This window comes from Pseudomonas sp. BIOMIG1BAC (assembly GCF_001705995.2).
Lineage (GTDB): Bacteria > Pseudomonadota > Gammaproteobacteria > Pseudomonadales > Pseudomonadaceae > Aquipseudomonas > Aquipseudomonas sessilinigenes.
In genome coordinates, this window is record NZ_CP049045.1 from 4812058 (window position 1) to 4924690 (window position 112633).

Sequence of the window (112633 nt, forward strand, 5' to 3'; positions counted from 1 at the left end):
CGTTTTTGTAGACGACTCGCTTGAGCCTCATCCTGATCAATGGGCCTTCCTGGCATCGATTCAGCGCATGAGTCCAGAAGATATCCAGCCCGTTATTATCCAGGCGATGGGTAATCGGGACCCTCTAGGGGTCGCCTATGTCGATGACGAAGGTGATGCAGAACCTTGGAAAGATCGTGAATCGAGATCACGTAAATTGACATGCCCGTTGCCTGCTGCTGTCAACATCACGCTGGCTAACTTAATTTACTTTGAAAAGTCGGAATTGCCACAGCCATTGGCAAACCAGCTTGTCCGGCTCGCTGCCTTTCAAAATCCTGAGTTCTACAAAGCTCAGGCCATGCGCATGTCAGTGTGGAACAAGCCAAGGATTATCGGCTGTGCCCAGAACTTCCCCAAACATGTTGCGTTACCACGTGGCTGTTTGGATGCTGCGCTGGAGCTTTTAGGGGAAAACGGGGTTACCGCTATTCTTAAAGACGAACGCTTCGCGGGCGACCCCATCGACGTGAGTTTTCTCGGGACCCTGCGTTCTGACCAAGAGGCTGCTGTCAGCGCAATGCTAAGTCATGACACCGGTATCCTCTGCGCACCGACTGCTTTCGGTAAAACAGTGAGTGCTGCTGCGTTGATTGCCGCACGTGGCATTAACACGTTGGTGCTTGTGCATCGGACGGAACTGTTAAGGCAGTGGCAAGAGCGCTTGCAGGTGTTCTTGGGAGTCGGGAATGGTGTCGTTGGAACTCTTGGAGGCGGAAAAGCGAAGCTTACCGGCATCATCGACATTGCCGTAATGCAGTCGTTATCGCGAAAAGGCGAGATCAGCGATCAGGTAAAAAACTACGGCCAGATCATCGTTGATGAGTGTCATCACCTATCAGCAGTGTCATTCGAGGCACTACTGAGGAGCGCGACCGCGCGGTACGTGCTGGGACTCACGGCAACCCCAGTGCGCCGAGATGGGCAGCAGCCTATTATTTTCATGCAGTGCGGACCGATCCGACATTCTGCTGCTCGGCCAGCGAATGCGCCTCATGACCTATCTGTCGTGCCTCGATTGCTGTCCAAACCAATAGTGGTCCCCGACGGCTTTGGGATTCAGGACGTTTTTCGGCGTCTAGCCGACGACTCTGAGCGGACAGCCAAAATCGTCTCGGAGATTGAGCTGGCGTACAACGAGGGTAGAAAAATTCTAGTGCTAACGGAGCGGACGGAACATGTGGATGCCCTTGAATTAGAATTGAAGCAGCGTGTGCATAACCTTTTCACGCTTCATGGGCGAGTGCCTAAGAAACAGCGCCTTTCCCGTATGCATGAGCTTGAGTCCCTTCCCCCTGATGCTCCACGGGTGCTGTTGGCAACAGGAAAACTAGTAGGTGAAGGCTTCGATCACCCGCCGTTGGACACGCTGGTGCTGGCAATGCCCATCTCATGGAAGGGAATCCTTCAGCAATATGCGGGGCGGTTGCATCGATCGCATGCCGATAAGGCCGACGTGCGAGTGATCGACTTCGTTGACGAGGGTAATGTCGCGCTGCTGAGGATGTGGGATAAGCGCCAGGCGGGTTACAAAGCGATGGGCTACCGTATGGCTGATTCCATGGCCACCATGGACCTACTCTAACTCTAACGTGGTTGACAGTTGATCATCCTATTAAGTGAGACGTGGTTCGTAGGCCTGTTCCCGCCGTGCCGCTCGAAGAATTGCTAACTTGGAGGTAGCTATGTCCTCAATTGAGTTTTATGTGCCTGGTGATTATGACAGCCCTTTAACAGCCAGCGGTCGAGGTCGCACTATCGCAGCGTTTCATCTTGCGCAGGGTGACGTTGAGTTTTTGACCAAAGTTACTGAAATGCGTCGCGACGTACTTAATCGTCTCATGAGCCCTTCTGCCGTGAGCTATTGGATCGCTCAGAAATGGCTGGAGAAAGCCCATGATGTCGGGAGGATTCAGCTTCTTCGACTCACAGCTAAGGGTTTGGTCACATGTAAAAACAGTGTCAATGGCGGAGGAAATGTACCTACAACCGCAGCGCTGGTAGCTCGGTGGAGGGCCAATATGAAACGAGGCGGCGTATCCTCGTTCACGCTAGTTTCGTTTGATCCGATCCCTGACTGAGTAGCCGCTGAGCTTTGGCCAGGTGGCTTTGTTTGTCGAGGCACATACACGCATTCAAACCAGACTGACGACACAGCGTACTTATACAGAAGTCACATCGACCGGTTGAATCCACAGCCAAAGCAGTCACTCGGATGTGTTTTCCTCATCCATCACAGTATGGCCTGCGTACGCCACCTTCAGAAGCTTGCTGCCGCCGTGCTCATGGGGTATCGAAAGAACTCCAATAAAAATACGGGCTTGATTAGGATAATCGTAGGGATATGAATACTAAAAATCAGCATAATTTCATTGTAAAACAAATACTTATTTTTTTATTCGAGTCCAGGTCGTGGAGCCATCTTCCAGACTGTTTGCTAAACACCATAAAGGGCGCCCTGCTCTTTTTAGCAAACCAGCTCAAGCTATCTCCTTATCTGTTGTCCAATCCGTGCACCAAGCTGGGTGTGCGGATACGGGCTCTTGCCCAAAACCCACGCCTGCGTTCGACGGGTTGCTTTGCCGCAAAAGCCTGGCGTAGGCTGTGCGCCTCTTTTTCCGGTCAGTAAGACGATGATGTTCCTGTCAGCACAGTCACCGTGCAGCTCTCCCTCGATATCCTCTTCGGCCAAAGTGGTCGTTGCCCAGCATGACTGCGCGATCAATCGTCGACGCCGCAGCGTGCTGTTCGCCTTCACGTTTTCCCCTCCCCAGCACAGCCGCTGATCGCGACTGGCTGCGACTCCCAGCTGCAAACCGGCTCGCGCACGCTAGCGCAGGGTCAGGACAACCAGCGTCCCGGCCGCCAGCCGACCCTGAATCTGCCGGCCGGTAGCCACCGCCAGCGATCGAGCTAACCGCCCAGCAATTGCCTGCACGCCGGCCCGCGCCATGACGCAGCCGGTCTCTCTTATTTTTGGCGCCTGAATCTTCAGGTGCAGGTCCTGAGCCATGAACAAAGCTTTGTTAGCCGCCCTGATCCTGGGCATCTCCATCGTTGGCCTGAGCATTGGCTCCACGGTGCCGATCCTCGCCCTGTGCCTTTACCAGGCCGGTGCGTCCAACAACCAGATAGGCCTCATGTCAGCCCTGCCGGCAGCCGGCATGATGCTGTCGGCGTTCCTGGTCAATACGCTGTGCCAACGCTTCACCCGTCGCCAGATCTATCTGCTGTGCTTCAGCCTCTGCGCCCTGAGCGTCGCGGCCCTGGAGGTGCCTGGTACCGGCCTCTATAGCCTGGGCCTGGCCCGCATCAGCATGGGCCTGGGCGCCGGGCTGATCATCATTCTCGGCGAAACCTGGGTCAATGAAATGGCCGAAGATGCCACCCGCGGGCGACTGGTCGCGGTCTATACCACCTGCTTCACCTTCTTTCAGTTGCTGGGCCCGGGCCTGGTCTCCCTACTGGGCACCGAGGGACCGGCCGTGCTGGCCATCGTCAGCATCGGCTACGCCGTAGCGATTGCCGTGGTCTGGCTGATCCTGCCCCAGGAGGATGCGCCGAGCCCCCATGCCGAGAGCCGGACATTCTCCGTGCTGGGCTTCATTCGGATTGCCCCGGCGCTATGCGTGGGCATCCTGTTCTTCGCCTTCTTCGACAGCATGGTGCTGTCGCTGTTTCCGGTCTACGCCGCCGGCCATGGCTACAGCATCAAGCTTGCAGCACTGATGGTGACCATCATTCTGTTGGGCGACACGGCATTCCAGTTTCCCCTGGGCTGGCTCTCGGACAAGCTCGGACGTCCGGGCATCTACCTGGGCTGCGGCATCATCTCGCTGCTGATCGGTCTTGGCCTGCCGATGCTGATGCAAACCCCAGGCCTGCTATGGCCGAGCTTGGTGATCCTGGGTGCGGTGGCCGGCGGCATCTATACCCTGGCGATCGTACTGATCGGGGAATCCTTCAGCGGCCCGGACCTGGTCACCGCCAACGCCAGTGCCGGCCTGCTCTGGGGCATTGGCAGCCTGCTGGGACCACTGCTCAGTGGCGCAGCCATGAGCAGTGGTAGCTATGGCCTGCCACTGACCCTGTCGGCCGCCGCCGCCATCGTGGTGGTATTCGCCCTGTCCCTGGTGCGCCAGGGACAGTTCAAAGCCGCACAGTAACGCGCCGAAGCGCAAGACGCGGCCGCCGATCATTCACAGGCCGCGTCTTTGTCATTACCATCGCGCCCTTCAACCCGCCTTCATGGACACCTTGCGATGGACCGACCCCTGCGCCTCTTGCCCCTGTGCGGCATGCTCTTGTTATTGCCGCTACCCGCCCTGGCCAACCCAGCGATAGATTGCGCCGCCCTGGGCGAAAGCGCCTCCCAGGAAGCTGGCGACTACCGCCCTCCCCTGGAGGCCAAGGTTACCGGCACGGGCCGCCTGCACTTTCACAGCGCTCCGAACCCCGCCTGCGTAGACAAGAAACTCTTCGTGATCCCTGGCGATGGCCTGACGGTGTACGCCTCCACTGAGAACGGCTGGGCCCAGGTCATGTACATCGCCAAGGGTGGTGAAGACTACACCGGCTGGGTCGAGGAGCAGCGCCTGCAATTCGCCGGTCACTATGGGCGCGCTCAGCTGCCAGCCGAGGTCACGACCTTTCTGCAGCGCCATGAAGAATGCTTGCACTTCGCCGGAGAGGAGCCCTACGACGCCGAGCGCCGCGCGGAGCTGGAAAAAGCCACCAAGACCTGCATCGGCCTGGATCGCCAACTCGCCAGCTTGCGCGAGCAGTACAAAGACGACGCCGAGGTCATCCAGGCACTGGCCCCGCTGGAAAACCTGGAATAACCAGGCCCTGATGCAAAACCGGCGCCCCAAGGCGCCGGTTGCTTACGACAGCCACTCACGTCAGTGAGTCGCCTCTACGCTGCTCCTCGCATGGCTGGGTGTCGCGCCCTCTGCCTGCACATCGCCCACCAAGCCATCAGCCACCAAGGGCACCTCATTGCCCTCGGCATCGTGCAGCTTGCCACCACTGAAATAGTCTCCCTCACGCAGTACCGCGATGTCCTGGAAACGCAGGCTGCGCTCGGTACCGGCGACGAACACCGACTGCTGGTCGGAGTTGCCGGTGGTGAAATGGTTGAAGGCCAGGTTCAGCAGGATCGCCATGATCGCCGAGGAACTGATACCGGAATGGAAGATCGTCGCGAACCAACTGGGGAAATGATCGTAGAAGCTGGGTGCGGCAATCGGGATCATGCCGAAGCCGATGGAAGTGGCAACGATGATCAGGTTCATGTTGTTGCGATAGTCGACCTTGGACAAGGTGCGGATACCGCTGGCCGCCACGGTGCCGAACAATACGATCCCGGCCCCACCGAGCACGGAGGTCGGTACTGCGGCGATCACACGCCCCATGAATGGCAACAGGCCAAGGATCACCAGGAACAATCCGCCGGTGGCGACCACGAAGCGACTCTTGATTCCGGTAACCGCCACCAATCCGACGTTCTGGGCAAAGGCGCTTTGGGTAAAGGAACCGAAGATCGGCGCGATCATGCTCGATAGCATATCGGCCCGCAGGCCATTACCCAGGCGCTTGGAGTCGACCTTGGTATGGATGATCTCCCCCACTGCCAGGATGTCCGCGGAAGTCTCCACCAAGGTCACCATGACCACGATGCACATCGACAGGATCGCCGCGACATGGAAAGTCGGCATGCCGAAGTGGAACGGCGTGGGCAGGCCGAACATCGGCCCCTGGGCGACACCGGAGAAATCAGCCATGCCCAGGAATACGGCGATCACGGTACCGATGATCATGGCCAGCAGGATCGACAGCCGGGAAATCGCCGCACTGCCGATCTTGCTCAACATCAGCACCAGTACCAGGGTGACGGCGGCCAGGCCGATGTTCGACATGCTGCCGAAATCCGGCGACCGGCTGTTGCCGCCCATGGCCCAGCGCGCCGCCACGGGCATCAGCGTCAGGCCGATCGTGGTGATCACAATGCCAGTGACCAAGGGCGGGAAGAATTTGGTGATACGGGAAAACACCGGGGTGATCAACAAGCCGATCAACGACGCGGCGATCACCGCCCCCAGCACCGATTGAAAACCGCCTTCACCACCACTGGTGACGATCGCCACCATGGTTGACACACCCGCGAAGGACACGCCCTGTACCAGCGGCAGCCGGCAACCGAAGAACGGCACGCCAAGAGTCTGCAACAGAGTGGCCAGCCCTCCGGCAAACAGCGAGGCCGCGACCAGCAAACCGATCTCTGCCGAGGACAGGCCGGCTGCCTGGCCGACAATCAGAGGCACAGCGACGATACCGCCATACATGGTCAGAACATGCTGCAGGCCATAGGCCATGTTTGCGCCAACACCCAAATTTTCGTCTTCGGGCCGCTGCGGTGAAACCTGGGGCGTAGTCATGGTGTGGGGGCTTCCTGTTTTTGTTATGGACACACTGTATGCAACATCAAAGACAACTGTCCATATGATTGTATACAGTTTATCTGCCAAGTCCCGGGCCACTTTGGTGCATCCCTGCAAACTCGGAGCCGCCCGCGCTATCTGGATGCTCAGGCGAAAAAGCCGTTCCAGAGCCTCTGCCAAGTCCTGTACTCCATGGCCCCGCCCACCACGGCAGCGACACTTCGGAGCTTAAAAAAACATCATAAAAAAAGGCCGACTCGATGAACGAGTCGGCCCTTGCAAGAAAAGGTCCCAAGCAGCCTTGCGATCATCCGGCCTCGAGCAATTGCTGGAGCGTACGCTGCAGGTCGGGATGATCCGGCAAGCGCAAGGCGAACTCGTCCTGCAGTAGTCGCATGAACTCCCCGACGTCGGAGATCTGCCGCCGCTCGCTGGGTTGCCCCATCCGATGGATCGCATAGCTGGCGTTGTTCAGCGTATGGCGCACACCCGCTCCGATTCGCGCCACCTTCAACTGGCCGAGAAACGGCGAGTCCGGATGGGTCGAGACGTACCAGTTGCCCATTTCGTAGTCCACGTCCCCCTGCACCTGCAGGTCGAACACATACATCGCTCGCCATTCGTCCGCGACCTTGGCTCGCAGGGTATAGCTGCCCTCACGCTCGGTGATGCGATAAGGCTCATGGGGCGTTGCCTGTTCCTGCTCGGTGTCCAGCAACAGCGGCGCGGTGGGCACCATGCCGCCGAAACCGACATCGACGATATAGCGCTGGCCGTCCAGGTGCAGCAGCGTCAAGCGATGGCTACGGGCGGTGAGCTCATCCTCCGGCCCTCCCATCACCACCCGGCCGGTGATGCCCCGGACCTCATAGCCCAGGTACTGCAGCAGCACCAGGAAGACCTGGTTGAGCTCGTAACAGTAGCCTCCGCGCCCCTGGTGAAGGATCTTGCGTTCCACCGATGCCAGGTCGATAGGCACCGCCACCTGCAGCAACGTCGAAAGACTCTCGAAGGTGAACCGGCAGACATGACGCAGCTGCAGCTCCCGCAATGTCTCCAGGGTTGGCGGCGGCGGGCTGTCATACCCGAGGCGATGCAGGTAGAGATCGAAATTCATCTGGTTCGGCTGGCTCATGTACAAGTCCTTGAAATGAGTGTCGCGCCGGGCCCCGGCAATCCGCATACCGATCCATTCGAGCAACGCCAGGCCCTGGCATACCCGGCTGATGTATAAGCCAGAAAGCACGAGCCGCGACAATCGATTCGCCTGATATTTTTTATTGAATTGGCACTCGATTGGCTCTTGCCAAGAGGCAGCGACGATCCTGTAATGCCCCCCTCGCCTCGCTCTGGAGAAGCCGTGCCATGTACCCGCTGGAAGGCCCCCGCATCGTTCTGCGCCCCCTACAAGCCAGCGATGCCGATGCCCTGGTCGCTGCCGCCCGGGATGGCGAGCTATGGAACCTGCCCTTCACCGTGGTGCCCTCCCCGGACACCATCGACCGCTACCTGGCCGCCGCCCTCGATGGCCGCGCCAACGGCACCGTGCAGCCCTTCGTCACGTGTTTGCGATCCACCGGCGAGGTCATCGGCTGCACACGCTTCTGGAAGATCGATCAACACAATCGAAAACTGGAGATTGGCAGCACCTGGATTGCCAGTCGCTGGCAACGCAGCTTCGTCAATACCGAGGCCAAGTACCTGATGCTGTGCCATGCCTTCGAGAAGATGGCTTGCGTGCGAGTGCAGTTCACCACGGATGAAATCAACCACAAATCTCGCGCCGCGATCCTGCGCCTGGGCGCACAGCAAGAAGGCATAGTGCGCCATGAGCGCATCATGCCCGATGGCCGCAAACGCAATTCCGTGCGCTTCAGCATCATCGACGACGAGTGGCCCGAGGTGCGCCGGCACCTGGAGCAGCTGCTCGAACACACCTCCCATTGAGCAAGTCTTTGCCGACAAGGATGCAGTCATGTCCACCCCCGTTGTCTTTCGTCACGCACAAGTCGAGGACGCCCTGTGCATCAGCGGCCTGGCCACCCAGGTCTTCCTCGATACCTACGCCACCGACGGCATGCGCGCAGACCTGGCCGAGGAAGCCTTGAGCACCTATGCACCGCAGCAATTTCGCCAGCGCCTGGCAGATCCGCGCAAGGTCTTGCTACTGGCCGAGCGCGCAGGACACCTGCTGGGATTTGCCGAGCTCGGCGACAACATCCGGCCGCCGCTGGCACAACTCTCCCAGGGCATGGAACTGGTACGCCTGTATGTGCAGCGCCATGCTCATCGCCAGGGAATTGGCCAAGCCTTGCTAGATAGGGCCGAGAGCCTGGCACAAGCGCGCCAGGCCAGTTGCCTGTGGCTCACCGCCTGGGATGGCAATCATCCAGCGCTTGCCTTCTACCTGGCCCAGGGATACGACGCCGTCGGCACCACCCACTATGAATTCGGCGGCAACCGCTATGGCAATCAGGTGTTCTGCAAGACCTGGTAGTACTCAACGATCAGAACGCTGCAACTGCTCCGGCAGCGTTTCCATCGCTAACGCCGCCACCCGATTGCGCCCCGTGGCCTTGGCCTGGTACAGCGCTGCGTCCGCTCGCTCGATGAACACTTCGATGCTGTCGCGGCCACTGGGCACGAAGGAGTAGCAGCCCAGACTGACCGTCACGCAGCCGACCGGAGAACCGGAGTGGGTGATGTTGCGTGCCATGACGCTCTGGCGTACCTGCTCAGCCATGGCCAGCACGCCATGGATATCGGTATCGGGCAACAGCAGTGCGAACTCCTCGCCGCCATAGCGCACCGCCAGGTCGGCCTTGCGCTGGCAACACTGCTGCAGGGCCTGGGCCACCTGGCTCAGGCAATGGTCGCCCGCGACATGGCCGTAGGTATCGTTGTAGCTCTTGAAGAAGTCGATGTCGGCCATGATCAGCCCCAGCGGGCTGCCTTGCCGGGCACCGCGACTGAACTCGATCGCCAAGGAGCGCTCGAACAGCCGCCGGTTGGCCAGGCCGGTCAGGCTGTCATGGGTGGCGATCACCTCCAGCGCCTCCTGCGCCTCGCGCAGGTCAGCCTCGATCCGCTCGTTATTGCGCACCTGGTGCACGAACACCCAGCCGAACAAGCCGACGCCCAGCAACACCAGGGCCACGATGGCGCTGGACTGGTAGGCCGAGGAGTACCAGCCCTTGAGAATCGCATCCTTGGAGTTGGCCGCAGCCACCACCAACGGATAAGCCTGCAACTGGCGATAGCCATACAGGCGCGGTATGCCGTCCACGATCGAGGTGATCATGGCATTGCCGGCAGTGGCCTCAGGCAGGTACTTGCTGAAGATCTCACCACGGGCCAACGACGCCCCGACCTGGCGCTCCTCGAATGGCCGCCGCGCCAGGAGCGTACCGTCGGACAGGGCCAGGAACATTGTCCCCTGATCGTCGATATTGAAGCTTTTGAAGTACTGATCGAAATACGCCAGCTTGATGCCGGCCATCAGTACCCCCTGGAAATCCCCTTTCTGGTCGTTGATCCGCCGGGAAATCGGAATGATCCACTCGCCATTGGCACGGCTGCGAATCGCCGGGCTGATGTGTACCTGCAACGAGGCATTCTGCTGGTGGAAGCGAAAGTAATCGCGATCCGCTACCTCCTCGCCATGGGGCGAGTCGTTGAAAGAGCTGACCATCCACTGCCCCTGCTTGTCGTAGAGAAAGACCCCGCTGAGCTGGTTCAGGGCCAATACGCGCCGCGCGAAGATTTTCTGCAGGCGCAATCTCTGCTCTGGCCCCTCGCCCAGGGCTTCGATCCACTCGGAAAGGCTCATCAGTACCAGGTCGGCCTCCATGAAGGTGTCCTCGGCCTGCTGGGCCATGGCCTGGGTGAGGTTGATGGAGTTGACCTCGGCCTGGGCCAGGTCATGCCGCCAGGACTGTTCGAGCTGCAGATACAGCAAGCCGCACAGGCAGAGAAAGACCATGGCGATGAAGGCCACTGCCGCCTTGAGCAAAGGCAGGCGCTTCAGGGTGCCGCCGGGGGCATGATGTGCATCGTAAATGGGAACGGGCAAAAGGGTCGTCCTGACGGGAAAGGGCGTGATTTGCAACGCAAATCCCTTGTTGTTTTTCGCCGGCTCATCCGCCAGCGTCTGGCGCAGCATCAGCTCCATGCTTATTGGGCCCACTACTTTGGCAAGCAGGTCCATGGGCCGTTATCGGCTGCACGAGGCAATGCCTGAAGCATAGATCGCCGGTGCGGCAGAGTATTCGTCCATGACCTGAGAATTTCTCTCAACAATGATCAGGCCGGTGCGAACCATGGAAACCGCAACAGTGGCTCCGAGCCGATTTTCAGGTAGTACAGAGCACCTTGCAAAAGGCTTTTCCAGGGTTGCTGCATGCTGCCCACCGGGTATTCACAAAAACTTTTCAGGTGATCGTTACAGGCGTTTCCCCCTGGCACCCTTCAAAGATGCGCACCACACCCACTCGGCCTGATTTGCGACAATGCCCGGCATGACATTCCGGACCTGTGCAGCGCCCTCTGCCGAGCCGAGCCAGTTGCTGGCTACCGCCGCCAACGACGAAGCCCGCACGAGGATCTGGCTCCGGACCGGAGCGTGGGCAGCGCAACCTACGCCAGCCGCTCGAACGATGCTACGCACAGGCTGGCGTATCGAGAAAAACAGTCAAGAAGCCGCTACGCTGCTCGCCGGCATGCAGCACGCCTACGACGATACTTTCCGTACCATACCTAGCGCCGCTGGCGATCCTGGCAATCGATTACGCTGGCGTTGGTGATGATGTTCTTGCTGTCGGTATACAGAGTGATGCTGCAGAAATAATCCAGCACGGTCTGGTTCTCGTAATAACCGGTCTTGCGATAGACCGCCTCGCTGCTCACCGGCATCGCGCCAGCCACACCCTGGCCACCGACCCCAACCCATGTTTCGCGCTGGCCGACATATTCGCTGCCAGTCTGCACGAACACCTTGTCGGGCCCCAGATGGGTCTGCACCCGGTTCCAGGCATAGAAACCACCACTGCCATAGGACGAAGGCCCCATCCCCTGGTCGGGCTTGCCGAACAATTCGAAGGCTTTCTTGGCTGGCTGGCCAATCAGCCGTTGCGCGGCGATATTGATCTCATTGTCCTGGCTGCTGCTTTTACCAGGCACGGCGCAGGCCGTGAGAGCCAGAACGGCCATGGTCAGCGCGGCGAGCTTGATCGAAGGCATGACATTCACTCCTTGTGCATGTGGCGTAGGGAAAACCACGAAACTCTGGCTCAGCTGAAACACGGCGTCCATGCTAGCCAAGTGCCGCCAGCCCACATCGAGGATGGGCCCAATACCTTGCTCGCTGCCAGGACCATGGCTGGATAGCGGATTCGAGCCAATGGGAATCAATGGAGGTATCTTGTAGAACCGCTCAATACCCAGGAACCCCATGCTCAGTTCGCTCATCTCGAATGGTAAGCCTGCAACGTCTGATCGCTCGGACCTGATCGCACCTTGGTGGAGTTTCACGAAAACAGTTCTAGCGGCGACAGCCCTGTCACTGGTGCGTGATGGATTGCTGGAGCTGGACGCCCCTATTGCCGGTCACGCTTTCACCTTGCGCCAGCTACTGCGACATGAGGCCGGCCTCGCCGACTATGGCGAGCTGGTGGAGTATCACGCCGCTGTTGCCAACAATGAATCACCTTGGCCAGCAACTGAAATGATGCAACGCCTTGATGGTCTGCGACTTCGATATGCCCCCGGAACCCATTGGAGATACTCGAATGTTGGCTATCTGCTGATTGGCAGGTTGATTGAACGCATGACTGACCTGGAACTGGATGATGCCGTCACTCAACGCGCCCTGGCGCCTCTGGGGCTGTCGAATGTTCGGTTCGCCAAGACACCCGCAGACCTACAGGCAACGGCTTCGGGGAGCACATCGAACTATGACCCCGCCTGGGTTTATCACGGCCTGCTGGTCGGCCCGATTTCGCAAGCGGCGCTCTTCTTGGATCGCTTGCTTTGCGAGTACCTTTTCTCCGCGGATCTGCTTAAGGAAATGCAGGCCACTCGAACACTCGGCGGTCCGATTCCAGGGCGACCATGGATCGAGCCTGGCTATGGCCTGGGGGTTATGCAGGGTTCGATTGAAGGCGGCTTTTCCCTTAGTGGGCACACAGGCTGCGGACCTGGCAGCGTGATCGCGGTCTATCGAGTCCGCGATGGCGCCACATCGGCCTGCTGTGCGGCCTTTGCAACAGGCACCAGCGAAGGCGCGGTAGAAACCTTCGTGGCTGGACAGCTGATACAAGCCCTGGGGCAAGCTTGCTGAATCGTTCATCCCTGCACCCTACCCACTTGAGCGCGCACCAGGGCTGGGCCATCTGTTTTCGGGCGAAGCTGCGGCTCTCTTGGTAAACTTGCCGTCCATTTCGTTTGATGCGGACCTGAGCCGTGCAGCTCGCAGCCCATCTGCCAGCTTTCCTGCCCAGAAAGTCGCCCTATCGAAAGTGCTACATGCCAGTTCCTTAGGTGGTGTGTCGTACCACCAACACCTAAAGAACACCTGAAAACGCCCCAGAACACGCCTTAAACACGTAGAGCAAAATGGTCCAGAATTCAGCTACAACCCCAGTAAACTCAAGCCCTACGCTGTCTCGGCGGTTTAGCGTTGCGCCGATGATGGATCGGACACACTAAATTAAAAAATTCTTATAATTCAGCGTGTTAGTGACAGCCTAGTCTTTGCTGTAGCAAAAATTAAGCAGATAGAAGGGATAACCGGCAACCCGGTGTTTTTTGATCTAAGTCCGTACGATCCAGTCAACTCCGGATCGATGTTCGGGGCTCGGGAGGAATGCCAGGCATGCGCTGGCCAAGGATTTGTTAACAGACTCGGCTCACGCGAGCCGCAATAGGCACATTGTTCCTACAATGCAATAGGAACAATGTGCCTATTTCTACTTTCTGGAAACAACTCCCTTCACATAGTCCTGGCACGCCGCCAGGGCAATCAATCCCTGGTCGCCGTCTCCGGCGATGGCGACAATTCGTTGAGCAGCCGCTGGGTCAAGTTCGGCTCGCGTGCCTCCATGAACCAGGCCGACGGTGCCGGTGGCGGCTGGCACCCCACAGCTACCACTCTGGGTGGCGTTGAGTAGGGCTGACAGCCGCAATTCAGTAGTAGCAAGCTTGTCACGCAGGCGAACGTGATTCGATTGAGCATCGCGCAATTCCTTGTAGTGGGTTTCGTCATCCGCCTGCAGGCGATCCTCCAGCGCACGACGGGCGTCTTGCTGCTCGCCCTGCCAGTGGATCACCGCCGTGGCGGCCTGCTCGCGGTCCGTGCTGTACGCCTCGGCTTGCTCGGCCAGGGCCTGGCCGTAGGCGTTGGCCTGCCAAGACCAGGCAGCCCAGCCGCCCAGGGCGAGCCCCAGCACCAGGGCCAGGGCTGGCAACAACCAGCCCGGGGCCTTCACGCCAGCACCTTAAGGGCACGCTCATACAGCGCCTGGCGATCCGCCAGGCCGTTGGTGCCACCGTTGATACGTTTGGTGATCGTGAGAAAGTCGCCCTTGTCGGCCAGGGTGTTCAGGCCGGCCTTCTGCCAGAACCAGCCCGCCGACAGGGCGGCATAGACCGGGTTTTCCAGCAGCTCAGGGGTATTGAGCAGTCGCGAGTCGCCAAACAGCGCTTCGCTGCACGCCACATAATTGGCCCGGCCGGTAACTTGAATCAGCCCCCTGCCCCGGTACTTCTGGCCGTCACCGTCCGCCTCGGGAGTGTTGCCCAGGCGCACGGCCAGGGTGCCGGTGTCGTACTTGCTCAGGTACTGGTCGTTGCCCAGCTCGCGCACGTACTGCAACTGCCCCGATTCATGGCCGATCTGCGCCAGGAACGCCGCCATGCGCAGGCGAGTGACGATTGCGTATTTGCTCATGGTCGCGTTGAGGGCAGGAACAAAAACGCCCGCTTGGCGGCGGGCGTTGGGAAGGATCTGCAGCAATTGCTGTTCTGTAATAGGCATGAAAGAACCTCTATGTGAGAAAAGAAAACGCCCCGTCAATACGGGGCGTCTATTGGGTTTGCTCAGCGATCCAGGGCGGCGGCGCTGGCCGGTGATCGGCATCAGGAAAGGCCTTTGATTGAGGCCAGTCCCGCAGGGCTTGAATGTATGCCAGCAGCTCCTTGAACTGCTCAACGCTCAGCGTAGGAGTCCCGTTCACTTCGAGCTGATCTCGATGCCGCTCACGCAACCACAACACGCCGGCAAACTCGCCATCCCGCCAGGCACGTTCGACGGTCTGCCGATCAGGGAGAGCATCTACGAGATAAGGTAAACCTTTTTCGTCATGCTCTCGTATCTTGCCAGGTGGCGGATTTCCAATAACTTTCAAATACAACTCCTCAGATATCTCAACGGCATCGGTTGGTATATCTGAATGTATCCCCTTTAAATACGTGGTCTGAGTTGTTTGGCTATAGAGTCGATTTTTACTGGCCATTTTAGTTACCTATTGCCGCCCACATCTGGATGCCTGCTGCAGATGCAGACGCTGAAACAAGACTGAATCCCGCAGTCGTTGGAACTGTTACACCAACAGCGGAGAGAGTGCTCGGAGTACCCGCAACAACTGCATCTACTGCAAGTGCGATAAATCCATTGTTTGGAAACGCGACTGGAAACGCCACATTGCCGAATTGCGATCCTGCAAGATCAGATCTCCCCCACTGAATGACCAGACCGCCGAGCCAGCTGGGCAGCGCGATATAGCCATTGATGGCGAGACTGGCTGAAAACCCCCATCGTAACTTTTTAGAAGTTACAAAAGCCGCGTCATCGACACCCGCATTTACGTCTGCAATAGCCGCTACACGCGCCGTACCACGACCGACCTCTGTAGCCTGCGCCACCGCTGTCGCATCAGCCTTTGATGCAGGATTGAAGTTGCCAGATGTCCAAATTACCCCAGCGTCAGACTCATCTATCGTTATCCGCACGCCCTCAAGCGAGTAGCCAATTTTTATGGTATTGGGGAGCTGACCAACGCCGCCACCTTGCTGCACAGGGACGAACCCAAGGCGGGGCTGGAGAAAATACATCCCCATATCCGACTCGCGCAGCATATAGGGGAGGTTCGGGTTATTGTTCTGAAACCCAGCACTAACAATTGAATCCCGGGAAAGCTTACTCGTAAGAAGATTATCAACTTGCACGCTTGTATAAGCATTATTGATTGGCGGTTGCAGGAGCTGAGTGCAACACGGTCATTGAATTGAAACTGGAGCATCATGCCGCATAGCCATGGCCTTCTGCATCACCTCGTCCATAACTTCGATTGGGCATTTGAAGTCGAAGCGCTTACGCGGTCGCATGTTCAGTTGCAGCGCAATGGCGTCCAGCTCCTCCTGGCTATGTACCGACAGGTCTGTGCCCTTGGGCAAGTACTGGCGAATCAGGCCGTTGATGTTTTCGTTGCTGCCGCGCTGCCAGGGGCTGTGCGGGTCGCAGAAGTAGATCGCCACGCCGGTTCTTTGGGTGATCTCGGCGTGTCGCGCCATCTCCCGGCCCTGGTCGTAAGTCATGCTCTTGCGCATCTCCAGCGGCATGCTATTGAGCGCGGCGCTGAAGCCTTCCAGCGCCGAAGTCGCCGTCGCGTCGTTCATCTTCACCAACATCAGGTACCCACTGGTGCGTTCCACCAGCGTACCGACGGACGAGGCGTTGGCCTTACCCTTGATGAGGTCGCCTTCCCAATGCCCCGGCATCAGCCTGTCTTCAATCTCCGGCGGGCGCACATGAATACTGACCATCTCGGGGATCTGGCCGCGCCGATCCACGCCACCAGAGCGCGGCCGGCGCGTCGTCTTGCCTTGGCGCAGACAGATGATCAGCTCCTTACGCAGCTCACCCACTGGCAGGGCATAGATCGCGTTGTAGATCGTCTCGCGACAGACGTAGGCATCTCTGAGGCTAGGTATGTTCATGTGGCGCAGCTTGCCGGCAATCTGTTCGGGAGACAAACGCTCACGCAGCATATGAACCACCAGTTCGAAGCGCTCGCTCCCCGGCAGCAGCTTTCGGCTCGGTCGACAGACTTGGCGGCGGGCCTTCATCTGCTCCTGGGCCGCGCGGGCCGAGTAGCTGCCACAGACATCTCGATTGCGGCGCAGCTCTCGACTGATGGTCGAAGGAGACCTATTGATCAGGCGAGCAATCCTGCGCAGGCTGAAGCCCTGGGCGTGGCCGATTTGGATGGTGGCGCGTTCTTCAACGCTGAGTTCGGTATATGACATAGGGGCAGCACCGTACCGGAAAGGTCAGGTGTTGCACTCAGTTTTTGCCGCCGCCATTCCATAACCGCTTAGCGTAGTTGCCTTGTTTGCTTTTTTATCCGGATCGAAACTATTTGCGTCCCATATTCTATAGCCGTTCCAGCACAAAACTCCATTTGACTCCATAGCTAAAGAACCAGCCACTACACTGGACCAGTGGAATCCAAGGCGCGGCGAATACTCAAATCCTTTTTGTGCAGCTCCAACTAACTGCGCTTCGCGTATTTCAATTGGTACAGTTGAATAGTCACTGCCGGGGGTTGATGCATAAAGCCGTGGTACTTGATCCGTAGTACCCGTGCGCAAAGCATTAGTGATTCCGTACTCAGCAAGTGTCGTCGGGTTGCTGCCAGCAGTCACGCGCCCCAGGGCATCGACAATCACTCGGCGGTATTCGCCGGCAACCACACCCGTTTTCCCCAGCACCTGAGCGAAGTTAAGCGCCGTTGTGCCCAAGACGGGCGCGGCAGTGTTCGTCAACTGCCACACGGACGAAGAATTTACTGTACCGGCCTGCACGCCGATCAGATGGCCAGGTGTGCATTCTGCGCTGTCGTCTGCGTCCTGTGCTCGTGTCCAGGCGCCCGCGCTCACAACGTAGATCCAGTTTTGCGCGGCGTTGGCTTGGTTCTTCACCAGCACCCGCGCCCCCGCGATCAGAGCCACGCCATCGATTGTCTGTAAGCCACTCAGTGCGACAGGACCGGTAGTCGCAACAAGTGCTGACCGCTTGAAGTCCGAAGCAGCAATCGTCAATACAGCGGACGTCAACTGACTAACATTCGATTCGCTCGGAACCATGCCGGCGGCCTTGATCACGTTCAGAACCTCTTGCGTGATCGCATCGCCCCAGGCGGCTGGAATCAGTGAGCCGATCTGTCCAGTCGTTGGGTTTTCGTCAACAAAATGCCCGTCAACCAGGCCCACGCCTGGAATGCTTTTTGGATAGTCCATGTCAGTTCCCGTACTTGATAATTTCAACCGCGTGCGCGGGTGCGCTGCGTCGTAGTGCGCACTCCAGGGCACCCGATGGGTTGCCGCCGAAGTGCTCGCCGAAGTGCGCAACGCCGAAGCGGCGACCCAGGCGGCGGCGTGAGCCCGCGTCTAGAGTCCACATGAATTGCGCTCCCCAGGTGCCGAAGTGCGCTAGGCCAAACCGGGCGCGGCCGAAGCGCGGCGCTCGATGCTCGATCACGCGGGCATCCAAATAGCCTTGGCTAACAGCCAGATCAACGAAGTAGACCGGAGTCTGCCCACCCGTCTCGATCAGCCGACGCCGTACAGCCAGTTGCCGGTCCTCAAATTTCGGCGACTCGCCCATGCAAGGGTCAGGCAGGTGCATAACCCGCTCCCAGTCCGGGACCAGCTCGCGCACCGTATAGGGGTTGCTCTCAGCCAGAAGATCAGCTGCCCGGGCGTCCTCGCGGGCTAGCAGATCCGCCGCCACCTGCAGCAGCGAATCCAGGCCGGGGTTAAGTTCTCGATCCCAGGCCGGACCCGGGGGCAACAGCGCCTGCAGCTGGGCGCGGTAGTCCTCGGCGGTTCTTATCGCCACAGCACACCCCCATAGGTCAGCAACTGATTGGGCGCGGCATTGAGGTTCGCCGTAGGGCTGAACAATTCGTGATCACGCTCCCCCGTAGCGCCGCTGATAGCCTCGCGGATATGCGTCAACAGCAGTTCAGCGCCCAGCGCCGACTCACGGTTGTGCAGATCAATCAACGCGGCCTCAACCGCCCGGCGCACCGCCGAGCTGTCCGGCGTTACCTTGAGCTGGTATTGCACCGGTTTTTCAGCCGGGGGCAGTACGTACAGCTCGGCCGTAACCGGCCGCTCGCGCTCGATATACGCCCGCACCTCGGCGCAGGCCTGGGCGCTGGGGATCGGGTCCGGATCGTTGTCACGCATGAAGAACAGGCCGACCGTGCCAGGCCCCATGTAGTGCCGCACGACCCAGGCCCGGGTCACGCCGGGCACCTCCAGGGCCCAGGTTTCGTAGTCGCTGGTACTGCCGCCGTGGGGGATCACCCGATACGAGCGAATCACCCGAGCGCGTAGCGCCTCTACGCTCTCCTGGGCAACACCACCGCGCAGCCCTGGGGCTGACACGGTAAACGCCTCGTTGACGCCCAGGACGGGCGACACCAGGCGCAGAACGGCCCCGGCGCTTGTGTTGCCCAGGGGCCCGGGTTCCAAGGCTTCAAGCTTGGCCACGCCGGCAGCACCGGCCAGGGTTGCCGTTACGGTAACGCGAAAGCGCACGCCGTCATCACGCTGCAGCAGCGTGCCGGCATCGAGGACCGCCGAAGCGGCCCCGGTGAACGCCGCCACGCCGGACGCGGCGACAGCCTGCAGACGCCCGCGCTTGAGCCGCGCCTGGGCCATACGTAGCAAGGTTTCCTCGTCTGCAGTGTCCGGCAAAATCTGATTGGCTATGTATTGCTGATGGCCGTAGCGGCCGAACGACGCGGCGGCCAGCACCCTTGCCAGTACCTCGGCATCGGAGCGCACAAGGGCGCTGGAGACGGCCAGGCTCGACAGCTCGCGGCTGATCAGCTCCGGCAAGCTGGGGGTATTAAACGGCATTGATCACCTGCCATAAGTTGTCTAGTTGAACATCGATCGTTCGGCCGTCGCGCAGTGTTAGCAGCACCTGCAGCTCCAGCCGATCCACTCCGCGAGTGGTCGTGACCGCAACGGCCGTGACCCGTCCGTCCTCAAGCATCCAAGCCAGGGCCTCGCGGGCGAACGCCTCGGCCGTCTGCGCGGTTTCGGCGGTCAGCTTTGCGCGGCGCAGCTGCCACAGCCGCGAGCCGATGCGGTCATTGGCAAGACTGGGGAAGCTGTCGCCCCACCACCCGAAGCGCTCCGGATCGTCGATCCGGTCGTCAGGGCCGGCGCGGCGCCAGGTCAGCAGGCTGATAACGGCGGCGCGCTGCCACGCGCCGTCGGTGGCGTCGTCTTGCAGGATCATTTGCCACCCCCTACAGGCGGGCCGGACTGGCCGCTACCGGGCATAACCCCAGTGTGTGCGTGCTGCACCTGGCTAATGCCGGCGGCCACCTGATCGCCGGCCGATACGATCTTTCCGGTGGTGCGAATCTCCGGCGTATCGAACTCCACGCCGCCCGAGGCCTTGACCTTGAGCGTTACGGTTTCAATCTCGATCACCCGGCCGCGCTTGAAGTGCAGCACGTCGCCTTCGTCGGTGTACAAGGCCACCTCTCCGGACTGGAGTCCCTGCAAGCGAAAGCGCCGGTCCGCGACGTTCAGCACCACGCCATGCGAGCGGCCGTCGCCCAGAAACAGCGCGATCCCCTCCGCGCCGGGGTGCGGGTTGGACGTGACGCCGTAGGGTTCGAAGTGTTCCAGGCCGTCGCGGATCTCGTCGGCAGTCAGGCGCATTTGCAGCGCCTGCAGCTTGCCGGCAGGGCTCACCAGGGCGACCTCCCCCCGGGCCACGTTGTTGCGTGCTGGTCTCATGATTCGGGCTTCCAGTCGGCAGGAATGAGATATTCGAAGTTGTCCGCCTTGCCGCCCTTCTTGAGCTTGCGGCTCTTGTGCGGGTCTTTCGGCTCCGGCTCGAAAGCGTCCGGCGGCGCCACCGTGAGATTCGCGACGGTCCCGGACTCGTCGAGGCTGTACTCGACTTCACTGATCAGCAGGTCACGGTCAATGCCAATCAGCGGATCGACTACCCGAACAATCATGTTCGGCAGCCACAGCGCGCCATTGGACTGCCGCCATCCCTGGATTTTGTAGTGCAGGGTTAGCGCCTTGCCCATGCGACTGCCGCGCTCCCAATTCGCCCTGGCGCTGGCAAGCTCCGGGGTCATCTGGCCGCTTTCGTGAATCTGCAAGACGCGCTTGCGCGCTGCCCGAGGGTCAGCCGCCGACGCCTTGATTTCCGACGCCTTGGCGCCGTACTCCTTGTCATTGCCGGCGCGCTGGCCGGTGACAACGTATTCAGAAAACACACCGGAAAAGTCCAGATCCGCAGAACCGGTCAGGATGTTTTCACCCAGCTGCAGGCTGTCCACCGCCCTGCCGGCGCTGCCCGGGCGAATGATCACTACTCGGCCCTGGCTGTCGTCCGTGGCCAGCAGGCGCGAAAGGGTCAACAGCCGGTCGATTGACTCAAACACCGATTCCCCGGGCTCGATGCTGTGTTCAGCAAGCTTGGTGGTTTCGGCGGCCTGGCTCCGCACTTGCACGCCGTAGGGTTCGGCCAGGGCCTGCACAATCTGCTGGATGCTCTGCCCCTTCCACTGGCCGGGCTTGTTGATTGCCGAGCAATCGACCAGATCCGCGGTCACGGATCGGCCTTGAATCGAGCGCGTGACCGACTTGCTGTCGTAGCTAACCGGTGTGCCGAAGATCCAACCGGACAGCACCAGGTCACCGCCTATACGCACCTGGCAAAAATCGCCCTGGCGAATCGGGATTTCCTCGACCTGGCCAGGCCAGCGCCAGGTCACGTCAAGCTTGAAGTCTCGACTCAAGCGCTCGATGCCGGCGCTGATGCTGACTTTCTTCCAGCCGCGATACTCCAGGCCGTTCACGCTCAGCGTGACAGCGTTTTGTTCGTGCATGGGGGTTACTCCTGGGCGACGTACAGCGCACCCGCCGGCAAGAACCCGGGGTGCGAGACTTTGTTACGCGTAACGATTTCCTCGGCGCGGGAGGCGTCGCCGAAACACTGATAAGCCAGCACGACCGCCGGCAAGCTTTCCTTGCGCTCGACAACCATCAGGCGCACCCCGGCGGCCGCGACTTCTGACAGATGCGCTTTCGCGCTCTTGCGCAGCGCTTCCAGCGCCTGGAAATGCTCATGCGGGGCGACCAGGGCGGCCGACCACAGCGCATCATTTAATGCGTCGCGCAGCTCGATCACGTCCGACGCCGCCGGCACCTCGGGCCGAGTGATCGGCGCCGATACCTGCTGCTCGACCACCGGCACGCCGGGCAACGGGGCCGGCGCCGGCACGATCGGCATCGAAGCCGCCGAGCGCGCCGCATGAACGATCAGGGCGTCACGCATCAGCTCACGCGCCGCCAGCACCGTCGCCGCTGTCGCCTGGCCACCGGCCGGCGTGACGGCCTCGGCGTCGCGCTTGATTTCCTCGCTCAGCCCCTGGGCCAGCTCAGTTTTCGCCGCAATGTCCCGCGAGGCTTCAACCAGGCTTGGAACGTCCTGTTCGGTGCCTGCCAGGCGCGCAACGGTCCGGGCGAACTCAGGATCAGCCTCGACCGCTGCCGCGCTGTGCGCGCCACTGGAAGGCTCCCAGCGGTAGCCCGAGGACCGCGAGCGGCCGCCGACCCCGGCGAACTGTGCGCGGATCATCGCCGCGAAGTTGCCAGGGGCATTGATCAGCATGTCTGCCAGAGCTTCAACTGAGCTGACAATGCCCAGCAGCTGCCCGAACTCCTGCTGGATCACCTGCTGTATCCCGGCTATGCCGTTCTGCAGCACGGTAATAGCCATCCGCGCCCGGTCTACCACGGCCATCGCTTGCTTGTAGCGAGCAATAGCCGATTCAAGCAGGCTTTCGGAATCTTCCTCCACCTGGACCGATTGACGCTTGACACCGACCGGGTAGCCCTTCTCCCCAGCTTCGACGAACACCAGGGCGAAGCGCACCAGGCCACCGGCCCGGCGCTCGTGCGACACCTCGCAGCCTTCGCTGGCTGTCACCTGCAGACGGCCGAACCAGGGGTGTACCAGCTCGCCGGAGCCGGGCGTATCTAGCGCATGTAGCAGGTTGTCCCGTTGAAACAGGCAGTCATCCCCAATCACGAACGCATCGAGCTTTATTTCGCGGGTCTTGGCGCCCATGTCTTCCACCAGCGGCCGGTCCCGCTGGGGGTATTCGTGCAACTGGGTCCGGCGACCGACCGGCGTTGCGTCGCTATCAACGTAGAACGGCACCCCGCGAAAGCTCGCCGGGTGCAACTGTTCCCGCCAGGTATCCGGCTTTTCCGGCTTTTCCGGCTTATCAGCCATTCCTGCCCCCTAGTGATCGGTACCCAACTTGCGGACTGACACTCAGCCCGGGTTGATTGGTTTGTGCAGGGTCCGCCCGCATGCCTGCAGGTGCGTTTTCAAAGCGCACGACCATGGCACCGGTTAGCTCGGTACGCTGTGACGCGGCCGTTTTCTGAATCAGCGACCCACGTTCGGCAGGCAGGCTGCCCGAGGCTGCCCCGGTCCTGGCCGAAACCGGCGGCCGGCCTTCGGCCTCCGGCAGCAGCGCCTTGGCACCTGCAGGCGACGGCAGCGGCCCCGGCAGGGTCTTTGCCGCTGCCACCACCTGCAGCGGCCCCGGCTGCACCAGGGGCCCGCTGTCGTTCGCTGGAGCGCGTAGCAGGCTGGCCACCTGCGCCGCCTGCGGCAGCAGCTCAGGCGCTGCAGCAATCGGCTTGACCAGTTGCCCCGGCGCCGGCAGCCCTTCGCCGTTGCGGGCGTTCTGCTGCTCGGCCCAGCTGCGGATCTTCGACGACGCTGCGCTGATCACCCCGTCACCGTCCGAGCTGACCCCAAGGAAATTCATCATCGGTTCAATGATTGGCTTGAGGTCGCTCCACAGGTCTTGGAAAAACTGAGTGATCGGCGTCCAGTGCTTGACGATCAGGCCGAGCGGGGTCCAGTCGAACATGTGTTTCATGTAGTCGATGATCGGCCCGGAAAACGCCTTGATCAGCTCCCACAGCGCGCTAAAGAACTCGACCAGGGGCCCCCAGTTCTGAATCACCATCCCGATGGGGGTCCAGCTCAGGCCGGCTTTCAGGAACTCCCAGGCCGCCATGGCCGGCGCCTTGACCTGCTCCCACAGTCGCACGCAAAACGGGATTAGCTGCCCCCAGTTCGCCGCGATCAGGCCGAGCGGCGTCCACCGAAACGCTTGCTTGAACCAGCCCCACAGCACAATGGCTGGACCCTTGATTTGCTCCCACAGCTTTTCGAAGTACGGGCCCACCGTTGACCAGTTCGCTATCAGGACACCGGCCGCAATCGCGATCCCGCGCACGATCAGGCCTATCGGACTCATCATCGCCACGCCGTTCATAATCGTCAGCACTGCAGTAGCGCCGGCAGCGGCCAGGCGCAGCGCTGTGAACCCCACGGCCGCGCCAAGAATGCCCTTGATCAGCATCGGATTGGCTCCGGCGAACTCGGCCACTTTGCTGACAATCGGCCCGACCACGGCAACAAAGTCATTGAGCGGCGGCAACAGTGCGTTGCCAACCGTGATGCCCAGGCGGGTTACGCGGTTCTGCAGTAGCTGCAGGGAGTTTTCCGTAGTCGCGGCGCGGGCCGTGTATTCAGCGAGCATTGAGCCGTCGAACTCTCCGCCCTCACCGACGTTTTTAAAGTTCTTCTGCAGCGTGTCCAGGTTCGTCAACAGCGGCGCGATGGCCCCTACCGACTCCTTGCCGAACAGGTTTGTCAGGACCGCCGCCTGCTTGCTTTTCTCGACCTTGGCCAGGGTCATCAGGACGCGGTTAATCGTGCCCTCGCTGTCCGTCTGCATGCCCTTGGAGATTGCACCGGCATCCAGGCGCAGCGCCTTGAATGCCGCTTTCTGCGACTTGGTAGCCGCCGTGCCGGCGCTCAACGTGAGCATAAAGTTTTTGATACCGGTGGCCGCCACGTCCTGGGCGATCCCCACCCCGGCCAGGGCCGAACCCATCGCCGCGAGCTGGCCAGCGTTGACCCCGGCCACCTCGCCCAGCGGGCCGATGGCTGTCACGATGGCCGAGATTTGCGCGGTACTGGCCGCGCCGTTGTTCGCGAGATAGTTGATCTTGTCGGCCAGGGTCACCACTTCGGTTTGGCTCATGTGAAACGCTGTGCGCCACTTGGCCATCATCTCGCCGGACTGCTCGGCCGTCTGATCGAAGGCCACGCCCATTTTTACCGCGTCCTCGGCGAACCGCATCAGGTCTGTTCGCTCGATACCTGATTGCCCGCCGGCCGCGACGATCTTGGCGATTCCGTCCGCCGCCATGGGCAGCTTTTCGGAAAGGTTCAGAACGTCCGCGCTCATCGCCTGGAACTGCTCGGGCGTCTTGAAGTCAACGACCTTCTTAACGTCCGCCATGGCGCTTTCAAACTGAATCGCCGCACGCACGCCCATCACGAACGGGGCCGCGATGGCCCCGCCCTGGATCGCATCGCCGAACGTGATTTTCCCAAGGCCCGAGCTGTTCAACTGCTTGCGCAGATTGGCCGCGTTCTTGCGAATCCCGGTCAGTACCGGCGAGAGCTTATCGACGCCGGTAATCAACGCCTTGAGCTGGAATCTGTCCGCCATCATTCACCCCCTGATGCGGTCTGCCGCTGTATCCGGTGTGCGTGTTCTTCACTTTCGAACAGCACGTCCAGGGGCCAGGCCTTGACCTGTTCCGGGCTGGTTTTCCAGTACCAGGCCAGGTCATAGGCCAACTCGGTCAGCTCTCCGATTTCGGCGAAGCGGCAGCCATGAAAAAACCCGCAACCGCCCAGGCAATGCCGTTAAAGTCGTGCAGATCCAGCTGACTAACAGAGCCAGGGGGAATGCCGGCACAGACAGCGATGTACTTGCTGGCAATGTCCAGATCCAGGGAAACTGACTCGTCTTTGTCGATCTTGTACGGCAGCGCCTTGATATCGCGGCAGTCCTGCACCGTGGGGCGGCGTAGCTCCAGGGCGTTCAGGGTTTCACCGTGGGCTTGAATCGGTGTACTCAGTTCAATAGTTACCTTGCTCATTACTGCCAGTCCCCCGCGATACCTTCGAAATTCAGGGAGACCTTGCCGTCATCCCCGCTGACCTTTACTTCATCGACCAAATAGGCCCCAGACAGGACGTAGCTACTACCGTCCTTGAATTCGGCCGTGACGGTCATGTTCGTGCCGTTTTCAAGCTTGGCCATGGGAAAGCGCGGGGTCTTCACCGCGTCAACTTTGAGTGAGGGTGTTAGGTCTTCCTCCTTGTAAAAACCTTTGACGATGGTTTCTCGCTTGTACTTCGACAGCGGCGCCTCAACGCCGCCCGTGATCGTCAGCTGTTCACCATCGACCTTGATGTAACAGGTGCCTGCAACTTTCTGACCCATAAAAGGGGCTCCACAAAAAGGCCCGCACAGGGCGGGCCGGGGTGAATCGGTAGGGTTTAAGCGGCGTCTGGATACTGCAGCCGGAACTGATACGACAGAGCCAGGACGCGCAGCTGGTTGACCAGATCCGGTGGGAACAACACCCCGATCCGATTGGGATCTTTCGCGTCGCGCTCAACGATCAGGTGTTGCTTGAACAGCTCCTTGTTCTCAACCAGGCCGGCACGCTCCAGCTCGCCATAGGCCGCCACCAGCTCGCCACGGATCACTAACGGCGTGACGATGGCCTGGCCGGCGCCGAACTCTGTCCCATCGTTGGCCAGCTTGTGACGCCCATACTTGCTGGTGATACGGCCCTGCAGGTTGCGAATCACATGCGCCGACTGGTGCAGCGGCTCACTGTCCAGGTAGGACGTATCGGCCTGGCCGTAAGCGTTGCGCTGGTAAGTCGTCACGGCGCGCTGGATGCGATACGAGCCGCCCTCGTAGCACGCGGTAGCAATGCCGTAGCTCAGCAGCGATTGACGCTCGGTCAGGGTAAAACGCTCGCTGGCCGGGGCTGGATCGATCCCCGACAGGGCGCCGGTCTGCGTCGGCCGGCCAGGGTCGGCACTGATGAACACCGCCGTTCGCGCCGCGTACTGCGCCGCCACTTCCCACACCGGCTGCGGCAACCCGCGTTCGAAGCCGTGCAACGTCATGTGCTGATCGTTGCGGGCCCGGCCGGCGGCCACCAGTTCGCCGACGCTGCCGCGCTTGGCGCTGTATACATGACCATAGAGCTGCTTGGCCCAGGACCAGCGCCCGGCCGTGTCGTCCATGGTGGTCTTCCAGGCGTCGAGCGTGGCCGTATCGCTCCAGGGCTGGCAGATGAATTCGAACGGTTCATCGCCCAGCGCTGCCAGCGCGGCAGCCATGTCCGGCGCGCCAAGCCCGCCAGTCATCACACCCGCCACCAGGGTCAGGCCTGGCGGGGTTTCCTCGCCAGAAGCGCGCCCCAGGCGGTTCAGCTCAACGCGGATATCGTTGCCGAGGTCGCCCTTGAACTTCGCCACCAGGCTGACCACTGCGCCGGCCGCCGTGGCCGTGACCGGCAGATCGATCGACTCGTTAACCCGGGCCGCGATGGCCGTGGCCACCGCTTCGGCGGACATGGACGCCGCGACGTTGGTCCGCACCCGCTGGCCGGCAATGTACAGATTGACCAGGCCCGGCGCCGAGGCCGTGCCCGTTACCGTAACGGCGCCCTTGGCCGCTGCGCCATCGGTCACGGTCAGCGGCAGACACCAGACCTCACCGGCCACGTCGATGGCCCGGTGCTGGTTGTACATAGCCGCGAGCATCGAGCCGGCACCGCCGATATCCAGCACGTCCGCCGGCCGCGTCACCAACACCAGGCGACCGACCTCGGGGCTGGTGACACCTTCGTTCACCTGGCCGACGATCAGCCGGCGCAGCGCACCGCCGCCGCTGGTGTTCGCCATCGAGTTATCTACTTCGGCGTAGAACAGCGGGACGCGGATATCGGCGGGAATGTTGTTGAAGCTGATCATGCTTTGCCCCCTTTCCCAGGCTTGGTTTCAGCGGCCGGCAGATCCTCAACCCGTACCACGTCACCGTCATTGAGCCGGCGTTGCCACCAGGCGTTGAGCGCCACCGTTCGCCCTGCTGCAGGCAACAGGCGGCCGCCGTCTTCCGGCACCGGGCAATCACGCCCCGGCGCCGGCATCACATGAATCAAGGTTTGCATTACGAGAAGTCCTCGCGAGTTGTTAGCTCGATCCGGCCATCAGGCCCGGTCGGGGCTAAGTTTTTGTCGGCCATCGGATCGATAAAATCGACGGCGATGTTTATGCCCTCCAGCGCGGGCAGCCCGTCTAGTTCGTACTCCTGCCAGGTTTCTGCAGGTTGATCAGCTCGATTCCGACCCAGCTGGAACTCGGCTAGAAAGCCGAACTGGAAAACAACCCGGGCACGGCTGATATGCAGCAAGGCGCCCTGGCCATACTGGATAGGCGTGTACTCAGGTGCCGGCCTCCAACCCACCAACGCCCGCCAAAGCTCAGCGCGGACCCCATGCAACAGATCATTGGCCTCCTGCCCCCGCTCGTCCTTGGGCTCCAGAACGACTACTACGTTAAATTGATCCGTCACTCCCTGGATTAGGCTGTTCTGAGCCTCACATGGTGTCGCGGCGTCGGCCGTGGCGATCACGTATGCCGCCGGTAATTGGAGCTTTGCACTTTCGGCGACGGCATCCCAATCGATCCCGCCCGAAACACGTTGAGAGAATGTCGGGCAGTGGGCCCGCAAGTGAGCAACGATAGGGCTTAGCCTCATTGAAGAACCTCGGACATAAAAAAACCCCGCCATCGCGAGGTTCTGAACCATGACGCCCCGCTAATGCAGGGCTTCTGCAAAGGCATCGCGCAGAATCCGTTGCACGTCGGAACTGGAGTCCTGCAGAGCATCGGCCATGTAGTTACCCCTGGGCTTGATACGCCACTCTCCGGCTGCCCGCTCAGCGAGTGCCGCAGCGCGGGCTCCTGCTGCGCGCCGGTTGGACTTTCCTTTGCCCTGCCCTGGCGCCAGCTTCCCAAGGCGCCCCCCACGCTTTACACCGTAGTGCAGGAAGGCCGGGTAGAACTCAGCCATGGCCGCTGTCTTTCGGGGCGCGATCCTCACCAGAAAGCCCGACCGCGACACCTTGAAAGCGATGGATTCCAAGGTGGCCCCGGTGCGGTTGACCGGGTAGCCTTCCTGCCCCTTGCCCAAGGCAAGGTTCATCTGTGCGCGTTGAGTGACCAAACGACCAGCCCTGCGCATCCCTGCGCGGATCGCCTTCTTGTCGAAGGCGTCACGCTCGAAGTTGTCGAAGCCTTCGAAGTGCAAATACCCCTCAACCGAGGCCGAGTTAGACATAGACACCCCCGCTCGCTTTCTGCGGCCCCAGTTCTTCAACCTCCAGCACCGTGAACTTACGACTGCCGTTCATTTCGGACACTCGACGAACCCGGTAGATCGTCTCTCGATACAGCACCTCATGCGCTTCACTCATGCCCGCAAGCAGGTACAGAGTGATTCGATGAGTCACCTTGCTTTCGACTTGCACCCCGGAGTTGTAAACCACCGAACCTACCGGCTCGATCTTGGCCCAGCGCTCCTTTTCAGTCGAAAACACCGGGGTCAGTCCCTGATCCTCGGCCGGGATATCTGTTCGCAAGCGGACCAAGATACGCCGGTCCAGCTCCCCCGAGCGCGGTTCACGCATAGCCATAGTCAGAACCTCGGCGGGACCGTGATATCGGCCAACAGGTGATCGAGATAGAGCGACGGCAGCTCCGCTATGCTCTGCCCTATCACCAGTAGCCCCCGATGGGTGAACGCTGTTTCGGCCGCAAGCAGCAACCAGGACAACACGCTGGGGTAGGCCTGCAGGTCCACCCCAGCGAGATAGCGGATGCGCAGCCGGCCAGGTGGCCGACCGTCCGGGAAATGCAGATAGCTTTCCTTGCCCCCCTGCTCAAGCTCCACCCGCCCGGTGTACGGCGTCACGGTGGCCCCCAGCACCACCACCGATTCGATAGCCACCACCTGGCCAACGTCGAGCGAATGCCCCGAGGGGTAGGACGCTGGCCATTCGTCCTCATACAGCGCTTGGCGAACCGCCGCCCCTGTCTTGGACTCACAATAGCCAGTCACCCCCGGAATGATGATCTGATTGATCAGATCGGGCTGCAGATCCTCAGGCTCTGCCCGAACCTGAAAGGCGACCTGCTCCAAGGTCAGCACGGGCGCCCCCGTGTAGGCGATACGGCGACCCACGGCTAGGGCTTGGCTTCGTCATCGGGTGTATCGGTGTCCGGCGCCGGGCCGGACTCTGCCCCCGGCTGCGGAGTAGTTCCAGACTGTTCCCCGCCAGGTGCGGGTGCTCTCGACTTCCCTTTCTTGCCACCCTTTCCGCCTTCGTAGGCCACGGCGCGCCCGCCGTCGATCAGCGACTGCGCCACGTCTTCCTCAAAGCCTGCCACTTCGCCCTTGCCATAACCGCGCCAGGAGCCAGTGAATTCGATAATGACCTGTGCCATAAACAATCCTTCCAGATAAGCGGCCCCGCGTGCACGGGGCCTAGGTTTACATACCTTTGCCCCACTTCACGGCCACCGCCACCACGATGCTTTCAACGTGACGCGGCCCGAAGTCGTGCTTGGCAATAACTCGCACCAAGGTCTGGTTGCGCTGGAAGGCGCTGACCATATTGCCCTCGGCGTCTTTGTAGGAAGCTTCACTGCTGAAACCGATGGTCAGGTCCATGTCCTCGCCGATCATGCAGTCTGCGAAGTTGATAAAGTAGATTTCGGTTTCATCACCGTCTGCGCCGAGGTTGACCGGAATCTGAGTGCTGAGACCGACCGGGTAGCCCTTGAGCATGCCCTGATCGATTTCCGGATAGGCCTTGTTGCCATTGCCGTCTCGTAGCGCCTGCAACCAGCGCAGCACACGCGGCGCCATCAACCAGCCGCAAGACTTCATCTGCACGTTTGCCGCCTCAAGGCGCAGCATCATGCCGCCCAGGAACAGATCGATCTTCTCCAGGGTTATTCCGGTCACAGCCGGCGCTGGCAGGACGTTGAAAGGCGCTGCCCAGTGGCGCGCCCCCTTCGGTAGCACACCGGAGCCATCCGCACGAATGAAGTGCAGATCCTCGGAAAGACCCATGCTGACAGTCAGGTCGCTACCCACGATGGAATCGACACGCGGGTTAATGCCGCTCATCGCCAACAGGTCATTAGAGATCGGCACGATAGCTGCGGCAGTCTTAGCCGATAACTTGGTGTCTCCGAAGGTCATGCCGGTGACCGGAATGTCAGTATCGCTACCGATGTAGGTAACAACGGTGTTGCCGGTAATGCGCGGCATGGTCAGATTGCCGTTGTTCAGCGGCAGGCTGGTGACGCCCATTTTCCGCATGATGGAGACGGGCCGCAGTGACTCGATAATGTCCGTTGCGAAATTCTGCGGAACCAGCACGCCACCCGCGCCAGGCGTGACAACAGTCAGCGCCATGTGAACATCAGACGGAAAACCACCATCCTTGGCCATCTGCGCGGCGGTCTGCTGGTTGCCCTGGGCAGCAGCCAACAGACGCGCCATCTGCGCCATGCCGGTGCCCGGCTTGGCTTTCTCACTGAACGGGCCGGAGATACTGCCCCCCGGTGGGCTAGCCACACCCTGCGCCGACTCGTTGACCGGCACCGCACCGGCCGCCGCCAGGCGCTCGGCAGACTCGGCCCGACTGATCTTGGCAGTAAGATCGTTGATCTTGGTTTCCAGCTCGGTGAACTGCTGCAACTGCTCGGCGCTCAACGTCGCGCCGTCGGCCTCGATCTTGGCCAGCGTCTGCACCTGGGCGACCAGGCCGGCGCGCTCGTTACGCATTTGAAGTACAAGGGACATGCTGCCTCCTGGGCATAAAAAAACCCGCATTGAGCGGGTCGGGGTTCGGTTGAAACAGTGGAGCGATCAGGCCAGCGCCTGCATGGCCAGTGCCGTCGCACGTATGCCGATTCGACTCGACTGGCGGGCGGCACGACTCTGCGCGACGGCCCGCGACAGCTCGTCAACAGCGAGTTGCGGGTTTTGCATCCGGTCAGCAAGGCCGGCATTGATTGCATTCTGGCCGCGATACAACGCGGCCTCAGTTGCGATCACCTGGGCGAGTGGTAAGCCGCGATACTCGGAAACGGCACCGACGAACATCTGGTAGCTTTCCTGTACCAGATCGTTAAGAAAGGCCAACGACTGTTCGCTGATCGGCTCATGCGGCGTCAGGTCGTTCTTGTGCGCTCCGGCGTAGACCGTAGTCACCTTGACGCCCATTCCTTCCTCAAGCTTGGAGCGGTCCATATGACTGGCTATCACGCCGATGGACCCAACGCCGCTGGTACGGCTTACCACCAGCTCGCTGCAGGCCGACCCGAGCAGATAGCCCCCGCTGTAGGCCATAAAGTTGACCAGGCCGGTTATCGGCTTCTGCGCGGTCATTGCCCGAATGTCTTCGGCCAGCTCAAAAGCGCCAACAGCCGCACCGCCCGGGCTGTCGATATCCAACACGATATGCTCGACCAGGGGATCTGCCACGGCACGTTGCAGCTGGGCGCGCAGGCCCTCATAACTGGTCATCGTCTCGCAGGCGTTGAGGTGACTACCGCGACTGACCAGTACCCCACTAACCGGGATCACCTCGATCCCGGTCTGCGCAATGGCTGTTCGGCGCTGCTCGTCCGCGTAAGCCACACGATCTAATGGCTCGTCGTCCTGCCACATTTGAGCCGCGCCGCCCAGGTTGATGATGTTGAGGCTCATTGTCTGGTTGGCCCAACGCACGCCCAGGTCGAGCATGTCAGGCGTCACCAGCAAGGGCTGATTGAACAGCAGGCTGGATGCCCGCAGATAACGTTTACTCATTGGGCTAGAATCCTCTCGATCTCGGCGTGCTGCATCTCCAGCTGAGCGCGCACGGTTGGATTACTCAGATCCGGCTGTTTGCCGGCATCGACCATGTTTAGGGGTTGCAGGTAGATCTCACCGCCCGGAATCGGCGGCATATTCTCCAGACGCCGGATATCGTTCACGCTCAGCCATCCCCATTGGCGGCCGATGGCGTAGGCCTCATACCGGCTTTTCTGATCGCCGCGCAGCAGGCCGGACAGATTGAACTCGATGAAGTATTGCTGCCGGTCCTTCGGCAGCAGGAAATCGCGCATCATTGCCTGTTCGTGACGCTTCACCCAGGGCAACAACGCGAACACCACAAACTGGATCATTAGCTGTTCCAGGGTGTTGTAGTTCGACTTCTCCAGGTCGTTGACCATGGGCAACGGGATCTTGTATATCCGCGCAATGTCCATCCCGGTCAGCTTCAAGATACCGAGGATTTCGGCATCCACGTTCGTCATCGACACCGGCTTAAAGGTCATCCCCTCCTGCAGCAGGGCGACTTTCTTGGCATTGTCCATGCCGCCAAACTTCTGGCCCCACTGATCAACCAACTTATCGATGGTCCCCTGATCCTTGATCGCAGGAGCCTCGCGGGGACGCTCGATCACACCGGACACGGCTACACCGTTGGCAAAGCTCTTACCGGTGTACTGCCGCACCGCCTGGGCCAGCCCGACCGACTCAGCATGCAGTTCAATGGGCGACATACCGACATAGGGGTTAGTGCCGAACCAACGGACGTGATGCACCATCCGCATGGGCAGCGACTCGCCGCCGCTGATCCGGTAGTACGGCAGTAGGTCCGCCCCCTTTAGCACCTGCACCTGATCATGCTTGAGCGACCATAGAGCGGTTACATTGCCGTCATCGCGGCGGTCAATGAAGCTGTAGGCATTCCCGCGTAAGCCGGCCGATCCTTGGTGCCGCTCCATATACTCATAGGGGGTCTGAAAGGGGTTAGGCTGGTACCGCAACACGTCGTACAACGGGTGACTGATTGCCGGCTCCCGTTGCCCCTTCTCCTTGCGCTGGAACAGCTCCAGCGGCAGCTGTGCCACCGTCTCGGCCAACAGGGTCAAACAGTTCTGCAGGATCGGCAGGGCCAGCGCGGTTTCGGGAGTCACTGCCACCCCCGCAGAATTTCGACCACGACCGACCAGACCACGCCAAAAACCGCTGTCGGGCTCGGTCAACGTGCCGGCGCCCGAGGCGCGTAGACTGGAGAAAAACATGTTTAACCACCTCCCCTAGTAGCCTGCTCCGCCGAGGCTTGATCGACCAGCTTCGACCAGACCAGCAAGCCAACACCGGCAACGATGAACGCGGCCGGCTGATACACCTGCCAAACCCCTGCAACCAGCAGCCCAAACCCCAGCAGGCCCGCTAGCCAGGACAAAACAACCAACTTCATATACCCACCCCTTCGTCGTACACCGACGTGCCGGAAGCCTCGGAAATGTCACCACTGATACCGGTGGCCATTACCGCAGCAACGATGCCGTCAATTCGGCCAGTAGCTTTGGATTTATCGACCTTTCGGTTATTGGCCGGGTCGAACACGATCACCGCATTGCCCGCGTTCCAGGTCATGACCGGGTTGTCGTCATGCAACAGGGTCTCGACCGTCTCAACAGGGGTCGAGACTTCGGAAATAACCTGATAGTCGTCCGGGTCTAGGTCGATTACGTCCTGTTCGATCAAGTCCGGCGATTCAACCTTGCGCCCCAGCAACCGGCGTTCGAATTCATCGACAGCGGGCCCCATGTCCTTGAAGCCCTGACCGAAGGGCACCAGCTCCGGCAGCGTGATCGCCTGATCATTCATCAGCTGCAACAAGTCCTCTACGCGCCAGCGGTCATAAGCGATCCGGCGCACGTCGAAGTAATCGCAGATTGTCTGCAGGCGGCGCAGCACATGCAGCTTACTGATAGCCCGGCCGGGGGTAGTCTCCAAGTGGCCTTCCTTGATCCACTGCAGGTACGGCACACGGTCGCGCTTCTCCCGCCCGGCCAGGTCTTCGTCCGGTATCCAGAAGTACGACAACGAGCGCCAATGCGGATCGTGTGGCACCGGACTGAACATCAGCACAAAGGCGGTTAAGTCGGTGGTGCTGGAAAGGTCCAGGCCGCCCACACACGGCCGGTTGCGTAGAACACGCATAGGCACCCGCTCTGCGGCACCGCTCCAGATCTCCCAGGACAACCAGGGCGAGGTGGCTTGCGTCCACTCGCAGAAGTTCAGGCGCCGTACTACGGCCTCCTTTGCGGGAAGCCCCTTGGCTTCCGCTACCTGCTCCCGCAGGTACTTACGGCCCGGGATACCATCGCTTTGCCCCTCTAGAACAAAGTCCAGTGAGGGGTTCACTTTCGGCCAGCAGGATTCATCCTTGAACGGATCATCGCCCTTATCCAGCGAGCAGATGTAGGCAAAAAAAGCGTCGTTCTGCTCCTTGCCTTCGCAGATCCTCACGCCCAAGTCGTGATACTGGCCACACACCGACCCTTTGTCTGAGCCGCTGTTTGTGATCATCACAATCAGCGCTCGGCGTCGAAACTTCGTACCGGCCCGCATCATGTTCACGGCGCTGGCCGTCTTGTGTTCGTGCAACTCGTCGATCAAGGCGACATGAGGTCGGGGGCCTGACTGGCCGTCGTCGGAACTGATCGGACGGAAAAAGCTGTTCGTGCCGGGGTAGAACAAGTTCCACACCTTTTCATCACGGCCGGACTGCACCAGGCGGGCCGAGAGGTGCGGCGACATGTTCACCATGCTGACCGCATCGCGGAACAGGATTTGAGCCTGATCCTTTTTCGTCGCGGCTGCGTACACTTCGGCCCGTTGCTCACCATCAGCCACCAGGCCATACAGGCCAATCCCACCAACCAATGGCGACTTGCCCGAGCCCTTCCCTGTTTCGATGTACGCCTGGCGGAAACGGCGATAGCCATCATCGGTGTACCAGCCGAACAAGCTACCGACAATGAACGCCTGCCAAGGCGCCAAGCGGAACGGCAACCCCTCAAAGTCGCCACCGTTCAGACACAACACGTCCTCAAAGAATCCGATGGCACGTTGCGCGGCTTCGGCGCTCCAGATCAGCCCGCGTTGCTGGCCAGTTTCCAAGTCCTGCAGGTGACGGCGCGCCGCGTTGCGCACGTCCGGACCCGCAACGATTGAGCCTGCCAGCACGCGGTCGGCAAAACCCTTTACCCGGCAATCAGCTGAAATATGCGGCGGCGGCGTCTCGTTCTGCATTGGGGAAAAGATCTCCTTGCGCCGCAGGGGCAGCTTTCAGATTCCGGCGCGCCAGAGGCGACAAGCCAAACTGAGCGCCTGCAGCATTGGCGCGCTTCTCGGCATCGTTGGCCAACTGCCGCAAAACGTGGGTCTGCTGGGCACCGGTCTTGAAGGTCTGGACCTCACCGCCCAAGCCATCCAGCGATTCGGAATTGCGCTTCGCAATCAGTCGCTGAAAGCGCAGCCAGTCGCCATACGCCTGGCAGTACGTGGCCAGCGCCATCTGGTCGAGCCGTGACACCCAGCCCAGCGCAAGCAGCGCCTCGGTAATGCGCGTCCATTCGGAAGCCGCGTCATCGGAAAGGAACTCCGGCATGGGCGGCACGCCAACCGGAACCGCAGGATCTTTGATTTCGTTCATCAGCTGGGCGGGCGAAAGCTTGCTGCGATTTCCCTTGAGCAGATGCACCGACGCGGGCAGGCCAGGCCGCCCAGAGTTACCGTTTCCGGCCATGGAAACCTCCAATGTCTGATACCCCCCCACCCTCATTTTTCCCGGTTTTGCACACGGAGGGGGGCGAGCGGTCTAGAAGAGGGGCGGAAGAAAGTTTTTTACCCCCCCCACCCCTACAAATGAGAATTTTTCTCAGCTAAAACTATGGGCTATCCGGGCTGCGGAATGTGCATCACCCAACCCTGCATCTTGGCTGGCCTCGGACGCATGAAACACAGCTGTCCACCCATCCACCTGTCAGGATGAACCGCCAACAAACCAGCTTGAAGCAGCGGCTCAAGAAGCCTCATTGCTTGCATGACATCTGCGCTGTATCCGCAAACGTCATCAGGGCCAAGCGGCAGTTGGTGACATTGGCACCGCCGGTGAAACTCAACGCCTTGAGTAGTCATAATCAACCTCTATTCCAGTGGTGGCCGGGGTCCAGTGGCCGGCCATCGGCAGCGCACCCGGGAAGGCGCCCGCTCTTTTCGGCTCGCTGTTTTGTCGAGTCATGGCAGAACTTGCACAGGCTCTGCCAGTTCGACCGACGCCAGAACAGTTTCCAGGCCAGATTGATCGCCGCAGGGTTGCCGCTGTCCTTGGCCTCTTTCAGCTTCGGCGCAACCTTGTGGTCTACGACCGTCGCCGCCACTGGCCGCTGATCCGTGGAACACATGGAACAGAACGGATGCTCGCGCAAGAAACTATCCCGCGACTGCTGCCACTTGTAGCCGTACCCACGTTCGGAGCTGCTACCGCGACGGTCACTGTCCTGGCTGGCCATTGTCTGGCACCTCGCAAACACCGAGACGCTTTGCCGCCCACCGCTCGTACAAGCCGATAGCAACATCAGCACCCGCCATCGCGGTCAGGCAGCCGAAGGCGCCCGCCGTCCAGATCGAAACACCAGCCGCGATCAACAACATCATGGCCGACAGCCCGCAGACGATGCAGGCACCGGACCGCAAGGCGAGGCGCCGCATCAACGCCCAACCACGGGCGCCGTCCTTGTCTGCTCGCCACATTTCACCGGACACGCCGCCGACCAGGGCCAGGACGATCACCAGCCAGATGGGCATTTCCGCAAGCGCTTGCTGCTCGTTCGTCATCACCTACCCCTTAAACGCAAAAACCCGGCGCAATGGCCGGGTTTAGTGTGTGGGTGCCTGCCGCTATCTGCGGTCGCACCTATCGAAGATGGCTGTATTAAACAGGTCAATTCCGGTGGCAGCAACCTAGTTTTAATGCCACCCGGTGAATGTCTGGCGAACGTCTAGGCAATGTCGGTGAATATCTTTACCACGGCATTCAGCGCCCTGGCGCTGTCCTCCCTGTCTCACCAATCTAGAGTCAGGTAGGACAGTTACAGACCCCGCAATACGGGGCTTAGCCCAACCGTCCTACTAATTTACTTATTTTCTCGCGTATAGAAGAAAAAGAGAAAAGCACGCGTGCGCGCACAAGCGCGCATTGTGTACCCGCTGCGCTCACATACGCGCATGACGTGCGGGAAGGTTGGACGGTAGGACAGGCCAGGAATGACAAGGCCCGCGCTTGTCCTTCCACGCAAAAGCGCGGACGGACAAGGCGAGCCAGTAGGACAGATACGGATGCTTTAAGGCTAAGCCTCAAGCCGCCCTCCCAATCAGCATGCCCTCAATGAACAGGTGCGCATCATGCAGACGCTGATAATAAGTATCGCGTCCGCAGCCACAGTGCGCGTACCGCAGCCGCATGTCGAAGTCGTGGCAGCAGTAATGCTCACGCACGACCGTAGCAAGCTGCTCGTCCAGATGTTTTGTCACTATCAGCTCAATATCTATCGAGCTTTCGAGCGGCACTCTACTTGCACGCCTGCCACGGATCAACTGGCCGTTACTCTCCATCATCATTGCGACCATGTTGCCACCGGCCAATCCACCCGCCGAGAAGTCGCTGTGAAGCTCCAGGGCCCAAACCTTTAGAAGCGCATCGATCTCCTTAATCATCGAAACAGGGCTCCTCAAACCGCTCCTGCGCCAAGGCAGTGTCGCCCCATCCGTCTGGCTTCTTGTAGGCCCAAGGTCGCACGCCACTCTTTGCAAGCGCCGGCTGCCGCACTTTTCGCCAGCCCAACCGATGCATGATCGCACCAACGCGCATTTGCTCTGGCTTACCCCAGTGCCCGAAATCAAGTTTCAATGCGTCGGCCAAGATCTGGCTACCCGTGGTGGTCTTGCCCAGGTGCGATTCCTCCAACCACTTGAGAATCGGCCCTTCCCACTCATCGACTACAAAGCGCTCCTCCTGGGCCTCGGCAAATAGCGGAGCCTCATCCCGGACCACCCACCAAATATCACCAGCCTCATAGCAGAACATCGCCTCGGCCCACAGCTGGTCACGGATCTCCCGCAGCTGCTCCAGCTCGACCTTCGTGCAGGCCACCGGCCAATAGCGGCGGTTGCCTGTAGCGTCTTTAAGGTATTCGTCTTGGTTGGTGGTGCCGACGAAAACACACTGCCGGGGCACATCCATAGTCCTGCGGCCGTAGCTCTCACGATAGGTATCAACCGATGCCGAGAAAAACTGCTTGGCCTTGGTGGATTCGGCTTTGTTGAAGCTATCCAGCTCGCCCAACTCGACGATCCATTTGCCACGGATCGCCTGGAAACCGTCCTTGTCACCGAGGGCAAAAGGGGTATCCATGAACCATTCGCCGCCCAGGATGCTCATGGCCGTGGACTTACCAGCGCCCTGGGCCCCTTCCAAGATCATTACCGAGTCAGCCTTGCAACCGGGCGACATGACCCGGCCTACGGCGGAAATCATCCAGCGCTTGCCCACCTTCTCGCTGTAATCGGTAGGGGCCACACCCATGATTGTCGTCAGCCAGCTATCCAGCCGGGGCACCCGGTCCCATTCCAGGGATCGCAGGTAGTCCCGCACAGGATGAAACGCTTGATCATGGGCTACCACGCTCACCGCTTCGATTACGTGGCCAACCTTTACCCGCAGGTTGTATTGCTGGGCCAGCCATTTCATTACCAGCATATCGTCGATGTCCGCCCAATCGCCGGTCGAGCCACCATAGGGCGGCACCCGCAACTTGACGATCTTGGAGCTAAACGAGCTAAACCCGATCACCCCGGCCCACCGAGGATCACTGCTCAGGATCAATTCAACGTTCTGCATATGGGCAATCAGCATGCCGCTGTCTGTCCTGGCCAACATATCCTTCCAACCACCGGCTGCCGGCGGTTTGACCACGGCCAGCACCTGGCGCCGCACCGCTTCCAAACCTTCAGCGCAATGCAGATCGTTGAAGTCAGTCCACTTGATTTCACGCTCACCCGAAAAGATAGGAGCTACGACCTGCCCCCCAACGACCGTCGCAGCATTCTCTGCACGCTCCTTGCCTGGATTCCAGGCATCGCCATTGGGGCGCGTTGTCTTCCAGTCGTCATCCCGACAAAGAATGATTGGCCGACCAGGGAAACGCTCGCGCATTGCTTTGGCCACCAACATCAGGTTGCCGGCATCGAAGGCGATAGCCACAGTCAACGAAGTGGCCATGTGCAGGCTGGCGCCCGTCGCGTAGCCTTCGCAGATCAGCACAGGTTCGCCAGGCTCAGGATGGGGCCCAACCAGATGGAAAGCGCCCTCCTTTGACATCCCATAGGGCCAGTAAGACTTATCCCTGCCGGTGTCTTCTTGCTTCTGCGGATAGATCACCTGCAGGCCGACAATTTGGTCCCGGACGTTGCACATTGGGACCAAGAAGGCCCCAGAGCGTGGCGCATAGCGTACCCCGAACCCTACGATCTGCTTTCGGTCCAGATAGGCGCTCTTGCCCTTTTCCGGCATGCGCTTGAACATCGCGGCAGCTCGATTCGCTGCACGACGCGCCGCATTAGCCGCCACCTCTGCAGCTCTGCGCTTGGCTTCCTCCTGCCGAGCGCGCATAACCTCGCGCTCCTCTGCGCTCATGCGCCCGGCCTTGACCTTGATTTTCTGCGTCTCACCGGAACGCCAATCGCCGAAGCCACCGAAGAGCAGGGTTTCGCCCTTCTCCGTGCGATGCTCATGCACCACGTACCAGCCGTTTTTTTCCCGCCCCTTGTCTTGTGCCGTCTTGCAACGAGTCAACTTGCCGTATACCAAAGGCTGCGCGGGCTCTAGGCCATAATCTGCGAACTGCGCCAACACCTCATCGAGCATAGCGAGCCCCCCTTGCATCCTCGACTTGCTGGCAGTCCAAGCACAACGTGCAACCAGGCTGTGCAAGCTGACGAGCCTCAGGAATGGGAGAATCGCAATCTGTACATATCGAGAAGGAATGCCCGGATACCCGAGATCTCATCAACAGACGCGCCGCAAGGGCTTGATCTAATCGCTCCTGCACCAGATCAGTGGCGAAATCAACGTCGTCCGACATGATCCACCCCCCGAGTCGTCTGGTTCACGTAGCTGGCACGATTGAACAACCCCAGCAACCCCTGAATACCGCGAAACACCTGCAGGCGGATCTCTGCCAACTCGGCATCACTGACTACACCGTCGCCAATGCTCTTAGCCCAGGTATCAGCAAGGTCCGCTACCTGGCGGAAGTACACCGCGATACCAGTGGTCAAGGTTTCCGGCATGTCATTCGTGTAAGTCTCGGACAACTCCTGCCAGATCGTATCGCCCACCAGGGCATGCACGGCATCGAGAATGCGCCGATCCTTGGTTAGCTCCAGAATCTCGCCAAACTCTTGAACGTTGACGCTATGGCTAGGATGGGTCGGGGATAGCTTGTGCTGCAGCGTGGTAGGGTTCCGGCCGGTGGTGGCGGCGATGGCGGCAGCACCGCCGGGATAGTCCCGGGCGGCATGGTACAGCGCGAGATCGAGCGGCAAGACTTCCCGCTTAGCCCGCTCAACACTACTTAGAGCAATTCGGCTCATGGCATTAATCCTTAAAAGTTGCCAGTGCCGCGCAGCATGTAGTGGTGATACATTTGCTGCGTGGCTTGAAACGGCCCAAAAGCCGGTCAGATCCTCAAGATCGAAACCGGCACCGTGCCGAGGCAAACAATCCGTTGTTCACCTCTGGCGCAACAGCTGCCCTATCTGTGGTGGAGAAAGGCAGCAACCCAAGGCTTCCGAGCCCTGGAAAGCGCGGTAGCGGTAGACGTTTTTGCATGTGGTGTGCGCGTCCACCTAAACCGCGACCCGGTGACACTGTGGTGGTGTGTACCGGGAGGAACGAGGCGGCCGTAAGGTCGCCTTTTTTCTAAGCCGCGTGATTAATTGCGGCCTCCGGGGGAAAAACGTCATCAAGTGAACAAATCACTCCAAGCCCATTTAGCGCCCGAACAATGGAGCGGCACTCGGCCAGACCAGCGGTCCTACGCCCAGCTTCGTAATTACTGAGCCGCGTCTGCGTCCAACCAAGCTCCGCAACAAGCTCGATTTGTTTGATACCAGCTCTGTCTCTATAAGCAGCGATAAGGTTCATCGATACCTCCTCTATCTCAGCGCCATATTAAACACGATTCGTGAACATTTCAACACGTTACGTGCTGATAAAAAACCTCATATCGTGGTAAAAAAAACACATGAATAATTTAGGAAATCGCATCAAGCAGTTACGGAAAGCCCTAGGCATGAGCCAGCAGGCGCTTGCGTATGCCTGTGGCTGGGATTCTCAGTCACGAATCGGCAATTACGAGAAAGGCACCCGACAACCAAACCTTCAAGACCTCGAAACAATGGCGGGTGCCCTGGGCGTATCGCTGCCAGATTTAGTTGCCGGCCGTGATCGTTCCGAACTCAACTCACTACCTGAGCACATACAAGGCCGTGTCCGTTCGGAAGACCGTCTAACGCGAGACTACGGACGCTCCTCCGACAAAGGTCAGCCAATTGGAAGCAATATTGGTTGGGCAAAAAATGGGAAAGTCCCCGTTATTGGAAGCGCGCAACTGAGCGCCGAGGGCTACTTTGAGGAGCTATCAATGCCCCTTGGCCCTGGAGATGGGTTCTTAAACATTCATAGCGACGACCCAGACGCATACGGGCTCAAGGTGACAGGCGATAGTCTTCTGCCTCGAATAAAAAACGGAGAGTTCGTCCTAATCGAACCCAGCAAATCATTCGACAGCGGTGATGAGGTGATGGTTAAAACGACCTCAGGTAAAAGCATGATCAAAGAGTTCATCTACCTGCGGGATGGCATGTACAGGCTCGACAGCATCAACTCAGAACAGGCCACGATCCACCTACCAGAGAAAGAAGTACTAGAGATACATCTAGTCGGTGGCATTCTGAAATCATCACGATTTCTTCACAGCTCTGCAGAATTTTAGCACGATGCGTGTTGATTTTTAAAACACAATACGTGATATTAAATGCCTCTCTTCCACCACAGAGCGAGGCAATACCATGCACACCACCGCAACTCTGCACGCCCATCCGGCGTGCAACCCCATCCGCGTATTCGAGGTTCGCCACTTAGCCCGCGAGTACGGCTGCGCCTTTATCACCAGCAAGTACAAGCAACACTCTCATCAGCCTCACAAGCCCTTTGACCCAAATGGCGGGAGGGCAGCCTGATGAACTTGCCAATCCAACGCGTCTTTGAAGGCAATCAAGTGCGCGTCTTGATGATCAATGGCGAGCCTTGGTTTGTTGCCAATGATGTGTCGTATGTACTGCAATACAGCGAAGCATCTGCGATGACCCGCCATCTCGATGAGGATGAAAAGGGTCTGTCAATTGTGCAGACCCCTGGTGGCGACCAAGAAATGCTGGTCATCAACGAAGCCGGCCTGTACTCCGCCATTCTTCGCAGCCGCAAGGCGGAAGCCAAACGCTTCAAGCGCTGGGTGACTCATGAGGTACTGCCTTCGCTGCGCAAACATGGCGCCTACATCATGCCCACGGCAGAACCTGTCGCCGAAGCAACTGAGGTTCCACTAGCCGCCAACGTGGAGGCCGACCAAATCGTCAGTGCAGGACGTGTGTTCCGCGCCCTGTTCACCACAGCCCGTAGCATGGGCATGGCACGACGACTGGCAGCAACCCGGGCCAACCAAGCTGCAGTGCGCACCACAGGCATTGACTTGGTTGCCGAACTTGGCGCTTCAGACTGGCTGGAAGGCTCGGACCTACCAGCTCCACAGCGCAAACACTACGAGCTTCAACAAAATCTACGCTCTCATTTGGCAGCCAATGACTGGCCGCAAGGCGTTACCAACCAGCAAGTAATCGAGGCAATGGGCCTGACGCTGGATAAAGCGACTCAAATGGCCGTTGGCCAATCTTTACTGCTACTCGGCTATACCCGCGTCCGCCTGCCCGCCCACCGCCCAGGAGGGATTCGCCCTTGGGGCTACGTACTGAAACCAAATGGGCGTTCGCAGGAGGTGGCAGCATGAGCAGGTTCTCAATCGATAACCGCACGCTGCAGCTACTCAAGGCCCAGGTCAACCTGAGCCAAACCTTTAACCACACGCTGCGCAACTCACCCGAGCGCACGGCATTAAGGTTTCGCCTGAACGTTGACCGCGGCCCCGTCGAAAGCTCTTTCGTCTTGGAAATGGGTAACGAGCGCCACACCCTGACCCTGGCCAACGACAAGAAAGCCCACCTCAAGCTGGCAGACTTCATCGAGGACGTGGCCAACGGCCCAATCGACACGACTGCCCAGCTACAACCACTCCCGCACGCCGAGCGCGAGTATGGGAAGTTCAGCGCAGAGCTACGCGAACGGGTTTTCGGACTGGTCTGCCTGGGCGGATTCCTTGACCTTGATATGGGTTTCTCGCTGCCAATCAGGGCAGCGATCCACCGCACCCGGAGCCGTGCAGGCGCGACCATTATTCTCAGCATCGGACACCGAAGCCCACGAACCAAATGCTTCACAGTTCACGGCTCCGATGCAGAGATCTACAAGGCCGCCTGCGAATCCATCAACCACCTGGCCGCGCTGGCGACTCCCGCCGCGCACGCCGCTTAGGGGGCCGTTATGGATCGCAACCTTAAAGAAGCGGCCCGGTACTTCGGTATCACCCGGCCGCAGTTGATCGCCCTGATGCGGGAGAAAGACCTGCTCAATGCCAAGTGCCTACCAGCCTACCCAACACGGGACCGGGAATACCTGGGGACCAAGGAAGGCCAGTGGTTCCACCCGAAGCTAGGCATGCAATACAGCCAGTCAACGAGGGTTCGACAGGCCGGCATTCCCTGGCTAGCGGAGCAACTAGGGCTCGACCTTCCTGCCATCCCGGCAGACCGCCGTGACGTGGCCTAGGCAGTACGCCCGCCAGATCCTCGCTTTACGGACCAAAGAGGAGCGCAACGCTGCGCTTCTTGAGGTTCCGGAGCATCTGCGGGAGCTGACCAAAGCCCATTGCCTGATCACCTGGAATCACCCGAAAAGGAAGAAAGACCATGGATCACAAACTGATTGATCAAGCGCTGAACACGCTGCTAGCCACCAAGGCCGCCGACCGGACCGCCGAACAAATCCAAGGTTTCGCGCAGCTGGTGTGCAGCGCTGCCGGGATCTCCTTTGGTTCTCCTACACCAGCCCTAGCGGGCCTTCCAGTGCTACATGCGGCCGCATCGCTGCTAGCCGCCGAGCTGGATACCGCCGCGCTGAACCCGCACAGTCTCGTATCCACGACTATCAGTTTTCACGGTGCCTCAACGCCAACGATGGTCGCGCATATCCATAACAAACACGGGTTTGGCAACGGCGAAACAATCCTGTCCGGATATGGCAACTCCCCGGAACAAGTGCTGCAAGACCTTCGCAACAAGGCCTATGACCTCTGCAAACAGGTAGCGGCATGAATCCCCACACGGACCAGGCGCCACTGCGCCTACTACCCGCACCAGATCCGGCCACTGTCGAGCTGCTGTATCGCACCTTCGGCGACGTGCTGATCCCCCTGGACAAGCTGCGCGCGCAATATTTTCGCAACCTCAACGAGCAGACGTTTGTGGCCGAGATCACCAGCGGCCGCATTCAGCTACCGATTATGACGCTCGACAGCAGCCGTAAGGCGCCCAAGTACGCGCATATCCGACACGTTGCCGCCCTGATCGACATTCGCGCCTACAAGGCCGACGAGGAACAGGCCAGGCAGCAACCCGATACACCCGAGCAAACCCAGTAACCCAACGGCTGCCACCACCAGCCAAGCAAACCAGGAGCGCACCACATGACACACATTCAGATACTCACCCTGATCGCCCTTATCATCACCAGCGGCCTTGTTCTCGGGGTCGGCTACCTCATAGGTCAGACCAGCGGTCGAGAGACAGGCATAGAGGAAGGAAAAGCAATCCAACACGCGGACAGCGCCGAAGCCTTACGCGAGAAACAGCTACAGCTTGAGCAGGCCCAAGAGCACTACCAAACACTCTATGGCCGCTACAAGCGCGCCCTGGCCGCCTCACAGCTCGGCGACCAGGACCGGCAGCACCTGCTTTGCATCGCCGAAACACTGCGCGTAGCGGCCGGAGCGTTCAGCGCTTTTCGCACCTGCAAGGGCCTTGAGAGAAACGCCCATATTCAGCGGGAGCAGTTACTGGCCATGGCCGCACTACTCCAGCCAGCCGAGCAGGAGAAAGCCGCATGAGCCGCCCACCTGTACTGCTACGCCTCACACCACAGGCGGCCGGCGAGCTGCACCAGCAGCACCAGAAAGCCAGCGCCGAACTGCGCGCCCTGACCCGCTACCGGAAAGAGTTTGAACGGCAGGCAAAGGCCCTGCTCGGCAGCGAGGCCTTCCGCCAGCTGCAGAAGAACACCGACAACGCTCTGTTACTGGCAGACCTGGCCAAGGAGGTCGCGTGATGGATCGCCTCAAGATCGAGACGCCAGAGAAAAGCGGCATGCAGGCCGAACAGATCCACCACCAGGGCCAGGCCGCTTTGCTCTGCAACGCCAGCAGGATCGCCGCGCCTGTAAACAACAGCCTCTGCTGCGCAGCAGCAGGCATTACTGCTCCTTGCTGCAGCACCACCGAGGCGCTTACACCCCACGAAAAGCTGCGCGAGGCAGCCAACCCTGATGCAACGCTGATCGCTCAGATTCGCCCGCCCGCGCAGCTTGTCGAGGGGTATACGCGCCTGCGGGACTACATGGCCGAACGTACGGACAAGAACGACCAAGGAGGGAATCATGCTCGCTAAACGTACCTATACCCACTTTGGTTTCTGCTGCGGCCTGGGCTCAGGCGCTGCAGGTTTTAATGACAGCTCACTGCAGATCGCCCAACTGATCGGGAACTGGCGGTGCCTGGGCGGGGTTGACGTTGACCCCGCCGGTTTGGCCGACTTCGAAAGCCTCACTGGAGTGAAAGGTACGCTCCGGGATCTTTTCACCCGCGAGCAGTACACCGCGTTCCACGGGACGGAGCCACCTGCAGGCTGGATCGAGGCCACCGCCGAAGACATTCGCCGCGCAGCCGGGAACGAAGATCCAGACGCCGTATTTATTTCCAGCCCCTGCAAAGGCGCCAGTGGCTTGCTGCCGGAGTCAATGAGCCTGACACCCAAGTATCAGGCCCTTAATGAACTGACCCTTCGTTGCGTCTGGCTGATGCTTGAAGCCTGGCAACATAACCCCGTCAGCTTGATTGTGTTCGAAAACGTCCCTCGCCTTGCGTCACGCGGCCGGCATCTGCTCGACCAGATCGTCAAGCTGTTTGCACACTACGGCTACGCGGTAAACGAGACAGTCCACGACTGCGGGGAAATCGCCGGCCTGGCACAAAGCCGCAAGCGCTTCTTGCTGGTGGCCCGGCATATCGAGAAAGTCCGGGCGTTTCTGTACCAGCCTCAGCAACACCGCCTGCGCGGCGTTGGCGAGATCCTCGGGCGCATGCCCCTGGCGGGCGATATCGAACTGGCAGGCCCCATGCACCGCGTGCCCGCTCTGCACTGGAAAACCTGGGTTCGCCTTGCACTTGTGGAGCCCGGGAAAGACTGGCGCTCACTGAACCGCCTGAACGTTGAGGACGGGTTCCTGCGAGACTTCCTGATCGTTCCGGAGTACCGAGCGGGATACCTCGGCGTCAACCGTTGGGAAGATACAACCGGCGTCATTGCCGGCCGCAACACACCCACCAACGGCAACTACTCGGTAGCAGATCCGCGCCCCACCAGCTCGGCCGAGTATGCGCAGTTCGGCGTGATCCCATGGGCAAGGCATTGCGGCGTCGTCACCGGGCAGCGTAGCCCGGGCCAGGGCACGTTCAGCGTGGCCGATCCCCGGCCGAACTGGAAACGCCACTCGAACAACTTCCGGGTAGTTCCCTTTGCCAACTTCGCCGGCACCATCATCGCCGGCGGCAAGGGCGTGCAAGGGGGCTGGCAGTCCGTCGCAGATCCTCGCGTCCTCAATCGCAAGAAGGGCGATGCCTACCTCACCGGTGGACATTACGGGGTTGTCGAATGGGGCGGCAGCGCCGGCGCAGTTTCGGCGAACGCTCGCCACGACAATGGCCGCTGGTCCGTCGCTGACACCCGCATGCCGGCAGCCAACGACCGATTGGCGTGTGTCATCCGTAGCCCGTCGAATACCTGGAACAGGCCATTCACCACGCTAGAACTGGCCGCGCTGCAATCCATGTTCGACCCCGAGGACATGTGGCGACCGAACCAGGATACCGGCGCCCTGGAGCCGGTCGGCAAACCCTTCGTGCTGCACGGCAACAACGACGGCGCCTGGCGCGAGCGCATCGGGAACGCTGTTCCACGCAAGGCCGGCAAGGCCATTGCCGACGTGATGCTGAGCACGCTGATGCTTAACGAAATGGGCGAGACATTCACGCTTAGTAGCGTGCCGGTGTGGGTTCGTCCCCTGGCCATCGCCTTTAGCATGCCCGGGAAACAAGTAGGAGGTGCAGCATGAGCCGTAACCCTCTGTGCATGCAGAAGATCGCAAACATCTATGAAGCAAAGCGCCAGAACGATGCACCAAAGGTGAAGCAATGAACACTTCTTTCCTACTCATGGCCCAATATGGCGGCCAGGTGATCATCCCCCTTGAGCGCGTCTGCCTCGATTACTTCTGCCACCTGACACCCGAAAAAATGAAGGGCAAGGTAGCAAAGGGCGAGATCAACCTACCGCTTGTTTGCATAGAATCCAGCCAGAAGGCTGCCAGAGGTGTACACCTAAACGACCTGGCGGCCTACCTCGATGCGCAGCATGCGAAGGCAAAGAGCGAGCATGAAAAGCTCATGGGGCGCGGCTTACGGCGCGTCTCTTAACCCGCATTTGGGCCTCGATCACGGGGCCCGCTATCACCTTCTCGACCCATGACCACCCGGTATATGGATCACCATTCCCTCTAAGGTGCGTATAGCGCCGCATCGAGTTCCAATCCCGGTGGCCGGATACGCTGGCCACCCTCGGGATATCCCACCCCATTTCAAACAACCGGCTTACACCATCGTGCCGCAAGTCATGGAAATGAAGATCATCGATCTCTAGGAAGTTGCAGGCCCGGGTGAACGATGCCGAGATTGAGCGCGCATTGTAGGGAAACACCTCATCAGCCACCCGAGGCATGGACTGGAGAACACGCCAGGCCTCGGTAGGCATGTTGCACCAGACATCGTTCCCATACTTCTGCCCCGGGTTCTTCATGTCAGTAACCAAGGCAGACTGGTCCCTTTCATTAAGCGAGTCCCAGCGAATGCGCGTGATTTCTTCCTGTCTACGGGTAGAGAAAAGAGCAAACACAATCACCCGCAGCATGTCGATCTCCTGCCGGCGGCGATCACGCATCTGTTCAAAGTAAGTCAGAATCCGGTCGAGTTCGTCCAACGTTGGGCGCCGTGTCCGCTCGCGACTCCTGCTAACGGCTCCCATTTTGCGCAACACCTGCCGCGCATCAGACATTGCATGAGGGTCAACCTCATACCCCCACGCGGGCCTGGCCACTGATAACACCGCGCCAAGGTGGGCCAGGTCGTTGCCAACGGTCTGCGCCTGGATGCCGGCCGTCTCCATACGCCAGACCGCATACTCGACAAGCTTCTGACTTGTTAGCTCCACGTCCGCCACGTCACCTAACCAGGACTCTTTAATCGCACTTAGCGTTGCCCGCTTGGTTTTCCCAAGGGGACGCAGCTTTTCATACTGAACTAGGTATCGCTCAATCATCTCCTTAATCGAAACGCCAGCCCTGTTAGCACGCTCCAAAGCGCCAGGCTCTTTCAGTTCGACCTCTCGTTTTTTCAACCAGGCCTGCGCCGTGGCCTTGCGGTCGAATGTCTGGCTTTCCTGATAAACTGTGACGCCCTTTTGCATGATGCGAATCTGCGCGGTATACGCGACAGAGCCATCCTTGCGCTTACGAACGGTGATTGAGCCCATGATTTTGCTACACGACTGATTTTAGTTGCTACATTGTAGCAACGACCTTTCAGAAATAAGCAAAAACGGGGTAAAACAGTTGTGAAAGAGAAAATAGTAAATGCCGACGAAACCCGCAGAAAACCTAGCATCCACAGCAAAACCGGTATCTAGGAGATTTTCTGTTGCGCCGATGATGGATTGGACGGACCGCCATTGCCGTCACTTCCTGCGCCTTCTCTCCAAGCACACCCTGCTCTACACCGAAATGGTCACCACGGGGGCCTTGCTCAACGGCGATCATGAGCGCTTCCTGCGCTACCACCAGTCGGAGCATCCCCTGGCCTTGCAGCTGGGGGGCAGTACGCCTTCGGACCTGGCCGCCTGCGCGCGCATGGCCCAGGAGCACGGGTATGACGAGGTCAACCTCAATGTGGGCTGCCCCAGCGACCGGGTGCAGAACAACATGATCGGTGCGTGCCTGATGGGGCATCCGGCCCTGGTGGCCGATTGCGTGAAGGCGATGCGCGATGCGGTATCGATCCCGGTGACGGTCAAGCACCGGATCGGCATCAACGGGCGAGACAGCTATGAGCAATTGCGTGATTTCGTAGGGCAGGTCCACGAAGCGGGCTGTACCAGTTTTACCGTGCATGCCCGGATCGCGATCCTCGAAGGCCTGTCACCCAAGGAAAATCGGGAAATCCCGCCCCTGCGCTATGACGTGGCGGCGCAATTGAAGGCTGACTTTGAGCAGTTGGAGATCATCCTCAACGGTGGCATCAAGACCCTCGAGTCCTGCCATGAGCATCTGCGGACCTTCGATGGGGTGATGTTGGGCCGTGAGGCGTACCACAACCCCTATCTGCTGGCCGAAGTGGACCAACAGCTGTTCAACAGCACAGCACCGGTGATTTCCCGCGCCGAAGCGTTGGCGCAACTGCGACCTTACATTGCCGAGCATTTGGCCAGCGGTGGCGCCATGCATCACATCACCCGCCATATCCTGGGGCTGGGCACCGGTTTTCCAGGGGCACGCAAGTTTCGTCAGCTATTGTCAGTGGACATCCACAAGAGCAAAGATCCGCTTGCCCTGCTGGACCAGGCCGGCCAACTGCTCGAAGGACGCTAGGTATCGGTTCAATTGAACCTGATCCAGCTTTTGGCATCGTATTTATCTGGATAGCGCCCCAACCTTCAAACGGCCTTGTTCCGGCCGTAGCCTTTGGGGCTTCTGCAAGTATTTCGCGCCCTTGAGCGCTCGTCGGCGCTCGGGTAATGTCATCGGACCCATAGGACAGAGCACGCTCATGACTTCCAAGCTGGAACAACTGAAGAAAATCACCACCGTCGTGGCCGATACCGGAGACTTCGACGCAATTGCCCGAGTCAAGCCAGTAGACGCCACCACCAACCCATCGCTGCTGCTCAAGGCTGCGGCTATTCCAGGCTATGCCGAACTGCTCAACGCCAGCGTCAGTGATTGCAAAGGCGATGTCGGCCTGGCCAGCGATCGTTTCGGTGTGGCCGTCGGCCAGGAAATCCTCAAGGTCATCCCGGGCCGTATTTCCACCGAAGTCGATGCTCGCCTGTCTTTCGACACCACGGCCATGCTCAAGCGTGCTCATCGCTTGATCGACCTGTACGAAACGGCCGGTGTGGGCCGCGATCGAGTGCTGATCAAGATCGCTTCTACCTGGGAAGGTATCCGTGCTGCCGAGCAACTGGAGCGCGAAGGCATCCAGACCAACCTGACCCTGCTGTTCTCCTTTGCCCAGGCCGTGGCTTGCGCCGATGCCGGGGTGTTCCTGATTTCGCCGTTCGTGGGCCGGATCTACGATTGGTACAAGAAGGCGACTGGAAACGACTACACCAACGCGGACGACCCAGGCGTGCAGTCGGTGACTCGAATCTACAACTACTACAAGGCCAATGACTACAAGACAGTGGTCATGGGTGCCAGCTTCCGCAACCTGAATCAGATCGAGCAACTGGCAGGCTGCGACCGCCTGACCATCAGCCCGGACCTGATCGAAAAACTAGCGGCCGATACTGGCAAGCTGGAGCGCAAGCTGAGCCCGAGCAAGACCGGCGAAGCACGCCAGAGCCTCAACGAAGCGCAGTTCCGCTGGGCGTCGAACGAGGATGCGATGGCCACCGAGAAACTGGCGGAAGGCATCCGTCAATTCGCTCGCGACCAGGAAAAACTCGAGGCCCTGCTCAGCGCCAAGCTCTGATCGGGCAGCACGTATAAAAAAGGGCGAACCTTGATGGTTCGCCCTTTTTTTATACCCGGCATTTCTATCGATCAGTGGCGCTCCAGGGCGTTCACCAGATCATGGAAGGCTTCACGATTGGAGTCATTGAGCCCCATCAGAATCTTGTGGGCCTCCAGGACCTTGATCCGCACTACCTCCTCCGATTGATCCTGGGACGGTAGGTCGGTCAGGCACTCAGGACAGGGGATCGGGCGATCAACGATATTGAACACCTGATCGAAACCCATGGACTGCAAGAGCCGGGTAATGTCTTCGTGGGTGGTGACGACGGTGGGCAGCAGGCCGACCTTCTGCCGAGAAAGAATCGACAACTTGGCCAGCAAGCCCAGCGTGGTGCTGTCGATACTGCGGGTTTCCGTCAGATCGATCACGATCGCCGAGAAGTTCAGCGCAGTGAAGATCCGCTCAATAGTCGCATCCAGCGCCGAACAGAGGGTCAGGCGCACTTCACCGACGAATTTCAGGACAAAGGTGCCGTCCTGCTCGGCGAACTGGATTCTACCGGTACTCATCAAAGGTTCCTGCTCAACACTAACAGGGCGATATCATCCGGCATCTCCCCTAGCGTGGCCAATCCAAAAACTTGCCGCAGGCCATCCAGGCTGCCGCCCGCTGCCTTCACCCGTTCAGGCAAGGCTGCTTCTTTCTCTTTGAGTGTAGGCTCGGACAAAAGGTCCAGGATGCCATCGGACATCAACGTCAGGCTGAACACCGGCGGCAACTCCAGGACGTGGTCCTCGTAGGTTGCCTCGTTGAACAGCCCTACAGGCAAGCCACGTCCTTCCAGGTAACGCACGCTGCTTGGTGTATACAACACCGGCAACGGCAAATGCCCGCCAATGCTATAGGTCAACAAACCTGTCTCCTCGTCGATGACTCCACCGACCATCGTGACGTGTTTACCCAGCTTACAGCTGATAAGGCCGCGGTTGATATGGCCCAGGACTTCCGAGGGCTTGAACTCCGGTAGCGTGCCATTGCGCTTGGATTCGAACAACAGGCGCGTGGTCATGAACTTCAGCAGTACCGTGACGAAAGCCGAAGATGCGCCATGCCCAGAAACATCTGCCAGATAGAACGCCACCCGACGTTCGTCGACACGGAAGTAATCGACGAAATCCCCCGACAGGTACAACGACGGGATGATCTGGTGTGCGAAATGGAAGGCATCGATCGACCAGGGACTGGTGGGCAGCATGTTCATCTGCACCTGGCGACCTGCGTTCTGGTCCTCCTGGAGCAGATTGAGACTCGCCTCCAGCTCCCGGTTGGCCGCTTCGAGTTTTTCCCGGTAACGCTGGTTCTCCAGGAGCAGGCGCGCACGATCCAGGGCGCGACGTACCGAATGCTCAAGCACCGCCAAGTCTTCCAAGGGCTTGATCAGGTAGTCGGCAGCACCTAGGCGCAAGGCCTCGACCGCGTCGTTCATCACGCCCGCGCCCGACACCACGATCACCGGGGTTTGCGGCGACAGCTCGGTCACTTGACGGATAAGCTCGAGACCGCCCATCTGCGGCATGCGCAGATCGCAGATCACCAGATCGGGTTTGTCACGCTCGAATACCTGGAGACCCTGCTGGCCATTGGCGGCCTGCAGTACGCTGAAGCCACTGTCTTCCAAATAGGCCGCGAGACTCGCGCGTACTACTTCGTCGTCATCGATTATCAGCAGCGTGGCACTGGTTTTTTGCATGTGGGCAAACGGCGCCAGAATTAGGTTGGCGTAGGTGGCATGGCCCAAGGCCCGACGCACGCTACTGGATTCGCTTTCTAGCCACTCCGAGCAGGGCCAGGACCTTGAGTCCTGCACGCCCGAGCATCAGAGGTGCCCTTCTAAGGCGCAGACGGTACTCCCATCCGCGGGGCGTTTCAAGCTCATGCCGATGGTCGCTTGACGTCTTTACACGGCAAATCACCGAGAGTTATAAAAACCCCTGGAACCGCAACTCAATCGTAGGATGGAGCCATGAATCAGAACCAGCGTGACTACAGTGAAAAGCGCGATTACATCCGGATGCGGGTGGATGCCGAAATCACGCTGATTCACCAAGGGCAGGTGATCGAAGCCGTTTGCATCGATCTTTCCAGCGGCGGCATGCAGGTCCAGGCGCCTCGCTCGTTCCAGGTCGGCGATCAATTAAGCGTACGCATCGATTCGGAGCATGCGGCGCTCAGCGGCCTTGAAGCGGACACCGAAGTGGTATGGGTCAAGCCATCTGAGAGCGGCCAGAAACTTGGCCTTACAATCCTTAAAATGAAGTGAACCTCTGCTCAATGAAAAAGGCGGCCCAATGGCCGCCTTTTTTGTTTCCAGCAAGAACTACGCAGGCTTAAAAATCGTCTTCGACCTTGCCGTCCTTGACCTTGAATTCGCGGTTCTGCAGATACGCATTGCGAATGAAGGTGTACTTGTCGCCACGAATCAACTTGTCCGCCGCCAGCAGGCTGGCACGGGTATCGACCACATTCACGCCCATGGTGATGTTACGGGCCGGGATATCGTTGATGTAGCGATAAGGAGCGGTGTAGCTGTCGACATACTTGGCCGGCGCATCGCGCAAGGTGCTAGGCCCCAGCAACGGCAGCATCACGTAGGGGCCACTGCCGACCCCCCAATGGCCGAGCGTCTGGCCGAAATCTTCATCATTGCGCTGCAGGCCCATCTTGGTACCCACATCGAAGAAGCCGGCCACGCCCAGGGTGGTGTTCATCAACAGCCGTGCGGTGTCGACACCCGCGGCATTGGGCTTGGCCTGGAGGATATCGTTGACCAGGTTGCCGACATCACCAATGTTGCGAAACATGTTGTGGATGCCATCTTCCAGAAACTGTGGCGTAACGGCCTGGTAGCCCTGGGCCAATGGCTTCAAGGCATAGGTATCCACGGTATCGTTGAACGTGAAGATGGGGCGGTTGACGCTTTCCCACGGATCTTCCTCGGCTGCCTGGGCGACCAGGGGAGCCAGTGTCACACCGGCACTCATACATAGTGGAACTAGATAACGGCTCCAGCGCATCGCGGGAAACTCCTTGGCTTGTTCTCTCGTGGGGCATGCCCAGAGGTTAGGCTCAGGAGTATAAAGCGGAAGAAGCCGTTTAGGCAGTACCGACGCAAGCGACCCGAGCAAATCGGCCGGGGCGTTCACCTCCCTGTAACCTGCATGTCATGTTCTCCAACTAGTTTTGGAGAGTATTTCAAGGACGCTGCCATGCCCCACGCCGAGCCTTCGGGCCTCCCCCATCGCCCCCTGACAGCAGTGCTTTTCGGGCTCAGCGGCTGCCTGGTGGACTTCGGCGCCCGCCTGCGCCTGCAATCCTCCATGCAACCTACAGCCGAACAAGCCCTGGCCACCCCTGGCGCGCTGGACACCCTGCACCACCTGCGCCAGCGAGGCATTCCCTGCGCCTGGCTCGAGCAGCTCTCCCCGGCCCAGGCCCGCCACCTGAGCGCCTCCCTGCCGGAATGGATCCACCCAGCGCCGAACGCCTGTAATCCCTGGCCCGCCCCGGATGCTTGCTGGCAAGCACTGATGGCACTCAAGGTCAAAGGCCTGGACGGTTGCGTCCTGGTCAGCGGTGAACCACACCTGCTGCAATCGGGGCTCAATGCCGGGCTCTGGACCATCGGCCTGGCATCCTGCGGCTCCCTGTGCGGCATGACGCCCAGTGAATGGCAGGCACTGGACCAGCAGGAGCGCGAGCTCAAGCGGGGCAAGGCGACGATGCAACTCTTCGGTTTGGGCGTGCACTCGGTGATCGATCACCTGGGCGACCTGAATACTTGCCTGGCGGATATCGAGCTGCGCCGGCTCAAGGGTGAAAAACCCTGACATAAGCCCGTTGATCAGGATCATGCACGGCGTTGGCGAGTGGATTACTCTAAATCCTGGGGGCATGGACCTTTGACCCTGGCTCGCGGTCCATCCCTGTGCCTATCAATGAAGGGAGAACGCCATGCCTGCCCGCGAACTGCAAGAACAACTCGACACCCTGCGCGAGCAATTGGAACAGAACCCACCGCTTTCGCCCGCCGAACGCGAGAACCTGCAGGAGCTGATGCAACAGATCGAAGTGCAGCTCAAGCTGGAGAGCAGCACCCATGACGCCAGCCTCGCCGATGGTGTCAACCTGGCTGTGGAGCGGTTCGAACTGGAACATCCCGCCATTGCCGGAACCCTGCGCAACATCGTCCAGACCCTGGGCAACATCGGCATCTGATCGACCAACGATCAAGCTCAAGCGAAAGCCCCGCCATGATGGCGGGGCTTTTCGTTTATTGGCGTACCAGGCGCTGGTTGGTGAAATCCATCGTTTCGGTACTGCGGTAAGGGTTGATATCCAACCCGCCGCGGCGCACGTAGCGCGCATAGACAGTGAGCTTCTGCGGCTTGAGCAGACGCTGCAGGTCGAGGAAGATCCGCTCCACGCACTGCTCATGGAAGTCCGAGTGCTGGCGGAAACTCACCAGATAGGCCAGCAGGCTGGCGTGATCCAGGGCCGCACCACGGTATTGCACCACCACGCTGCCCCAATCCGGCTGGCTGGTCACCGGGCAGTTGGACTTGAGCAGATGGCTGTGCAAGCTTTCCTCCACCACCTGCGAGCTGTCGCAGCGCAGCAGCTCGGGACGCGGATGCTCATAGCTGTCGACACTGATATCCAGGTCGTCGATGCACACGCCCGGCAGCGCCACCAACCCCTGCGCCTCGACCTCGCCCAAGCTGCGGACCCGCACGCCCACCGGCTTGCCCGCGGCAGCCGAAAGATCCTTGCCCAGGGTCGATTCGAGCGTGGCCCGGTCGGCGAACGGCGTCTGGTTCAGCGAGTTGAGGTACAGTTTGAAGGACTTGGACTCGATGATGTTCGGCGAGTCGGCGGGAATACTGAACTCAGCGATGGCCACCACCGGCTTGCCCGAGGGCAACAGCCAGGACAGCTCGAAGCAATTCCAGAAATCCACCCCCTTGTAAGGCAGGGTCTCGGCGCTCAAGCCCAGCTCGGCCCATTTCGCTGCCCGAGGAATCGGGAACAGCAACGAGGGTGTGTAGGTGGAGATGTATTCACTGGATTTGCCCAGCGGCGAATGTTCGGCTGCGGGATGCATGGCGGAAACCTGACTGAAGAATCAGCGGATTCTAACAGCCTTTGCTCCGCCATTGAGCCCCAGGAGCCTACGGACTGACCGTCAACTTGCCCACCATCCCGGCCTGGTAGTGCCCTGGGATATTGCAGGCGAACTCCAGGCTGCCGCTCTTGCTGAAGGTCCAGGTCAGCTCGGCCTGCTTGCCCGGCTCCACCAGCACGCTATTGGGATCGTCGTGCTGCATGCCCGGGGCCATCCCGGGCATGGCGCCATGCCCCATCGAGGCATGATCCATCGAGCCGTGCTCCATGGCCTTCATACCGGTGGGAGTCAGCATGCCACTCTGCTGCATCTGCAGCATTTCCTGCTGGTGCCGGGCATGCATCGCCGAATCGCCCAGGTTGAACTCATGCAGCAACTGCCCCTTGTTCACCAGTACGAATCGCACCGTCTCGCCAGCCTTGACCTCCAGCGCCTTGGGGGTGAACGACATGTCCCCCATCACCACTTCGATGCTGCGAGTGGCCTTGTTCGCCGGAGCCGGCTGGCCAAAATCATAGGACGCCGCTGGCGACGCCCACAGCGGCGTAGTCAACAACATCAGGCAGCCGCCAAGAAAGGAACGGCTTCGCAACAACACACTTTGCATACTCATTATCAAACCCCAACAAGAACGGAATCGAGCTTGTGTCAAACTTTAGGGCTGCGCTGCTGCCGGCTGGCTGACAGCTAGATTACAACTTTGTCAGCTTTACCTGTGCAACGCCCCTGCAAGGTATAAAGCCGGGGTTCCATATGCCAAGAGTCCTGCCATGAAGCTACTGATCGTCGAAGACCAACCCAAGACCGGCCAATACCTGCGCCAGGGCCTGAGCGAAGCCGGCTTCAATACCGAACTGGTGGCGGACGGCACCACCGGCCAGCATCTGGCCCTGACCGGCGACTATGCACTGCTGATCCTCGATGTGATGCTCCCCGGCCGCAGTGGCTGGCAGATACTGCAAGCGGTGCGCAGCGCCGGCCTGGAGATACCGGTGCTGTTCCTCACCGCCCGGGATGCCGTTGAAGACCGCGTGCACGGATTGGAGCTGGGCGCCGACGACTACCTGGTCAAGCCCTTCGCCTTCTCCGAGTTGCTGGCCCGGGTGCGCAGCCTGCTGCGTCGTGGTGGTAGCGCCACCCAGGAAACCAGCCTGCAACTGGCCGACCTGCGCCTGGACCTGATCCGTCGCCGGGTGGAACGTGGCAACCAGCGCATCGACCTCACGGCCAAGGAGTTCGCCCTGCTGGAGATGCTCCTGCGACGCCAGGGCGAGGTCTTGCCCAAGTCGTTGATCGCCTCCCAGGTCTGGGACATGAACTTCGACAGCGACACCAACGTCATCGAAGTCGCGATCCGCCGCCTGCGCCTGAAGATCGATGACGATTACCCCAACAAGCTGATCCATACCGTGCGCGGCATGGGTTATGTGCTCGAAGAGCGCCAGGCCTGATGCGCCGCCTTTCCTTGAGCGGGCGCCTGGCGCTGCTGTTCGCGGCCTGTACCGCCGTGGTGTCGCTACTGGCCGGAGTACTGTTCAGCCGCGCCAGCGAGGCGCACTTCATCGAGCTGGACCAACAACTGCTGGACAGCAAGCTGATCGCCCTGCGCAGTGCATTGCAGGATGTCACCACGGCGGCTGACTTTCCCCAGCACCTGGCCAGGTTGCAGGATGAACTGCGCCATCAACCAGACCTGGCACTGCGAATCGACGGCGCCGACGGCCAGGCCTGGCTCGACACCCTGCCCCCGCTCGACACCCCACTGCCCACCCCTGCTGGCCTGCACAGCCTGGACCTGGCCGGAACCGCCTACCGGATCTACAACGCGGCGCTGGTTCCCGGCCAAGCCAGCTCCCCCAGGCTGACCCTGATGCTCGACATCACCCATCACCAGCATTTCCTGCAACGCATGCAGAACCTGATCTGGCTCACCGTAGGGTTGTCAGCCCTGGCCACCGCCCTGCTGGGCGCCTGGGCCGCTCGCAGTGGCCTGCGTCCGTTACGGCGCATGAGTGCGGTAGCCGCCGGAGTTTCCGCCAGCTCGCTGACCCAGCGCTTGCCGGCAGAGCAGATGCCCGCCGAATTGGCAGAACTGGCCGGCAGCTTCAACGCCATGCTCGGTCGCCTCGACGAGTCGTTCCAGCGCCTCTCGGCCTTCTCCGCCGACATCGCCCATGAACTGCGCACGCCGCTGTCCAACCTCTTGACCCACACCCAGGTCACCCTGACCCGGCCCAGGCCTATCGAGGACTACCGCGAAGCCCTGCACAGCAATCTCGAAGAACTGCAGTGGATGGCACAGTTGGTCAACGACATGCTGTACCTGGCCAAGGCCGACCACGGTCTACTGGCCCCTCGACGCGAAATGCTCGACCTGGCCCATGAGACCGACGTGCTGCTGGAGTTCTACGGCCCCCTGGCCGAGGACGCGCAAGTCCACCTCAGCCGCGAGGGCAGTGCCCAGATTTCCGGGGACCGCGGCATGCTGCGCCGGGCCCTGTCCAACCTGCTGGACAACGCCCTGCGCTTCACTCCAGCCACTGGCTGGGTCAAGGTGCAAATCAGCGAAAGGCCTCGGGATTTGTGCCTGAGCATTGAAAACAGTGGCGAAGGTATCGCCAAGGAAGTCCTGCCGCACCTGTTCGATCGCTTCTACCGGGCCGATCCGGCGCGGCGCGAAGGCAGCAGTGAGCATGCCGGGCTGGGGCTGGCCATCACCCAATCGATCGTCAGGGCCCATGGCGGGCAGATCCATTGCGAATCGGGCCAGGGCTGGACTCGCTTCGTGATTGAGCTCCCGAAGAACACCTAACCCCTGTGCCACCCTCGCAGCACAGGGGTTCACGACTCAGGAGTAGCGCAGCGCCTGGGCCGGCTCGACCTTGGAAGCGCGCCAGGCCGGGTAGACGGTGGCCAGGAAGCTCAAGATGAACCCGGCGCTGCAGATCAACGCCACGTCACCGCCCTGCAGCTCCGAAGGCAGGTTGCTGACGAAGTACACATCCGAGCTGAAGATCTGCTGGCCGCTGATGCGCTCCAGCCACCCCACCAGCTCGCTCACGTTCAGCGCCGCCAGGACGCCCAGCACGCCGCCGATCAGGGTGCCGACGATGCCGATCACCGTCCCCTGGACCATGAAGATCGCCATGATCTGCCGCGGGGTGGCGCCGATGGTGCGCAGGATCGCGATATCCGCGCCCTTGTCGTTCACCACCATGATCAGAGTGGCGATGATGTTGAAGGCCGCCACCGCGACGATCATCAGCAGGAGCAGGCCGATCATGGTCTTTTCCATCTTCATCGCGCTGAACAGGCTGCCCTGGGTATGGGTCCAGTCATCGGCCCTGAAGTCCGCCCCCAGATCCTTGGCGATGCTCGCCGAAACCTGCGGCGCAGCGTACAGATCCTTCACCGCCAGGCGCACGCTCTGTACCTGGTTCGGCTGCCAGTGCTGCATTTCGGCGGCATCGGCCACGTGAATCAGGCCCATGGAGCCATCCAGCTCGGCACCGACCTTGAATACCCCCACCACATTCAGGCGCTGCATGCGCGGGGTGATACCGCCGGGGGCGCTACTGACTTCCGGCACGATCAGCGTCAGCTTGTCGCCGACATTCAAGCGAAAGCGCCGGGCCGTGATCTCGCCGATCACCACGCCGAACTCGCCTGGCTTCAGGTCCTGCAGGCTGCCCTGGACGATATGCTGGGCGACGATGGAGACCTTGCCTTCCTGGGCCGGATCGATGCCGCTGATCTGGATCGGCTGCATCGCGCCCTTGTAGGACAGCATGCCCTCCATCTCAGTGAACGGCACTGCCGCGGTGACTTGTGGATTGCTCAGCGCCGCAGCGGCCACCGGCTGCCAGTCATCGATGGGCTTGACCCCGACGATGGTCGCATGGGGCACCATGCCAAGGATCCGCGAACTCATTTCCCGCTGGAAACCGTTCATCACCGAGAGCACCACGATCATCGCCAGCACACCCAGGGCAAGGCCGATCATCGAGGTCATGGAAATGAAGGAAACGAAGCGGTTACGCCGCTTGGCGCGGGTGTAGCGCGTGCCGATAAAGATCGATAAGGGTCGGAACATGGGCAAGGCACCCTGGAAAAATTAATGACCCGGCGCCGCTGGGCTAACCACCGACGCCGCGTGCGGTCGCATCAGATTGCGACCAGGTGACCTTCTTGCAGGTGCAATACGCGATCCATCTGCCGGGCCAGGTTCATGTCGTGGGTCACCACCAAAAAGGCGGTGCGCATCGAGGTGCTGAGCTCCAGCATCAAGTCCTGGATGCCCTGGGCGGTATGGGAGTCGAGGTTGCCAGTAGGCTCGTCGAGCATCACCAGCCCAGGCTTGTTCACCAGGGCCCGGGCGATGGCCACCCGTTGGCGTTCGCCACCGGACAGTTCGGCGGGCTTGTGTTCCAGGCGATGACCGAGACCAACCCGCTCCAGCAGCGCCGTAGCCCGCTGCCGGGCTTCCGGGATCGGTGTACGGCCGATCAGCAGCGGCATGCAGACATTCTCCAGGGCGGTGAATTCCGGCAGCAGGTGGTGGAACTGATAGACGAATCCCAAGGCGCGGTTGCGTAGCTGGCCACGGGCCTTCTCACCCAGGGCCGAAAGCTCCTCCCCGGCCAGCCAGACGCTGCCCCTGGAAGGCGTATCCAGGCCGCCCAGCAAGTTGAGCAAGGTACTTTTACCGGAGCCGGAGCTGCCGACGATGGCCACTCGCTCCCCCGGGTGCAGCTCCAACTGCAGGCCAGACAGCACCACCACCGATTCCGGACCTTCCTCGTAGGATTTGCCCAGGTCGCGGCAGCTCAGGATTGCTTTTTCACTCATGCCCAACTCACTCATAACGTAGCGCCTCCGCAGGCTGGGTGCGCGCCGCACGCCAGGCAGGATACAGGGTGGCGAGGAAACTCAGGACCAACGCCGCGCCGCAGACCATCAACACGTCCTCGGCCATCAGCTGGGACGGCAGGTAATCGATGAAGTACACGTCGGCATTAAGGAATTTGTGCCCGATCAGGCGTTCGAGGCCGGCGATCGCAGCGCTGACATTCAACGCCGCGAGCATGCCCAGCACGGCGCCGATCAGGGTACCGACCACACCGATCACCGTGCCCTGGACCATGAAGATCGCCATGATGGTTCCTGGCGTCGCCCCCAGGGTACGGAGGATGGCGATATCGCCTTTCTTGTCGTTCACCACCATCACCAGGGTCGAGATGATGTTGAACGCGGCCACCGCGACGATCAGCAAGAGCAGCAGGCCGATCATGGCTTTTTCCATGCGGATGGCCTGGTACAGGTTGCCGTGGGTGCGGGTCCAGTCACGGGCGTAGAAATGGTTCTCGCCCAGCTCCTGGGCGATCTGCCAGGCCGTGCGCGGCGCCTGGAACAGGTCGTCGAACTTCAGCCGCAGGCCCTGGACCTGATCCGGCTTCCAGCGGTGCAGGCGCCCCAGGTCCTGGAGGTTGGTCAGGCCCAGGTAGCCATCGATCTCGCCAGCGCCAACGTGGAAGATGCCCACTACGGTAAAGCGCTTCATGCGCGGGAACATGCCAGCCGGCGTCACCGAGACTTCCGGGGCGACGAAGGTCAGCTTGTCACCCAGGCCGACACCCAGCTTGTTGGCGGCCTTGTCACCGATGACGATACCGAAACTGCCGGGCGCCAGGGCATCGAGCTGCCCCTGCTGCATGAAGTGGTCGATGATCGAGACCTGGCGTTCCTGGGCCGGATCGATGGCATTGAGCAGCACCTTCTGCACCTGGCCGTTGTTGGTCAACAGACCCTGCATCTGGGTGAAGGGCGCCACCGCCAGTACCTGGGGATTGGCCTTGACCTTGGCGGCCAGGCCTTGCCAGTCGCTGATGGGCTCGCCGGATTCGATAGTGGCGTGGGGCACCATGCCCAGCACGCGGGTGCGCATCTCATGGTCGAAGCCATTCATTACCGACAGCACCACGATCATCACGATCACGCCGAGGGCGAGTCCGATCATCGAAGTCAGGGAAATGAATGACACAAAATGATTGCGGCGCTTTGCACGGGTGTAACGCGTGCCGATGAAAGCAAACAGAGGTCTGAACATGTCGGGGCTTGTTCGGAGGAAAAGAAGACGTCCTTGTGGCGGGGCCTGGTAAGCAGCTTTACACTCAGACCACTGCCTCTACCATGGGTTCGCCATGTCGACATTAGATGAAGAAGATCGCCGCGAATACTACCGTATCGAGGACGCGATCGCACTGGAAATTAGCCCCTTGTCCGCCCACGATGCGGCGAGCAAGGAAGTGTTGCAGGATGAGTCCGCACTGTTCAATCTGCTCAGTGAATTGCACCTGAGCGAATTCGAATCCCAGCACCTGTTGCGTCAGGTCAGCGAGCGCGATCGCACCCTGGCCAGCTACCTCAAGGTCATGAACAAGCGCATCGACCTGCTCGGCCAGGTAGTGGCCCAGACCGTGCTCGGCAAGTTCGGCGAGCCGCAACGGGTGATCCTCTCGGAGGGGGGCATCGAATTCGGCCACCACCAGAGCTACCCGGCCGGTAGCCACCTGGCGCTGAAACTGCTGCTGATGCCCCAGGCCCTGGGCCTGCTGTTGCGAGCCAAGGTCACCCACTGCGAACCCCAGGGCTTCGGCACCTTTGAAATCGGCACCGAATTCGAAGCATTGACCGAGGCCCAGCGCCAGCTGTTGGCACGCTATATCATGCAGAAACAGGCCCAACAACGTCGCCTGGCCCGGGAACAGAACACTCCCGACACCCAATGAGCGCGCCTGACCCCTCTTAAAGGAACAACATCCGTGAAGGAGCAATTGTGACCCTGATCTATGGCCATCGCGGCGCCAAGGGCGAAGCGCCGGAAAACACCCTGACCAGCTTTCAGGAATGCCTCAAGCACGGCGTACGCCGCTGCGAGCTCGACCTGCACCTGTCCATGGACGGGGAACTGATGGTCATCCATGACCCGACCCTCAAGCGCACCACCGACCGGCGCGGCAAGGTCGTGGAGCACTCCGCTGCCGAACTGGTGACCTACGATGCACGCCGGGGCGGCCCGGGCTGGGTCAGCCCCTGCCCCATCCCGCGCCTGGAGGAGTTGTTCGAGAAATGCGACTTCGAGCACTGGCAGCTGGAGGTCAAGAGCGCCTCGCGCACCCGTGCCGCCACCACCGTGCTGGCGATCCGGGAAATGGTCCAGCGCTTCGGCCTGCTGGACAAGGTCACCGTCACCTCGAGCTCCCGGGAGGTCCTCAAGGCCGCCGTCGAGCTGACTCCGGACCTGTCCCGCGGACTGGTAGCCGAGTACGCCTGGCTCGACCCGCTGAAGGTCGCCCAGAGCTATGGCTGCCAGATGCTTGCGCTGAACTGGACCCTGTGCACCCCGGAACGCCTGCAACGGGCGCAGCGCCAGGGCCTGCATGTGTCAGTGTGGACGGTCAACGAGCCGGCGCTGATGCGCAGGCTCGCCGACTTCGGCGTAGATAGCCTGATTACAGACTTTCCCGGTTTGGCCAGCGCCACCCTCGAGAATTACTGAAATCGGTCTCCCCGGCCGGCTCAGGCCACCGGCCGGAGCCGCTCAAAAAAGCCGGTTGAGGCCGTCGTACGCTGCCACCCGATAGGCCTCGGCCATGGTCGGGTAGTTGAAGGTGGTGTTGACGAAGTACTTCAGGGTATTGAGCTCGCCCGGCTGGTTCATGATCGCCTGGCCGATGTGCACGATCTCCGAAGCCTGGTAACCGAAGCAGTGCACGCCCAGCACCTCCAGGGTCTCGCGGTGGAACAGGATCTTCAGCATGCCCTGGGGCTCGCCGGCGATCTGCGCGCGGGCCATGCCCTTGAAGAACGCCTTGCCCACTTCGTATGGCACCTTGGCCTGGGTCAGCTCCTGCTCGTTCTTGCCGATCGAGCTGATCTCGGGAATGGTGTAGATCCCGGTCGGCACGTCGTTGACGAAGCGCCAGCTGCCGTTGTCGACGATGCTGCCGGCAGCGGAACGCCCCTGGTCGTGGGCGGCACTGGCCAGGCTCGGCCAACCGATCACGTCACCGGCGCCATAGATGTTCGGCACGCTGGTGCGGTAGTTCTCGTCCACCTCGATCTGGCCACGGCCATTGACCTTGATCCCGATGTTCTCCATGCCCAGCTTGTCGGTGTTGCCGGTACGGCCGTTGCACCAGAGCAAGGCGTCGGCCTTGATCTTCTTGCCGGACTTGAGGTGCAGGATCACGCCGTTATCCACGCCCTCGACCCGCTCGTACTCTTCGTTGTGGCGCACGGTGATGTTGTTGTTGCTGAAGTGGTAGCTCAGGGCCTGGGAGATCTCGGAGTCCAGGAAGCTGAGCAACTGGCCGCGGTTGTCCACCAGCTCCACCAGCACACCCAGGCCGCTGAAGATCGAGGCGTATTCGCAACCGATCACTCCGGCACCGTAGACGATGAGCTTGCGCGGGGTATGGCCGAGGCTGAGGATGGTGTCGCTATCGTAGATACGCGGATGGTTGAAATCGATGTCCGCCGGGCGATAAGGGCGCGAGCCGGTGGCGATGATGATGTGCTTGGCCACCAGTTTTTCCACTACGCCATTGGCGCAAACCACTTCGACCGTCTGCTCGTCGGCGAAGCTGCCAGTACCGAAGAACACATCAACCCGGTTGCGCGCGTAGTAGCCGGTACGCGAGGCCACCTGCTTGGAGATGACTTTTTCCGCGCTCTTGAGCACGTCCGGGAAGGAAAACCAGCGCGGCTCGCCAATGGCCCGGAACATCGGGTTGGTGTTGAACTGCATGATCTGCCGGACCGAGTGACGCAAGGCCTTGGACGGGATGGTACCCAAGTGAGTGCAGTTACCGCCGACCTGGCGACGGCTGTCGACCATTGCCACCTTGCGCCCTGCTTTCGCGGCATTCATCGCCGCACCTTCTCCAGCGGGGCCTGAACCCAGCACCACTACGTCGTAGTTGTAGACAGCCATGCGTACTCCTCAGAACAGGCCGCGATGCCCTTCTGGCACCTACGGCTAAATCATGCCGCGGCCAGCGGCATGAAGGATCAATTTGGCTCGGTTACGAACCCGGGCACAGTCTATAGAAGCGACAACGCCGCGCACATTAACCCTTGGTCGCGTCGTAGGCTACTTTTGCCTGCACTACAGCGTGCGCGCCCTCATTGGCTCACTTGGGCCGCCCCGGGAACAACCGGTCGAAGGCCGGGTTGCTGCGTGTGACGAAACCTGTATTGGCACGCATCACGAAAAACGCGGCGATCGCCTGTTTTTCGGCATAGTCCCAGCCAGCCTCGGGGCCCAGGATGAGCAGCAGCGTCGACAAGCCATCGGCCATCAGCGCCGAAGGATGAACCACCGTTACCGAAGCGAGCTTGTGAGCAATGGGCCGCCCGGCCCTGGCATCGAAAGTATGGGAATAGCGCTGGCCGTCCTGCTCGAAGTAATTACGGTAGTCGCCAGAGGTGGAAACGCCATAGCCGTCCACGGCGATCACCCGCTCGGCCACCTGCCGGTCATCCCGGGGTTCCTCCAGGGCAATACGCCAGGGCGTGCCATCCGGCTTGCGCCCAACCGCCTTGAGTTCGCCGGTGGCCTCGGCCAGATAACTGGTGATACCCAGTGCCCCAAGACGCGCCGCGATACGATCCACCGCATACCCGGCAGCGATGCTGTTGAAATCCACCTCCACTGCCGCCTCCTTGCACAACTGCGATCCCTCGATGCGCAGCAGCCCATGCCCCACGCGCTGCCGCACCTCGGCCAGGGCTCCGGCGTCCGGGATCTTCTCTGCCCGCCCCTGGGGACCAAAGCCCCAGAGATCGAGCAGCGGCTCCACCGTCAGGTCGAAGGCCCCGTCGCTGTCACGGGACAACTGCTCGCCAACCCGCACCAGCTGCAACACCGGCTCGGGCATGGGTTGGCAAGCATGGGCCGGCAACCGATTGAATCGTTCGATATCCGAATCGCTGCGGTAAGTGGACATCTGGCGATCCACTTCAGCCAGGATCGCCTCGACCTCAGACTTGACCGCAGCTGCCTGCGGCCCTCCTGAAGGCCGGACATATTGCACCGACCAGGTGCTGCCCATGGTCGGCCCGGAAATGCTTTCCAAACGCTCCCCGGCACCACATCCAGCCAATAGCGCCATCACACCCCACAGCACCTGCCACTGCCTGCTACCTGCCAAGGTCATCCCTCCAGAACGGCCACCCGCAGGGCCTGCCCATCAAGCAAAAAGCCATTATGCGACAGACGGAACGGCATTCACCTATCCACTTCCCCTCAAAGACAAGGGCAAAGCCACAAGCTAGAGCCATCGCGCGATGACCAAGAGTTTTAGTTGCCTGATGCCTCCCACACACATATTGTTACAAAACTGTTCAGCGTGCAGCCCCGTGCCCCGCCTTTGCAGTGAGGACGAGTAATGACCAGGGAATGCTAACAAGACAGCCAAAGTGAGTGAAAAACATGTCCACGACCACGGGCAAAGGCAAGGCGATCTTTCGCGTTGTCAGCGGCAACTTTCTAGAGATGTTCGACTTCATGGTCTACGGCTTCTACGCCACGGCGATCGCCAAGACCTTCTTCCCTGCCGACAGTGCTTTCGCTTCGCTGATGCTGTCCCTGGCGACTTTCGGCGCTGGCTTCCTGATGCGCCCCCTGGGAGCGATTTTCCTCGGTGCCTACATCGACCGCCATGGCCGTCGCCAAGGCCTGATCATTACCCTGGTCCTGATGGCCGCCGGCACCGTGCTGATTGCTTGCGTGCCAGGCTACGCCACCCTGGGCGTGGCCGCCCCGCTGCTGGTGTTGCTCGGGCGCCTGTTGCAGGGCTTCTCCGCTGGCGTGGAACTGGGCGGCGTCTCGGTCTACCTGGCCGAGATCTCCACCCCCGGACGCAAGGGCTTCTTCGTCAGCTGGCAATCGGCAAGCCAACAGGCCGCCGTGGTATTCGCCGGCTTGCTGGGCGTAGGCCTGAACCACTGGTTGAGCCCCGATCAGATGGGCGACTGGGGCTGGCGCGTACCGTTCCTGGTGGGCTGCATGATCGTGCCGGCGATCTTCATGATCCGTCGCTCCCTGGAGGAAACCCCGGAGTTCCAGGCGCGCAAGCATCGTCCGACCCTGCAGGAAATCGTGCGCTCCATCGGCCAGAACTTCGGCATCGTCATCGCCGGCATGGCCCTGGTGGTGATGACCACCGTGTCCTTCTACCTGATCACCGCCTACACCCCGACCTTCGGCAAGGCCGAATTGCACCTGTCCGATTTCGACTCGCTGCTGGTGACGGTATGCATCGGGGCGTCCAACTTCTTCTGGCTACCGGTCATGGGATCGCTGTCCGACAGGATCGGCCGCAAGCCATTGCTGCTGGGCGCCACCATCCTGGCGATTCTCACGGCCTATCCGGCGCTGTCCTGGCTGGTGGCCAACCCCAGCTTCAGCCACCTGTTGATCGTCGAGTTGTGGCTGTCCTTCCTCTATGGCTCCTATAACGGCGCCATGGTGGTGGCCCTGACCGAAATCATGCCGGCCGAAGTCCGTACCACCGGTTTCTCCCTGGCCTATAGCCTGGCCACCGCCACCTTCGGCGGCTTCACCCCGGCAGCCTGCACCTACCTGATCCACATACTGGACAACAAGGCAGCCCCCGGCATCTGGCTCAGCGGCGCTGCCGTGCTGGGGCTGATCGCCACCCTGGTGCTGTTCCACGGCAACCGCCATGCCCTGCGGACCGCGCAGACGACCGTGACTGGCGGCGCTCGGTAAACCTTTCGCGGGCAATCGCCCCAAACAAAAACGCCCCGACAAGTCGGGGCGTTTTCACATCGGCAGATACTTAGCGTGGGAACGCTGGCGGGTTGACCCCAGCCATGTCTTCCATCACGCGCACTACCTGGCAGCTGTAACCGAATTCGTTATCGTACCAGACGTACAGGACAACGCGGTTGTCGTTGCAGATAGTAGCCTCGGCATCGACCACACCAGCATGGCGGGAACCAACGAAGTCGGTGGACACCACTTCCTGGGAATTGACGAAGTCGATCTGCTTGTGCAGATCCGAGTGCATGGCGGTCTGGCGCAGGTACTCGTTGATCTCGTCGCGGGTGGTGGCCTTTTCCAGGTTCAGGTTGAGGATGGCCATCGACACGTTCGGCGTTGGTACGCGAATCGCGTTGCCGGTCAGCTTGCCCTTGAGCACCGGCAGTGCCTTGGCAGCAGCGGTGGCTGCACCGGTCTCGGTGATCACCATGTTCAGCGGCGCGGCGCGGCCACGACGGCTGCCCTTGTGGAAGTTGTCGATCAGGTTCTGGTCGTTGGTGAACGAGTGAACGGTTTCGACGTGGCCATTGACGATGCCGTACTGGTCGTTCACGGCCTTGAGCACCGGCACGATGGCGTTGGTGGTGCAAGAAGCAGCGGAAACGATCTTGTCGTCAGGGGTGATTTCACCGTGGTTGATGCCGTGCACGATGTTCTTCAGCGCGCCCTTGCCAGGTGCGGTCAGGACCACGCGGGCAGCACCCGGGCAGGCCAGGTGCTGGCCCAGGCCATCGGCATCGCGCCATACACCGGTGTTGTCGACGATCAGCGCATCGTGGATGCCGTACTGGGTGTAGTCGACTTCGCTCGGGCTCTTGGCGTAGATGACCTGGATCAGGTTGCCGTTGGCGGTGATGGTGTTGTTTGCTTCATCGATGGTGATGGTGCCGTTGAACGAACCATGTACCGAGTCGCGACGCAGCAGGCTGGCGCGCTTGGTCAGGTCGTTCTCGGCGCCCTTGCGCACCACGATGGCGCGCAGGCGCAGGCCATCGCCACCACCGGTTTTTTCGATCAGGATGCGTGCCAGCAGGCGACCGATACGACCGAAGCCGTACAGCACTACGTCAGTGCCTTTGCGCGCCGAGGCGTTTTGTTGGCCCACGACATCAGCCAGCTCTTCGCGAACGAACTGTTCGGCGGTGCGGCCATTGCCCTGGGTTTTGAATTTGACAGCCAACTTGCCCAGATCGACCGAAGCCGCACCGAGCTTGAGCTCGCTCATGGCTTTCAGAAGCGGGAACGTTTCGTGGACGGACAATTCGCTTTCGTCGGACTGACGATGGCGAGCAAAGCGGTGAGCTTTGAGAATCGCGATGACAGACTGGTTGATCAGGCTGCGGCCATAGATCGAGCTCACCACATTGTTGTTGCGGTAGAGCTGACCGATAAGCGGAATCATCGCTTCTGCGAGTGCTTCACGGTCGATCCATTCACCAAGACACTGGTCGGGCTTCTGAGTCACGGGAACCTTCCACATGTAGGGGCAGAAAAAAGGGGCTACATTATGCCGCCGAGTCCCTCCCGTAGCAATGCGCACCTGTCGTGCAGAACGTAACAATAGTCCTTGCAAAAAAATCAACGCTACGCTGCAGCCCAGTAAACACGCGGCCTCCAGCGGTGTCATTTTTTTGTCAGAGCGGGCAACCTGTCCGTAACCCTCCGTAACACTAGCCAAAATCGGCACTACATTTCCCACTAAAAAGCCGGTTTTTTTGTGATTGCCACTACATTTCCCCCAACCAGCGTATTAGACACATCAGCCACTGACAGTGGCTGCCCGGGGCCGTTACAATTACCGACTTTGTCGCAACGCCTGGAGCTTGACCGTCCGTGCCTGTCCTGCGTCTACCGCTACTCCCAGCCGCCACCGGCAAACAGCACTGGGGCAACCTGCCCGGTGCCGCCCTGAGCCTGGCCATCGCCGAAGCGGCCAGCGCCGCCAAGCGCTTCACCCTCCTGCTGACCGCCGACAGCCAAAGCGCTGACCGCCTGGAACAGGAGTTGAGCTTCTTTGCCCCGGACTTGCCGGTCCTGCATTTCCCCGATTGGGAAACCCTGCCCTACGACCTGTTCTCCCCCCACCAGGACATCATTTCCCAGCGCATCGCCAGCCTGTATCGGTTGCCCGAGCTGGAGCATGGCGTACTGGTGGTACCGATCACCACCGCCCTGCACCGCCTGGCGCCGACCCAGTTCCTGCTGGGCAGCAGCCTGGTGCTGGACGTGGGCCAGAAGCTCGATGTGGAACAGATGCGCACCCGCCTGGAGGCCAGCGGCTATCGCTATGTGGATACGGTGTACGAACACGGCGAGTTCACCGTTCGCGGCGCCCTGATCGACCTGTTCCCCATGGGCAGCAAGCTGCCCTACCGCATCGATCTGTTCGATGACGAAATCGAAACCTTGCGCACCTTCGACCCGGAAAACCAGCGTTCCATCGACAAGGTCGACTCCATACGCCTGTTGCCGGCCAAGGAGTTCCCCCTGCAGAAGGAGGCGGTCACCCGCTTCAAGGCCCGCTTTCGCGAACGCTTCGACGTCGACTTCCGCCGCTGCCCGATCTTCCAGGACCTGACCAGCGGAATCACTCCGGCCGGTATCGAGTACTACCTGCCGCTGTTTTTCGAAGAGACCTCGACCCTGTTCGACTACCTGCCCCAGGACACCCAGGTGTTTTCCCTGCCCGGCATCGAACAGGCCGCGGAGAACTTCTGGAACGACGTGCGCAACCGCTACGAAGAGCGGCGCATCGACCCTTCGCGGCCACTGCTGCCGCCGGCCGAACTGTTCCTCCCGGTGGAGGACTGCTTCGCCCGCCTGAAGAATTGGCCTCGGGTGGTCGCCAGCCAGCAGGACATCGAGACGGGTGTCGGGCGCGAACGCTTTGCCGCACGCAAACTGCCCAACCTGGCCATCGAAGCCAAGGCCAACCAACCGTTGGCGGCGCTGGCCACCTTCCTCGATGAATTCCCCGGCCGCGTGCTGTTCACCGCCGAGTCCGCCGGCCGCCGCGAAGTCTTGCTGGAACTGCTGGAGCGCCTCAAGTTGCGCCCCAGGACGGTCGACAGCTGGCCGGATTTCGTCGCCAGCAAGGAGCGCCTGGCCATCACCATCGCGCCCCTGGATGAAGGCCTGGCCCTGGACGAGCCAGCCCTGGCGCTGGTCGCGGAAAGCCCACTGTTCGGCCAGCGCGTGATGCAACGCAGGCGTCGGGAAAAACGTGCCGACGCCAACAACGATGCCGTGATCAAGAACCTCACCGAGTTGCGTGAGGGCGCACCGGTGGTGCATATCGATCATGGTGTCGGCCGCTACCTGGGCCTGGCGACCCTGGAGATCGACAACCAGGCCGCCGAGTTCCTCACCCTCGAATACGCCGAGGGCGCCAAGCTCTACGTGCCGGTGGCCAACCTGCACCTGATCGCCCGCTATACCGGCAGCGACGATGCCCTCGCGCCCCTGCACCGCCTGGGCTCCGAGGCTTGGCAAAAGGCCAAGCGCAAGGCCGCCGAACAGGTGCGCGACGTGGCCGCCGAGCTGCTGGATATCTATGCCCGCCGGGCGGCCCGGGAAGGTTATGCCTTCGCCGACCCCAAGGCCGACTATGCGACCTTCAGTGCCGGCTTCCCCTTCGAGGAGACCCCGGACCAGCAGAGCACCATCGAAGCGGTGCGCGAGGACATGCTCTCGCCCAAGCCGATGGACCGCCTGGTCTGCGGCGACGTGGGCTTCGGCAAGACCGAAGTGGCCATGCGCGCGGCCTTCATCGCGGTGCACGGCGGCAAGCAGGTGGCGATCCTGGTCCCCACCACCCTGCTCGCCCAGCAGCACTACAACAGCTTTCGCGATCGCTTCGCCGACTGGCCGGTGACCGTCGAGGTCATGAGCCGCTTCAAGTCGGCCAAGGAAGTCAGCACGGCGGTACAGGACCTGGCCGAAGGCAAGATCGACATCGTCATCGGCACCCACAAGCTGTTGCAGGACGATGTGAAGATCAAGAACCTGGGGCTGGTGATCATCGACGAAGAACACCGCTTCGGCGTACGCCAGAAAGAGCAGCTCAAGGCCCTGCGCAGCGAAGTGGACATCCTCACGCTCACCGCCACGCCGATACCGCGGACCCTGAACATGGCGGTATCGGGCATGCGCGACCTGTCGATCATCGCCACGCCGCCGGCCCGACGGCTGTCGGTACGCACCTTCGTCATGGAACAGAACAAGAGCACGGTCAAGGAGGCCCTGCTGCGCGAGCTGCTGCGTGGTGGCCAGGTGTATTACCTGCACAACGACGTGAAGACCATCGAGAAGTGTGCCGCCGACCTTGCCGAACTGGTGCCGGAAGCGCGAATCGGCATCGGCCACGGGCAGATGCGCGAACGCGAACTCGAACAGGTGATGAGTGACTTCTATCACAAGCGCTTCAACGTCCTCATCGCCTCGACCATCATCGAGACCGGGATCGACGTGCCCAGCGCCAATACCATCATCATCGAACGGGCCGACAAGTTCGGCCTGGCCCAGCTGCACCAATTGCGCGGCCGGGTCGGCCGCAGCCACCACCAGGCCTATGCCTACCTGCTCACGCCACCGCGCCAGCAGATCACCACGGATGCGGAAAAGCGCCTGGAGGCGATCGCCAACACCCAGGACCTGGGAGCCGGTTTCGTCCTGGCCACCAACGACCTGGAGATCCGCGGTGCCGGCGAGCTGCTGGGGGATGGCCAGAGCGGCCAGATCCAGGCGGTGGGCTTCACCCTGTACATGGAGATGCTGGAGCGGGCGGTGAAGGCCATTCGCAAGGGCGAACAACCCAACCTCGACCAACCCCTGGGCGGCGGCCCGGAAATCAACCTGCGCCTGCCGGCACTGATTCCCGAGGACTACCTGCCGGATGTCCACGCTCGCCTGATCCTCTACAAGCGCATCGCCTCGGCCACCGACGAAGATGGCCTGAAGGACCTGCAAGTGGAAATGATCGACCGCTTCGGCCTGTTGCCGGAGCCGACCAAGAACCTGATCCGCCTGACCCAGCTCAAGCTCCAGGCCGAGCAACTGGGGATCAAGAAGATCGATGGCGGCCCCCAGGGTGGGCGTATCGAGTTCGCCGCGGACACCCCGGTGGACCCGCTGGCCTTGATCAAGCTGATCCAGGGCCAGCCCAAGCGCTACAAATTCGAAGGCGCCACGCTGTTCAAGTTCATGGTGCCGATGGAACGCCCGGAAGAGCGCTTTAATACATTGGAGGCCCTGCTTGAGAGCCTCACCCCGAAAACTGCTTGAAGGACGCCCCATGCGCCTGTTCCGCTCCTTGCCCCTGCTCCTGGCCTTGGTCATGCCAACGGCATTCGCCAACGACCTGTACCAGGTGGAAATGATCCTCGTGCGCCAGAACGCCGAACCCCAGATCATCAGCCGCGCCGCCCCCGAGGACTGGGCCGCCGGCGCCACGCGCCTGGAGCCGAGCAGCCTGCGGACTCCCGCGCTGAACGCGATAGTCGAAAAACTCGGCGCCAGCAGCGACTACAGCGTGCTGCTGCATCGGGCCTGGCAACAGACCCTGGGAGAAAGCCCGGTCAAAGTCGCCCTCAGCGACGGCCCCGAGCAGTTCGGCCAGTTCCCCATCGAAGGTACCCTGAGCCTGACGCTTGGGCGCTTTACCGATGTGGATGCCGACTTCTGGATCAACCAGATCGACAGCAATGGCCTGGTCACCCGCAGCGAACGCCTCAAGCAGCAGAGCCATACCAAGAACGGCCAGCTCAACTACCTGGATAACGGCCACCTGGCACTGCTGATCAAGATCACTTCGCTGACCGCGCCCGCACCGCGCCCCGCTCCTGCTGAAATTCCGGACTGATAGAAGTCCTTATGACCCTGCCCCTGACCAAACCCCTGGCCCCATCCTGGCTCAATCGCTTCAAGGAACAAGCCTTGGAGCGCGGCCGGCGCTACGCCATGGAAAAGCGCGTGCGCATCGTCAGCGCCGGAGACAGCGCTATCACGTCCAGTTGCGAAGGCTCCAATGGCAATGTCTATCGCCAGACCATCACCCTGCGCGAGTCGAGCAAGGGCAACCTGCTACTGATCGATGGCCACTGCACGTGCCCGGTGCACAGCAACTGCAAGCACATCGCCGCCGTCTTGCTGCAAGTGGAGGAAGCCCTGGCCTATCCGGCGGCGGCCAAAGATGCCGAACTGCTGGAAAAGCTTTCCGCCGTCCTCGACAACCGGCGCCCACCCGCGCCGCCCCAACAACTACTGGAGGATGTCCAGCCAGTACCACGCCTGTGGCTGGCGAGCGTCGAGTTCAGCGCCTTCGAGCCGCGCAACGGCAAGATGCAGCGATACATCCAGCACCGCGCGGCACTGTCCTTCAACTACCAGGACGAATACGTCAGCGACCAGAAACACGCCGACCTGATCATCCGCCAGGAACACCAGAGCCTGCGGATCAAGCGCCAACCCGAACAGGAACAGGCCTTTCGCGAACAGTTGCGGGGCCTGGGCTTCAAGATCGCCACCCGCCAGAGCAAGGCCTTGCCGGAGAGCGCTGGCGAGCTGTACGAGATGGTCAATGACAGCGCCTGGCTAACCTTCACCCTCAATGAACTGCCCAAGCTGCGCAGCCAGGGTTGGGAACTGCAAATCGACGATGGCTTCGGCTTCGACCTGACAGCGGTGGACGACTGGTATGCCAGTGTCGATGAAGCCCCGGGGCGGGATTGGTTCGACCTTGAGCTGGGGATCATCGTCAACGGCGAACGCCTGAGCCTGCTGCCGATCCTGCTCAACCTGATGCGCTCGCATACCGAGATCCTCAACCCGGAACGCCTGGCCAAGCGCCGCGATGACGAACTGATCCTGGTGAACATTCCCAATCGCCCCAACTCCCAGCACGGCCCACTGCAAGTGGCGCTGCCCTATGGCCGCCTGAAACCCGTGCTGGCGACCCTGGGCGAGTTCTACTTGCAGGAAAACAGCGATCTGGCCCTGCGCCTGAGCAACGCCGACGCCATCCGCCTCAACCCGCTCGAGGATCTGCCGCTGCTTTGGGAGGGTGGCGAGCACATTCGCAGTTTCGCCCAGCGCTTGCGGGACATCCGCGACTATTCAGCGCCAGTCCCCGAGGGGCTCAACGCGACCCTGCGGCCCTATCAACTCGAAGGCCTGAGCTGGATGCAGTCGCTGCGCCAACTGGAAGTGGGCGGCATCCTGGCCGACGACATGGGCCTGGGCAAGACCCTGCAGACCCTGGCTCACATCCTCAGCGAAAAAAACGCCGGACGCCTGGACCGCCCGTGCATGGTAGTGATGCCTACCAGCCTGATTCCCAACTGGCTGGACGAGGCCGCACACTTCACGCCGCAGCTTAAAGTCCTGGCCCTGTATGGCGCCGGGCGCAAGAAGCATTTCAGCCAGTTGGCCGATTACGACTTGCTATTGACCACCTATGCCCTGCTGCCCAAGGACGCCGAGCTATTGGCCGCGCAACCATTGCACGTGCTGATCCTGGATGAGGCGCAATACATCAAGAACCCCTCGAGCAAGGCGGCCCAGGCCGCACGCCTGCTCGATGCCCGGCAACGCCTGTGCCTGTCCGGTACGCCTCTGGAAAACCATCTGGGAGAGCTCTGGTCGCTGTTCCACTTTCTCCTGCCGGGCTGGCTGGGCGATGCCAAGAGCTTCAATCGCGACTACCGCGCGCCGATCGAGAAACAGGCCAGCGAAGTACGCCTGCAACACCTCAATGGCCGGATCAAGCCTTTCCTCTTGCGCCGCACCAAGGAACAAGTGGCGACGGAGCTGCCACCCAAGACCGAGATCATCCACTGGGTCGAACTCAACGATGCGCAGCGTGACGTCTACGAGACCATGCGCCTGGCCATGGACAAGAAGGTCCGCGACGAAATCACCCGCAAAGGCGTGGCCCGCAGCCAGATCATCATCCTCGAGGCCCTGCTCAAGCTGCGCCAGGTGTGCTGCGACCTGCGCCTGGTCAACGACTCGCCACCGGCGCGCGGCAGCTCGTCCGGCAAACTCGACAGCCTGATGGAGATGCTCGAGGAGTTGTTCGATGAAGGCCGGCGAATCCTGCTGTTCTCGCAATTCACTTCGATGCTGGGCCTGATCGAAGTCGAGCTGAAGCGACGAAACATCGCCTACGGGCTGCTCACCGGCCAGACCCGGGACCGGCGCACACCGGTGCGGGACTTCCAGAGCGGTCGCTTGCAAATCTTCCTTATCAGTCTGAAAGCCGGTGGGGTCGGCCTCAACCTGACGCAAGCCGATACGGTGATCCACTACGACCCGTGGTGGAACCCGGCCACCGAGACCCAGGCCACCGATCGCGCCTATCGCATCGGCCAGGAAAAGCCGGTATTCGTCTACAAGATGATTGCCCGTGGCACCGTAGAGGAGAAGATCCAGCACCTGCAACAGGAGAAGTCGGACCTGGCAGCAGGCGTGCTGGATGGACGCCAGGCTGGCGACTGGAAACTGCAAAGCGAAGATATCGAGGCCCTGTTCGCACCGCTCCCCGATGACAAGACAGGCCGCTGAAGCGGCCTGTCGAAGGGATCGGTCGGGTCAGTCGATAAGCTGAGCGGCCCTGAGGGCGCCCAGCGCCGTCAGCCAGCGCGGATCCTGCTTGTATTCGACATTGGCGAAGGCTTGGCCGCGCATCCGTGCAATCCGTGGCGAAGGAGTGACCTTGAGGCGCTGCGCGGCGCCCAGGGCCAGCTCGGCGGCAGCACGGTCATTGCAGACCAACCCCATGTCGCACCCGGCGCTCAGGGCAGCCTCGATCCGGCTCGCAGCGTCACCCACCACATGAGCCCCTGCCATGGACAGGTCATCACTGAAGATCACGCCATCGAACTGCAACTCGCCGCGCAGGATGTCCTGCAGCCAGCGCCGGGAGAAGCCGGCTGGCTGGCCGTCGACCTGCGGGTAGATCACATGGGCCGGCATCACCGCCGCCAGCTGCTTGCTCAGGCGGGCGAATGGCAGCAAGTCCTTGGCACGGATCTCCTCCAGGCTGCGCTCGTCATTGGGGATCGCCACATGGGAATCCGCCTCGGCCCAGCCATGGCCGGGGAAATGCTTGCCGGTGGCGGCCATGCCGGCGCTGTTCATGCCCCGGATGAAGGCTCCGGCCAGCAACGCGGCGCGTTCCGGATCGCCTTCAAAGGCCCGGGTGCCCACCACAGCGCTACGCTGGTGATCGAGATCCAGCACCGGCGCGAAACTCAGATCCAGGCCAACGGCCAGGACTTCAGTGGCCATGACCCAACCGCATTGCTCAGCCAGGTACTCGGCATTCGGGTTGTCGGCCAGGGCACGCATCGCCGGCAGGCGCACGAAGCCCTGGCGCAAGCGCTGCACCCGGCCACCTTCCTGGTCTACCGCCAACAGTAGGTCCGGGCGGATTGCGCGAATCGAGGCGCAGAGCTCACGCACTTGGCGCGGGTGCTCGATATTACGGGCAAAGATGATCAGCCCGCCCACTTCTGGCTGACGCAGGAGGTGGCGATCTTCGGCCGTCAGCCAGGTACCGGCGACGTCCACCATCAAGGAGCCTTGCAGGCCAGCGGTCATAGAATGTCCTTAAACACGAGTGCGCGCGCCATCAGCAATGGCGTCCACGGAACGCGAGCCGACTGTATCCACGACACAGGCGGCCAAGGCGATCCGCATTGGCGGGAAAAAAGCGCGGGAGTAGAAAACGAGAATCGGCATGGGCGGCTAGCTTAGCGGATGTAAGCTGTCGCGCCCACCCGTGGATCAGGCCTTGGCAGCTGCCGGGACCGACTTGCTGCGCGGCTTGAGCTGGGCGCTGGCCATCGCTTCGTCGGTTACCCCCGTTTCGGCACGCATGCCGGCAGCGAGGAACGGCACCATAAGGCGCATGACCTGCTCGATGGAGGTATTGACCCCGAAGTCAGTCTCGGCGATAGCCCGCAAGGCCTTGATTCCGGACATGCTGAAAGCGGCTGCACCCAGCATGAAGTGCACGCGCCAGAACAGCTCGATCGGTGGAATACGCGGCGCAGCATCGTTGACCAGAAGCATATAGCGGCGAAATACCTTGCCGTACATGTCTTCCAGGTAGCGACGCAGATGCCCCTGGCTCTGACTGAAAGCCAGCCCCAGCAAGCGCATGAAGATCGATAGGTCGTTACCGCTGCGCGGCTGAACCACCAACGCCTGCTCAACAAGGATTTCCAGCAGTTCTTCCAGGCTGGGCTTGCTGTCCGGCTTGGACTGGCGACGCTCCAACTCGCGATCAAGGCTGATGCAGAACGGCCCGAGAAAGCGCGAGAACACCGCTTGGATCAAGGCCTTTTTGGAGCCGAAATGATAGTTGACAGCAGCCAGGTTGACCCCGGCCTTGCTGGTGATCAGCCGCAATGAGGTTTCGGCAAAACCTTTTTCCGCGAACAACTGCTCGGCAGCATCGAGAATGCGTTCAACGGTTTCCGACTGGGCCATGGCTACTCCGCCTGACAAACACTTGTTTGAAACATACGTTTCAGGCTCCGTAATGTCAAGTCTGCGAGCCCTTTCAACGACCAGCCGGCGCGCTATTTAATCATACCTGCCACTGCCAGTTGGCGACCCTGGCAGCAGATTCCGACACCTGAACGACAAGCTTCAGGAGCGAGCATGACAAATGGAGGATTGCCAAGCGACATTCACTGTATATAATCCCAGCAACTGTATAAAAAGACAGAGCGATCGACATGCTAAAACTGACGCCACGCCAAGCTGAGATTCTGGCTTTTATCAAACGTTGCCTTGAAGACAATGGCTATCCGCCAACTCGTGCCGAAATCGCCCAGGAGTTGGGATTCAAGTCCCCCAATGCGGCGGAAGAACACCTCAAGGCGCTGGCCCGCAAGGGCGCCATCGAGATGACCCCCGGCGCCTCCCGAGGCATCCGCATTCCAGGCTTCGAAGCCAAGAACGACGACACCCTGCCGATCATCGGGCGCGTCGCTGCCGGTGCTCCCATCCTCGCCCAGCAGCACATCGAGGAATCCTGCAACATCAACCCGACCTTCTTCCATCCGCGCGCCGACTACCTGCTACGGGTCCACGGCATGAGCATGAAGGATATCGGCATTTTCGATGGCGACTTGCTGGCGGTACACACCACCCGTGAAGCCCGCAACGGCCAGGTGGTCGTAGCGCGCATCGGCGATGAAGTCACGGTCAAGCGCTTCAAGCGTGAAGGCAGCAAGGTCTGGCTGATTGCAGAAAACCCCGAGTTCGCCCCTATCGAAGTCAACCTGAAGGACCAGGACCTGGTGATTGAAGGCTTGAGTGTCGGCGTCATTCGCCGCTGAAGGAGGCTCCATGCAGTTCCCCCACGCACCACAACAGGCACAGCTACCCTTGTTCGAGGCGTTCATGGCACACCCCTTGACGCCCGCCCTCAAGGACGTGGTCGAGCCGCCCAAGAACAATACTCAGGAAGCCTTCAGCGAGCTGTCGCTACGCGGTACTGCCGGGAGCTGCCTGAACCTTCTGGCCCCCATCCTCAGGGAACTAAGCCAGGATCAGGACGCCCGCTGGCTGACCCTGATTGCCCCGCCCTCCAGCCTAACCCAGGCCTGGCTACGTGATGCCGGCCTGAATCGCGAACGCATCTTGCTGCTCCATCCGCGGGGTAACCAGAGCCCTCAACAGCTAGCCTGTGAGGCCCTGCGCCTAGGTCGCAGCCATACGGTAGTCAGTTGGCTGAATCCATTGAGCTCCAGCGCCCGGCAACAACTGGTCAGCGCTGCACGCACTGGCGAGGCGCAAAGCCTGAATATTCGCTTGGGATGAACAGCGGGAGGTCGCAGGAAATACGCTTGAATAACTCGGGGCTTCTCCAGGATTGAGAAGCCGGAACAATGCGACGAATGACCTAAAGAAAACCGATAGACGGCTTAGTGAAGAACCCGTGGACCATCTTCCTTGTCGATTTCACCCTCGACCAGGCGGCCAGCCATCTGTACACCGACACTCAACATGGCCTTGGCCACTTCGACATGCTGGCCCTGCAGAAAGGCCTTGGCATCCTCGGAGAAATCCAAAGTAACCAGAGAACCCTCGTCCTCAGCCCTACGCAGCTCAATACGGCCGTCTGGCAACTCGACAATTTCTAGAAAGGACGTTGGCATATAGATCTGTTCTCCACGAAAGGCGGGGGATTATACCAGCCATCATCCTCTCCCCGCTCAGGAATCGCCAACCCTCAGCAGACCGACCCTGCCTATTTGAAACGCCCAATGCTGCCCAATAAGCATGCGCAAGCACCTCGGCATCTTCAGAAATTCGGCTTGTATTCAATGCCAGCCGAGGCCTCACTGTCGGAGAACGGTACGATCAGTGGCTTGCTCAGGGCCAACCTGTTGATCAGAGAACCAGGGAACAACTGAATAGTGTTATTGAAGCGTTCCACATTCAGGTTGAACAAGGTAATGGCTCCACCGACATTACCTTCCTGCTCGGCAACCTCGCGCATCAGGTTGCTCAACAGCTCCACGGACCTGAGCTCAGGGTAGGCTTCAAGCGCGAGGTTCAACTCGCCCCGCAGAGCCTTGGCGCCCTGATCTACCGATTTGAGCGCACCGCCATCGGCTGCAGACGGCAAACTGCCAATAGCACTACGCAGCCCAACGATCTTTTCCAACAATTGGCTTTCATAAGCCTGAAAGCCGGCTACCTGGGGTTCGAGCAAATCCAGCACCTTGATTCTCTGGCGCTGGTAGGTCAAAACATCCGACCAGGCACGCTGGACACGGTTGTACGCGCTGACAATCCTGTTGTAGTGAACATAAGCAACAACACCCACGGCAATCACCGCAACCAGCAACAACTCCATTCCCTACTGCTCCATTTCATCAGCGACCTTCAATGGAAGGTCGAAATTATTGTCGTGCAACTCCGCCAACTCATGCACCAGGGCCAGTACCGGAAACAGATTCGGCAACTCCAACCCGCATTCGATGTTCGCGTAGAAGCTCGCTAGATCCTCAAGCGTGCCTGGATCCTTGTAGGCCATGACTTCTGCATCATCGAAGCTCAGGCATAGATGCCCCTGGCTGGAAAACTCCAGGTTCACTTTTTTCAGCCGCCGATGAAGACCCAGCAAAAAAGCCAGGATTGTAGGTGTCGCGAACTTTGCGCAATCCAACTCGCTGTCACCGGCAAAACTGAAGACCCTGTTGAATTCATCGGACGTGGTCTCGAAGACCTTGGGCCTAGTGCTTTTTTTGCTCGGCAGATCACTGCGCACCGTTACACCGGTAACCCAAGGAAAATCCACCACCAGGCTGAAGCGGTCGAAGTGCTCGTACACCTTTTCGCTCTCACCATCGGATTTGGTCTTGTTATGGGCGTTCACATAATGCAAATGGTGGAAGACAAAGGACAACTGATGCCGTCTCCCCTGATACACGCCCCTGGCCGAAGCCTCGATGCGACGACTGTCGTTACCACGGTCATAATCATCGAACTCCTCATTCAACCAACTCAGGCGCTCATCTGCAGTACCGCCCGGATCCCTGAGGCCATTGCTGAGAAACGAACATTTGCGGGCTATGTTCTTCGGCAACTCATCCAAGGCCGCCGAGCGGCTCATCCAAATGTACAGGCTGGCAAACCCCAGGCACGCAGTGGCGAACCACATCAACACCAGGCCTGCCAGGGCAGAGATCGCCGAGACAATGGCCAGCAGTAGCAACACCCAGGATTGGGCGTGATCGAACTGCAGCCCTCCCTTGAAGGCCTTGAGCCTGTCGATGACTATCAACAAGTCTTCATTGGACCGGGCCTGCAACACCGCCACATCGCAATCGCCCAACAAACGGATCAAATCAGCATCGTGCTTGAGAAACTGCATCATCCTTCCTTGATCAGCTCACCGAGTTCGGAGTCCTCTGTCGGACTATCATGTGCCAGCGCCAACTGGTGCACCCACTCCAGCACCGGGAATAGTCCTGGTAATTCAACCCCCTCCTCGATCCGCTCACGAAAGACCGAGAGATCACTCAAAGCTCCCAGATCGGCATGAGCCATGACCTGTGCATTATCGAAGCTCAGGCAGAGCCGCCCCTGACTGGAAAACTCAAGGTTCGGCTGGTCCAGGTGGCGCGCGAGCCCCAGCAGGAGATCCAAGGTCGCAGGTGTGACGAATCGCTCGCAACTGGCCTGGTCATTGCCCCGAAGCACAAAGACCTCATTGAAAGCGTTGCAGTCAGTCTTGAATGGTTGTCCCGCCAGGGTGGCCTCCAATGGACGGGATCGAACCGCAATGTCCGTGACCCAAGGAAAATCCACTACCAGGCTATAGCGATTGAAAGTCTCGAAGACTGTTCTGTAGCTGCCCCCCGCCCCACGCTGGAGACTGGAGGTAACGTACTGCAGCTGGTGATACTCGAACGCCAGCCGATGGCGGCTCCCCTGATAGGCCCCCTGGACCGAGTCGACGATGTGACGTCGCTCATTACCTCGCTGATACTCGGCAAATTCGCTATTGAGCTTCTTCAAGCGCCAATCGGCAGTGCTGTCGAATTCGCTCAGCTCGTTACAGAACAAAGCACACTTGCGGGCAATGCTCGTTGCCAGGTCCGTTAACGATCCGGAAAGCCCTTTACGGGTGTAATAACTGAAAAAAGCCAAGGCCAGGCCCACCCAGAAAAACCCGCCCATCCCATCCATCAAAAGCGCCGTGGCGAAAGAGGCAAAGGCCAGTACCAGGAGGACTATCGATTGCACATGATCGAACTCCAACCCGCCGGGAAATACATCGAGCCTGTCGAGCACCTCTAGCAGATCCGCATTGCAACGGGCACGCGCAACCCGCACCTGAGAGTCGCTCAGCAGGCGAACCAGCGCCTGGTCACGCAAGAAGAACAGCATGAATCTTCCTTGATCAAATAGTCTTACGGCGAATCAGCTGGCACTCAGGTTCAGCACTCGTTCAAGCCGTCCCGAAAGCGAATGGCCAGGGCCTTGAGATTCTGCCGCCAGCTTTCCAGCTCCTCGCGCCCCAGCTCCGGTTGTTCTTCCTCATCGAGGTTGACCGCCACGATAAGTGGCTGGGTGACATCGCCCTTGGGCTTGTGGGGCACCCTTGGCGGCTGGAGCAACGCTGCATAGGCAGTTAACAGCTGCGCCAGCCAGCTTTGCGGGCTCTGCGCCAGCTCGACCAGCTCCGCCAGTTCAGGAATCGCGATGCTCTCCAGCACATCACGATTGAGTATCTGCTCCACCCGCGCAGCGCCCGCCTGGGGCAACCGGTAGAACCCGGCGATCTCATGACACAAGCCCAGCAACGCCCCGTACAGGTGAAACAGTACTGACTCACGCCCCGCCTGGACCAGAGCCTGGGCATTCATCGCTCGCCCCTCTTCAGCCCGCGCCAGAGCCTCCAGGGCCAGGCCGGCGAAGTAGATCTTCTGATTGGTACGGGTATAGAGCTCGTGGGCCATGTAGGCAGCCTCCACTGCGAGAAGAGAACCGGGTGCGAATGGCACAGTTTCAGGGATCAATCCTGTCGGCCGCAAGCCAAAAGAAAGGCCGCATGCTCCGTGGGAACATGCGGCCTCGTGAATCACCGAGCCAGATACCCGGCTCCAGCGCTCAATGGACCTCAGCGCTTGTCTTCGATCTTCCAGCTACCGCCATCGTAGAAAGCGCGCCAGCCAGTAGGCTTGCCATCGACTTCGGTCTGCACGTACTGCTCCTTGGTCTTGCGGCTATAGCGCACGACTGCGGGACGGCCATCAGGATCCTTCTGCGGCGCCTCGCACAGGAAGTGATACTTCGGATCGATCTCGTCCTTGTGCGGGATCAGCTCGAGCACCAGCGGTGCACGGGTCTCACGGTTTTTCGGGAACTGGCTGGCAGCCAGGAACAACCCCGATGCACCGTCACGCAGGATATAGGTGTCGTTGACCTTCTCGCACTTGAGCTCGGGCATCTTCACCGGATCCATCTTCGGCGGCGCCGCATCGCCGCTCTTGAGCAGCTTGCGGGTGTTCTTGCAGGTCGCATTGGTGCAACCGAAGAACTTGCCGAAACGACCGGTCTTGAGCTGCATTTCGCTACCGCACTTGTCGCACTCCAGGCTCGGGCCTTCGTAGCCCTTGATCCGGTAGCTGCCCTCTTCGATCTCATAGCCGGCGCAATCCGGGTTGTTGCCACAGATATGCAGCTTGCGCTTTTCATCCAGCAGGTAAGCGTCCATCGCCGTGCTGCAGATCGGGCAACGATGCTTGCCGCGCAGTACCAGGGACTCGGACTCACCCTCGTCGTCCGCCGCGATCTCGTCGCCCGGAACCAGGTTGACCGTGGCCTTGCAGCGCTCCTTGGGCGGCAGGCTATAACCCGAGCAGCCCAGGAACACGCCTGTGGAAGCCGTACGGATCTGCATCGGCCGGCCGCAGGTCAGGCATGGGATATCGGTCATGACCGGCTGGTTGGCGCGCATACCGCTTTCAGCGCCCTCCGCGACCTCGAGCTTGTTCTTGAAGTCGCCGTAGAACTCGTCGAGCACGTTCTTCCAGTCACGCTCGCCCTGGGCCACGTCGTCGAGATTCTCTTCCATGCCGGCAGTGAAGCCGTAGTCCATGAGGTTGGAGAAGCTTTCGGAGAGGCGTTCGGTAACGATGTCGCCCATCTTTTCCGAGTAGAAGCGACGGTTGTGCAGGGTCACATAACCGCGATCCTGGATGGTGGAGATGATCGCCGCATAGGTCGAAGGACGGCCGATGCCACGCTTCTCCATCTCCTTCACCAGGCTGGCTTCGGAGTAGCGCGCCGGCGGCTTGGTGAAGTGCTGGCTCGGGTCCAGCTTGATCAGTTTCAGGACTTCGCCCTGGGCCATGTCGGGCAACACATCGTCGTCGCCCGGCTTGCTCACCTGGGGCATGACCCGGGTGTAACCGTCGAACTTGAGGATACGACCCTTGGCGCGCAGCTCGAACTCACCAGCGGCAACGCTGACAGTGGTGGACAGGTATTGCGCTGGCGGCATCTGGCAGGCCACGAACTGGCGCCAGATCAGCTCATACAGGCGCTCGGCATCACGTTCCATGCCCGACAGCTTGCTCGGATGGGTGTGCACATCGGACGGACGAATCGCTTCGTGCGCCTCCTGGGCCCCTTCCTTGCTGCTGTAGACATTGGGCGAGGCTGGCAGGTACTTGTCACCGAACTCGCTCTCGATATAGCTACGAGCCATCGCCACGGCGTCGGCCGAGAGGTTGGTGGAGTCGGTACGCATGTAGGTGATGTAGCCCGCTTCATACAAGCGCTGGGCCATCATCATGGTCTTCTTCACCCCGAAGCCCAGGCGGTTGCTCGCAGCCTGCTGCAGGGTGGAAGTAATGAACGGGGCCGAAGGCTTGCTGCTGGTGGGCTTGTCTTCGCGCTTGGCGACGCTGTAGGACGACGCCTTGAGCTTCTCCAGGGCCGCCATGGCCTGGGCTTCGTTGAGCGGCTTGAAGGCCTCGCCGTTCTCGCGCGCCACTTCGAAACGCACCTTGGCGTTCTTCGCGGTACCGAGGTCGGCATGCACCTCCCAGTATTCTTCGGGGATGAAAGCGCGGATTTCGCGCTCACGCTCCACTACCAACTTGACCGCCACCGATTGCACGCGGCCGGCGGACAGGCCACGGGCGATCTTGGCCCACAGCAGCGGCGACACCATGTAGCCCACTACACGGTCGAGGAAACGCCGGGCCTGCTGGGCATTGACCCGATGGATATCCAGCTCGCCGGGCTGGGAGAAGGCGTCCTGGATCGCCTTCTTGGTGATTTCGTTGAACACCACGCGCTTGTAGCGCTCGTCGTCACCGCCGATGGCTTCGCGCAGGTGCCAAGCAATGGCCTCCCCTTCGCGGTCCAAGTCCGTTGCGAGATAGATGGTGTCGGCATCCTTGGCAAGGCGGCGCAGCTCTTCGATGACCTTTTCCTTGCCGGGAAGGATTTCGTACTTGGCTTTCCAGCCGTGCTCGGGGTCGACGCCCATGCGCGCCACCAGCTGCTTGCGCGCCTTTTCCTTCGGCGACAGTGCCGGGGCTTCGCCCGCGGCCTTGCCACGCTTGGCGGCCGGCTCCTTGGCGGCACTTGCCGAACCGCTGGTGGGCAGGTCTCGGATATGGCCGATACTCGACTTCACCACGTATTGGTTACCCAAGTACTTGTTGATGGTCTTGGCCTTAGCCGGGGATTCCACAATGACCAGCGATTTGCCCATGGATCGGAAAATTCCTGAATTCGAGAAGTTGAGGCGGATGGCGCCTGACGCGGCACCGCTATATATAGTGGCAACAAGGTGAGGTCAAGCGCGGGGTACTGCGCGACCTGCGCTCAAGCCGGTGAAAAAAGACTGGGTTCGGCCTGCACCAAAGCAAAGCGTGGGACCTGCTCGCCGTCAACTTCGACTGACTCCAGGAACATGCTCAAGGGGCGTACCCAAAAGCCGTAATCGCCATACAGGGCTTGGTAGAACACCACTTCTTCTTCCGTTTCCGAATGCCGCGCCACGCTGAAGACGCGGTACTGCGGCCCTTTGTAATGCTGGTAGAGCCCGGGTTGTAACTGCATGCTCTGGCCCTCTTGCAAAAAAAATTAAAAATCTTCAGAAAAACAAAAACCGGGGCACAGGGCCCCGGCTTCCATCAACCCAACGCTTAAACGCGTTCGAAGACGGTCGAGATACCCTGGCCAAGGCCGATGCACATGGTGGACACACCGAAGGTGCCGCCATTCTGCTTCATGACATTGAGCAGCGTCCCCGAGATACGGGCCCCGGAACAACCGAACGGGTGACCCAGGGCGATTGCGCCGCCGTGCAGGTTAACCTTCTCGTCCATCTTGTCGAGTACTTTCAGATCTTTCAGCACTGGCAGGGCCTGTGCGGCGAAAGCTTCGTTAAGTTCGAAGAAGTCGATATCAGCGATTCCCAGGCCCGCACGCTTCAAGGCTTTTTGCGTAGCCGGTACTGGACCATAGCCCATGATCGCCGGATCCACACCTGCTACCGCCATCGAGCGAATCACTGCCATCGGCTGGATACCCAGGTCCTGGGCACGCTGGGCAGACATCACGATCATGCACGAGGCACCGTCGGTGATCTGCGACGAAGTACCGGCAGTCACGGTACCGCCCTTGGGGTTGAACGCCGGCTTCAGGGCCGCCAGGCTTTCCAGGGTAGTGTCCGGACGGATGGTTTCGTCGTAGTCGAACAGCTTCAGGAAGCCATTCTCGTCGTAACCCTGCATCGGGATGATCTCGTCCTTGAACTTGCCCTCCAGGGTCGCCTTGTGGGCGAGCTGGTGGGAGCGCAGGCCAAAGGCGTCCTGCTGCTCACGGGTGATGCCATGCATCTTGCCCAGCATCTCGGCAGTCAGGCCCATCATGCCCGAGGCTTTGGCCGCGTACAGGGACATGTGCGGGTTCGGATCGACGCCATGCATCATGCTCACGTGGCCCATGTGCTCGACGCCGCCGACGACGAACACGTCACCGTTACCGGTCATGATCGCCTGCGCCGCAGTGTGCAGTGCGCTCATGGACGAGCCGCACAAGCGGCTGACGGTCTGGCCAGCCGACGTGTGAGGGATCTGGGTCATCAGCGAGGCCATGCGGGCGATGTTCCAGCCCTGCTCCAGGGTCTGGTTGACACAGCCCCAGATCACGTCTTCGACTTCCGCCGGATCGACCTTGGCGTTGCGCTCCAGCAGCTTGCTGATCAGGTGTGCCGACATGTCTTCGGCACGGGTGTTGCGGTGCATGCCGCCCTTGGAGCGGCCCATCGGAGTACGACCGAAGTCGACAATCACGACGTCTCTAGGATTCAAGCTCATATGTTCACTCTCGCTCTAGTGTGGGCGCTTAACCGAAGAAGCTCTGGCCGTTCTTGGCCATCTCACGCAGCTTCGCGGTCGGGTGGTACAGCGCGCCCAGATCGGCGTACTGGTCGGCCAGGGCAACGAACTCGGCAACACCGACGGAATCGATGTAGCGCAGCGCACCGCCACGGAATGGAGGGAAACCAATACCGTAGACCAGACCCATGTCGGCTTCGGCAGCGGTCTCGACGATGCCATCTTCCAGGCAGCGAACGGTTTCCAGGCACAGCGGGATCATCATCCAGTTGATGATGTCTTCGTCGGTGACTTCACGCTGCTCGTAGACGATCGGCTTGAGCACTTCCAGCACCGACGGATCGGCGACCTTCTTCTGCTTGCCGCGCTTGTCGGTCTCGTAGGCGTAGAAGCCCTTGCCATTCTTCTGGCCCAGGCGCTTGGCCTCGTAGAGCACGTCGATGGCCGAACGGCGATCGTCCTTCATGCGATCCGGGAAGCCTTCAGCCATCACGTCACGACCGTGGTGGCCGGTGTCGATGCCGACCACGTCCATCAGGTAGGCCGGGCCCATCGGCCAGCCGAACTTCTCCATGATCTTGTCGATGCGCACGAAGTCCACGCCAGCGCTGACCAGCTTGGCGAAACCACCGAAATACGGGAACAGCACGCGGTTGACCAAAAAGCCCGGGCAGTCGTTGACCACGATCGGGTTCTTGCCCATTTTCTTGGCGTAGGCAACGGTGGTGGCCACTGCTTGTTCGCTGGACTTCTCGCCACGGATCACTTCCACCAGAGGCATCATGTGCACCGGGTTGAAGAAGTGCATGCCGACGAAGTTTTCCGGACGCTTGAGGGCCTTGGCTAGCAGGCTGATGGAGATGGTCGAGGTGTTGGACGCCAGGATGGTGTCCTCCTTGACCTGTGCCTCGACCTCGGCCAGGACGATTTGCTTGACCTTGGGGTTCTCGACGACAGCCTCGACCACCAGGTCGACATTGCCGAAATCGCCGTAGGACAGGGTCGGGCGAATGCCGTTGAGCACTTCAGCCATCTTCGCTGCGGTCATGCGACCTTTGTCGACGCGACCTACCAGCAATTTCGCAGCCTCAGCCAGGCCCTGCTCGATACCGTGTTCGTTGATGTCCTTCATCAGGATCGGCGTGCCTTTGGAAGCCGACTGATAAGCGATGCCACCCCCCATGATGCCGGCACCGAGTACGGCGGCCTGCTTCACATCCTTGGCGATCTCATCGTAGGCCTTGGCCTTGCGCTTGAGTTCCTGGTCGTTCAGGAACAGGCCGATCAGGCTCTGGGCGGCCGAAGTCTTGGCCAGCTTGACGAAGCCGGCTGCTTCCACTTCCAGGGCCTTGTCGCGACCGAAGTTGGCAGCCTTCTGGATGGTCTTGATCGCTTCGACCGGCGCCGGGTAGTTCGGACCTGCCTGGCCTGCGACGAAACCCTTGGCGGTTTCGAAAGCCATCATCTGCTCGATGGCGTTGAGCTTGATTTTCTCCAGCTTCGGCTGGCGCTTGGCCTTGTAGTCGAACTCGCCGGAAATAGCCCCCTTGATCAGGGTCAGGGCAGCATCCTTGAGCTTCTCAGGGGCCACCACTGCATCCACGGCACCAACTTTCAGCGCGTCTTCGGCACGGTTTTCCTTGCCGGCGGCGATCCATTCGATGGCATTGTCGGTACCGATCAGGCGCGGCAGGCGCACGGTGCCGCCGAAGCCCGGGTAGATGCCCAGCTTGACTTCCGGCAGGCCGATCTTGGCGCTGGCGGACATGACGCGGTAGTCCGCCGCCAGGCACATTTCCAGGCCGCCGCCCAGGGCGATGCCGTTGATGGCGGCAACGGTCGGCACGTTAAGGTCTTCGAAATCGCTGAAGATCTTGTTGGCTTCGAGGTTGCCCGCCACCAGCTCCGCATCCGGCAGCTTGAAGTTATCGACAAACTCGGTGATGTCGGCGCCGACGATGAACACGTCCTTGCCACTGCTGACGATCACGCCCTTGATCGAAGCATCTGCCTTGATGGTGTCAACAGCCTGACGCAATTCGTTCAGGGTTAGACGGTTGAACTTGTTGACGGACTCACCCTTGAGGTCGAAATTCAATTCGACGATACCGCTTTCAAGAGCCTTAACCGTGATGGCTTTACCTTCGTAAATCATCAACTGATCTCCACGATATGGAAGCTGAACAGTACACGTCGGACGCTAACTTCTGGCATGGCACTGACGTCACCGTCGATGCTAACGCCAATCCGCCAGGCACACCCGCCAACGCGATAGTCGGGAATCTGTATAGAGTCGCCTAAGATATAAACGCTCATTTCATACGCCCGTTTGATTTGGGTACGCCACATTCACGGAAAATCCACGAATTGTCAATCGTCCAAAATGCCGTTTGAAACGCGACTTTGCGGTCATTCCCGCACTGCACGGACCACCAACACTCCCCTGCATTTATAGTCATTCATAGGATCAATATTTAGAAAAATCGCCCTAAATCTCCGCTGTCACGGACCAAAGGCAACTACATCAGGAAGATATCTAGAGAGAAAACAGGGCCTTTCGATCGAAGGCACCGTGTCGAATGAACGCAAGAGCGAGCCGCGCCCGCGCTTATACCGGATGGCTCCATGGCAGCGACCTGGCCGGCCAGCCCTCCCAATGCCAAGCTCGCGCCCTTACTGCTCGCAAGCGCCTTGGCTACGCCTGCCTGCCCGGCCCTCAAGCCAGGGACTTGAGGACCGTGGCAATGTCCTGCAATACACTGATTTCACCGCGCTCATTCCAATACACGGCGATCATCTGCTTGTCCGCTTCAACCTTGAACACGCCGAAGGGCAAGCTGCGCAGTTGCTTGAGCAGTGACTCATCGTCACAAGGCTCGCGCCATTGATTGACCCAGTTACCGGGTTCTACCTGCCAATAACTCCAGCAGGCGGCCTGGCCATTGCGTCGCGGCCGATGATATTGCGGACAAGGATCAGGAGGCTCCTGCCCCAGCCAATGCGGCCATTGCTGGGGCGCCAGCTGCATGGCCAGCCCCATTCGCCGGGCCTCCATGCGCAAGGCGATCAACCCATTCTGGCGGCGCGAAGGTCGCAACCATGCCCAAGGGCTGAGGACCACCACAAGGATTGACACCACTATCCAGACCGTCATATCTGTACTCTCGATTCTTGATGAGCGGGCCTGGTTGGAACCAACCCGCTTGAAACCAGCCATACTTGAAGCAATTGCAATCCTCAGGAGGAGCGCCTCATGTCCTACCACCATATTCTGGTCGCCGTAGATCTAACCGAAGAGTGCGATCCTGTTATCCATCGTGCTCGCGAGCTATCGGTAAGCAATTCCGCCAAGCTGTCGCTGGTACATATTGTCGAACCCATGGCCATGGCCTTTGGCGGCGATGTCCCGATGGATCTTTCGCAACTGCAGCAACAACAGTTCGACCAGGCCAGGGAACGCCTCGATCGGCTGATCAACAAGTACCCGGAGTTGACCAAGGAGTACAGCCACCTGACCTATGGCCAACCGCGCCAGGAAATCCATCACCTGGCCAAGGAACAGGAATGCGACCTGATCGTGGTCGGCAGCCATGGCCGCCACGGCCTTGCCCTGCTACTGGGCTCCACCGCCAATGACGTCCTGCACGGCGCCCCCTGCGACGTACTCGCGGTCCACCTGGCCAAGCGCTAAGCATTCGGCCTCGAAAAAAAGCCCGACTCTAGAATCGGGCTTTTCATATGGCGCCGGTCACTCAGGCATCCAGCTCCGCCCAGCGCTCGACCATCTGGTCCAGCTCGGCATTCAACTGCTCCAGCTGTGCAATGACCGCCGCAGTCTCAGCCACGGGACGCTGGTAGAAACCGGCATCGGCCATCTCGGCCTCGACAGCGGCAATGCGCTGCTCCATCGCCTCGATCTGCCCTGGCAGTGCCTCAAGCTCGCGCTGCAGCTTGTAGCTGAGTTTCTTCTTCGCTGCAGGTGCATCCTGTGCCGGCGCCGATGCCTGCACCGGTGGTACTACCGCGGAGTTCAGCTCGGCCTTGCCGGACTTGTTCTCGGTCACACCCAGCAACCGTGGCGAACCACCCTGGCGAATCCAGTCCTCATAACCACCGACATACTCGCGTACGCGCCCCTCACCCTCGAACACCAGGGTGCTGGTCACCACGTTGTCGAGGAATGCCCGATCGTGACTGACCATCAACACTGTGCCCTGGTAGTTCGACAGCACCTCTTCGAGCAGCTCGAGGGTCTCCACGTCCAGATCGTTGGTTGGTTCGTCCAGCACCAGCAGGTTGGCCGGCTTGCTGAACAGCTTGGCCAACAGCAACCGCGCCCGCTCACCACCCGATAGCGCCTTGACGGGCGTACGGGCCCGCTGTGGACTGAACAGGAAGTCGCCCAGGTAGCTGAGCACGTGGCGGTTCTGGCCATCGATCTCGATGAAGTCGCGGCCTTCGGCGACGTTGTCGATCACGGTCTTTTCCAGGTCCAGCTGATGGCGCAGCTGGTCGAAATAGGCCACCTCGATCCGCGTCCCCTCCTCGACCTTACCGCTGCTGGGCACCAGGCCACCGAGCATCAGCTTGAGCAGGGTGGTCTTGCCAGTACCGTTGGCACCCAGCAGGCCGATACGATCACCGCGCTGCAGGACCATGGAGAAGTCCTTGACCAGGAACGGACCGTCCGGATGGGCGAAGCTGACATTCTCCAGCACCATCACTTGCTTGCCGGACTTGTCCGCCGCTTCCAGCTGGATGTTGGCCTTGCCGGTGCGCTCGCGACGCTGGCTGCGTTCCACGCGCAAGGCCTTGAGTGCTCGCACCCGACCTTCGTTACGGGTGCGACGGGCCTTGATGCCCTGGCGAATCCAGACTTCTTCCTGGGCCAGGCGCTTGTCGAACAACGCATTGGCGGTTTCTTCCGCCGCCAATGCGGCTTCCTTGTGGACCAGGAAGCTGGCGTAGTCGCCGTTCCAGTCGATCAGGCCGCCACGGTCCAGCTCGAGGATGCGGGTAGCCAGGTTCTGCAGGAACGAACGGTCGTGGGTGATGAAGAGCACGGCCCCCGGGAAGTCCTTCAAGGCCTCCTCGAGCCAGGCGATTGCACCGATGTCCAGGTGGTTGGTCGGTTCATCGAGCAGCAGCAGGTCCGGCTCCGCCACCAGGGCCTGGGCCAGCAGGACACGCCGGCGCCAGCCACCGGACAGTTCGGCCAGGGTCTTGTCGGCCGGCAGTTGCAAACGGCTCAGGGTGCTGTCCACCAACTGCTGCAAGCGCCAACCATCACGGGCTTCAAGGTCGTGCTGGACGTGCATCAGCTTTTCCAGGTCGGCATCGGTGACGATGTTCTGGCTCAGGTGATGGTACTGGGCCAGCAACTCGCCAACCCCCGACAGCCCCTGGGCGACCACGTCGAACACCGTCCGACCGTCGGCCACCGGCAGCTCCTGGGGCAACTCGCCGATCTTCAGGCCAGGTGCGCGCCATATGGAGCCGTCATCGGGTTTCTGATCACCCTTGACCAGCTTCATCATGCTGGACTTGCCAGTGCCGTTACGACCGATGATGCACACCCGCTCACCACGGGCGATCTGCCAGGACACCTTGTCCAACAACGGCATGGCGCCGAAAGCAAGGGACACATCGCTTAATTTGAGCAGGGTCATGTTCTTCTCCAAAAACCGGGCGCGCATTCTACCTGACTTGCGCCCGTTGAAGGCCGGCTATTTCGCCACCGGCGGCATTGCTACAACATTTGTTGCCAACTGATACCAGCGGGCCGGCAAAGCTTTTACCGGTTGCTGGCAAAAGGCTAAGCTAGTGAACAATCAGTGTTGGCCCTGTCGGCACTTGTCATGATTTCTCTGCCCGGATGTCTCATGCGCAGTCGCCTTTTCAGCCTCTTATCCTGTCTGCTTCTTTCCGCTACTGCCGCTCAATCCGTCCAGGCGGCAGACCTGACCCTGCAGCGCCAGTACTACGACGAAGCCAAGCGCGCCCTGGCCAAGGGCGACTCCGGCCCCTACTTCCGTTATGCCGATGCCCTGCGCGACTACCCCCTCGAGCCGTACCTGGCCTATGACGAGCTCACCGCCCGGTTGAAGTCCGCCAGCAATGCCGAGATCGAGAAGTTCCTCGCCGAACATGGCGACCTGCCGCAGGCCAACTGGATGAAACTGCGCTGGCTACGTTGGCTGGCAGAACGCGGTGACTGGGCGACCTTCACCAAGTACTACGACCCCAAGCTCAACTTCACCGAGCTCGACTGCCTCAACGGCCAGTACCAACTGGGCCACAACCTCAAGGCCGAGGGCTACGCCACCGCCGAAAAGCTCTGGCTGAGCGGCAAGTCCCAGCCGGCGGCCTGCGACGGCCTGTTCGGCCAGTGGGCCGCCGAAGGCCAGCTGACCGAACAAAAACGCTGGCAACGGGCCAAGCTGGCGGCCGAAGCGCGTAACTACGCCCTGGCCAACAGCCTGGTCAACAGCATGACCACCCTGGCACCCCAGGGCCGCCTGCTGGTGGACGTGGCCCAGAAACCGGAGCTGCTGAGCCAGCCTTCGCGCTTCCAGCCCGTCAACGAAGCCATGTCCGACGTGGTCGGCCTCGGCCTGCGTCGCCTGGCCCGCCAGGACCCGGACAAGGCCATGGCGTTGCTGGATGGCTATGCCAGCAGCATGCACTTCTCCCGTGACGAAAAAGTGGCCATCGCCCGCGAGATCGGCCTGACCCTGGCCCGCCGCTTCGACAGCCGCGCCCTGGACGTGATGACCAAGTACGACCCCGAGCTGCGGGACAACACCGTGTCCGAATGGCGCCTGCGCCTGCTGTTGCGCCTGGCGCGCTGGGAAGACGCCTACCAGCTGACCCGCAAATTGCCCCAGGAGCTGGCCAGCACCAACCGCTGGCGCTACTGGCAAGCGCGCAGCCTGGAACTGGCGGAACCGAAGAACCCCCAGGCCCAGGCACTGTTCAAGGGCCTGTCCCGGGAGCGCGACTTCTATGGTTTCCTCGCCGCCGACCATGCCAAGGCCCCCTACCAGTTGAACAACCAGCCGCTGATGCTCAGCCAGGCGGTGATCAACAAGGTACGCAACACCCCTGGGGTGCGTCGCGCCCTGGAGCTCCACGCCCGTGGACAGATCGTCGACGGACGTCGCGAGTGGTACCACGTCAGCCGGCACTTCAACCGCGACGAAATGGTCGCCCAGGCGCGGCTGGCCTATGACCTCAAATGGTACTTCCCGGCCATCCGCACCATCAGCCAGGCCCAGTACTGGGACGACCTGGACATTCGCTTCCCCATGGCCCACCGCGACACCCTGGTGCGCGAGGCCAAGGTCCGCGGCCTGCATTCAAGCTGGGTATTTGCCATCACCCGCCAGGAAAGCGCCTTCATGGATGACGCCCGCTCCGGTGTCGGCGCCAGCGGCCTGATGCAATTGATGCCTGGTACCGCCAAGGAAACCGCACGCAAGTTCAGCATTCCCCTGGCATCGCCGCAGCAGGTACTGGACCCGGACAAGAACATCCAACTGGGCGCGGCCTATCTCAGCCAGGTCCATAGCCAGTTCAACGGTAACCGGGTACTGGCCTCCGCGGCCTACAACGCCGGCCCGGGGCGGGTACGCCAATGGCTGAAGGGGGCCGACCACCTGAGCTTCGACGTCTGGGTGGAGAGCATTCCCTTCGATGAAACCCGCCAGTACGTGCAGAACGTCCTGTCCTATTCGGTGATCTACGGCCAGAAGCTCAATTCGCCGCAACCCCTGGTGGACTGGCATGAGCGGTACTTCGACGACCTCTAGCGCCCCGCCCAGTAAAAAGCCCGCATGGTAGCGGGCTTTTTTCGTCTATCCCCCGCCCCTTGGTTGTGATCGGGTACGAAGCGGCCGCGATACTGTGAGTGGCGAGGCTGCGTCCTCGTGCGCAGCCTCGCAAGCTCGGCAGCGGCGATAGGAGCACGCAGCCATCAAACCGAACCATCACTGAATTGCAGCGCTGCCAGTCGCGCATACAACGGGCTGCTGACAAGCAACTGCTGGTGGCTGCCTACCGCCACCAGGCGACCATGATCCATGACCGCAATGCGGTCGGCATTCTTCACCGTCGCCAGGCGATGGGCAATCACCAGGGTGGTGCGGTTCCTCATGAGGCTCGGCAAGGCCTGCTGGATCAGGTGCTCGCTTTGCGCATCGAGGGCGCTGGTAGCCTCGTCCAGCAACAGGATCGGCGCATCCACCAGCAAGGCCCGGGCAATCGCCAGGCGCTGGCGCTGGCCGCCAGACAGCCCCTGCCCCGCATCGCCCAGATGGGTCTGGTACCCCTGGGGCATCTGCTCGATGAACTCATGGGCATAGGCGATCCTTGCCGCCTCCTGGATCTGTTCCAGGCTCGCACCGGGATTACCGTAGCGAATGTTCTCCTCGATACTGCCGTAGAACAGCGCCGGGCTCTGGGACACCAGGGCAAAGCAACGGCGCAAGTCCAGCGGATCGAGACGGGTCAGGGGCACGCCATCGAGAAGGATCTGCCCCTGCTGCGGATCGTAGAAACGCAGCAGCAAATCATAGAGAGTGGATTTACCGGCACCCGAAGGCCCGACCAGTGCCAGGGTTTCTCCGGCCTGGATATTCAGGGAAAGGCCATCCAGGGCATAACGGTCCGGGCGCGACGGATAGGCGAACCGCAACCCCTCGAGCTGCAATGCGCCTTGCGCCCTAGCCGGCAGGCTCACCAATCCGCTCTCGGGCGCCAGGATGACGCTGTCTGCCCGCAACAGTTCGGCAATTCGCTCAGCAGCCCCTGCCGCCCGCTGCAACTCGCCGATCACCTCGCTCAAGGTCCCGAAGGCACTGCCGACGATCAGGCTGTAGAACACGAAGGCGGCCAGCTCACCGCCGGAAATTCGCCCGGCGATCACGTCCATGCCACCGACCCAGAGCATCACTCCCACGGCACCCAGAACCAGCACGATCACCAGGGTGATCAGCCAGGCCCTCTGGACAATGCGCTGGCGCGCCGTACGGAACGCCTCCTCCACAGTCACGGCAAAACGCTGCTCGTCCTGGGGCTGGTGGTTGTAGGCTTGGACTGTCTTGATCTGGCCGAGGGTTTCCGCAACATAGCTGCCGACATCGGCGATCCGGTCCTGGCTCAGGCGCGACAGGCTGCGCACCCGGCGACCGAAGAACAGGATCGGTACCAATACCAGCGGCAAGGCGATCACGACGATGCTGGTGAGCTTGGGGTTGGTGATAAACAACAGCACCACCCCACCCAGCACCATCAGGGCGTTGCGCAGGAATAACGACAAGGACGAGCCGATCACCGATTGCAGCAACGTGGTGTCTGCCGTCAGCCGGGACTGGATCTCCGAACTGCGATTGTTCTCGTAGAAGCCAGGGTGCAAGTAGATCAAGTGGTTGAACACCTGGCGCCGAATGTCCGCCACGCAGCGCTCGCCAATCCAGGACACCAGGTAAAAGCGCACGAATGTCCCCACCGCCAGGGCCAGCACCAGCAGCAGGAACAGGGCGATGGACTGGTTCAGCAGATGGGGGGACTGGGTCATGAAACCCTGGTCCACCAACAGCCGGATACCCTGCCCCATGGACAGGGTAATGCCCGCAGTCAGGATCAGTGCCAGCAAGGCTCCCAACGCCTGCCAACGGTAGGGAGCGATAAAGCGGCCGGCCAGTTTCAAGGCCCGGCGATGACGAGAAGAAAGCATGCCGTTCATCCATTGACGCACCAGCGTTCGATCCGTCGCAGCCTCGGCAACGAGATGAATTCGCAGGAACTTTGGTAAATCACAATGAGTCAGGTTGATTATGACCAGTAACACTAGGACCTAGAGATTATCGGTCTAATCTATGCCTGGCACTCCCCAGGTATTTCTGTTGGAGTGAAGTTACCGGGCCAGCCCTGGCGGTGATCTGTAACAGCTTGGTCACCCGGTCATTCTAAAGTAAGCACACAACCTGATGAGGAGACAGGCCATGTCCTTGCAACACAGCAGCAATGACAAGATTCAAGTAATTCGTACCCAGCCTAACCAGTCTCTGGGGTGTGCCATCATCGACGCCCAAGGCCGCGAAGTACCTATTACTGAAGACATGATCCAGAACGCCTGCCGCGAACTGGAAAAGCGACTGGTCAAGCCTGCTCGGCAAGATTGACACATAGCCTCACGTCCTCTTGACCCGGCCTGGTGGCCGGGTTTTTTATGGGCGTACCGCTAGACCTGGCTGGCTCCCAGGGCCCGGACGATCCTGCTCAAAGCCGCTGATTCGCCCTGGATTCGCACCTGCAAACCGTCAATCTCACGGCGCTCAGGGTAATGCTTGCGCAGCCCGTCGAAAGCACTGCGCTGCAGGGCGACGTTATCCGACAGGCTACGCCGAAAATCCGCATCGTCCCGGCGCGGGTCATACACCGCCCGGCAGATCGCTGCCAGGGCCCAGGCCGGATCGGCATTGGCATTCAGGCTGACCTGCGCCACCCAGGGGGCTGGCAGCAGGGTCTCCAGGCGAACCTGCTCGGCATGACCAAAATGCCGGCAGAACGCCTGGTAGATCTGCGCCGTCCCCCGTTGCTTGCCATCCAGGCTGTAGCCGGCGATGTGCGGCGTGGCCAGCACGCAAAGGTCGGCCAGTGCACTGTCCACCGTGGGTTCCTCCTCCCAGACATCCAGCACCGCCTGCAGGTCCTCGCGCTGCACCAGCACTTCACGCAGTGCACGGTTGTCCACCACCGGGCCCCGGGCGGCATTGATCAACCAGGTTCCCTGGCGCAGCCGCTCCAGGCGCTGGCGATCCAGCAAGTGCCAGGTACGATGCTCGCCATGCCGGGTCAGCGGCGTGTGCAGGCTGATGACATCACAACGCTCGAGCAACTGCTCCAGGCTGACATAGTCGCCACCTTCCACCGCCTGGCGCTGGGGATCACAGACCAGTACGTTCCAGCCCAGGCCGCGCAGCACCTCGATCAACCGCCCCCCCACCTCGCCAGCCCCGACCACGCCGTAACAGCGCCGGGCCAGGTCGACACCCTCGAGCTCGGCCAGGGTCAGCAGGCTGCCCAACACGTAATCCACCACGCCACGGGCGTTACATCCCGGCGCGCTGGACCAAGTGATGCCGGCCTGCTGGAAGTAGTCCAGGTCCAGGTGATCGGTACCGATGGTGCAAGTGCCGACAAAACGTACCGGGCTCCCCTCGAGCAAAGCCTGGTCGACCCGGGTCACCGAACGCACTAGCAGGACATCGGCCTGCGCTACGCTCTGCCGATCGATGGCGCGCCCGGGAAAGCGCCGGATCTCGCCGAAACCGGCAAAGAACTCATCGATCAGGGGAATGTTTTCGTCGGCAACAATCAACATGGCAGGCTCCTCTTGGGGAGCCGCAGTTTAGGCCCAGATCCAGGCACGAACCAGCACAGCGTGCAGGCGCAGAAAAATTGGCCACTGGGCATTACAAATCCACAACACGGGTTTTTTCCTGACTGCGGTGTCAACGCGTAGACTGTCGCGTCCTGCGCAACACCACCTATGGACGCTCCGCCCCGTGAATTCCGTGATCGACTCATCCACTCCCCTCCCCACCAGCCGTCCCGTGCGGGTTGGCCGTGAACTCAAGGATCTGCTGGCTCTTGCCCTGCCGATCATGATCGCCCAAGTGGCGACCACCGCCATGGGTTTCGTCGATGCCGTGATGGCCGGGCGAGTCGGCCCCCGCGACTTGGCGGCCGTGGCGCTGGGCAACTCGATCTGGATCCCGGTGTTCCTCTTGATGACCGGCACCTTGCTGGCCACCACGCCGAAAGTGGCCCAGCGTTTCGGCGCCGACAAGCTCGATGAAATCGGCCCGCTGGTGCGCCAGGCACTGTGGCTGGCCATCGTGGCCGGGATCTCGGCCATGCTGATACTGGTCAGTGCCGAGCCGGTGCTGCACCTGATGAAGGTCGATCCGGAGTTGATCGGGCCCTGCATGGGCTACTTGCACGGCATCGCCAGCGGCCTGCCCGCGGTAGCGCTGTATTACGTGCTGCGCTGCTTGAGCGATGGCCTGGGCCGCACGGTGCCGAGCATGGTCATCGGCCTCTGCGGCCTGGCCCTGAATATCCCCATCAACTACATCTTCATCTACGGTCATTTCGGCGTACCGGCCATGGGCGGTGTCGGCTGCGGCTGGGCCACGGCGATCGTGATGTGGGCCATGATGCTGGGCATGGCCGGCTGGATTCGCTGGGCCCCGGCCTACCGCAAGATTCAATTGTTCAGCCGTTTCGACTGGCCACAAGGAGCGATGATCGGGCGCTTGCTGAGCATCGGCCTGCCCATCGGCATCGCGGTATTCGCCGAATCGAGCATCTTCGCGGTGATCGCCCTGCTGATCGGCAGCCTGGGTGCCACGGTAGTGGCCGGACACCAGATTGCCCTCAACGTCAGCGCCCTGATGTTCATGATCCCCTACTCCCTGGCCATGGCGGTGACCGTGCGGGTCGGCCAGTCGCTGGGACGCCAGGAACCACGCAATGCTCGCTTCAGCGCCGGCGTCGGCATGGCCACCGCGCTCGTCTATGCCTGCCTGTCAGCGAGCCTGATGTTCTTCCTGCGCGAGCCTATCGCCTCGATCTACACCGCCGACTCGCTGGTGATCCAGGTGGCATCGATGCTGATCGTGTATGCCGCACTGTTCCAGTTCTCCGACGGCATCCAGGTGACTGCCGCCGGGGCACTGCGCGGCTACCAGGACACTCGGGTGACGATGATCCTGACCTTGTTCGCGTATTGGGGCATTGGTCTGCCGGTGGGCTATGCCCTGGGGCTGACCGAATGGTTCGGTGCCCCCAGGGGACCAAGCGGCCTCTGGGAGGGCTTGATCGTCGGCTTGAGCTGCGCCGCGCTGATGCTCTCGATCCGCCTGGTGCGCAGTGCACGCAAGCAGATTCGCATCAGCCGCTCGGCGAGTTAATCGAGCTTCTTGCGGATCCAGTAGAGGTAGGTCCCGGCCTCTTCCTGCTGCGCCACCAACTCGTGGTCCAGGAAGACGCAGAACTTGGGAATATCGCGGCGGGTGGACGGGTCGGTGGCAATCACCTTCAACAGTCCACCCGGCGGTAGATCACGAATGTGCTGGTGCAGCATCATCACTGGCTCCGGGCAGTTGAGCCCGGTGGCGTCGAGGGTGCCGTCAACCGGCGTATCGATGATTTGACTCATGGTTCACTCCTGAAACTGGCCGGCATTGTCGCGCAATGCCGGTCATGTGGCGAGGGACTCAGCGCGAGCGGGCGGGCTTGTGCTCCAGGCGGCGCAGGTGGCAGGTCACTTCCTCGCGATCGTGGTACAGCTGCTTGCAGCCAATGGCCACGCGAATCCCCCGGGCCTTGAACCCCTCTTCAATCCGCTCCAGCAAGCGCTTCACCTCGGCATAACGCTGCTTCATCGGCAGCTTCAGGTTGACCACTGCCTCGCGACAATGCCCCTCGCCGATCCACGTCTCCAGCAAGGCTGCGTTGCGCGCCGGTTTCTCGACGATGTCGCAGACCATCCAGTCCACCGGCTGACGGGGCTTGTAGGTGAAACCGTCGGCCATCAGGTGCTGGACCAGGCCTGTGTCCATCAGACTCTCGGCCATTGGCCCGTTATCGACCGCGGTCACCAGCATGCCGCGATTGACCAGTTGCCAGGTCCAGCCTCCCGGCGCAGCGCCCAGGTCGACGCCGGTCATGTCGCTGTGCAAGCGCTCGTCCCACTGCTCGCGGGGAATGAAGTGGTGCCAGGCCTCCTCAAGCTTCAGGGTCGAGCGACTGGGAGCTTCCCGGGGGAACTTCAGCCGTGGAATTCCCATGGGCCACATCGCCGAATTACCGGCATCGGCCAGCCCGACGAACACTTCGCGGCCACTCATGAACGTCAACAACAAGCGCGGCTTGCTGGCCTCCTCCACCAGCTTGCCGGCCCCGAGCAGGGCCTTGCGCAGCGGGCCTTCGAACTTCTTGCAAAAAGTCGACAGTTCCTTGCCGTCGTTGGTGTCCACCACTTCCAGCCATAAACTGCCGCACTGTGGGAAATGGGCCAGGTAGGCCAGGATCGCACTGACGCGATCGGTTTCCGGCAGATCGATGAAACCTCCCCGCGCCCACTGCCGGGGAAAGATCAGCTTGTCGAAGCTCAGGCCCTGCATCAGGCGTTGGGCCCCATCCTGCTCAGTGCAGATGAACTGCGCACAAGCAGTACCGGGCTTGGCCTTGGCATAACCGGGGACGTTCAGGTGAGCCGCGTGATCGGCGATCTCCGAACAGACTTCGCCCTCGAAACCGGGACGGCAATGGAAAAACAGGGTGTTCATTGAATCTCCTGGGCAACTGGCGATGAATCGATGCGCAAACCTGCCCGAAAGTGCCCTGAATCAATGGAAACAGGACAAGCGCAAAGCCTGTCACGAAAACCGGCGCATGATAACCGAGTTAGGAACCTTGGACTCAGGCTTGGAGTCCAGTGATTAGCGATAAGCCCCAAACAGAGCTAGGTTAATGCTCTGTTCGTACCCAAGGCCCGTAGCCGTGCGGGCTCAAAGGAGTCATTCAATGCCATCCCTCGATAGCCTGAAAACCCTTAAGACCCTAAAAGTCGAAGACAAGACTTACCACTACTTCAGCCTGCCGGACGCAGCCAAGAGCCTGGGTGATATCGACGCCCTGCCCATGTCGCTGAAAGTCCTGCTGGAAAATCTCTTGCGCTGGGAGGACAACCAAACCGTTACCAGCGCCGACCTCAAGGCCATTGCCGCCTGGCTCAAGGAGCGCCGCTCCGACCGCGAGATTCAATACCGCCCGGCCCGGGTGCTGATGCAGGACTTCACTGGGGTCCCCGCCGTGGTCGACCTGGCCGCCATGCGTGCAGCCATGGCCAAGGCCGGTGGCGACCCGCAACGGATCAACCCGCTGTCGCCGGTGGACCTGGTGATCGACCACTCGGTGATGGTGGACAAGTTCGCCAGCAGCAGCGCCTTCGAGCAGAACGTCGACATCGAGATGCAGCGCAACGGCGAGCGCTACGCTTTCCTGCGCTGGGGCCAAAGCGCCTTCGATAACTTCAGCGTAGTGCCACCGGGCACCGGCATTTGCCACCAGGTCAACCTGGAGTACCTGGGGCGTACCGTCTGGAGCAAGGATGAAGACGGACGCACCTATGCCTTCCCCGATACCCTGGTGGGTACCGATTCCCACACCACCATGATCAACGGGCTGGGTGTGCTGGGCTGGGGCGTGGGCGGGATCGAGGCCGAGGCGGCGATGCTTGGCCAGCCCGTCTCGATGCTGATCCCTGAAGTCATCGGCTTCAAGCTCACCGGCAAGCTCAAGGAAGGCATCACCGCCACCGACCTGGTGCTGACGGTCACGCAGATGCTGCGCAAGAAAGGCGTGGTGGGCAAATTCGTCGAATTCTATGGCGACGGCCTGGCCGACCTGCCCCTGGCGGATCGCGCCACGATCGCCAACATGGCGCCGGAATACGGAGCCACCTGCGGTTTCTTTCCGGTGGACGAGATCACCCTCGACTACCTGCGCCTGTCTGGTCGCCCAAGCGCGCTGGTGAAACTGGTGGAAACCTACAGCAAGGCCCAGGGCCTATGGCGCCTGCCGGGCAAGGAGCCGGTGTTCACCGATAGCCTGGCCCTGGACATGGGCACCGTGGAAGCCAGCCTCGCCGGACCTAAGCGCCCCCAGGACCGGGTCGCCCTGCAGAATGTCGGCCAAGCCTTCAGCGACTTCCTCGACCTGCAGTTCAAGCCCACCAGCAAGGAAGAAGGTCGCCTGGAAAGCGAAGGCGGTGGCGGTGTCGCCGTTGGCAACGCCGACCTGGTCGGGGAAGCCGACTACCAGCACGACGGCCAGACCCATCGCCTGAAAAATGGCGCGGTAGTGATCGCAGCCATCACCTCCTGTACCAATACCTCCAACCCGAACGTCATGATGGCAGCCGGCCTGGTGGCCAAGAAGGCCGTCGAGAAAGGCCTGCAGCGCAAACCCTGGGTCAAGAGCTCCCTGGCGCCAGGCTCCAAGGTGGTGACTGACTACTACCAGGCCGCAGGCCTCACTTCGTACCTGAACCAATTGGGGTTCGATCTGGTGGGCTACGGCTGCACCACGTGCATTGGCAACTCCGGCCCATTGCAGGAGCCGATTGAGAAAGCCATCCAGAAATCCGACCTGACCGTGGCTTCAGTGCTGTCCGGCAACCGTAACTTCGAGGGTCGGGTGCATCCACTGGTGAAGACCAACTGGCTGGCCTCTCCGCCCCTGGTAGTGGCCTACGCCCTGGCTGGCACGGTGCGCATCGACCTCAGCCGCGAGCCCCTGGGCCAGGGCAAGGATGGCCAGCCGGTGTACCTGAAGGACATCTGGCCCAGCAGCCAGGAAATTGCCGAGGCCGTCGCCCAGGTCAACACGCGCATGTTCCACAAGGAATACGCGGAGGTGTTTGCCGGCGACGCCCAATGGCAGGCCATCGAGGTGCCGCAAGCCGCTACCTACGTCTGGCAGGACGACTCGACCTACATCCAGCATCCGCCGTTCTTCGACGATATCTCAGGCCCCTTGCCAGAGATCAAGGATATCGGCGGCGCGCGGGTCCTGGCGCTCCTGGGAGACTCAGTGACCACCGACCACATCTCCCCTGCCGGCAACATCAAGGCCGATAGCCCGGCCGGGCGCTACCTGCGGGACAAGGGCGTGGAACCCCGGGATTTCAACTCCTATGGTTCACGGCGCGGCAACCATGAAGTGATGATGCGCGGCACCTTTGCCAACATCCGCATCCGCAACGAAATGCTCGGCGGCGAGGAAGGCGGCAATACGCTGTACATTCCCACCGGCGAGAAAATGGCGATCTACGACGCGGCCATGAAGTACCAGGCCACGGGCACGCCACTGGTGGTAATCGCGGGGCAGGAGTACGGCACCGGCTCGAGTCGCGACTGGGCGGCCAAAGGCACCAACCTGTTGGGGGTCAAGGCGGTCATCGCCGAGAGCTTCGAGCGCATCCACCGCTCCAACCTGGTGGGCATGGGCGTGTTGCCGCTGCAGTTCAAGACCGGCCAGGATCGCAAGAGCCTCAAGCTCAGCGGTCGCGAGACCCTGGATATCCTTGGCCTCAGCGGCACGCAACTGGCCCCGCGGATGAACCTGCAACTGGTGATCATCCGCGAGGATGGCAGCCGTGAGCAGATCGAGGTGCTGTGCCGCATCGACACCCTGAACGAAGTGGAATACTTCAAGTCCGGGGGGATCTTGCACTACGTCTTGCGCCAGTTGATCGCGGCCTGATCCGTGACAGCCACAGACACCGCCTTCGGGCGGTGTTTTTTATTGGGTTAACGCACACAAATCGACTGGCTATAATCCCCGCCCGCCAAACCTGACCGACCAGTCACAACAACGACTACAGATCAGGCGCCGGACAACGTCTCTGCAATACCCATTCTTTCGCAACAAGGATTCCCCATGACCGCTCTGCCATGGATGTACCTGGCACTCCTTTCCCTTGGCTATGCACTGGCCCTGAGCTACGGGCAACTGGGGCTGCTGGCCGCCCTCTCGCTCTTGCTGTTGTTGTGCGCCGGCTTCGCCGTGCGCCAGCAGCGCAGCACCATTGGCCAATACCTGGGCCACGGCCTGTTCGTGGTCGTCGCCCTGGCCCTGGCCATGCACTGGCTGCCGGGCTTCTACAATGGGCGCGCCATCGATCCGCAACGCCTCACTGATGACGCCGTGCCGTTTTCCCTGTACCTGAACCAGGACAAGCCACTGATCGGCTTCTGGCTGCTGTTGGTGTGCCCCTGGATCATTGGTCGGCGCTCTCTGCGCCTGTCGCTGTGTGCCAGCGTCCTGGCCCTGCTCTTGTGTGCCATCACTGCGCTGGGCGGCGCCTTGCTGCTGGGCATCATCAGCTGGGCTCCCAAATGGCCGGACCAGGCCTGGCTGTGGGTACTGAACAACCTGCTGCTGGTGACCTTGGTGGAAGAGGCGCTATTCCGGGGCTATATCCAGGGAGGCCTGAGCCGACGCCTGAAACACCTGCCCTACGGCGAGAACCTGGCCCTGCTCGCCTCGGCCCTGCTATTCGGCCTGGCACACCTGGGAGCCGGCTGGCAATGGACGCTGCTGGCGAGCGTCGCCGGGATCGGGTACGGTCTGGCGTATCGGTTCGGGGGCCTGGGAGCCGCGCTGGCCACCCACTTCGGACTGAACCTGCTGCATTTCGGGCTTTTCACCTATCCAATGCTCGCCGGATAGGTCCGGACACTGCAAAACCGCAAGCAAATTGCCCAAACCAGTACTTCAGAAGTATTGACTGCCAAGGAAGAAGGTCAATGATTAGCCCCTCGCCAACGCCGGTGGATGCCGGCGCCGCATACGACGACACAACACACTCTGCCAATGAGACCGAATGCCAATTATTGAAAAATAGTTTCAATAATAAGCCGAAGCGGCCGATCACTTATCAAAGCCTTGCGGATTGAAAAAACATGCGTAATAACCAGCCTGTCACTCAGCGCGAACGTACCTTCCCGGCTCAACAACGGTTGATTTCCACGACCGATGCCAAGGGCGTCATCACCTACTGCAACGACGCCTTCGTCGAGATCAGTGGGTTCTCCCGCGAAGAACTGGTTCGCGCGCCGCACAACCTGGTACGCCACCCGGATGTGCCAGCGGCGGTATTCGCCCATATGTGGACCACCTTGAAACAAGGCCTGCCATGGATGGGTATCGTCAAGAACCGCTGCAAGACCGGCGATCACTACTGGGTCAACGCCTACGTGACCCCGGTGTTCGAAGGCAGCAAGGTCGTGGGCTACGAATCGGTACGGGTCAAGCCCACCGCCGAACAGGTGCGCCGCGCCGAATCCCTCTACAAGCGGATCAACCAGGGCAAATCGGCCATTCCCAAACGCGACAAGTGGCTGCCGATACTACAAGACTGGCTGCCGTTCATCCTGGTCAGCCAACTGAGCTTCATGATCGGTGCCTGGCTCAACTCCCACTGGGGCTTCGTCCTGGCCGCCGGTCTCTCGGTGCCACTGGGCCTGCTGGGCCTGACCTGGCAACAGCGCGGCCTCAAGCGCCTGCTGCGCCTGGCCGAACAGACCACCTCGGACCCCCTGATCGCGCAGATGTACACCGACAGCCGGGGTGCCCAGGCACGCCTGGAAATGTCGATCCTGAGCCAGGAAGCACGACTCAAGACCTGCCTGACCCGCCTGCAGGACACCGCCGAGCACCTCAACGAGCAGGCCCGGCAGTCCGATACCCTGGCCCACAACAGCTCCAGCGGCCTGGAGCGCCAGCGCCAGGAGACCGAACAGGTCGCCACCGCGGTCAACCAGATGGCGGCCACGACCCAGGAGGTCGCCAGCCATGTACAGCGCACCGCCGATGCGACCCAGGAAGCCAATCGCCTGACTGGCCGAGGCCGTAACATCGCTGGGGAAACCCGTGAAGCCATCCAGCGCCTGTCGGTGGTGGTGGGCGAAACCGGCCAGACCGTGACCCAGCTGGCCAAGGACAGCGACGAAATCGGTGGCGTCGTGGATGTGATCAAAGGCATCGCCGACCAGACCAACCTGCTGGCCCTCAACGCAGCCATCGAAGCGGCTCGTGCCGGGGAAATGGGTCGTGGTTTTGCCGTGGTGGCCGATGAAGTGCGCCAATTGGCGCAACGCACCAGCGAGTCCACCGGGCAGATCCACACCCTGATCGCCAAGCTGCAGCAAACCGCTGCCAGTGCGGTGCAGACCATGGACGCTGGCCATCGCCAGGCCGAAGAAGGCGTGGCCCGAGTGCTGGAAGCCGACCAGGCGCTGGTGGGCATCAGCGAAGCCGTGGCCAACATCACCGACATGACCACCCAGATCGCCGCCGCGACCGAGGAGCAAAGTTCGGTGGCCGAGGAGATCAGCCGCAACATCAGTACCATCGCCCAATTGGCCGACCAGACCTCGGAGCAAGCACAGCACTCGGCCGAACTCAGCGAGGCCCTGACCCATACCGCGCACACCCAGTACTCTCTGGTAGAACGCTTCAACCGCTAGGCCCAGGGCCAGGCAATAAAAAACCGGAAGCCACTGCTTCCGGTTTTTTTTGCCCGACAATCCTTACCCCTGCCCCCGGAGGAATCCAGCGACCCGGCATGCCGTGGACTCAAGATGCTCTTCGTGGGTATGTCCGGATGCCTTCAGGGGCTTTAGGTCATGATCTGCCGCCGACAACCAGCACAGCTCGATGCTTGGCGCCAACGCGTAGCCCTCCACCGCCTGGCGATTGCCCAGGGCATCGCGCTCCCCCTGCACGATCAGCGTTGGCGTGGCCAGGCTCGCCAGATGCGCCACCCGTGGCTTCTCGGGCTTGCCAGCGGCATAGAAGGGATACCCCAGGCAGACCAGGGCATCGGCCTGTAGCTCATCGGCCAGCAAACTGGCCATGCGTCCCCCCATGGACTTGCCTCCGACCGCCAACCTTCCGGTGACATAAGGTCGCACCGCGGCATACACCTCACGCCAGCACTCCAAGAGTTTGGGGGCCGGGTTGGGAGGGCGCTTGCCACCATCGAGGCGTCGTTGCGCCATGTATGGAAATTCGAAACGCAAGACATTCACGCCATGCCTGGCAAGGCGTACGGCAATATCGCCCATGAACGCGCTGTCCATTGGTGCACCGGCGCCATGCGCCAGGATCAGCGTCGGCGCCTCCTGCGGCACGACGCCACAAGCGGTCTCCCACAGCCAGCCCCGGTCCTGCACGCACTGCCCCCATTGATCCCCGTCAATACTGGCCTTGTGCTCATTGCTCATGCTTGCCTCGCTTTTAGTCTGCCTATAACTCCAGACGAAGTGGACGCATACCGCCTCGCGCAGTCGCTTTCACTTCAGCTGAACCGTGGATGGGGAACCATGAACACTTCTATCAGTACCGCCTACAACTACAAGGTGGTCCGCCAATTCGCCATTATGACGGTGGTGTGGGGCATCGTCGGCATGGGGCTCGGGGTTTTTCTCGCAGCCCAGTTGGTGTGGCCCGAACTTAACTTCGATCTACCGTGGACCAGCTTCGGTCGCCTGCGGCCCTTGCACACCAACGCGGTGATTTTCGCTTTCGGTGGCTGTGCACTGTTCGCCAGCTCGTTCTATTCGGTACAACGTACCTGCCAGACCACCCTGTTCGCGCCGAAGATCGCCGCGTTCTGCTTCTGGGGCTGGCAACTGGTGATCCTGTTGGCGGCTATCAGCCTGCCACTGGGCTACACCAGCTCCAAGGAATACGCCGAACTGGAATGGCCGATCGATATCCTGATCACCATTGTCTGGGTCGCGTATGCCATCGTGTTCTTCGGCACCCTGGCCCAGCGTAAAACCAAGCACATCTATGTCGGCAACTGGTTCTTCGGTGGCTTCATCATCACTGTGGCCATCCTGCATATCGTCAACAACCTGGAGGTGCCAGTCAGCCTGACCAAGTCCTACTCGCTGTATGCCGGTGCGACCGACGCCATGGTGCAATGGTGGTACGGCCACAACGCCGTGGGCTTCTTCCTGACGGCAGGCTTCCTGGGGATGATGTACTACTTCGTGCCCAAGCAGGCCGAGCGCCCGGTGTACTCCTATCGCCTGTCCATCGTGCACTTCTGGGCACTGATCACCCTGTACATCTGGGCCGGTCCGCACCACCTGCACTACACCGCACTGCCGGACTGGGCCCAATCCCTGGGCATGGTCATGTCGCTGATCCTCCTGGCTCCGAGCTGGGGCGGCATGATCAACGGCATGATGACCCTCTCGGGGGCCTGGCATAAGCTGCGCAGCGACCCAATCCTGCGGTTCCTGGTGGTATCCCTGGCGTTCTACGGCATGTCGACCTTCGAAGGCCCGATGATGGCCATCAAGACCGTCAACGCCCTCTCCCACTACACCGACTGGACCATCGGCCACGTACACGCCGGCGCCCTGGGCTGGGTAGCGATGATCTCCATCGGCGCCCTGTACCACCTGATCCCGAAAGTCTTCGGCCGCGAGCAGATGCACAGCATCGGCCTGATCAATACCCACTTCTGGCTGGCTACCATCGGCACCGTGCTCTACATCGCCTCGATGTGGGTCAACGGTATCGCCCAGGGCCTGATGTGGCGTGCGGTCAACGAAGACGGCACCCTCACCTACTCCTTCGTCGAAACCCTGGTGGCCAGCCACCCAGGCTTCATCGTACGACTGGTAGGTGGTGCGATCTTCCTCAGCGGCATGCTCCTGATGGCCTACAACACCTGGCGCACCGTGCGTGCCGCGGTGCCAGCCGAAGTCAACGCTGCAGCGCAGATGGCCTGAGGAGTCCGCCATGAAACACGAAACGATTGAGAAAAACGTCGGCCTGCTCATGCTGCTGATGATCTTCGCGGTGAGCATCGGCGGTCTGACCCAGATCGTCCCGCTGTTCTTCCAGGACGTCACCAACAAGCCGGTGGAAGGCATGAAGCCCTATACCGCGCTGCAACTCGAAGGCCGCGACATCTACATTCGCGAAGGCTGCGTACAGTGCCACTCGCAGATGGTCCGCCCCTTCCGCGCCGAGACCGAGCGCTACGGCCACTATTCGGTAGCCGGTGAGAGCGTCTGGGACCACCCATTCCTGTGGGGTTCCAAGCGTACCGGTCCGGACCTGGCCCGTGTCGGCGGCCGCTACTCCGATGACTGGCACCGTGCGCACCTGTACAACCCGCGCAACGTCGTGCCCGAGTCGAAGATGCCGGCCTACCCATGGCTGGTGACCGCTCCGGTGGACAGCAGCCATACCGAAACCAAGCTCAAGGTCATGCGCACCCTGGGCGTGCCTTACACCGACGAAGACATCGCCGGTGCCACCGCCTCGCTCAAGGGCAAGACTGAAATCGACGCCCTGGTGGCCTACCTGCAAGTGCTTGGCACTTCGATCAAGAGCAAGAGGTGAGCCATGGGTTTTGAACTCGATAGCGGCATGATCCGCGGGCTCGGGACCCTGGTGGTGATGATCGCCTTTGTCGGCCTGTCGATCTGGGTCTTCAACGCCAAACGCAACCCCGAGTTTGCCCAGGCACGCTTGCTGCCCTTCGCCGACGATCCGGCACCGGGCACGGCGCACGCCGGTCAACCATCAGATGACGCTCAACCTCAAGAGCCTGTAACAAGGAGCATTCGGCCATGACCACCTTCTGGAGTACGTGGATCTGCGTACTGACCATCGGCAGCCTGATCGGCCTGACCTGGCTGCTGGTCGGCACCCGCAAGGGTGAAACCAAGGGCAGCGTGGACCAGACCATGGGGCACGCGTTCGATGGCATCGAGGAGTATGACAACCCCCTGCCGCAATGGTGGTTCCTGCTGTTCGCCGGCACCCTGGTATTTTCCGTGGGCTACCTGATCCTCTACCCGGGCCTGGGCAACTGGAAAGGCGTCCTGCCGGGCTATGAGGATGGCTGGACCCAGAACAAGGAATGGGAAAAGGAAATGGCCAAGGCGGACGTGAAGTTTGGTCCGATCTTCGCCAAATTCGCTGCCATGCCCGTTGAAGAAGTGGCCAAGGACCCACAAGCGCTGAAAATGGGCGGACGCCTGTTTGCCTCCAACTGCTCGGTCTGCCACGGCTCCGACGCCAAGGGTGCCTTCGGCTTCCCCAACCTGGCTGACGACAACTGGCGCTGGGGCGGCGATGCCGACACCATCAAGGCCACCATCATGGGCGGCCGCATGGCCGCCATGCCGGCTTGGGGTGAAGTGCTCAAGGAAGACGGGGTGAAGAACGTCGCTGCCTATGTACGTCATGAACTGGCCGGCCTGCCGCTGCCAGCCGATAACGACGCCGACCTGGTAGCCGGCCAGCAAGCCTTCAGCACCACCTGCGTGGCTTGCCACGGTGCGAATGGCAAGGGCACCGCCATCATGGGCGCGCCGGACC

Annotated in this window: 114 protein-coding genes and 1 pseudogene (2 of these 115 running past the window's edge); 44 read left to right on the plus strand and 71 right to left on the minus strand. The window is 60.9% G+C overall.

From position 1 onward, the window contains the following. A protein-coding gene (locus tag ATY02_RS22370; RefSeq protein ID WP_068589221.1) for a TOTE conflict system archaeo-eukaryotic primase domain-containing protein crosses the window boundary here: on the plus strand, positions 1 to 1624 show its 3' portion. It extends 749 nt beyond the left edge of the window; only the last 1624 of its 2373 coding nucleotides appear in the window; its start codon lies off the left edge, out of view; the stop codon is at positions 1622 to 1624. A 100-nt stretch (positions 1625 to 1724) separates the two neighbouring features. Next, positions 1725 to 2120 (plus strand): hypothetical protein, encoded by a 396-nt coding sequence (locus tag ATY02_RS22375; protein ID WP_139273532.1) that lies wholly within the window; start codon positions 1725 to 1727, stop codon positions 2118 to 2120. 749 nt (positions 2121 to 2869) lie between these two features. On the opposite strand, the gene ATY02_RS22380 is transcribed toward ATY02_RS22375, so the two are convergent. Beyond that, complete coding sequence (locus ATY02_RS22380; RefSeq protein ID WP_068589224.1) at positions 2870 to 3052, minus strand: hypothetical protein; 183 nt, start codon at positions 3050 to 3052, stop codon at positions 2870 to 2872. Here ATY02_RS22380 and ATY02_RS22385 point away from each other — a divergent pair. Beyond that, the gene (locus ATY02_RS22385; RefSeq protein ID WP_068589227.1) at positions 3051 to 4205 is read left to right on the plus strand and encodes an MFS transporter; all 1155 of its coding nucleotides are present in this window, start codon (positions 3051 to 3053) and stop codon (positions 4203 to 4205) included. The two genes, ATY02_RS22380 and ATY02_RS22385, sit on opposite strands and share 2 nt — an antisense overlap. Positions 4206 to 4301: 96 nt before the next feature. Continuing rightward, a complete protein-coding gene (locus tag ATY02_RS22390) occupies positions 4302 to 4880 on the plus strand; it encodes a hypothetical protein (protein WP_068589231.1) in 579 nt (192 codons plus the stop codon). A 60-nt stretch (positions 4881 to 4940) separates the two neighbouring features. On the opposite strand, the gene ATY02_RS22395 is transcribed toward ATY02_RS22390, so the two are convergent. Beyond that, positions 4941 to 6476, minus strand: a complete 1536-nt coding sequence (locus tag ATY02_RS22395) for a nucleobase:cation symporter-2 family protein (protein ID WP_068589234.1) — start codon at positions 6474 to 6476, stop codon at positions 4941 to 4943. Positions 6477 to 6786: 310 nt separating this feature from the next. Then, entirely contained in the window at positions 6787 to 7614 is an 828-nt protein-coding gene (locus ATY02_RS22400; RefSeq protein WP_068589254.1) for an arylamine N-acetyltransferase family protein, read from the minus strand. Between the two features lie 230 nt (positions 7615 to 7844). Here ATY02_RS22400 and ATY02_RS22405 point away from each other — a divergent pair, with 230 nt between their 5' ends. After that, complete coding sequence (locus ATY02_RS22405; protein ID WP_068589237.1) at positions 7845 to 8426, plus strand: GNAT family N-acetyltransferase; 582 nt, start codon at positions 7845 to 7847, stop codon at positions 8424 to 8426. Positions 8427 to 8454: 28 nt separating this feature from the next. Further along, on the plus strand, positions 8455 to 8976 hold the full coding sequence (locus ATY02_RS22410) for a GNAT family N-acetyltransferase (RefSeq protein WP_068589240.1): 522 nt from the start codon (positions 8455 to 8457) through the stop codon (positions 8974 to 8976). Between the two features lie 3 nt (positions 8977 to 8979). On the opposite strand, the gene ATY02_RS22415 is transcribed toward ATY02_RS22410, so the two are convergent. Continuing rightward, the gene (locus ATY02_RS22415; RefSeq protein WP_068589257.1) at positions 8980 to 10551 is read right to left on the minus strand and encodes a GGDEF domain-containing protein; all 1572 of its coding nucleotides are present in this window, start codon (positions 10549 to 10551) and stop codon (positions 8980 to 8982) included. Between the two features lie 683 nt (positions 10552 to 11234). Then, a complete protein-coding gene (locus tag ATY02_RS22420) occupies positions 11235 to 11717 on the minus strand; it encodes a hypothetical protein (RefSeq protein WP_068589243.1) in 483 nt (160 codons plus the stop codon). Positions 11718 to 11928: 211 nt separating this feature from the next. On the opposite strand from ATY02_RS22420, the gene ATY02_RS22425 reads away from it, so the two are divergent. After that, a complete protein-coding gene (locus ATY02_RS22425; RefSeq protein WP_068589246.1) occupies positions 11929 to 12816 on the plus strand; it encodes a serine hydrolase domain-containing protein in 888 nt (295 codons plus the stop codon). Between the two features lie 628 nt (positions 12817 to 13444). Here ATY02_RS22425 and ATY02_RS22435 read toward each other — a convergent pair. From ATY02_RS22435 to ATY02_RS22605, 36 genes and pseudogenes are all read right to left on the minus strand, one after another. Next, the gene (locus ATY02_RS22435) at positions 13445 to 13963 is read right to left on the minus strand and encodes a lysis system i-spanin subunit Rz (protein WP_068589250.1); all 519 of its coding nucleotides are present in this window, start codon (positions 13961 to 13963) and stop codon (positions 13445 to 13447) included. Further along, positions 13960 to 14511, minus strand: coding sequence for a glycoside hydrolase family 19 protein (locus ATY02_RS22440; RefSeq protein ID WP_068589253.1), 552 nt, complete (start codon positions 14509 to 14511; stop codon positions 13960 to 13962). The genes ATY02_RS22435 and ATY02_RS22440 overlap by 4 nt, the downstream gene beginning before the upstream one ends. Positions 14512 to 14560: 49 nt before the next feature. After that, complete coding sequence (locus ATY02_RS22445; protein ID WP_164823705.1) at positions 14561 to 14989, minus strand: phage tail assembly chaperone; 429 nt, start codon at positions 14987 to 14989, stop codon at positions 14561 to 14563. A 1-nt stretch (position 14990) separates the two neighbouring features. Beyond that, positions 14991 to 15701: a hypothetical protein gene (locus ATY02_RS22450; protein WP_164823706.1), complete on the minus strand. Its 711-nt coding sequence runs from the start codon at positions 15699 to 15701 to the stop codon at positions 14991 to 14993. A gap of 51 nt (positions 15702 to 15752) precedes the next feature. Beyond that, positions 15753 to 16781 carry an IS30-like element ISPsp8 family transposase gene (locus ATY02_RS22455; RefSeq protein WP_058182715.1) on the minus strand — a complete coding sequence of 343 codons (1029 nt, stop codon included), beginning with the start codon at positions 16779 to 16781 and terminating at the stop codon, positions 15753 to 15755. Positions 16782 to 17105: 324 nt separating this feature from the next. Next, positions 17106 to 17774 (minus strand): annotated as a pseudogene (locus ATY02_RS22460) (phage tail protein); the annotation flags it as partial. A gap of 1 nt (position 17775) precedes the next feature. Continuing rightward, positions 17776 to 18375 (minus strand): YmfQ family protein, encoded by a 600-nt coding sequence (locus tag ATY02_RS22465; protein ID WP_068587744.1) that lies wholly within the window; start codon positions 18373 to 18375, stop codon positions 17776 to 17778. Then, positions 18366 to 19406: a baseplate J/gp47 family protein gene (locus ATY02_RS22470; RefSeq protein WP_068587745.1), complete on the minus strand. Its 1041-nt coding sequence runs from the start codon at positions 19404 to 19406 to the stop codon at positions 18366 to 18368. The genes ATY02_RS22465 and ATY02_RS22470 overlap by 10 nt, the downstream gene beginning before the upstream one ends. Continuing rightward, complete coding sequence (locus tag ATY02_RS22475) at positions 19396 to 19791, minus strand: phage GP46 family protein (RefSeq protein WP_416220691.1); 396 nt, start codon at positions 19789 to 19791, stop codon at positions 19396 to 19398. The genes ATY02_RS22470 and ATY02_RS22475 overlap by 11 nt, the downstream gene beginning before the upstream one ends. Next, positions 19791 to 20303 carry a phage baseplate assembly protein V gene (locus tag ATY02_RS22480; protein ID WP_068587749.1) on the minus strand — a complete coding sequence of 171 codons (513 nt, stop codon included), beginning with the start codon at positions 20301 to 20303 and terminating at the stop codon, positions 19791 to 19793. The genes ATY02_RS22475 and ATY02_RS22480 overlap by 1 nt, the downstream gene beginning before the upstream one ends. Beyond that, on the minus strand, positions 20300 to 21412 hold the full coding sequence (locus tag ATY02_RS22485; RefSeq protein ID WP_068587751.1) for a phage baseplate assembly protein: 1113 nt from the start codon (positions 21410 to 21412) through the stop codon (positions 20300 to 20302). Before ATY02_RS22485 ends, ATY02_RS22480 begins: the two co-directional genes overlap by 4 nt. Positions 21413 to 21417: 5 nt before the next feature. Then, on the minus strand, positions 21418 to 22824 hold the full coding sequence (locus tag ATY02_RS22490; RefSeq protein WP_068587752.1) for a DNA circularization protein: 1407 nt from the start codon (positions 22822 to 22824) through the stop codon (positions 21418 to 21420). Then, complete coding sequence (locus ATY02_RS22495) at positions 22817 to 25135, minus strand: phage tail tape measure protein (RefSeq protein WP_068587754.1); 2319 nt, start codon at positions 25133 to 25135, stop codon at positions 22817 to 22819. The genes ATY02_RS22490 and ATY02_RS22495 overlap by 8 nt, the downstream gene beginning before the upstream one ends. Further along, the gene (locus tag ATY02_RS36390) at positions 25135 to 25266 is read right to left on the minus strand and encodes a hypothetical protein (RefSeq protein WP_265582639.1); all 132 of its coding nucleotides are present in this window, start codon (positions 25264 to 25266) and stop codon (positions 25135 to 25137) included. Before ATY02_RS36390 ends, ATY02_RS22495 begins: the two co-directional genes overlap by 1 nt. A gap of 5 nt (positions 25267 to 25271) precedes the next feature. Continuing rightward, positions 25272 to 25571, minus strand: a complete 300-nt coding sequence (locus ATY02_RS22500) for a phage tail assembly protein (protein WP_068587756.1) — start codon at positions 25569 to 25571, stop codon at positions 25272 to 25274. Continuing rightward, positions 25571 to 25918 carry a phage tail tube protein gene (locus ATY02_RS22505; RefSeq protein WP_068587758.1) on the minus strand — a complete coding sequence of 116 codons (348 nt, stop codon included), beginning with the start codon at positions 25916 to 25918 and terminating at the stop codon, positions 25571 to 25573. Before ATY02_RS22505 ends, ATY02_RS22500 begins: the two co-directional genes overlap by 1 nt. Positions 25919 to 25974: 56 nt before the next feature. Further along, positions 25975 to 27471, minus strand: coding sequence for a phage tail sheath subtilisin-like domain-containing protein (locus ATY02_RS22510; RefSeq protein WP_068587759.1), 1497 nt, complete (start codon positions 27469 to 27471; stop codon positions 25975 to 25977). After that, complete coding sequence (locus ATY02_RS22515; protein WP_068587761.1) at positions 27468 to 27668, minus strand: DUF2635 domain-containing protein; 201 nt, start codon at positions 27666 to 27668, stop codon at positions 27468 to 27470. The genes ATY02_RS22510 and ATY02_RS22515 overlap by 4 nt, the downstream gene beginning before the upstream one ends. Then, positions 27668 to 28258 (minus strand): hypothetical protein, encoded by a 591-nt coding sequence (locus tag ATY02_RS22520; protein WP_068587891.1) that lies wholly within the window; start codon positions 28256 to 28258, stop codon positions 27668 to 27670. The genes ATY02_RS22515 and ATY02_RS22520 overlap by 1 nt, the downstream gene beginning before the upstream one ends. Before the next feature lie 60 nt (positions 28259 to 28318). Next, complete coding sequence (locus tag ATY02_RS22525) at positions 28319 to 28840, minus strand: hypothetical protein (protein ID WP_068587763.1); 522 nt, start codon at positions 28838 to 28840, stop codon at positions 28319 to 28321. Further along, a complete protein-coding gene (locus ATY02_RS22530) occupies positions 28833 to 29195 on the minus strand; it encodes a head-tail adaptor protein (RefSeq protein WP_068587765.1) in 363 nt (120 codons plus the stop codon). Before ATY02_RS22530 ends, ATY02_RS22525 begins: the two co-directional genes overlap by 8 nt. Before the next feature lie 2 nt (positions 29196 to 29197). Beyond that, positions 29198 to 29710 carry a hypothetical protein gene (locus ATY02_RS22535; RefSeq protein ID WP_176719825.1) on the minus strand — a complete coding sequence of 171 codons (513 nt, stop codon included), beginning with the start codon at positions 29708 to 29710 and terminating at the stop codon, positions 29198 to 29200. Positions 29711 to 29745: 35 nt separating this feature from the next. Continuing rightward, a complete protein-coding gene (locus tag ATY02_RS22540) occupies positions 29746 to 30006 on the minus strand; it encodes a hypothetical protein (RefSeq protein WP_068587769.1) in 261 nt (86 codons plus the stop codon). A 46-nt stretch (positions 30007 to 30052) separates the two neighbouring features. After that, positions 30053 to 31375 (minus strand): phage major capsid protein, encoded by a 1323-nt coding sequence (locus ATY02_RS22545; RefSeq protein ID WP_068587770.1) that lies wholly within the window; start codon positions 31373 to 31375, stop codon positions 30053 to 30055. Positions 31376 to 31441: 66 nt separating this feature from the next. Beyond that, positions 31442 to 32386 (minus strand): S49 family peptidase, encoded by a 945-nt coding sequence (locus ATY02_RS22550; protein ID WP_068587772.1) that lies wholly within the window; start codon positions 32384 to 32386, stop codon positions 31442 to 31444. Next, on the minus strand, positions 32383 to 33651 hold the full coding sequence (locus tag ATY02_RS22555; protein ID WP_068587774.1) for a phage portal protein: 1269 nt from the start codon (positions 33649 to 33651) through the stop codon (positions 32383 to 32385). Before ATY02_RS22555 ends, ATY02_RS22550 begins: the two co-directional genes overlap by 4 nt. Positions 33652 to 33653: 2 nt before the next feature. Then, complete coding sequence (locus ATY02_RS22560) at positions 33654 to 33830, minus strand: hypothetical protein (RefSeq protein ID WP_164823707.1); 177 nt, start codon at positions 33828 to 33830, stop codon at positions 33654 to 33656. Continuing rightward, a complete protein-coding gene (locus ATY02_RS22565) occupies positions 33827 to 35674 on the minus strand; it encodes a terminase large subunit (protein ID WP_068587775.1) in 1848 nt (615 codons plus the stop codon). The genes ATY02_RS22560 and ATY02_RS22565 overlap by 4 nt, the downstream gene beginning before the upstream one ends. Then, positions 35637 to 36170: a phage terminase small subunit P27 family gene (locus tag ATY02_RS22570; protein WP_068587777.1), complete on the minus strand. Its 534-nt coding sequence runs from the start codon at positions 36168 to 36170 to the stop codon at positions 35637 to 35639. Before ATY02_RS22570 ends, ATY02_RS22565 begins: the two co-directional genes overlap by 38 nt. A gap of 394 nt (positions 36171 to 36564) precedes the next feature. Next, complete coding sequence (locus ATY02_RS22575; protein ID WP_068587780.1) at positions 36565 to 36936, minus strand: HNH endonuclease signature motif containing protein; 372 nt, start codon at positions 36934 to 36936, stop codon at positions 36565 to 36567. After that, the gene (locus ATY02_RS22580; RefSeq protein WP_068587782.1) at positions 36917 to 37261 is read right to left on the minus strand and encodes a phage holin family protein; all 345 of its coding nucleotides are present in this window, start codon (positions 37259 to 37261) and stop codon (positions 36917 to 36919) included. Before ATY02_RS22580 ends, ATY02_RS22575 begins: the two co-directional genes overlap by 20 nt. A gap of 519 nt (positions 37262 to 37780) precedes the next feature. Further along, a complete protein-coding gene (locus ATY02_RS22585) occupies positions 37781 to 38140 on the minus strand; it encodes a hypothetical protein (protein WP_068587783.1) in 360 nt (119 codons plus the stop codon). Continuing rightward, on the minus strand, positions 38133 to 40349 hold the full coding sequence (locus ATY02_RS22590) for a VapE domain-containing protein (RefSeq protein ID WP_068587893.1): 2217 nt from the start codon (positions 40347 to 40349) through the stop codon (positions 38133 to 38135). Before ATY02_RS22590 ends, ATY02_RS22585 begins: the two co-directional genes overlap by 8 nt. Further along, complete coding sequence (locus tag ATY02_RS22595) at positions 40339 to 40566, minus strand: TraR/DksA family transcriptional regulator (RefSeq protein ID WP_083236084.1); 228 nt, start codon at positions 40564 to 40566, stop codon at positions 40339 to 40341. The genes ATY02_RS22590 and ATY02_RS22595 overlap by 11 nt, the downstream gene beginning before the upstream one ends. Further along, positions 40550 to 41077: a phage regulatory CII family protein gene (locus ATY02_RS22600; RefSeq protein ID WP_068587785.1), complete on the minus strand. Its 528-nt coding sequence runs from the start codon at positions 41075 to 41077 to the stop codon at positions 40550 to 40552. The genes ATY02_RS22595 and ATY02_RS22600 overlap by 17 nt, the downstream gene beginning before the upstream one ends. Positions 41078 to 41405: 328 nt before the next feature. Next, positions 41406 to 41630 carry a helix-turn-helix transcriptional regulator gene (locus ATY02_RS22605; RefSeq protein WP_068587787.1) on the minus strand — a complete coding sequence of 75 codons (225 nt, stop codon included), beginning with the start codon at positions 41628 to 41630 and terminating at the stop codon, positions 41406 to 41408. A gap of 100 nt (positions 41631 to 41730) precedes the next feature. Between ATY02_RS22605 and ATY02_RS22610 the strand changes: the two genes are divergently transcribed. The 11 genes from ATY02_RS22610 (at position 41731) to ATY02_RS22660 (ending at position 48402) form a co-directional block, all read left to right on the plus strand. Further along, a complete protein-coding gene (locus ATY02_RS22610; protein ID WP_068587789.1) occupies positions 41731 to 42480 on the plus strand; it encodes a helix-turn-helix domain-containing protein in 750 nt (249 codons plus the stop codon). Between the two features lie 246 nt (positions 42481 to 42726). Further along, positions 42727 to 43551, plus strand: coding sequence for a Bro-N domain-containing protein (locus tag ATY02_RS36195; protein WP_068587791.1), 825 nt, complete (start codon positions 42727 to 42729; stop codon positions 43549 to 43551). Further along, the gene (locus tag ATY02_RS22620) at positions 43548 to 44132 is read left to right on the plus strand and encodes a hypothetical protein (RefSeq protein ID WP_068587793.1); all 585 of its coding nucleotides are present in this window, start codon (positions 43548 to 43550) and stop codon (positions 44130 to 44132) included. Before ATY02_RS36195 ends, ATY02_RS22620 begins: the two co-directional genes overlap by 4 nt. A 9-nt stretch (positions 44133 to 44141) precedes the next feature. Continuing rightward, positions 44142 to 44426 carry a phage antirepressor KilAC domain-containing protein gene (locus ATY02_RS22625; RefSeq protein WP_068587794.1) on the plus strand — a complete coding sequence of 95 codons (285 nt, stop codon included), beginning with the start codon at positions 44142 to 44144 and terminating at the stop codon, positions 44424 to 44426. A 140-nt stretch (positions 44427 to 44566) separates the two neighbouring features. Then, on the plus strand, positions 44567 to 44971 hold the full coding sequence (locus tag ATY02_RS22630) for a hypothetical protein (RefSeq protein ID WP_068587796.1): 405 nt from the start codon (positions 44567 to 44569) through the stop codon (positions 44969 to 44971). Further along, entirely contained in the window at positions 44968 to 45297 is a 330-nt protein-coding gene (locus ATY02_RS22635) for a pyocin activator PrtN family protein (protein WP_068587798.1), read from the plus strand. The genes ATY02_RS22630 and ATY02_RS22635 overlap by 4 nt, the downstream gene beginning before the upstream one ends. 45 nt (positions 45298 to 45342) lie before the next feature. Beyond that, positions 45343 to 45762 carry a hypothetical protein gene (locus ATY02_RS22640; RefSeq protein ID WP_068587800.1) on the plus strand — a complete coding sequence of 140 codons (420 nt, stop codon included), beginning with the start codon at positions 45343 to 45345 and terminating at the stop codon, positions 45760 to 45762. Next, entirely contained in the window at positions 45759 to 45980 is a 222-nt protein-coding gene (locus tag ATY02_RS22645) for a hypothetical protein (protein WP_068587802.1), read from the plus strand. Before ATY02_RS22640 ends, ATY02_RS22645 begins: the two co-directional genes overlap by 4 nt. After that, on the plus strand, positions 45980 to 46318 hold the full coding sequence (locus tag ATY02_RS22650; RefSeq protein ID WP_176719824.1) for a hypothetical protein: 339 nt from the start codon (positions 45980 to 45982) through the stop codon (positions 46316 to 46318). The genes ATY02_RS22645 and ATY02_RS22650 overlap by 1 nt, the downstream gene beginning before the upstream one ends. Further along, entirely contained in the window at positions 46308 to 48041 is a 1734-nt protein-coding gene (locus ATY02_RS22655) for a DNA cytosine methyltransferase (protein ID WP_068587803.1), read from the plus strand. Before ATY02_RS22650 ends, ATY02_RS22655 begins: the two co-directional genes overlap by 11 nt. Positions 48042 to 48120: 79 nt before the next feature. Continuing rightward, entirely contained in the window at positions 48121 to 48402 is a 282-nt protein-coding gene (locus ATY02_RS22660) for a pyocin activator PrtN family protein (protein WP_068587805.1), read from the plus strand. Here ATY02_RS22660 and ATY02_RS22665 read toward each other — a convergent pair. After that, complete coding sequence (locus ATY02_RS22665) at positions 48371 to 49513, minus strand: tyrosine-type recombinase/integrase (RefSeq protein WP_068587807.1); 1143 nt, start codon at positions 49511 to 49513, stop codon at positions 48371 to 48373. The genes ATY02_RS22660 and ATY02_RS22665 overlap by 32 nt on opposite strands. A gap of 100 nt (positions 49514 to 49613) precedes the next feature. Here ATY02_RS22665 and dusA point away from each other — a divergent pair, with 100 nt between their 5' ends. After that, complete coding sequence (gene dusA / locus ATY02_RS22670; protein WP_068587810.1) at positions 49614 to 50624, plus strand: tRNA dihydrouridine(20/20a) synthase DusA; 1011 nt, start codon at positions 49614 to 49616, stop codon at positions 50622 to 50624. 178 nt (positions 50625 to 50802) lie between these two features. Then, the gene (tal, locus tag ATY02_RS22675) at positions 50803 to 51729 is read left to right on the plus strand and encodes a transaldolase (protein ID WP_068587812.1); all 927 of its coding nucleotides are present in this window, start codon (positions 50803 to 50805) and stop codon (positions 51727 to 51729) included. 71 nt (positions 51730 to 51800) lie between these two features. Here the strand turns inward: tal and rssC are convergent, their stop codons facing one another. After that, positions 51801 to 52283 carry an anti-sigma factor antagonist RssC gene (rssC, locus tag ATY02_RS22680; RefSeq protein WP_068587814.1) on the minus strand — a complete coding sequence of 161 codons (483 nt, stop codon included), beginning with the start codon at positions 52281 to 52283 and terminating at the stop codon, positions 51801 to 51803. Beyond that, entirely contained in the window at positions 52283 to 53464 is a 1182-nt protein-coding gene (gene rssB, locus ATY02_RS22685) for a two-component system response regulator RssB (RefSeq protein ID WP_068587897.1), read from the minus strand. The genes rssC and rssB overlap by 1 nt, the downstream gene beginning before the upstream one ends. A 273-nt stretch (positions 53465 to 53737) precedes the next feature. Between rssB and ATY02_RS22690 the strand changes: the two genes are divergently transcribed. Beyond that, positions 53738 to 54034, plus strand: a complete 297-nt coding sequence (locus tag ATY02_RS22690; RefSeq protein WP_068587816.1) for a PilZ domain-containing protein — start codon at positions 53738 to 53740, stop codon at positions 54032 to 54034. A 67-nt stretch (positions 54035 to 54101) separates the two neighbouring features. On the opposite strand, the gene ATY02_RS22695 is transcribed toward ATY02_RS22690, so the two are convergent. Beyond that, a complete protein-coding gene (locus tag ATY02_RS22695; RefSeq protein WP_068587818.1) occupies positions 54102 to 54788 on the minus strand; it encodes a VacJ family lipoprotein in 687 nt (228 codons plus the stop codon). A gap of 192 nt (positions 54789 to 54980) precedes the next feature. On the opposite strand from ATY02_RS22695, the gene ATY02_RS22700 reads away from it, so the two are divergent. Both ATY02_RS22700 and ATY02_RS22705 read left to right on the plus strand, forming a co-directional pair. Further along, positions 54981 to 55601 (plus strand): phosphatase, encoded by a 621-nt coding sequence (locus ATY02_RS22700; RefSeq protein WP_068587820.1) that lies wholly within the window; start codon positions 54981 to 54983, stop codon positions 55599 to 55601. A gap of 124 nt (positions 55602 to 55725) precedes the next feature. Then, positions 55726 to 55989, plus strand: a complete 264-nt coding sequence (locus ATY02_RS22705; RefSeq protein WP_068587822.1) for a DUF4404 family protein — start codon at positions 55726 to 55728, stop codon at positions 55987 to 55989. A gap of 55 nt (positions 55990 to 56044) precedes the next feature. Here ATY02_RS22705 and queF read toward each other — a convergent pair whose 3' ends face one another. Further along, a complete protein-coding gene (gene queF / locus ATY02_RS22710; protein ID WP_068587824.1) occupies positions 56045 to 56875 on the minus strand; it encodes an NADPH-dependent 7-cyano-7-deazaguanine reductase QueF in 831 nt (276 codons plus the stop codon). Positions 56876 to 56942: 67 nt separating this feature from the next. Continuing rightward, complete coding sequence (locus tag ATY02_RS22715) at positions 56943 to 57455, minus strand: cupredoxin domain-containing protein (protein ID WP_416220692.1); 513 nt, start codon at positions 57453 to 57455, stop codon at positions 56943 to 56945. A 211-nt stretch (positions 57456 to 57666) separates the two neighbouring features. On the opposite strand from ATY02_RS22715, the gene ATY02_RS22720 reads away from it, so the two are divergent. Both ATY02_RS22720 and ATY02_RS22725 read left to right on the plus strand, forming a co-directional pair. Continuing rightward, positions 57667 to 58347, plus strand: a complete 681-nt coding sequence (locus ATY02_RS22720) for a heavy metal response regulator transcription factor (protein ID WP_068587827.1) — start codon at positions 57667 to 57669, stop codon at positions 58345 to 58347. Next, complete coding sequence (locus tag ATY02_RS22725) at positions 58347 to 59708, plus strand: heavy metal sensor histidine kinase (protein WP_068587829.1); 1362 nt, start codon at positions 58347 to 58349, stop codon at positions 59706 to 59708. The genes ATY02_RS22720 and ATY02_RS22725 overlap by 1 nt, the downstream gene beginning before the upstream one ends. 36 nt (positions 59709 to 59744) lie before the next feature. Here the strand turns inward: ATY02_RS22725 and ATY02_RS22730 are convergent, their stop codons facing one another. The 3 genes from ATY02_RS22730 to ATY02_RS22740 all read right to left on the minus strand — a co-directional run bounded on the left by ATY02_RS22730 (position 59745) and on the right by ATY02_RS22740 (position 63002). Then, entirely contained in the window at positions 59745 to 60989 is a 1245-nt protein-coding gene (locus ATY02_RS22730; protein WP_068587831.1) for a lipoprotein-releasing ABC transporter permease subunit, read from the minus strand. A gap of 71 nt (positions 60990 to 61060) precedes the next feature. Next, complete coding sequence (gene lolD / locus ATY02_RS22735) at positions 61061 to 61744, minus strand: lipoprotein-releasing ABC transporter ATP-binding protein LolD (RefSeq protein ID WP_164487274.1); 684 nt, start codon at positions 61742 to 61744, stop codon at positions 61061 to 61063. 7 nt (positions 61745 to 61751) lie between these two features. Continuing rightward, entirely contained in the window at positions 61752 to 63002 is a 1251-nt protein-coding gene (locus ATY02_RS22740) for a lipoprotein-releasing ABC transporter permease subunit (protein ID WP_068587835.1), read from the minus strand. Positions 63003 to 63096: 94 nt separating this feature from the next. Between ATY02_RS22740 and ATY02_RS22745 the strand changes: the two genes are divergently transcribed. Together ATY02_RS22745 and ATY02_RS22750 are read left to right on the plus strand one after the other, a co-directional pair. Continuing rightward, positions 63097 to 63684 carry a PilZ domain-containing protein gene (locus ATY02_RS22745; RefSeq protein WP_068587837.1) on the plus strand — a complete coding sequence of 196 codons (588 nt, stop codon included), beginning with the start codon at positions 63097 to 63099 and terminating at the stop codon, positions 63682 to 63684. A 47-nt stretch (positions 63685 to 63731) separates the two neighbouring features. After that, positions 63732 to 64454 (plus strand): glycerophosphodiester phosphodiesterase, encoded by a 723-nt coding sequence (locus tag ATY02_RS22750; protein ID WP_068587839.1) that lies wholly within the window; start codon positions 63732 to 63734, stop codon positions 64452 to 64454. Between the two features lie 42 nt (positions 64455 to 64496). Here ATY02_RS22750 and sthA read toward each other — a convergent pair whose 3' ends face one another. Further along, positions 64497 to 65891 carry a Si-specific NAD(P)(+) transhydrogenase gene (sthA, locus tag ATY02_RS22755; RefSeq protein ID WP_031321327.1) on the minus strand — a complete coding sequence of 465 codons (1395 nt, stop codon included), beginning with the start codon at positions 65889 to 65891 and terminating at the stop codon, positions 64497 to 64499. 199 nt (positions 65892 to 66090) lie between these two features. Then, the gene (locus tag ATY02_RS22760; RefSeq protein ID WP_068587898.1) at positions 66091 to 67071 is read right to left on the minus strand and encodes an FAD:protein FMN transferase; all 981 of its coding nucleotides are present in this window, start codon (positions 67069 to 67071) and stop codon (positions 66091 to 66093) included. A 320-nt stretch (positions 67072 to 67391) separates the two neighbouring features. Here ATY02_RS22760 and ATY02_RS22765 point away from each other — a divergent pair, with 320 nt between their 5' ends. Continuing rightward, positions 67392 to 68693, plus strand: coding sequence for an MFS transporter (locus ATY02_RS22765; protein ID WP_068587840.1), 1302 nt, complete (start codon positions 67392 to 67394; stop codon positions 68691 to 68693). Between the two features lie 70 nt (positions 68694 to 68763). Here ATY02_RS22765 and ATY02_RS22770 read toward each other — a convergent pair whose 3' ends face one another. Further along, the gene (locus ATY02_RS22770) at positions 68764 to 70227 is read right to left on the minus strand and encodes a glyceraldehyde-3-phosphate dehydrogenase (protein WP_068587842.1); all 1464 of its coding nucleotides are present in this window, start codon (positions 70225 to 70227) and stop codon (positions 68764 to 68766) included. Positions 70228 to 70580: 353 nt separating this feature from the next. Here ATY02_RS22770 and mfd point away from each other — a divergent pair, with 353 nt between their 5' ends. The 3 genes from mfd to ATY02_RS22785 are packed head-to-tail and all read left to right on the plus strand — an operon-like array spanning position 70581 to position 77309. Then, a complete protein-coding gene (gene mfd / locus ATY02_RS22775; RefSeq protein ID WP_068587844.1) occupies positions 70581 to 74030 on the plus strand; it encodes a transcription-repair coupling factor in 3450 nt (1149 codons plus the stop codon). A 10-nt stretch (positions 74031 to 74040) separates the two neighbouring features. Continuing rightward, a complete protein-coding gene (locus ATY02_RS22780) occupies positions 74041 to 74607 on the plus strand; it encodes a CsiV family protein (RefSeq protein ID WP_068587846.1) in 567 nt (188 codons plus the stop codon). Between the two features lie 11 nt (positions 74608 to 74618). After that, positions 74619 to 77309 carry a DEAD/DEAH box helicase gene (locus ATY02_RS22785; RefSeq protein ID WP_068587848.1) on the plus strand — a complete coding sequence of 897 codons (2691 nt, stop codon included), beginning with the start codon at positions 74619 to 74621 and terminating at the stop codon, positions 77307 to 77309. 27 nt (positions 77310 to 77336) lie between these two features. On the opposite strand, the gene nagZ is transcribed toward ATY02_RS22785, so the two are convergent. Both nagZ and ATY02_RS22795 read right to left on the minus strand, forming a co-directional pair. After that, positions 77337 to 78335 carry a beta-N-acetylhexosaminidase gene (nagZ, locus tag ATY02_RS22790; RefSeq protein ID WP_176719826.1) on the minus strand — a complete coding sequence of 333 codons (999 nt, stop codon included), beginning with the start codon at positions 78333 to 78335 and terminating at the stop codon, positions 77337 to 77339. Positions 78336 to 78533: 198 nt separating this feature from the next. After that, on the minus strand, positions 78534 to 79241 hold the full coding sequence (locus tag ATY02_RS22795) for a TetR/AcrR family transcriptional regulator (RefSeq protein WP_068587851.1): 708 nt from the start codon (positions 79239 to 79241) through the stop codon (positions 78534 to 78536). A gap of 251 nt (positions 79242 to 79492) precedes the next feature. On the opposite strand from ATY02_RS22795, the gene lexA reads away from it, so the two are divergent. Further along, entirely contained in the window at positions 79493 to 80098 is a 606-nt protein-coding gene (gene lexA / locus ATY02_RS22800; RefSeq protein ID WP_068587853.1) for a transcriptional repressor LexA, read from the plus strand. Between the two features lie 10 nt (positions 80099 to 80108). Further along, positions 80109 to 80582 (plus strand): SOS-induced cell division inhibitor SulA, encoded by a 474-nt coding sequence (gene sulA, locus ATY02_RS22805; protein ID WP_068587855.1) that lies wholly within the window; start codon positions 80109 to 80111, stop codon positions 80580 to 80582. 104 nt (positions 80583 to 80686) lie between these two features. On the opposite strand, the gene ATY02_RS22810 is transcribed toward sulA, so the two are convergent. The 10 genes from ATY02_RS22810 to ATY02_RS22855 all read right to left on the minus strand — a co-directional run bounded on the left by ATY02_RS22810 (position 80687) and on the right by ATY02_RS22855 (position 91793). After that, positions 80687 to 80920, minus strand: coding sequence for a hypothetical protein (locus ATY02_RS22810; RefSeq protein WP_011060267.1), 234 nt, complete (start codon positions 80918 to 80920; stop codon positions 80687 to 80689). 146 nt (positions 80921 to 81066) lie between these two features. Next, entirely contained in the window at positions 81067 to 81624 is a 558-nt protein-coding gene (locus tag ATY02_RS22815) for a LemA family protein (RefSeq protein WP_068587857.1), read from the minus strand. Positions 81625 to 81627: 3 nt separating this feature from the next. Beyond that, complete coding sequence (locus ATY02_RS22820; RefSeq protein WP_068587858.1) at positions 81628 to 82644, minus strand: hypothetical protein; 1017 nt, start codon at positions 82642 to 82644, stop codon at positions 81628 to 81630. After that, the gene (locus ATY02_RS22825; protein ID WP_068587860.1) at positions 82644 to 83663 is read right to left on the minus strand and encodes a hypothetical protein; all 1020 of its coding nucleotides are present in this window, start codon (positions 83661 to 83663) and stop codon (positions 82644 to 82646) included. Before ATY02_RS22825 ends, ATY02_RS22820 begins: the two co-directional genes overlap by 1 nt. Before the next feature lie 50 nt (positions 83664 to 83713). After that, positions 83714 to 84235: a DUF6586 family protein gene (locus ATY02_RS22830; RefSeq protein ID WP_068587862.1), complete on the minus strand. Its 522-nt coding sequence runs from the start codon at positions 84233 to 84235 to the stop codon at positions 83714 to 83716. 161 nt (positions 84236 to 84396) lie between these two features. Continuing rightward, on the minus strand, positions 84397 to 87006 hold the full coding sequence (topA, locus tag ATY02_RS22835) for a type I DNA topoisomerase (protein WP_068587864.1): 2610 nt from the start codon (positions 87004 to 87006) through the stop codon (positions 84397 to 84399). 113 nt (positions 87007 to 87119) lie between these two features. Beyond that, positions 87120 to 87356, minus strand: coding sequence for a DUF1653 domain-containing protein (locus tag ATY02_RS22840; protein WP_019093731.1), 237 nt, complete (start codon positions 87354 to 87356; stop codon positions 87120 to 87122). 86 nt (positions 87357 to 87442) lie between these two features. Continuing rightward, positions 87443 to 88618: an acetyl-CoA C-acyltransferase FadA gene (fadA, locus tag ATY02_RS22845; protein ID WP_068587866.1), complete on the minus strand. Its 1176-nt coding sequence runs from the start codon at positions 88616 to 88618 to the stop codon at positions 87443 to 87445. A gap of 28 nt (positions 88619 to 88646) precedes the next feature. Continuing rightward, complete coding sequence (fadB, locus tag ATY02_RS22850) at positions 88647 to 90794, minus strand: fatty acid oxidation complex subunit alpha FadB (RefSeq protein WP_068587867.1); 2148 nt, start codon at positions 90792 to 90794, stop codon at positions 88647 to 88649. A gap of 561 nt (positions 90795 to 91355) precedes the next feature. Further along, positions 91356 to 91793 (minus strand): hypothetical protein, encoded by a 438-nt coding sequence (locus tag ATY02_RS22855; protein WP_068587870.1) that lies wholly within the window; start codon positions 91791 to 91793, stop codon positions 91356 to 91358. Between the two features lie 99 nt (positions 91794 to 91892). Between ATY02_RS22855 and ATY02_RS22860 the strand changes: the two genes are divergently transcribed. Continuing rightward, entirely contained in the window at positions 91893 to 92330 is a 438-nt protein-coding gene (locus tag ATY02_RS22860) for a universal stress protein (RefSeq protein ID WP_068587872.1), read from the plus strand. A gap of 61 nt (positions 92331 to 92391) precedes the next feature. Here the strand turns inward: ATY02_RS22860 and ATY02_RS22865 are convergent, their stop codons facing one another. Further along, positions 92392 to 94308, minus strand: a complete 1917-nt coding sequence (locus ATY02_RS22865) for an ATP-binding cassette domain-containing protein (protein WP_068587874.1) — start codon at positions 94306 to 94308, stop codon at positions 92392 to 92394. A gap of 213 nt (positions 94309 to 94521) precedes the next feature. Between ATY02_RS22865 and ATY02_RS22870 the strand changes: the two genes are divergently transcribed. Then, entirely contained in the window at positions 94522 to 96450 is a 1929-nt protein-coding gene (locus ATY02_RS22870; RefSeq protein ID WP_068587875.1) for a transglycosylase SLT domain-containing protein, read from the plus strand. Between the two features lie 164 nt (positions 96451 to 96614). On the opposite strand, the gene ATY02_RS22875 is transcribed toward ATY02_RS22870, so the two are convergent. After that, positions 96615 to 98384, minus strand: coding sequence for an ABC transporter transmembrane domain-containing protein (locus ATY02_RS22875; RefSeq protein ID WP_164823708.1), 1770 nt, complete (start codon positions 98382 to 98384; stop codon positions 96615 to 96617). Between the two features lie 259 nt (positions 98385 to 98643). Here ATY02_RS22875 and ATY02_RS22880 point away from each other — a divergent pair, with 259 nt between their 5' ends. After that, positions 98644 to 98823 (plus strand): PA1571 family protein, encoded by a 180-nt coding sequence (locus ATY02_RS22880; protein ID WP_011060254.1) that lies wholly within the window; start codon positions 98644 to 98646, stop codon positions 98821 to 98823. A gap of 59 nt (positions 98824 to 98882) precedes the next feature. Here ATY02_RS22880 and pdxB read toward each other — a convergent pair whose 3' ends face one another. Continuing rightward, on the minus strand, positions 98883 to 100025 hold the full coding sequence (pdxB, locus tag ATY02_RS22885) for a 4-phosphoerythronate dehydrogenase PdxB (RefSeq protein WP_068587878.1): 1143 nt from the start codon (positions 100023 to 100025) through the stop codon (positions 98883 to 98885). A 184-nt stretch (positions 100026 to 100209) separates the two neighbouring features. Between pdxB and ATY02_RS22890 the strand changes: the two genes are divergently transcribed. After that, a complete protein-coding gene (locus ATY02_RS22890; RefSeq protein ID WP_068587880.1) occupies positions 100210 to 101619 on the plus strand; it encodes an MATE family efflux transporter in 1410 nt (469 codons plus the stop codon). On the opposite strand, the gene tusA is transcribed toward ATY02_RS22890, so the two are convergent. Next, positions 101616 to 101867 carry a sulfurtransferase TusA gene (gene tusA, locus ATY02_RS22895; protein WP_011060251.1) on the minus strand — a complete coding sequence of 84 codons (252 nt, stop codon included), beginning with the start codon at positions 101865 to 101867 and terminating at the stop codon, positions 101616 to 101618. The genes ATY02_RS22890 and tusA overlap by 4 nt on opposite strands. A 58-nt stretch (positions 101868 to 101925) precedes the next feature. Continuing rightward, on the minus strand, positions 101926 to 102999 hold the full coding sequence (gene rlmM, locus ATY02_RS22900) for a 23S rRNA (cytidine(2498)-2'-O)-methyltransferase RlmM (protein WP_068587881.1): 1074 nt from the start codon (positions 102997 to 102999) through the stop codon (positions 101926 to 101928). Between the two features lie 238 nt (positions 103000 to 103237). Here rlmM and acnA point away from each other — a divergent pair, with 238 nt between their 5' ends. The 3 genes from acnA to ATY02_RS22915 all read left to right on the plus strand — a co-directional run bounded on the left by acnA (position 103238) and on the right by ATY02_RS22915 (position 108747). Further along, positions 103238 to 105979 (plus strand): aconitate hydratase AcnA, encoded by a 2742-nt coding sequence (acnA, locus tag ATY02_RS22905; protein WP_068587883.1) that lies wholly within the window; start codon positions 103238 to 103240, stop codon positions 105977 to 105979. Positions 105980 to 106156: 177 nt separating this feature from the next. Then, the gene (locus tag ATY02_RS22910) at positions 106157 to 106948 is read left to right on the plus strand and encodes a CPBP family intramembrane glutamic endopeptidase (protein WP_068587885.1); all 792 of its coding nucleotides are present in this window, start codon (positions 106157 to 106159) and stop codon (positions 106946 to 106948) included. Positions 106949 to 107181: 233 nt separating this feature from the next. Beyond that, positions 107182 to 108747, plus strand: a complete 1566-nt coding sequence (locus ATY02_RS22915) for a methyl-accepting chemotaxis protein (RefSeq protein ID WP_068587887.1) — start codon at positions 107182 to 107184, stop codon at positions 108745 to 108747. 63 nt (positions 108748 to 108810) lie between these two features. Here the strand turns inward: ATY02_RS22915 and ATY02_RS22920 are convergent, their stop codons facing one another. After that, the gene (locus tag ATY02_RS22920; RefSeq protein ID WP_068587889.1) at positions 108811 to 109506 is read right to left on the minus strand and encodes an alpha/beta family hydrolase; all 696 of its coding nucleotides are present in this window, start codon (positions 109504 to 109506) and stop codon (positions 108811 to 108813) included. Positions 109507 to 109605: 99 nt separating this feature from the next. Here ATY02_RS22920 and ccoN point away from each other — a divergent pair, with 99 nt between their 5' ends. The 4 genes in view from ccoN to ccoP are tightly spaced (at most 10 nt apart) and all read left to right on the plus strand, a layout consistent with a single transcriptional unit that may run on beyond the window. After that, positions 109606 to 111030: a cytochrome-c oxidase, cbb3-type subunit I gene (gene ccoN, locus ATY02_RS22925; protein WP_068595880.1), complete on the plus strand. Its 1425-nt coding sequence runs from the start codon at positions 109606 to 109608 to the stop codon at positions 111028 to 111030. Positions 111031 to 111040: 10 nt separating this feature from the next. Beyond that, on the plus strand, positions 111041 to 111649 hold the full coding sequence (ccoO, locus tag ATY02_RS22930; RefSeq protein WP_068587740.1) for a cytochrome-c oxidase, cbb3-type subunit II: 609 nt from the start codon (positions 111041 to 111043) through the stop codon (positions 111647 to 111649). 3 nt (positions 111650 to 111652) lie between these two features. Beyond that, the gene (locus tag ATY02_RS22935) at positions 111653 to 111883 is read left to right on the plus strand and encodes a cbb3-type cytochrome oxidase subunit 3 (protein ID WP_068587738.1); all 231 of its coding nucleotides are present in this window, start codon (positions 111653 to 111655) and stop codon (positions 111881 to 111883) included. Then, positions 111880 to 112633, plus strand: partial view of a cytochrome-c oxidase, cbb3-type subunit III gene (gene ccoP, locus ATY02_RS22940; protein WP_124346255.1) — the 5' portion only. Its footprint extends 194 nt past the window's final position; only the first 754 of its 948 coding nucleotides appear in the window; it begins with the start codon at positions 111880 to 111882; its stop codon lies beyond the right edge, outside the window. Before ATY02_RS22935 ends, ccoP begins: the two co-directional genes overlap by 4 nt.

What these genes read in the sequence shown, in the direction of transcription:
- ATY02_RS22375 (WP_139273532.1), top strand. Translation starts at nt 1,725, where the DNA reads ATGTCCTCAATTGAGTTTTATGTGCCTGGTGATTATGACAGCCCTTTA.
- ATY02_RS22385 (WP_068589227.1), top strand. Translation starts at nt 3,051, where the DNA reads ATGAACAAAGCTTTGTTAGCCGCCCTGATCCTGGGCATCTCCATCGTT.
- ATY02_RS22380 (WP_068589224.1), bottom strand. Translation starts at nt 3,052, where the DNA reads ATGGCTCAGGACCTGCACCTGAAGATTCAGGCGCCAAAAATAAGAGAG.
- ATY02_RS22390 (WP_068589231.1), top strand. Translation starts at nt 4,302, where the DNA reads ATGGACCGACCCCTGCGCCTCTTGCCCCTGTGCGGCATGCTCTTGTTA.
- ATY02_RS22395 (WP_068589234.1), bottom strand. Translation starts at nt 6,476, where the DNA reads ATGACTACGCCCCAGGTTTCACCGCAGCGGCCCGAAGACGAAAATTTG.
- ATY02_RS22400 (WP_068589254.1), bottom strand. Translation starts at nt 7,614, where the DNA reads ATGAGCCAGCCGAACCAGATGAATTTCGATCTCTACCTGCATCGCCTC.
- ATY02_RS22405 (WP_068589237.1), top strand. Translation starts at nt 7,845, where the DNA reads ATGTACCCGCTGGAAGGCCCCCGCATCGTTCTGCGCCCCCTACAAGCC.
- ATY02_RS22410 (WP_068589240.1), top strand. Translation starts at nt 8,455, where the DNA reads ATGTCCACCCCCGTTGTCTTTCGTCACGCACAAGTCGAGGACGCCCTG.
- ATY02_RS22420 (WP_068589243.1), bottom strand. Translation starts at nt 11,717, where the DNA reads ATGCCTTCGATCAAGCTCGCCGCGCTGACCATGGCCGTTCTGGCTCTC.
- ATY02_RS22425 (WP_068589246.1), top strand. Translation starts at nt 11,929, where the DNA reads ATGCTCAGTTCGCTCATCTCGAATGGTAAGCCTGCAACGTCTGATCGC.
- ATY02_RS22440 (WP_068589253.1), bottom strand. Translation starts at nt 14,511, where the DNA reads ATGCCTATTACAGAACAGCAATTGCTGCAGATCCTTCCCAACGCCCGC.
- ATY02_RS22445 (WP_164823705.1), bottom strand. Translation starts at nt 14,989, where the DNA reads ATGGCCAGTAAAAATCGACTCTATAGCCAAACAACTCAGACCACGTAT.
- ATY02_RS22455 (WP_058182715.1), bottom strand. Translation starts at nt 16,781, where the DNA reads ATGTCATATACCGAACTCAGCGTTGAAGAACGCGCCACCATCCAAATC.
- ATY02_RS22470 (WP_068587745.1), bottom strand. Translation starts at nt 19,406, where the DNA reads ATGCCGTTTAATACCCCCAGCTTGCCGGAGCTGATCAGCCGCGAGCTG.
- ATY02_RS22480 (WP_068587749.1), bottom strand. Translation starts at nt 20,303, where the DNA reads ATGAGACCAGCACGCAACAACGTGGCCCGGGGGGAGGTCGCCCTGGTG.
- ATY02_RS22485 (WP_068587751.1), bottom strand. Translation starts at nt 21,412, where the DNA reads ATGCACGAACAAAACGCTGTCACGCTGAGCGTGAACGGCCTGGAGTAT.
- ATY02_RS22490 (WP_068587752.1), bottom strand. Translation starts at nt 22,824, where the DNA reads ATGGCTGATAAGCCGGAAAAGCCGGAAAAGCCGGATACCTGGCGGGAA.
- ATY02_RS22495 (WP_068587754.1), bottom strand. Translation starts at nt 25,135, where the DNA reads ATGGCGGACAGATTCCAGCTCAAGGCGTTGATTACCGGCGTCGATAAG.
- ATY02_RS22500 (WP_068587756.1), bottom strand. Translation starts at nt 25,571, where the DNA reads ATGAGCAAGGTAACTATTGAACTGAGTACACCGATTCAAGCCCACGGT.
- ATY02_RS22505 (WP_068587758.1), bottom strand. Translation starts at nt 25,918, where the DNA reads ATGGGTCAGAAAGTTGCAGGCACCTGTTACATCAAGGTCGATGGTGAA.
- ATY02_RS22510 (WP_068587759.1), bottom strand. Translation starts at nt 27,471, where the DNA reads ATGATCAGCTTCAACAACATTCCCGCCGATATCCGCGTCCCGCTGTTC.
- ATY02_RS22515 (WP_068587761.1), bottom strand. Translation starts at nt 27,668, where the DNA reads ATGCAAACCTTGATTCATGTGATGCCGGCGCCGGGGCGTGATTGCCCG.
- ATY02_RS22520 (WP_068587891.1), bottom strand. Translation starts at nt 28,258, where the DNA reads ATGAGGCTAAGCCCTATCGTTGCTCACTTGCGGGCCCACTGCCCGACA.
- ATY02_RS22525 (WP_068587763.1), bottom strand. Translation starts at nt 28,840, where the DNA reads ATGTCTAACTCGGCCTCGGTTGAGGGGTATTTGCACTTCGAAGGCTTC.
- ATY02_RS22530 (WP_068587765.1), bottom strand. Translation starts at nt 29,195, where the DNA reads ATGGCTATGCGTGAACCGCGCTCGGGGGAGCTGGACCGGCGTATCTTG.
- ATY02_RS22540 (WP_068587769.1), bottom strand. Translation starts at nt 30,006, where the DNA reads ATGGCACAGGTCATTATCGAATTCACTGGCTCCTGGCGCGGTTATGGC.
- ATY02_RS22545 (WP_068587770.1), bottom strand. Translation starts at nt 31,375, where the DNA reads ATGTCCCTTGTACTTCAAATGCGTAACGAGCGCGCCGGCCTGGTCGCC.
- ATY02_RS22550 (WP_068587772.1), bottom strand. Translation starts at nt 32,386, where the DNA reads ATGAGTAAACGTTATCTGCGGGCATCCAGCCTGCTGTTCAATCAGCCC.
- ATY02_RS22555 (WP_068587774.1), bottom strand. Translation starts at nt 33,651, where the DNA reads ATGTTTTTCTCCAGTCTACGCGCCTCGGGCGCCGGCACGTTGACCGAG.
- ATY02_RS22560 (WP_164823707.1), bottom strand. Translation starts at nt 33,830, where the DNA reads ATGAAGTTGGTTGTTTTGTCCTGGCTAGCGGGCCTGCTGGGGTTTGGG.
- ATY02_RS22565 (WP_068587775.1), bottom strand. Translation starts at nt 35,674, where the DNA reads ATGCAGAACGAGACGCCGCCGCCGCATATTTCAGCTGATTGCCGGGTA.
- ATY02_RS22570 (WP_068587777.1), bottom strand. Translation starts at nt 36,170, where the DNA reads ATGGCCGGAAACGGTAACTCTGGGCGGCCTGGCCTGCCCGCGTCGGTG.
- ATY02_RS22575 (WP_068587780.1), bottom strand. Translation starts at nt 36,936, where the DNA reads ATGGCCAGCCAGGACAGTGACCGTCGCGGTAGCAGCTCCGAACGTGGG.
- ATY02_RS22580 (WP_068587782.1), bottom strand. Translation starts at nt 37,261, where the DNA reads ATGACGAACGAGCAGCAAGCGCTTGCGGAAATGCCCATCTGGCTGGTG.
- ATY02_RS22585 (WP_068587783.1), bottom strand. Translation starts at nt 38,140, where the DNA reads ATGATTAAGGAGATCGATGCGCTTCTAAAGGTTTGGGCCCTGGAGCTT.
- ATY02_RS22590 (WP_068587893.1), bottom strand. Translation starts at nt 40,349, where the DNA reads ATGCTCGATGAGGTGTTGGCGCAGTTCGCAGATTATGGCCTAGAGCCC.
- ATY02_RS22595 (WP_083236084.1), bottom strand. Translation starts at nt 40,566, where the DNA reads ATGTCGGACGACGTTGATTTCGCCACTGATCTGGTGCAGGAGCGATTA.
- ATY02_RS22600 (WP_068587785.1), bottom strand. Translation starts at nt 41,077, where the DNA reads ATGAGCCGAATTGCTCTAAGTAGTGTTGAGCGGGCTAAGCGGGAAGTC.
- ATY02_RS22605 (WP_068587787.1), bottom strand. Translation starts at nt 41,630, where the DNA reads ATGAACCTTATCGCTGCTTATAGAGACAGAGCTGGTATCAAACAAATC.
- ATY02_RS22610 (WP_068587789.1), top strand. Translation starts at nt 41,731, where the DNA reads ATGAATAATTTAGGAAATCGCATCAAGCAGTTACGGAAAGCCCTAGGC.
- ATY02_RS36195 (WP_068587791.1), top strand. Translation starts at nt 42,727, where the DNA reads ATGAACTTGCCAATCCAACGCGTCTTTGAAGGCAATCAAGTGCGCGTC.
- ATY02_RS22620 (WP_068587793.1), top strand. Translation starts at nt 43,548, where the DNA reads ATGAGCAGGTTCTCAATCGATAACCGCACGCTGCAGCTACTCAAGGCC.
- ATY02_RS22625 (WP_068587794.1), top strand. Translation starts at nt 44,142, where the DNA reads ATGGATCGCAACCTTAAAGAAGCGGCCCGGTACTTCGGTATCACCCGG.
- ATY02_RS22630 (WP_068587796.1), top strand. Translation starts at nt 44,567, where the DNA reads ATGGATCACAAACTGATTGATCAAGCGCTGAACACGCTGCTAGCCACC.
- ATY02_RS22635 (WP_068587798.1), top strand. Translation starts at nt 44,968, where the DNA reads ATGAATCCCCACACGGACCAGGCGCCACTGCGCCTACTACCCGCACCA.
- ATY02_RS22640 (WP_068587800.1), top strand. Translation starts at nt 45,343, where the DNA reads ATGACACACATTCAGATACTCACCCTGATCGCCCTTATCATCACCAGC.
- ATY02_RS22645 (WP_068587802.1), top strand. Translation starts at nt 45,759, where the DNA reads ATGAGCCGCCCACCTGTACTGCTACGCCTCACACCACAGGCGGCCGGC.
- ATY02_RS22650 (WP_176719824.1), top strand. Translation starts at nt 45,980, where the DNA reads ATGGATCGCCTCAAGATCGAGACGCCAGAGAAAAGCGGCATGCAGGCC.
- ATY02_RS22655 (WP_068587803.1), top strand. Translation starts at nt 46,308, where the DNA reads ATGCTCGCTAAACGTACCTATACCCACTTTGGTTTCTGCTGCGGCCTG.
- ATY02_RS22660 (WP_068587805.1), top strand. Translation starts at nt 48,121, where the DNA reads ATGAACACTTCTTTCCTACTCATGGCCCAATATGGCGGCCAGGTGATC.
- ATY02_RS22665 (WP_068587807.1), bottom strand. Translation starts at nt 49,513, where the DNA reads ATGGGCTCAATCACCGTTCGTAAGCGCAAGGATGGCTCTGTCGCGTAT.
- dusA (WP_068587810.1), top strand. Translation starts at nt 49,614, where the DNA reads ATGCCGACGAAACCCGCAGAAAACCTAGCATCCACAGCAAAACCGGTA.
- tal (WP_068587812.1), top strand. Translation starts at nt 50,803, where the DNA reads ATGACTTCCAAGCTGGAACAACTGAAGAAAATCACCACCGTCGTGGCC.
- rssC (WP_068587814.1), bottom strand. Translation starts at nt 52,283, where the DNA reads ATGAGTACCGGTAGAATCCAGTTCGCCGAGCAGGACGGCACCTTTGTC.
- rssB (WP_068587897.1), bottom strand. Translation starts at nt 53,464, where the DNA reads ATGCAAAAAACCAGTGCCACGCTGCTGATAATCGATGACGACGAAGTA.
- ATY02_RS22690 (WP_068587816.1), top strand. Translation starts at nt 53,738, where the DNA reads ATGAATCAGAACCAGCGTGACTACAGTGAAAAGCGCGATTACATCCGG.
- ATY02_RS22695 (WP_068587818.1), bottom strand. Translation starts at nt 54,788, where the DNA reads ATGCGCTGGAGCCGTTATCTAGTTCCACTATGTATGAGTGCCGGTGTG.
- ATY02_RS22700 (WP_068587820.1), top strand. Translation starts at nt 54,981, where the DNA reads ATGCCCCACGCCGAGCCTTCGGGCCTCCCCCATCGCCCCCTGACAGCA.
- ATY02_RS22705 (WP_068587822.1), top strand. Translation starts at nt 55,726, where the DNA reads ATGCCTGCCCGCGAACTGCAAGAACAACTCGACACCCTGCGCGAGCAA.
- queF (WP_068587824.1), bottom strand. Translation starts at nt 56,875, where the DNA reads ATGCATCCCGCAGCCGAACATTCGCCGCTGGGCAAATCCAGTGAATAC.
- ATY02_RS22715 (WP_416220692.1), bottom strand. Translation starts at nt 57,455, where the DNA reads ATGTTGTTGACTACGCCGCTGTGGGCGTCGCCAGCGGCGTCCTATGAT.
- ATY02_RS22720 (WP_068587827.1), top strand. Translation starts at nt 57,667, where the DNA reads ATGAAGCTACTGATCGTCGAAGACCAACCCAAGACCGGCCAATACCTG.
- ATY02_RS22725 (WP_068587829.1), top strand. Translation starts at nt 58,347, where the DNA reads ATGCGCCGCCTTTCCTTGAGCGGGCGCCTGGCGCTGCTGTTCGCGGCC.
- ATY02_RS22730 (WP_068587831.1), bottom strand. Translation starts at nt 60,989, where the DNA reads ATGTTCCGACCCTTATCGATCTTTATCGGCACGCGCTACACCCGCGCC.
- lolD (WP_164487274.1), bottom strand. Translation starts at nt 61,744, where the DNA reads ATGAGTGAAAAAGCAATCCTGAGCTGCCGCGACCTGGGCAAATCCTAC.
- ATY02_RS22740 (WP_068587835.1), bottom strand. Translation starts at nt 63,002, where the DNA reads ATGTTCAGACCTCTGTTTGCTTTCATCGGCACGCGTTACACCCGTGCA.
- ATY02_RS22745 (WP_068587837.1), top strand. Translation starts at nt 63,097, where the DNA reads ATGTCGACATTAGATGAAGAAGATCGCCGCGAATACTACCGTATCGAG.
- sthA (WP_031321327.1), bottom strand. Translation starts at nt 65,891, where the DNA reads ATGGCTGTCTACAACTACGACGTAGTGGTGCTGGGTTCAGGCCCCGCT.
- ATY02_RS22760 (WP_068587898.1), bottom strand. Translation starts at nt 67,071, where the DNA reads ATGGCGCTATTGGCTGGATGTGGTGCCGGGGAGCGTTTGGAAAGCATT.
- ATY02_RS22765 (WP_068587840.1), top strand. Translation starts at nt 67,392, where the DNA reads ATGTCCACGACCACGGGCAAAGGCAAGGCGATCTTTCGCGTTGTCAGC.
- ATY02_RS22770 (WP_068587842.1), bottom strand. Translation starts at nt 70,227, where the DNA reads ATGTGGAAGGTTCCCGTGACTCAGAAGCCCGACCAGTGTCTTGGTGAA.
- ATY02_RS22780 (WP_068587846.1), top strand. Translation starts at nt 74,041, where the DNA reads ATGCGCCTGTTCCGCTCCTTGCCCCTGCTCCTGGCCTTGGTCATGCCA.
- ATY02_RS22785 (WP_068587848.1), top strand. Translation starts at nt 74,619, where the DNA reads ATGACCCTGCCCCTGACCAAACCCCTGGCCCCATCCTGGCTCAATCGC.
- ATY02_RS22795 (WP_068587851.1), bottom strand. Translation starts at nt 79,241, where the DNA reads ATGGCCCAGTCGGAAACCGTTGAACGCATTCTCGATGCTGCCGAGCAG.
- lexA (WP_068587853.1), top strand. Translation starts at nt 79,493, where the DNA reads ATGCTAAAACTGACGCCACGCCAAGCTGAGATTCTGGCTTTTATCAAA.
- sulA (WP_068587855.1), top strand. Translation starts at nt 80,109, where the DNA reads ATGCAGTTCCCCCACGCACCACAACAGGCACAGCTACCCTTGTTCGAG.
- ATY02_RS22810 (WP_011060267.1), bottom strand. Translation starts at nt 80,920, where the DNA reads ATGCCAACGTCCTTTCTAGAAATTGTCGAGTTGCCAGACGGCCGTATT.
- ATY02_RS22815 (WP_068587857.1), bottom strand. Translation starts at nt 81,624, where the DNA reads ATGGAGTTGTTGCTGGTTGCGGTGATTGCCGTGGGTGTTGTTGCTTAT.
- ATY02_RS22820 (WP_068587858.1), bottom strand. Translation starts at nt 82,644, where the DNA reads ATGCAGTTTCTCAAGCACGATGCTGATTTGATCCGTTTGTTGGGCGAT.
- ATY02_RS22825 (WP_068587860.1), bottom strand. Translation starts at nt 83,663, where the DNA reads ATGCTGTTCTTCTTGCGTGACCAGGCGCTGGTTCGCCTGCTGAGCGAC.
- ATY02_RS22830 (WP_068587862.1), bottom strand. Translation starts at nt 84,235, where the DNA reads ATGGCCCACGAGCTCTATACCCGTACCAATCAGAAGATCTACTTCGCC.
- topA (WP_068587864.1), bottom strand. Translation starts at nt 87,006, where the DNA reads ATGGGCAAATCGCTGGTCATTGTGGAATCCCCGGCTAAGGCCAAGACC.
- ATY02_RS22840 (WP_019093731.1), bottom strand. Translation starts at nt 87,356, where the DNA reads ATGCAGTTACAACCCGGGCTCTACCAGCATTACAAAGGGCCGCAGTAC.
- fadA (WP_068587866.1), bottom strand. Translation starts at nt 88,618, where the DNA reads ATGAGCTTGAATCCTAGAGACGTCGTGATTGTCGACTTCGGTCGTACT.
- fadB (WP_068587867.1), bottom strand. Translation starts at nt 90,794, where the DNA reads ATGATTTACGAAGGTAAAGCCATCACGGTTAAGGCTCTTGAAAGCGGT.
- ATY02_RS22855 (WP_068587870.1), bottom strand. Translation starts at nt 91,793, where the DNA reads ATGACGGTCTGGATAGTGGTGTCAATCCTTGTGGTGGTCCTCAGCCCT.
- ATY02_RS22860 (WP_068587872.1), top strand. Translation starts at nt 91,893, where the DNA reads ATGTCCTACCACCATATTCTGGTCGCCGTAGATCTAACCGAAGAGTGC.
- ATY02_RS22865 (WP_068587874.1), bottom strand. Translation starts at nt 94,308, where the DNA reads ATGACCCTGCTCAAATTAAGCGATGTGTCCCTTGCTTTCGGCGCCATG.
- ATY02_RS22870 (WP_068587875.1), top strand. Translation starts at nt 94,522, where the DNA reads ATGCGCAGTCGCCTTTTCAGCCTCTTATCCTGTCTGCTTCTTTCCGCT.
- ATY02_RS22875 (WP_164823708.1), bottom strand. Translation starts at nt 98,384, where the DNA reads ATGAACGGCATGCTTTCTTCTCGTCATCGCCGGGCCTTGAAACTGGCC.
- ATY02_RS22880 (WP_011060254.1), top strand. Translation starts at nt 98,644, where the DNA reads ATGTCCTTGCAACACAGCAGCAATGACAAGATTCAAGTAATTCGTACC.
- pdxB (WP_068587878.1), bottom strand. Translation starts at nt 100,025, where the DNA reads ATGTTGATTGTTGCCGACGAAAACATTCCCCTGATCGATGAGTTCTTT.
- tusA (WP_011060251.1), bottom strand. Translation starts at nt 101,867, where the DNA reads ATGAGTCAAATCATCGATACGCCGGTTGACGGCACCCTCGACGCCACC.
- rlmM (WP_068587881.1), bottom strand. Translation starts at nt 102,999, where the DNA reads ATGAACACCCTGTTTTTCCATTGCCGTCCCGGTTTCGAGGGCGAAGTC.
- acnA (WP_068587883.1), top strand. Translation starts at nt 103,238, where the DNA reads ATGCCATCCCTCGATAGCCTGAAAACCCTTAAGACCCTAAAAGTCGAA.
- ATY02_RS22910 (WP_068587885.1), top strand. Translation starts at nt 106,157, where the DNA reads ATGACCGCTCTGCCATGGATGTACCTGGCACTCCTTTCCCTTGGCTAT.
- ATY02_RS22915 (WP_068587887.1), top strand. Translation starts at nt 107,182, where the DNA reads ATGCGTAATAACCAGCCTGTCACTCAGCGCGAACGTACCTTCCCGGCT.
- ATY02_RS22920 (WP_068587889.1), bottom strand. Translation starts at nt 109,506, where the DNA reads ATGAGCAATGAGCACAAGGCCAGTATTGACGGGGATCAATGGGGGCAG.
- ccoN (WP_068595880.1), top strand. Translation starts at nt 109,606, where the DNA reads ATGAACACTTCTATCAGTACCGCCTACAACTACAAGGTGGTCCGCCAA.
- ccoO (WP_068587740.1), top strand. Translation starts at nt 111,041, where the DNA reads ATGAAACACGAAACGATTGAGAAAAACGTCGGCCTGCTCATGCTGCTG.
- ATY02_RS22935 (WP_068587738.1), top strand. Translation starts at nt 111,653, where the DNA reads ATGGGTTTTGAACTCGATAGCGGCATGATCCGCGGGCTCGGGACCCTG.